The sequence below is a fragment of the Streptomyces sp. NPDC002889 genome, from assembly GCF_042888425.1.
GTDB lineage: Bacteria > Actinomycetota > Actinomycetes > Streptomycetales > Streptomycetaceae > Streptomyces.
The window spans coordinates 281,035-393,709 of sequence record NZ_JBIAPT010000002.1 but is presented as its reverse complement, the minus strand read 5'-3'; the positions used below and the strand labels follow the sequence as shown (position 1 = coordinate 393,709).

The 112,675-nt window shown below is 70.9% G+C and carries 101 protein-coding genes and 1 riboswitch (1 of these 102 cut by a window edge); of the genes, 40 read left to right on the top strand and 61 right to left on the bottom strand.

Going from position 1 to position 112,675, the window contains the following annotated elements; all coding sequences use genetic code 11:
* Positions 1-166 precede the first annotated feature (166 nt).
* The 6 genes from ACFYWI_RS04660 to ACFYWI_RS04635 all read right to left on the bottom strand — a co-directional run bounded on the left by ACFYWI_RS04660 (position 167) and on the right by ACFYWI_RS04635 (position 5,002).
* Complete coding sequence (locus ACFYWI_RS04660; protein ID WP_389225089.1) at positions 167-1,207, bottom strand: hypothetical protein; 1,041 nt, start codon at positions 1,205-1,207, stop codon at positions 167-169.
* Positions 1,207-1,944, bottom strand: a complete 738-nt coding sequence (locus ACFYWI_RS04655; protein ID WP_389225087.1) for an RNA polymerase sigma factor — start codon at positions 1,942-1,944, stop codon at positions 1,207-1,209. The genes ACFYWI_RS04660 and ACFYWI_RS04655 overlap by 1 nt, the downstream gene beginning before the upstream one ends.
* A 319-nt stretch (positions 1,945-2,263) precedes the next feature.
* Positions 2,264-3,181, bottom strand: a complete 918-nt coding sequence (locus ACFYWI_RS04650; protein ID WP_389225085.1) for a L,D-transpeptidase — start codon at positions 3,179-3,181, stop codon at positions 2,264-2,266.
* Positions 3,182-3,464: 283 nt separating this feature from the next.
* The gene (locus ACFYWI_RS04645; RefSeq protein ID WP_389225083.1) at positions 3,465-4,337 is read right to left on the bottom strand and encodes a hypothetical protein; all 873 of its coding nucleotides are present in this window, start codon (positions 4,335-4,337) and stop codon (positions 3,465-3,467) included.
* A gap of 51 nt (positions 4,338-4,388) precedes the next feature.
* Positions 4,389-4,799: an ATP-binding protein gene (locus tag ACFYWI_RS04640; RefSeq protein ID WP_389225081.1), complete on the bottom strand. Its 411-nt coding sequence runs from the start codon at positions 4,797-4,799 to the stop codon at positions 4,389-4,391.
* Positions 4,799-5,002 (bottom strand): hypothetical protein, encoded by a 204-nt coding sequence (locus ACFYWI_RS04635; RefSeq protein WP_389225079.1) that lies wholly within the window; start codon positions 5,000-5,002, stop codon positions 4,799-4,801. The genes ACFYWI_RS04640 and ACFYWI_RS04635 overlap by 1 nt, the downstream gene beginning before the upstream one ends.
* Positions 5,003-5,199: 197 nt before the next feature.
* Between ACFYWI_RS04635 and ACFYWI_RS04630 the strand changes: the two genes are divergently transcribed.
* Together ACFYWI_RS04630 and ACFYWI_RS04625 are read left to right on the top strand one after the other, a co-directional pair.
* On the top strand, positions 5,200-6,054 hold the full coding sequence (locus ACFYWI_RS04630) for a helix-turn-helix domain-containing protein (protein WP_389225077.1): 855 nt from the start codon (positions 5,200-5,202) through the stop codon (positions 6,052-6,054).
* Position 6,055: 1 nt separating this feature from the next.
* Positions 6,056-6,310 carry a DUF397 domain-containing protein gene (locus ACFYWI_RS04625; RefSeq protein WP_389225075.1) on the top strand — a complete coding sequence of 85 codons (255 nt, stop codon included), beginning with the start codon at positions 6,056-6,058 and terminating at the stop codon, positions 6,308-6,310.
* 129 nt (positions 6,311-6,439) lie between these two features.
* Here the strand turns inward: ACFYWI_RS04625 and ACFYWI_RS04620 are convergent, their stop codons facing one another.
* The 4 genes from ACFYWI_RS04620 to ACFYWI_RS04605 form a co-directional block, all read right to left on the bottom strand.
* Positions 6,440-6,976, bottom strand: coding sequence for a hypothetical protein (locus ACFYWI_RS04620; protein WP_389225073.1), 537 nt, complete (start codon positions 6,974-6,976; stop codon positions 6,440-6,442).
* A 39-nt stretch (positions 6,977-7,015) separates the two neighbouring features.
* Positions 7,016-8,197: a hypothetical protein gene (locus ACFYWI_RS04615; RefSeq protein WP_389225071.1), complete on the bottom strand. Its 1,182-nt coding sequence runs from the start codon at positions 8,195-8,197 to the stop codon at positions 7,016-7,018.
* Between the two features lie 299 nt (positions 8,198-8,496).
* Complete coding sequence (locus ACFYWI_RS04610; RefSeq protein ID WP_389225069.1) at positions 8,497-8,832, bottom strand: hypothetical protein; 336 nt, start codon at positions 8,830-8,832, stop codon at positions 8,497-8,499.
* Between the two features lie 31 nt (positions 8,833-8,863).
* Positions 8,864-9,253 (bottom strand): hypothetical protein, encoded by a 390-nt coding sequence (locus ACFYWI_RS04605; protein WP_389225067.1) that lies wholly within the window; start codon positions 9,251-9,253, stop codon positions 8,864-8,866.
* A gap of 95 nt (positions 9,254-9,348) precedes the next feature.
* On the opposite strand from ACFYWI_RS04605, the gene ACFYWI_RS04600 reads away from it, so the two are divergent.
* Positions 9,349-9,717, top strand: coding sequence for a hypothetical protein (locus ACFYWI_RS04600; protein WP_389225065.1), 369 nt, complete (start codon positions 9,349-9,351; stop codon positions 9,715-9,717).
* 66 nt (positions 9,718-9,783) lie between these two features.
* Here ACFYWI_RS04600 and ACFYWI_RS04595 read toward each other — a convergent pair whose 3' ends face one another.
* Together ACFYWI_RS04595 and ACFYWI_RS04590 are read right to left on the bottom strand one after the other, a co-directional pair.
* A complete protein-coding gene (locus ACFYWI_RS04595; RefSeq protein WP_389225063.1) occupies positions 9,784-10,344 on the bottom strand; it encodes a hypothetical protein in 561 nt (186 codons plus the stop codon).
* A gap of 209 nt (positions 10,345-10,553) precedes the next feature.
* Complete coding sequence (locus ACFYWI_RS04590; protein ID WP_389225061.1) at positions 10,554-12,158, bottom strand: glycoside hydrolase family 20 protein; 1,605 nt, start codon at positions 12,156-12,158, stop codon at positions 10,554-10,556.
* Positions 12,159-12,462: 304 nt separating this feature from the next.
* On the opposite strand from ACFYWI_RS04590, the gene ACFYWI_RS04585 reads away from it, so the two are divergent.
* The 6 genes from ACFYWI_RS04585 (at position 12,463) to ACFYWI_RS04560 (ending at position 17,256) form a co-directional block, all read left to right on the top strand.
* The gene (locus tag ACFYWI_RS04585) at positions 12,463-12,975 is read left to right on the top strand and encodes a 2-oxo-4-hydroxy-4-carboxy-5-ureidoimidazoline decarboxylase (protein ID WP_389225233.1); all 513 of its coding nucleotides are present in this window, start codon (positions 12,463-12,465) and stop codon (positions 12,973-12,975) included.
* A 168-nt stretch (positions 12,976-13,143) separates the two neighbouring features.
* Entirely contained in the window at positions 13,144-13,524 is a 381-nt protein-coding gene (gene sdhC / locus ACFYWI_RS04580) for a succinate dehydrogenase, cytochrome b556 subunit (protein WP_389225059.1), read from the top strand.
* A gap of 8 nt (positions 13,525-13,532) precedes the next feature.
* Positions 13,533-14,009 (top strand): succinate dehydrogenase hydrophobic membrane anchor subunit, encoded by a 477-nt coding sequence (locus tag ACFYWI_RS04575; protein ID WP_389225057.1) that lies wholly within the window; start codon positions 13,533-13,535, stop codon positions 14,007-14,009.
* A gap of 24 nt (positions 14,010-14,033) precedes the next feature.
* Complete coding sequence (gene sdhA / locus ACFYWI_RS04570; RefSeq protein ID WP_389225055.1) at positions 14,034-15,788, top strand: succinate dehydrogenase flavoprotein subunit; 1,755 nt, start codon at positions 14,034-14,036, stop codon at positions 15,786-15,788.
* Complete coding sequence (locus ACFYWI_RS04565; protein WP_389225053.1) at positions 15,788-16,555, top strand: succinate dehydrogenase iron-sulfur subunit; 768 nt, start codon at positions 15,788-15,790, stop codon at positions 16,553-16,555. The genes sdhA and ACFYWI_RS04565 overlap by 1 nt, the downstream gene beginning before the upstream one ends.
* A gap of 146 nt (positions 16,556-16,701) precedes the next feature.
* Positions 16,702-17,256, top strand: a complete 555-nt coding sequence (locus ACFYWI_RS04560) for a hypothetical protein (RefSeq protein WP_389225051.1) — start codon at positions 16,702-16,704, stop codon at positions 17,254-17,256.
* A gap of 144 nt (positions 17,257-17,400) precedes the next feature.
* Here ACFYWI_RS04560 and ACFYWI_RS04555 read toward each other — a convergent pair whose 3' ends face one another.
* A complete protein-coding gene (locus ACFYWI_RS04555) occupies positions 17,401-17,757 on the bottom strand; it encodes a hypothetical protein (RefSeq protein WP_389225049.1) in 357 nt (118 codons plus the stop codon).
* Positions 17,758-18,029: 272 nt separating this feature from the next.
* Positions 18,030-18,473 (bottom strand): Lrp/AsnC family transcriptional regulator, encoded by a 444-nt coding sequence (locus ACFYWI_RS04550; protein WP_389225047.1) that lies wholly within the window; start codon positions 18,471-18,473, stop codon positions 18,030-18,032.
* A gap of 77 nt (positions 18,474-18,550) precedes the next feature.
* On the opposite strand from ACFYWI_RS04550, the gene ACFYWI_RS04545 reads away from it, so the two are divergent.
* Both ACFYWI_RS04545 and ACFYWI_RS04540 read left to right on the top strand, forming a co-directional pair.
* Complete coding sequence (locus ACFYWI_RS04545; protein WP_389225045.1) at positions 18,551-19,480, top strand: SMP-30/gluconolactonase/LRE family protein; 930 nt, start codon at positions 18,551-18,553, stop codon at positions 19,478-19,480.
* Between the two features lie 79 nt (positions 19,481-19,559).
* Positions 19,560-21,587 (top strand): DUF4132 domain-containing protein, encoded by a 2,028-nt coding sequence (locus ACFYWI_RS04540; protein WP_389225043.1) that lies wholly within the window; start codon positions 19,560-19,562, stop codon positions 21,585-21,587.
* A gap of 63 nt (positions 21,588-21,650) precedes the next feature.
* Here ACFYWI_RS04540 and ACFYWI_RS04535 read toward each other — a convergent pair whose 3' ends face one another.
* A complete protein-coding gene (locus ACFYWI_RS04535) occupies positions 21,651-22,502 on the bottom strand; it encodes an alpha/beta fold hydrolase (RefSeq protein WP_389225041.1) in 852 nt (283 codons plus the stop codon).
* Positions 22,503-22,652: 150 nt separating this feature from the next.
* On the opposite strand from ACFYWI_RS04535, the gene ACFYWI_RS04530 reads away from it, so the two are divergent.
* Genes ACFYWI_RS04530 through ACFYWI_RS04520 form a run of 3 tightly spaced genes read left to right on the top strand, consistent with a single transcriptional unit; the run spans position 22,653 to position 24,342 of the window.
* Entirely contained in the window at positions 22,653-23,096 is a 444-nt protein-coding gene (locus tag ACFYWI_RS04530; RefSeq protein ID WP_389225039.1) for a hypothetical protein, read from the top strand.
* Complete coding sequence (locus ACFYWI_RS04525; RefSeq protein WP_389225037.1) at positions 23,093-23,593, top strand: thiol-disulfide oxidoreductase DCC family protein; 501 nt, start codon at positions 23,093-23,095, stop codon at positions 23,591-23,593. Before ACFYWI_RS04530 ends, ACFYWI_RS04525 begins: the two co-directional genes overlap by 4 nt.
* An 11-nt stretch (positions 23,594-23,604) precedes the next feature.
* Positions 23,605-24,342 (top strand): TetR/AcrR family transcriptional regulator, encoded by a 738-nt coding sequence (locus tag ACFYWI_RS04520; protein ID WP_389225035.1) that lies wholly within the window; start codon positions 23,605-23,607, stop codon positions 24,340-24,342.
* Between the two features lie 100 nt (positions 24,343-24,442).
* Here ACFYWI_RS04520 and ACFYWI_RS04515 read toward each other — a convergent pair whose 3' ends face one another.
* Positions 24,443-26,866 carry an MMPL family transporter gene (locus ACFYWI_RS04515; RefSeq protein ID WP_389225231.1) on the bottom strand — a complete coding sequence of 808 codons (2,424 nt, stop codon included), beginning with the start codon at positions 26,864-26,866 and terminating at the stop codon, positions 24,443-24,445.
* 159 nt (positions 26,867-27,025) lie between these two features.
* Here ACFYWI_RS04515 and ACFYWI_RS04510 point away from each other — a divergent pair, with 159 nt between their 5' ends.
* A complete protein-coding gene (locus ACFYWI_RS04510) occupies positions 27,026-27,724 on the top strand; it encodes a response regulator transcription factor (RefSeq protein ID WP_389225033.1) in 699 nt (232 codons plus the stop codon).
* Entirely contained in the window at positions 27,721-29,301 is a 1,581-nt protein-coding gene (locus tag ACFYWI_RS04505) for a sensor histidine kinase (protein WP_389225031.1), read from the top strand. The genes ACFYWI_RS04510 and ACFYWI_RS04505 overlap by 4 nt, the downstream gene beginning before the upstream one ends.
* Here the strand turns inward: ACFYWI_RS04505 and ACFYWI_RS04500 are convergent.
* Together ACFYWI_RS04500 and ACFYWI_RS04495 are read right to left on the bottom strand one after the other, a co-directional pair.
* Positions 29,267-30,658, bottom strand: a complete 1,392-nt coding sequence (locus tag ACFYWI_RS04500; RefSeq protein ID WP_389225029.1) for a metallophosphoesterase — start codon at positions 30,656-30,658, stop codon at positions 29,267-29,269. The two genes, ACFYWI_RS04505 and ACFYWI_RS04500, sit on opposite strands and share 35 nt — an antisense overlap.
* A 16-nt stretch (positions 30,659-30,674) precedes the next feature.
* On the bottom strand, positions 30,675-30,920 hold the full coding sequence (locus ACFYWI_RS04495) for an SCO4848 family membrane protein (RefSeq protein WP_389225027.1): 246 nt from the start codon (positions 30,918-30,920) through the stop codon (positions 30,675-30,677).
* A gap of 121 nt (positions 30,921-31,041) precedes the next feature.
* Here ACFYWI_RS04495 and ACFYWI_RS04490 point away from each other — a divergent pair, with 121 nt between their 5' ends.
* Positions 31,042-32,280 carry a D-alanyl-D-alanine carboxypeptidase family protein gene (locus tag ACFYWI_RS04490; protein ID WP_389225025.1) on the top strand — a complete coding sequence of 413 codons (1,239 nt, stop codon included), beginning with the start codon at positions 31,042-31,044 and terminating at the stop codon, positions 32,278-32,280.
* Here the strand turns inward: ACFYWI_RS04490 and ACFYWI_RS04485 are convergent.
* On the bottom strand, positions 32,228-33,160 hold the full coding sequence (locus tag ACFYWI_RS04485; RefSeq protein ID WP_389225023.1) for a YihY/virulence factor BrkB family protein: 933 nt from the start codon (positions 33,158-33,160) through the stop codon (positions 32,228-32,230). The two genes, ACFYWI_RS04490 and ACFYWI_RS04485, sit on opposite strands and share 53 nt — an antisense overlap.
* Before the next feature lie 166 nt (positions 33,161-33,326).
* Here ACFYWI_RS04485 and ACFYWI_RS04480 point away from each other — a divergent pair, with 166 nt between their 5' ends.
* Positions 33,327-34,211 carry a decaprenylphospho-beta-D-erythro-pentofuranosid-2-ulose 2-reductase gene (locus ACFYWI_RS04480; protein ID WP_389225021.1) on the top strand — a complete coding sequence of 295 codons (885 nt, stop codon included), beginning with the start codon at positions 33,327-33,329 and terminating at the stop codon, positions 34,209-34,211.
* Between the two features lie 98 nt (positions 34,212-34,309).
* Here the strand turns inward: ACFYWI_RS04480 and ACFYWI_RS04475 are convergent, their stop codons facing one another.
* Both ACFYWI_RS04475 and trpS read right to left on the bottom strand, forming a co-directional pair.
* Positions 34,310-34,891 carry a 2'-5' RNA ligase family protein gene (locus tag ACFYWI_RS04475; RefSeq protein ID WP_389225019.1) on the bottom strand — a complete coding sequence of 194 codons (582 nt, stop codon included), beginning with the start codon at positions 34,889-34,891 and terminating at the stop codon, positions 34,310-34,312.
* Between the two features lie 142 nt (positions 34,892-35,033).
* Entirely contained in the window at positions 35,034-36,047 is a 1,014-nt protein-coding gene (gene trpS / locus ACFYWI_RS04470) for a tryptophan--tRNA ligase (protein WP_389225017.1), read from the bottom strand.
* Positions 36,048-36,160: 113 nt separating this feature from the next.
* Between trpS and ACFYWI_RS04465 the strand changes: the two genes are divergently transcribed.
* The 3 genes from ACFYWI_RS04465 (at position 36,161) to ACFYWI_RS04455 (ending at position 38,524) form a co-directional block, all read left to right on the top strand.
* Positions 36,161-36,718: an RNA polymerase sigma factor gene (locus ACFYWI_RS04465; RefSeq protein WP_389225015.1), complete on the top strand. Its 558-nt coding sequence runs from the start codon at positions 36,161-36,163 to the stop codon at positions 36,716-36,718.
* On the top strand, positions 36,711-37,571 hold the full coding sequence (locus ACFYWI_RS04460; protein WP_389225013.1) for a hypothetical protein: 861 nt from the start codon (positions 36,711-36,713) through the stop codon (positions 37,569-37,571). The genes ACFYWI_RS04465 and ACFYWI_RS04460 overlap by 8 nt, the downstream gene beginning before the upstream one ends.
* A gap of 155 nt (positions 37,572-37,726) precedes the next feature.
* Positions 37,727-38,524 (top strand): hypothetical protein, encoded by a 798-nt coding sequence (locus tag ACFYWI_RS04455; RefSeq protein WP_389225011.1) that lies wholly within the window; start codon positions 37,727-37,729, stop codon positions 38,522-38,524.
* A 53-nt stretch (positions 38,525-38,577) separates the two neighbouring features.
* On the opposite strand, the gene glyA is transcribed toward ACFYWI_RS04455, so the two are convergent.
* Positions 38,578-39,846 carry a serine hydroxymethyltransferase gene (glyA, locus tag ACFYWI_RS04450; protein ID WP_389225009.1) on the bottom strand — a complete coding sequence of 423 codons (1,269 nt, stop codon included), beginning with the start codon at positions 39,844-39,846 and terminating at the stop codon, positions 38,578-38,580.
* A gap of 274 nt (positions 39,847-40,120) precedes the next feature.
* Between glyA and rocD the strand changes: the two genes are divergently transcribed.
* Positions 40,121-41,326, top strand: coding sequence for an ornithine--oxo-acid transaminase (gene rocD / locus ACFYWI_RS04445; RefSeq protein WP_389225007.1), 1,206 nt, complete (start codon positions 40,121-40,123; stop codon positions 41,324-41,326).
* A 62-nt stretch (positions 41,327-41,388) separates the two neighbouring features.
* On the opposite strand, the gene ACFYWI_RS04440 is transcribed toward rocD, so the two are convergent.
* Together ACFYWI_RS04440 and ACFYWI_RS04435 are read right to left on the bottom strand one after the other, a co-directional pair.
* On the bottom strand, positions 41,389-42,570 hold the full coding sequence (locus tag ACFYWI_RS04440) for a glutathionylspermidine synthase family protein (protein ID WP_389225005.1): 1,182 nt from the start codon (positions 42,568-42,570) through the stop codon (positions 41,389-41,391).
* Positions 42,571-42,588: 18 nt separating this feature from the next.
* Entirely contained in the window at positions 42,589-42,867 is a 279-nt protein-coding gene (locus tag ACFYWI_RS04435; protein WP_389225003.1) for a hypothetical protein, read from the bottom strand.
* A gap of 147 nt (positions 42,868-43,014) precedes the next feature.
* Here ACFYWI_RS04435 and ACFYWI_RS04430 point away from each other — a divergent pair, with 147 nt between their 5' ends.
* Positions 43,015-43,902 carry a hypothetical protein gene (locus ACFYWI_RS04430; RefSeq protein ID WP_389225229.1) on the top strand — a complete coding sequence of 296 codons (888 nt, stop codon included), beginning with the start codon at positions 43,015-43,017 and terminating at the stop codon, positions 43,900-43,902.
* Positions 43,903-43,905: 3 nt separating this feature from the next.
* Here the strand turns inward: ACFYWI_RS04430 and ACFYWI_RS04425 are convergent, their stop codons facing one another.
* Positions 43,906-45,339 (bottom strand): PLP-dependent aminotransferase family protein, encoded by a 1,434-nt coding sequence (locus ACFYWI_RS04425; RefSeq protein ID WP_389225001.1) that lies wholly within the window; start codon positions 45,337-45,339, stop codon positions 43,906-43,908.
* A gap of 47 nt (positions 45,340-45,386) precedes the next feature.
* On the opposite strand from ACFYWI_RS04425, the gene ACFYWI_RS04420 reads away from it, so the two are divergent.
* Both ACFYWI_RS04420 and ACFYWI_RS04415 read left to right on the top strand, forming a co-directional pair.
* The gene (locus ACFYWI_RS04420) at positions 45,387-45,905 is read left to right on the top strand and encodes a carboxymuconolactone decarboxylase family protein (RefSeq protein ID WP_389224999.1); all 519 of its coding nucleotides are present in this window, start codon (positions 45,387-45,389) and stop codon (positions 45,903-45,905) included.
* Between the two features lie 12 nt (positions 45,906-45,917).
* Positions 45,918-46,667 (top strand): isocitrate lyase/phosphoenolpyruvate mutase family protein, encoded by a 750-nt coding sequence (locus tag ACFYWI_RS04415; protein ID WP_389224997.1) that lies wholly within the window; start codon positions 45,918-45,920, stop codon positions 46,665-46,667.
* 228 nt (positions 46,668-46,895) lie between these two features.
* On the opposite strand, the gene ACFYWI_RS04410 is transcribed toward ACFYWI_RS04415, so the two are convergent.
* The 14 genes from ACFYWI_RS04410 to ACFYWI_RS04345 form a co-directional block, all read right to left on the bottom strand.
* Positions 46,896-47,252 carry a hypothetical protein gene (locus ACFYWI_RS04410; protein WP_389224995.1) on the bottom strand — a complete coding sequence of 119 codons (357 nt, stop codon included), beginning with the start codon at positions 47,250-47,252 and terminating at the stop codon, positions 46,896-46,898.
* A gap of 73 nt (positions 47,253-47,325) precedes the next feature.
* Positions 47,326-48,291 carry a glycine betaine ABC transporter substrate-binding protein gene (locus ACFYWI_RS04405; RefSeq protein ID WP_389224993.1) on the bottom strand — a complete coding sequence of 322 codons (966 nt, stop codon included), beginning with the start codon at positions 48,289-48,291 and terminating at the stop codon, positions 47,326-47,328.
* Between the two features lie 39 nt (positions 48,292-48,330).
* Entirely contained in the window at positions 48,331-50,313 is a 1,983-nt protein-coding gene (locus ACFYWI_RS04400; protein ID WP_389224991.1) for an ABC transporter permease subunit, read from the bottom strand.
* The gene (locus ACFYWI_RS04395) at positions 50,310-51,605 is read right to left on the bottom strand and encodes a betaine/proline/choline family ABC transporter ATP-binding protein (protein ID WP_389224989.1); all 1,296 of its coding nucleotides are present in this window, start codon (positions 51,603-51,605) and stop codon (positions 50,310-50,312) included. Before ACFYWI_RS04395 ends, ACFYWI_RS04400 begins: the two co-directional genes overlap by 4 nt.
* Positions 51,602-53,122 carry a GMC family oxidoreductase gene (locus ACFYWI_RS04390; RefSeq protein ID WP_389224987.1) on the bottom strand — a complete coding sequence of 507 codons (1,521 nt, stop codon included), beginning with the start codon at positions 53,120-53,122 and terminating at the stop codon, positions 51,602-51,604. Before ACFYWI_RS04390 ends, ACFYWI_RS04395 begins: the two co-directional genes overlap by 4 nt.
* A 19-nt stretch (positions 53,123-53,141) precedes the next feature.
* Positions 53,142-54,626, bottom strand: coding sequence for an aldehyde dehydrogenase family protein (locus tag ACFYWI_RS04385; RefSeq protein ID WP_389224985.1), 1,485 nt, complete (start codon positions 54,624-54,626; stop codon positions 53,142-53,144).
* 227 nt (positions 54,627-54,853) lie between these two features.
* Positions 54,854-55,936 carry a hypothetical protein gene (locus ACFYWI_RS04380; protein WP_389224983.1) on the bottom strand — a complete coding sequence of 361 codons (1,083 nt, stop codon included), beginning with the start codon at positions 55,934-55,936 and terminating at the stop codon, positions 54,854-54,856.
* A 61-nt stretch (positions 55,937-55,997) separates the two neighbouring features.
* Positions 55,998-58,202: a hypothetical protein gene (locus ACFYWI_RS04375; RefSeq protein ID WP_389224980.1), complete on the bottom strand. Its 2,205-nt coding sequence runs from the start codon at positions 58,200-58,202 to the stop codon at positions 55,998-56,000.
* A gap of 49 nt (positions 58,203-58,251) precedes the next feature.
* The gene (locus tag ACFYWI_RS04370) at positions 58,252-58,698 is read right to left on the bottom strand and encodes a hypothetical protein (protein WP_389224978.1); all 447 of its coding nucleotides are present in this window, start codon (positions 58,696-58,698) and stop codon (positions 58,252-58,254) included.
* 309 nt (positions 58,699-59,007) lie between these two features.
* Positions 59,008-59,997, bottom strand: a complete 990-nt coding sequence (locus ACFYWI_RS04365; RefSeq protein ID WP_389224976.1) for a malate dehydrogenase — start codon at positions 59,995-59,997, stop codon at positions 59,008-59,010.
* Positions 59,998-60,196: 199 nt separating this feature from the next.
* Positions 60,197-61,210, bottom strand: coding sequence for a DUF2690 domain-containing protein (locus ACFYWI_RS04360; protein ID WP_389224974.1), 1,014 nt, complete (start codon positions 61,208-61,210; stop codon positions 60,197-60,199).
* Between the two features lie 268 nt (positions 61,211-61,478).
* Complete coding sequence (locus tag ACFYWI_RS04355; protein ID WP_389224972.1) at positions 61,479-62,699, bottom strand: NADP-dependent isocitrate dehydrogenase; 1,221 nt, start codon at positions 62,697-62,699, stop codon at positions 61,479-61,481.
* Positions 62,700-62,834: 135 nt separating this feature from the next.
* Positions 62,835-63,740, bottom strand: coding sequence for a DUF3017 domain-containing protein (locus ACFYWI_RS04350; protein ID WP_389224970.1), 906 nt, complete (start codon positions 63,738-63,740; stop codon positions 62,835-62,837).
* 18 nt (positions 63,741-63,758) lie between these two features.
* Complete coding sequence (locus ACFYWI_RS04345) at positions 63,759-64,628, bottom strand: bifunctional methylenetetrahydrofolate dehydrogenase/methenyltetrahydrofolate cyclohydrolase (protein ID WP_389224968.1); 870 nt, start codon at positions 64,626-64,628, stop codon at positions 63,759-63,761.
* 237 nt (positions 64,629-64,865) lie between these two features.
* Here ACFYWI_RS04345 and ACFYWI_RS04340 point away from each other — a divergent pair, with 237 nt between their 5' ends.
* Positions 64,866-65,405 (top strand): hypothetical protein, encoded by a 540-nt coding sequence (locus tag ACFYWI_RS04340; protein ID WP_389224966.1) that lies wholly within the window; start codon positions 64,866-64,868, stop codon positions 65,403-65,405.
* Between the two features lie 179 nt (positions 65,406-65,584).
* Here the strand turns inward: ACFYWI_RS04340 and purH are convergent, their stop codons facing one another.
* Together purH and purN are read right to left on the bottom strand one after the other, a co-directional pair.
* Positions 65,585-67,159 (bottom strand): bifunctional phosphoribosylaminoimidazolecarboxamide formyltransferase/IMP cyclohydrolase, encoded by a 1,575-nt coding sequence (gene purH, locus ACFYWI_RS04335; RefSeq protein WP_389224964.1) that lies wholly within the window; start codon positions 67,157-67,159, stop codon positions 65,585-65,587.
* Positions 67,134-67,778: a phosphoribosylglycinamide formyltransferase gene (purN, locus tag ACFYWI_RS04330; protein WP_389224962.1), complete on the bottom strand. Its 645-nt coding sequence runs from the start codon at positions 67,776-67,778 to the stop codon at positions 67,134-67,136. The genes purH and purN overlap by 26 nt, the downstream gene beginning before the upstream one ends.
* 225 nt (positions 67,779-68,003) lie before the next feature.
* On the opposite strand from purN, the gene ACFYWI_RS04325 reads away from it, so the two are divergent.
* Positions 68,004-68,789 (top strand): hypothetical protein, encoded by a 786-nt coding sequence (locus ACFYWI_RS04325; RefSeq protein ID WP_389224960.1) that lies wholly within the window; start codon positions 68,004-68,006, stop codon positions 68,787-68,789.
* Between the two features lie 444 nt (positions 68,790-69,233).
* Here ACFYWI_RS04325 and ACFYWI_RS04320 read toward each other — a convergent pair whose 3' ends face one another.
* The gene (locus ACFYWI_RS04320; protein WP_389224958.1) at positions 69,234-71,030 is read right to left on the bottom strand and encodes a DUF6350 family protein; all 1,797 of its coding nucleotides are present in this window, start codon (positions 71,028-71,030) and stop codon (positions 69,234-69,236) included.
* 116 nt (positions 71,031-71,146) lie between these two features.
* Here ACFYWI_RS04320 and ACFYWI_RS04315 point away from each other — a divergent pair, with 116 nt between their 5' ends.
* Entirely contained in the window at positions 71,147-72,385 is a 1,239-nt protein-coding gene (locus tag ACFYWI_RS04315) for a sigma factor-like helix-turn-helix DNA-binding protein (protein WP_389224956.1), read from the top strand.
* Positions 72,386-72,457: 72 nt separating this feature from the next.
* Here the strand turns inward: ACFYWI_RS04315 and sucD are convergent, their stop codons facing one another.
* The 7 genes from sucD to ACFYWI_RS04280 all read right to left on the bottom strand — a co-directional run bounded on the left by sucD (position 72,458) and on the right by ACFYWI_RS04280 (position 81,452).
* Positions 72,458-73,342, bottom strand: coding sequence for a succinate--CoA ligase subunit alpha (gene sucD, locus ACFYWI_RS04310; protein WP_389224954.1), 885 nt, complete (start codon positions 73,340-73,342; stop codon positions 72,458-72,460).
* Between the two features lie 19 nt (positions 73,343-73,361).
* Positions 73,362-74,543, bottom strand: coding sequence for an ADP-forming succinate--CoA ligase subunit beta (gene sucC / locus ACFYWI_RS04305; protein ID WP_389224952.1), 1,182 nt, complete (start codon positions 74,541-74,543; stop codon positions 73,362-73,364).
* Positions 74,544-74,821: 278 nt separating this feature from the next.
* A complete protein-coding gene (locus ACFYWI_RS04300) occupies positions 74,822-75,766 on the bottom strand; it encodes a hypothetical protein (protein WP_389224950.1) in 945 nt (314 codons plus the stop codon).
* A gap of 109 nt (positions 75,767-75,875) precedes the next feature.
* A complete protein-coding gene (locus ACFYWI_RS04295; RefSeq protein ID WP_389224948.1) occupies positions 75,876-76,745 on the bottom strand; it encodes a hypothetical protein in 870 nt (289 codons plus the stop codon).
* A 104-nt stretch (positions 76,746-76,849) separates the two neighbouring features.
* On the bottom strand, positions 76,850-78,019 hold the full coding sequence (locus ACFYWI_RS04290; RefSeq protein WP_389224946.1) for a VWA domain-containing protein: 1,170 nt from the start codon (positions 78,017-78,019) through the stop codon (positions 76,850-76,852).
* Positions 78,016-80,343: a DUF5682 family protein gene (locus ACFYWI_RS04285; protein ID WP_389224944.1), complete on the bottom strand. Its 2,328-nt coding sequence runs from the start codon at positions 80,341-80,343 to the stop codon at positions 78,016-78,018. Before ACFYWI_RS04285 ends, ACFYWI_RS04290 begins: the two co-directional genes overlap by 4 nt.
* A complete protein-coding gene (locus tag ACFYWI_RS04280; RefSeq protein ID WP_389224942.1) occupies positions 80,340-81,452 on the bottom strand; it encodes an AAA family ATPase in 1,113 nt (370 codons plus the stop codon). The genes ACFYWI_RS04285 and ACFYWI_RS04280 overlap by 4 nt, the downstream gene beginning before the upstream one ends.
* A 127-nt stretch (positions 81,453-81,579) precedes the next feature.
* On the opposite strand from ACFYWI_RS04280, the gene ACFYWI_RS04275 reads away from it, so the two are divergent.
* A complete protein-coding gene (locus tag ACFYWI_RS04275) occupies positions 81,580-82,938 on the top strand; it encodes an SWIM zinc finger family protein (RefSeq protein ID WP_389224940.1) in 1,359 nt (452 codons plus the stop codon).
* A 10-nt stretch (positions 82,939-82,948) separates the two neighbouring features.
* Positions 82,949-84,586: a DUF5691 domain-containing protein gene (locus tag ACFYWI_RS04270; RefSeq protein ID WP_389224938.1), complete on the top strand. Its 1,638-nt coding sequence runs from the start codon at positions 82,949-82,951 to the stop codon at positions 84,584-84,586.
* 593 nt (positions 84,587-85,179) lie between these two features.
* Here ACFYWI_RS04270 and ACFYWI_RS04265 read toward each other — a convergent pair.
* Positions 85,180-85,593 (bottom strand): cobalamin B12-binding domain-containing protein, encoded by a 414-nt coding sequence (locus tag ACFYWI_RS04265; RefSeq protein ID WP_389224936.1) that lies wholly within the window; start codon positions 85,591-85,593, stop codon positions 85,180-85,182.
* Positions 85,594-85,946: 353 nt separating this feature from the next.
* Here ACFYWI_RS04265 and ACFYWI_RS04260 point away from each other — a divergent pair, with 353 nt between their 5' ends.
* Both ACFYWI_RS04260 and ACFYWI_RS04255 read left to right on the top strand, forming a co-directional pair.
* A complete protein-coding gene (locus ACFYWI_RS04260) occupies positions 85,947-86,819 on the top strand; it encodes an esterase/lipase family protein (protein ID WP_389224934.1) in 873 nt (290 codons plus the stop codon).
* 232 nt (positions 86,820-87,051) lie between these two features.
* Positions 87,052-88,635 carry a peptidoglycan DD-metalloendopeptidase family protein gene (locus ACFYWI_RS04255; RefSeq protein ID WP_389224932.1) on the top strand — a complete coding sequence of 528 codons (1,584 nt, stop codon included), beginning with the start codon at positions 87,052-87,054 and terminating at the stop codon, positions 88,633-88,635.
* Between the two features lie 81 nt (positions 88,636-88,716).
* On the opposite strand, the gene pcrA is transcribed toward ACFYWI_RS04255, so the two are convergent.
* Entirely contained in the window at positions 88,717-91,152 is a 2,436-nt protein-coding gene (gene pcrA / locus ACFYWI_RS04250) for a DNA helicase PcrA (protein ID WP_389224930.1), read from the bottom strand.
* A gap of 356 nt (positions 91,153-91,508) precedes the next feature.
* Positions 91,509-91,670, top strand: a riboswitch (cyclic di-AMP (ydaO/yuaA leader).
* A 2-nt stretch (positions 91,671-91,672) separates the two neighbouring features.
* Between pcrA and ACFYWI_RS04245 the strand changes: the two genes are divergently transcribed.
* The 3 genes from ACFYWI_RS04245 (at position 91,673) to ACFYWI_RS04235 (ending at position 95,251) form a co-directional block, all read left to right on the top strand.
* Entirely contained in the window at positions 91,673-92,848 is a 1,176-nt protein-coding gene (locus tag ACFYWI_RS04245) for an NlpC/P60 family protein (RefSeq protein WP_389224928.1), read from the top strand.
* A gap of 561 nt (positions 92,849-93,409) precedes the next feature.
* Positions 93,410-94,387 carry a GlxA family transcriptional regulator gene (locus ACFYWI_RS04240; protein WP_389224926.1) on the top strand — a complete coding sequence of 326 codons (978 nt, stop codon included), beginning with the start codon at positions 93,410-93,412 and terminating at the stop codon, positions 94,385-94,387.
* A gap of 105 nt (positions 94,388-94,492) precedes the next feature.
* Positions 94,493-95,251 carry an MBL fold metallo-hydrolase gene (locus ACFYWI_RS04235; protein ID WP_389224924.1) on the top strand — a complete coding sequence of 253 codons (759 nt, stop codon included), beginning with the start codon at positions 94,493-94,495 and terminating at the stop codon, positions 95,249-95,251.
* 249 nt (positions 95,252-95,500) lie between these two features.
* Here the strand turns inward: ACFYWI_RS04235 and ACFYWI_RS04230 are convergent, their stop codons facing one another.
* Entirely contained in the window at positions 95,501-95,854 is a 354-nt protein-coding gene (locus ACFYWI_RS04230; protein WP_389224922.1) for a hypothetical protein, read from the bottom strand.
* A gap of 334 nt (positions 95,855-96,188) precedes the next feature.
* Between ACFYWI_RS04230 and ACFYWI_RS04225 the strand changes: the two genes are divergently transcribed.
* Entirely contained in the window at positions 96,189-97,238 is a 1,050-nt protein-coding gene (locus tag ACFYWI_RS04225) for an NlpC/P60 family protein (protein ID WP_389225227.1), read from the top strand.
* A gap of 38 nt (positions 97,239-97,276) precedes the next feature.
* Here the strand turns inward: ACFYWI_RS04225 and ACFYWI_RS04220 are convergent, their stop codons facing one another.
* On the bottom strand, positions 97,277-97,978 hold the full coding sequence (locus ACFYWI_RS04220) for a LuxR C-terminal-related transcriptional regulator (protein WP_389224920.1): 702 nt from the start codon (positions 97,976-97,978) through the stop codon (positions 97,277-97,279).
* The gene (locus tag ACFYWI_RS04215; protein ID WP_389224918.1) at positions 97,975-99,276 is read right to left on the bottom strand and encodes a PspC domain-containing protein; all 1,302 of its coding nucleotides are present in this window, start codon (positions 99,274-99,276) and stop codon (positions 97,975-97,977) included. The genes ACFYWI_RS04220 and ACFYWI_RS04215 overlap by 4 nt, the downstream gene beginning before the upstream one ends.
* Before the next feature lie 152 nt (positions 99,277-99,428).
* Between ACFYWI_RS04215 and ACFYWI_RS04210 the strand changes: the two genes are divergently transcribed.
* Positions 99,429-100,760, top strand: a complete 1,332-nt coding sequence (locus ACFYWI_RS04210) for a PspC domain-containing protein (RefSeq protein ID WP_389224916.1) — start codon at positions 99,429-99,431, stop codon at positions 100,758-100,760.
* 222 nt (positions 100,761-100,982) lie between these two features.
* On the opposite strand, the gene ACFYWI_RS04205 is transcribed toward ACFYWI_RS04210, so the two are convergent.
* From ACFYWI_RS04205 to ACFYWI_RS04195, 3 genes are all read right to left on the bottom strand, one after another.
* Complete coding sequence (locus ACFYWI_RS04205; protein WP_389224915.1) at positions 100,983-101,501, bottom strand: DoxX family protein; 519 nt, start codon at positions 101,499-101,501, stop codon at positions 100,983-100,985.
* Positions 101,502-101,637: 136 nt separating this feature from the next.
* Positions 101,638-102,882 carry a hypothetical protein gene (locus ACFYWI_RS04200; protein WP_389225225.1) on the bottom strand — a complete coding sequence of 415 codons (1,245 nt, stop codon included), beginning with the start codon at positions 102,880-102,882 and terminating at the stop codon, positions 101,638-101,640.
* Positions 102,883-103,078: 196 nt separating this feature from the next.
* Positions 103,079-103,873, bottom strand: coding sequence for a class II aldolase/adducin family protein (locus ACFYWI_RS04195; protein WP_389224914.1), 795 nt, complete (start codon positions 103,871-103,873; stop codon positions 103,079-103,081).
* A gap of 79 nt (positions 103,874-103,952) precedes the next feature.
* On the opposite strand from ACFYWI_RS04195, the gene ACFYWI_RS04190 reads away from it, so the two are divergent.
* Complete coding sequence (locus ACFYWI_RS04190) at positions 103,953-104,390, top strand: cupin domain-containing protein (RefSeq protein WP_389224912.1); 438 nt, start codon at positions 103,953-103,955, stop codon at positions 104,388-104,390.
* 63 nt (positions 104,391-104,453) lie between these two features.
* On the opposite strand, the gene guaA is transcribed toward ACFYWI_RS04190, so the two are convergent.
* On the bottom strand, positions 104,454-106,049 hold the full coding sequence (gene guaA / locus ACFYWI_RS04185; protein ID WP_389224910.1) for a glutamine-hydrolyzing GMP synthase: 1,596 nt from the start codon (positions 106,047-106,049) through the stop codon (positions 104,454-104,456).
* Positions 106,050-106,360: 311 nt separating this feature from the next.
* On the opposite strand from guaA, the gene ACFYWI_RS04180 reads away from it, so the two are divergent.
* Together ACFYWI_RS04180 and ACFYWI_RS04175 are read left to right on the top strand one after the other, a co-directional pair.
* Positions 106,361-106,708, top strand: a complete 348-nt coding sequence (locus ACFYWI_RS04180) for a chorismate mutase (RefSeq protein ID WP_389224908.1) — start codon at positions 106,361-106,363, stop codon at positions 106,706-106,708.
* 714 nt (positions 106,709-107,422) lie between these two features.
* Entirely contained in the window at positions 107,423-108,457 is a 1,035-nt protein-coding gene (locus ACFYWI_RS04175) for an LAETG motif-containing sortase-dependent surface protein (protein ID WP_389224906.1), read from the top strand.
* Positions 108,458-108,552: 95 nt separating this feature from the next.
* Here ACFYWI_RS04175 and ACFYWI_RS04170 read toward each other — a convergent pair whose 3' ends face one another.
* From ACFYWI_RS04170 to ACFYWI_RS04160, 3 genes are all read right to left on the bottom strand, one after another.
* On the bottom strand, positions 108,553-110,394 hold the full coding sequence (locus ACFYWI_RS04170) for a GMC oxidoreductase (RefSeq protein WP_389224903.1): 1,842 nt from the start codon (positions 110,392-110,394) through the stop codon (positions 108,553-108,555).
* A gap of 37 nt (positions 110,395-110,431) precedes the next feature.
* Positions 110,432-112,060 carry a succinic semialdehyde dehydrogenase gene (locus ACFYWI_RS04165; protein WP_389224901.1) on the bottom strand — a complete coding sequence of 543 codons (1,629 nt, stop codon included), beginning with the start codon at positions 112,058-112,060 and terminating at the stop codon, positions 110,432-110,434.
* Positions 112,061-112,174: 114 nt separating this feature from the next.
* On the bottom strand, positions 112,175-112,675 hold the final stretch of the coding sequence (locus ACFYWI_RS04160) for a serine/threonine-protein kinase (RefSeq protein ID WP_389224899.1). Its footprint extends 1,245 nt past the window's final position; only the last 501 of its 1,746 coding nucleotides appear in the window; its start codon lies off the right edge, out of view — the gene reads right to left on this strand; its stop codon occupies positions 112,175-112,177.

The window sequence follows — 112,675 nt, the reverse complement described above, 5'->3', positions numbered from 1 at the left end:
GCGGGCGGGACCGGGGGAACGTGTCCCGCCCGCGCCAGATGCGCCAAGCCGTAGGTACGGGGGGAACCCCGGCTCAAGCGCGGCCGATGACCAGTCGGCTCACTCTTTACTGCGCCGTAGCCCCGAAAAACGTCACACCAGTCCGCGCGGCGGAAAAAACCGCAGGTCAGACCGGGTGCGACAGATCGCCGATCGCGACCGGCCGCAGGCTCGGCACCGGCACCTCCGCTGCGTCGGGTCCGGCCGGCCAGGAGACGGGCGGTACGAGAGGGTTCACCCTCAGCCGGCCGTCGGAGTCCCGTCCATCACCCGAGCGGTCGGGGTCCGAGTCACTCGAGTCGCCCGAGCCGTCGCTGCCGGAGTCCCCGTCCCCGGAGCCGCCGTCGTCCTCGTAGTCGCCGCTGCCGTTGCCGCTGAGCAGCCGGTCGCAGAATCGCTCCACCCGCTCGGCGCCCTTGGCAGCCGACTCCAGGCGCTCCCTGCGGTCCCCGTCGATGCGCCCGCGGCGGTAGTCCTTGCATGCCTCGACGGACTTGCGGTACCAGTCGGTGCTCGTGTTGTCCGAGCCCTGCTCGGGCTCGTCCTGCCCACCGCCGGTCGGCTGACCACCGGGGGTACCGGTGCCGGGCAGGCCGGGCGTCGGGCTTGCGCCGCCGGTCGCCGAGGGCACCGGGGGCGTAGTGATGGCGCCCGGGGAGGGCGGAGGGGTGGACTGCCCCCAGCCGCCGGGGGGTTCCGAGGCGAGCGTGCCCGGAGTCTCGGCAGCGGACACGGATGACGCGGGCAGCGGATTGTCGTGGCCGCCGAAGGGAGCGGGCAGCACGCCGGCACCCGCGGCGACCGCCACGCCTCCGAGGGCGCACCCGGCCACCGCCGCGGCGATCCCGAACCGTACGGGGCGGCCGAAGCGCACAGCACCGGCCCGGCGGTCCGCACGGACCACTCGCACCGCGCCGAGGCTCTCGACGACGGGACCCGCGGCATCGGCCGCTTCGGCCCGGGCCTTGCGGAAGGCGGCCATCGCGGCCGCTTCACCGGGCAGCTCCCCGTCCTCGTACTGGTACGCGCCACTCCTGGCGCTGCTCAGGGTCTCGGAAAGACGTGCGGCCTGCGCACGGGCGCGTTCGTCAGTGGCCTCGACCGGTTCACCGCGCAGCAACCGCTCCGCCGCGTCCCTGTCAAGCCACTCGTACCGCTCGTCGGCCATCACATGTCCTTCTGCGTCCTCAGGCGCGAATGCGTCACACCGGCGGGAGCCGCGGCACCGGGCCGAGGGGCGCGCTGTGGCGGTAGGCCATTGAGATCGGCAGCGGCTTCCGGAGCCGCTGCGCCCGGCTCTTCGGGGACGTTGCCGAACTCGCCCGCGCCGTCGGCTCCGTACGCGATGTCCACACCCTCCGCGCCGAGCAGTTCGGCCAGCCGCTTCAGCCCGCGGTGGGCCGCGGTCCTTACGGCGCCGGGCCGTTTGCCCAGCGTCTTGGCCGCGCTCTTCGCGTCGAGGCCGACCACGACACGGAGAACGACCGCCTCGGCCTGGTCCTGCGGCAGCTGGGCGATGAGCGCCATGGTGCTGCCGGTGGACAGGGACTCCATGGCCTCGTCGGCGGTGTCGGACTCGGCCGGCCTGCCCGTCAGCTCGGTCTCGTCGCCGCCGACGGCGGGCCGCCGGCCACGCATGCGTATGTGATCGAGAGCTCGATTGCGGGCGATCCGCGCGGCCCAGCCCCGGAAGCGGTCCGCGTCACCGCTGAAGCGGTCGAGATCACGGGCTATCTGCAGCCATGCCTCGGAGGCCACATCCTCGGCGTCGGCCTCGCCGACCAAGGTGCGTACATAGCCGATCAGCCGCGGATGCACCGCGCGGTACACAGTACGGAAGGCGCTCTCGTCCCCGCCCTGCGCCGCGAGCACAGCAGCGGTCAGCTCCGCGTCGTCCCCCAGCACTACCTCAACCTGTCCCGAACCTGCAGCTGGTCACCACTGCTCGCGCCACCGTGCGCGAGTAGGCACGCTACGTCCTCGCACGGTGTCACGTCCATGCCTGGTACAACTTGCAACGACTTCGCGACCAAGCGAGGTGTGACAGAAACAGCACGCTCGGCGCTGAGAGAAGTACGGGGTGCCACAACGCCCCCGCCACGAGCGACGACCGGGGCCTCTCCTGTGGGGGGTGGCGGCCCCGGTCGTCCTTCATGAGGGCCTCGAGGACCGGCTGCCGGCCCGGCCGACCGACCCGCCGGCCGGCTCCGGGTGCGTAAGGGACTCAACCGATCGCGATGCGCGGGTGCGCCGACGGCTTGATCCAGCCCATGATGCGGTCCATCGTCGCGCGCGGCACCGACACGCAGCCCGCGGTGGCACCCCTGCCGTTGACGTGCAGGAAGATCCCGGCTCCCCGGCCCGGTACAGCGGGCCAGCGGTTGAAGTTGATGACCAGCGCCTTGGCGTACTGCGTCGGGTAGTTGACGAGATGCTCGCTGCCGCGCTCGCCGGACTCGGTGAGCGGGAAGTCCGCCCCGGCCGCGGTGTGCATCGAGTTGTAGAACTTCGACTCCGGGTCCTGGACCCACCAGTGCGTGGAATTGACCTTCGTGTACGGCATGCTCGTGCCGCCGGCCTCCACGCCGAAGCCCTCCGTGATGCTGTACGTGCCCGACGGCGTGGTGTACGTGCCCTGCTTGCGCGTCGCTCCGTTGACGACCCCGTTGGACCCGACCCGTCCACTGGCGGAGATGACCGCCTTCCACCCGGACGCCCCCTTGGTCCAGGCCGTGACCGTGGCGTAGGAGCCGCTGGCCTTGACCGTGATCACCTGGGTGGCGTTGCCGACCGTGACCGGCACGGGGAAGGACGGCGCCGCAGGCGCGGCACTCTGCTTGTCCGCGGTGCCACCGGCACCGGAACCGGCCTGGGCGCGCGAGGCGGTGGACGTCGGCGACGCACTGGCGGACGCCTTGGCGGACGCCGAGGCGGAGGCAGAAGTCGACGGGGAGGCGGAGGCGGAGGTCGAGGCAGAAGGTCTCGCCGACGAGGACGGGCCGGACCCGTCCCTCGCCCCGCTCGAGACACTGGGCACCGACGCGGCGGAGCCGGCCGGCTCCTGGCCTCCACAGGCCGACACCAGCGATATCGCACCGGCAACGGCCAGTACGGCGGGGAGACTACGGGACGAGGGCAGCACGATGTGGTCCTTGGGTCGTGGGATACCGCACGGCAACGGACGGCCGTGCGACAAAGACGGCCGGTTATACATCGCCGCGCCCCCGGATGGCCAAGCCACGGACATTCGGGACACAAGGCGCCGTGTGCCGGGCCAACGGGTCGGTCGCGCACCGGACTCGGCCCGCGGCGCACCCCTCGGCGCCGTCCGCCGGCAGCCGGCGGGCAGGTCCCGGCCCCGCCTCCGGCGACGCGTCAGCGTTCCGAGGACGGCGGCGCGACAGGCGTCCCGGTGGTTCCGGTGGTCACCGGATACCAGCCGGGATCTCTATCTTCCCGTCGAACGTGCCCTGGTTCTCCAGCCGTACGTCCTGCTCGTACATGATCTCCTGGCCACCGGTGTACGGGAGGAGGAAGCCGAACTCGAACCGGTGGCTCCTGATCCGGTGCGTCCCGGCATCCAGGACCAGCGCCTCCTTCAGCCCGGACAGCGTCAACTGAGCTTCGTCCACCGGGATTCCGGCGTCCCGTAGCTGCTCGGCGGTGGGGGCGAACTCCCGTTGCGCCTTCTTCACCCAGGCCCGGTTCCGGACAGCGGTCAGCTTCTGCTTGTCGCTGCCGACACGGAGCTGGATCGTGCCGTCCGCCTTGGTCAGCGTCATGTCGTCACCGGCGGCCTGCGCGTACTCCCGGAACTCCTCGATGACCGCGACGGGGTCCTCGACCTTGTTCTGCGTCTCGGGGTCGGAGGTGGGCGCGTTCTTCCACGGCGCACTGCCCTCCTTGAGGTACGCAGTGCCGTCGACGACGTAGATCTCCTCGTTCTTCCTGGTTCCCTTGCTGCTGGTACTGACGCCCTGCGAGTGCAGCGCCTCCGGCTCCATGCCGCGCCGGACCGTGGCCCGGTAGGTCGCGGCGCTCTTCCGGCCCTGGAGCGTCAGCCCCTCCTGTCCCTTCACGGAGAACGTCCAGGCACCTTCCTCCGCCATCGCCTTCTCGGCGAGGTCGAGGAAGTCCTCCGGGGACTCGGGTGCCGCTGGTGCCTCGGAGGGCTGCGTCGCCGCAGGGCTCCCGGCCCCGGCCGGCTCCACGGGCCCGTCCTCCTCCGCCACGCCGCAGGCGGCCGGCGAGAGTGCGAGCGGGAGAACCAGTGCAGCGCACCTGAAACGACTTCGCATGGAGCTCTTCCTCACGTCACGGCGGGGGGCGCGCGGACTGTACAGCAGCGATCAGCCTCCGATCACGCCGACGACCATTCCTCGCGAACCGTCATGAATGCTCTGCATCTCGCACCACACCGTCTTGCTGCCGGGGCCCTGTTCCACGCCCCACCGCAGGGTCAGGGCGTCGAGCAGGGCGAGGCCGCGGCCGGTCTCGTCCTCGTCGGCGGCCGTGCACAGAAGGGGCAGGACCCGGGGGTCGGGGTCGGTGACCTCCAGTCGCGTACGGCCCTCCCCACAGACCACACGGACGGTCACGGGAACGCCCTCCCCGAGATGGCGGACGACGTTCGTGATCAGCTCGCTGGCGCACAACTGGAGGTCGGCGCAGGGCCCGCCCATGTACGCACGCAGGACCCGGCGGACCTCGGGCACGTCCTTCGGGGTGGCGAGCAGCTCCAGGGTGAGGGGTGGTCGCATCACGCAACTCCCTTGCGCAGGGCGGCGACCAGGGCTCGTGCGGTGGGCAGGTTGCAGTTGCCCAGCGCGATGAGGGGCGGGGTGCCGTAGCGGGCGGCGAAGGTCGGCAGATCGATGCCGAGGGACGGCAGCGTGATGCCGTGGGCGGCGAGGGCGGCCCGCAGCTCCTCGGCGCAGTCCTGTACGTCAGGGTGGTCGTGCATGGGGGGTCACACCTTCCAGTGCGCTCTGTGACGAACTGCTCACACCCTGACGCGGCGCCGCGTACCGTGAAAGAGGTTCGGGCTCCCGGCTCTGAACTGCACGTATGCGACGTGGAGTTGGTACGGGCACGGGAATCGCCGGGACTCGGGCGGATACACCGGGAAACGGGCGGTAACGGCACCAAGGGCGGTGAACGATGGGCCAGCGCAAGGACATCGACGGGTCGGCGAGCGTCCCCACCTTCTACGGCAAGGAGCTGCGCTGGAAACGGGAGGAGGCCGGGCTCACCCTCCAGCAGCTGGTCGACGGCAGCTTCTACGGCCCCAGCCACCTCAGCGAGATCGAACGCGGCGCGCGCCGCATGCCGGCGGAACTGGCCGAGCACGTGGACAAGGCGCTGGGGACGGACGGCTTCTTCAAGCGCCGCTGCGAGGACGTACGGAAGGCGAAGAGGCGAGGTCACGCCAGCTACTTCGAGCGCGTGCTGGAGGCGGAGAAGCACGCGAAGTCCATCGAGGAGTGGTGTCCGACCCTGATTCCCGGACTGCTGCAGACAGACGCGTACGCGCGGGCGCTGGTTCGGGCAGCGATGCCGCTGGCGCCCGACGACGAGGTGGAGGAGAAGGTCAGCGCCCGGTTGGCGCGTGCCCGCCTCTTCGAGGACAACCACAAGTCACCGCTGTACTGGGCAATCCTGTCCGAGTCGCTACTGCGCCAACCGGTCCTCCCTCCGGAGCAGACGGCCGAACAGCTGGAGCACATCGCGGCGCTGGCGAGGCGCCGCCGGATCGTTCCACAGATCCTTCCGTGGAACTGCGGGCCGCACCCTCTCATGATGGGCATGGCCAAGATCATGGCCTTCCCCGACGCCCCGCCCCTGGTCTACTTGGAGTCGCAGCACAGCGGGGACACCATCGACGATCCGGCTCTCGTGGAGGCGTACCGCAGGTCGTACGATCTGCTCAGGGCCGCCGCACTGCCGCCGGAGGCGTCCCTCGCCCTGATCGAGAAAGCGGCTGAGGATGACCGAAATGGCAAGCAACGGGATTGACTTGAGCACCGCTGTCTGGCGCAAGAGCAGCTACAGCAACGGCACTGGCGGAGACTGCGTCGAGGTCGCCGAGGCCTTCCCCGCCGCCGCCCGCTGGCGCAAGAGCAGCCACAGCAACGGCAGCGGCGGAAACTGCGTCGAGGTCGCCGACGCCCACACCGGCGTCGTCCCCGTCCGCGACTCCAAGCTCCCCCACGGCCCGGTCCTCACGCTCACGGCCCCCGCCTGGACGTCCTTCGTCACGTCCCTCAAGTAGTCGGCGGCTCGGCTGCTCGGGCTCCCTGGGGAACGGTGCAGCTGATGCCCGATCCGGAAAAGCAAACGGCCCGCCAGTTGGACCGGGCGGGCCGTCGCGTCGAAGTCCGGTTCAGTCAATGCCGGCGGCTCAGAAGGTCCGGTAATAGGGTGTCTCGATCGTCGCCGCGACACTGAATGCGGAGAACTCGGCTTCCGTGAGCACACGGTAGACAAATTCCGAGGCGGTCATGTCGAAACGCTGGAAAGGCTCCAGCGGATCCACTCGCGCCACCACGGGCCACGCCGTCGGCTCCTGCTGGGTGTCGGCCAGCCAGTAGTACTCCTCCTCGATGAAGGAATACCCCCACTGGACAAGGCCCTTGCCCTTGTCTCCGTCATTCGCTCCGAGGAGCCCAAACGGTTCGAACATCCGCCGATTGTCGGGGTTTCCCCGCACGGACCTGAGCAAGGACTCATGATTGGCGAGCAGCGACTCCGTATCCCCTGGCGCCTCCAGCACCACAACATGGTCACTGAAGGAACCCCAAGCTGCGAAGTGTCGGCGCAGTTCCTTGAAATCGGCCGGCAGATGGGTGCCCAAAGCCCTTTCGGTGCCGGACCAGTCGAGTTCGCCGGGTTCAGCGCTCCAACCAGTCGCCGTCACCAGGCAATCGACCCATTCCATGTACACCCCTCCGCTCGACGCACGAACCGATTACGCAACTCAATCCCGGATGTCGAGGAGCCCGCACACCACTACGCCCGTCACCAGGAAGCCGGCCATGGCCGACATCAGGGCGACCTCTCCGTACGACCGAGGGGTCAGCCGAAGGGCGAGCGCCGCGCCGGCCGTTCCAGCGAGGACCGCGCAGCCGAGCCCGCGGGCCAGCCGGAGGGCGGCGCGCCCGTCCCGCGCGTGAGGCGTTTCGGCCAGTACGTCGCGGCCCGCAAGCCCGCACGCCACCGCGGCAGACAAGGCTCCTGCTGCCAAGCCCAGTTGCGGCGTACCGAACAACAGGCCGTAGCGCACAGCCAAGGCCGGCACGAAGAACAGGGCCAGCCAGCGGCGCAGGGCGTGCACCACGAACGACAGGTTCGGCGCCGCGGGCCTGGACCGGGTCGGCAGGTGTGACGCGGCCGTACGCAGGCAGAGCAGGACGGCCGCTGCCGCCAGGGCGAGCGGCAGGCGGTCGTCGAGCCGGCCCAGGTTGTACAGCAGCGCGGTGTCGTAGACGACCAGTACAAGGCCGCCCAGCGCCCCCAGCGAGCCGATGAACACCAGCAGCCCGGGCACCGAGGTCGCCACCCGGGTCGTACCCGTGTCACGCGCCGCCACATGAGCGATCAACAACGGTGTGACCAGTGCCGAGACAGCGCGGATCACCAGGTCGTCGACCGTGTACGGATTGCGCAAATCCCACTCGACCAGGCAGAACACGACGGTGTACGACGCGGCCGCCAGCGGCAGCAGGGCGGAGTGCGCGATCCGCCGGTACAGGCCCGCGTCCAGCCATCGCACCACGGTCGCGAACGCCAGAAGCACGAAGGGGAGTTCCAGGAAGGCCTGGACCCGCAGCACGCTCGGCGCGAGGAGGCCGGGCGCGGGGAAGACCTCCGCCAGGCCGCGCAGAGCCGGATTCGCCGTCGCCAGGTCGAACCACCCGGCCGGGAGATACCGAGCGAGGAACGACGCGTCCCCGTCGTGGACCCGCAGCACGTACACGGTGAACAGCACCTGGTTCACGTAGATCAGGCCGGTCACCAGCACCAGCAGCACGGCCGGCGGCACCGAACGGCCCACCGCCCGGGCCGGGTCGGGACGCCGCGCGACAGCACGCGGCGCGATCACGAAGGCCACAGCCACCGACGCGACCACCACCGCGTCCACGAAAGCCCGCACCGTCATTTTTGGGAGGACCTGCGGGGCATTTACGCTCCGTTCTCGTTCTTGTCCTGGAGGAGTCGCAGTGCGATCTCCGGGCGGATCGAGAGTCTCAGCAGCATCGCGCTGTCTCTCGTCCGCTGACGTTGTCGTCAGCGTGGTCGTCAAAACCCAGAAGCCCCGCCGGAACGAAATCCGGCGGGGCTTCCTCTCATTTCTGGCGACACTACTTCCGCAGCCTTGGATTCGCCGCAAGCAGCCGCTCGCGACTGGCAGAGCGATCGCTGTCTCGGAGAGGAAGGAGCGAGCCATCGTGTTCATTCTCAGGGCAGAAACTCGTAGAACGGTCCGTCAGGCACGCGGTTGCGAGAGCACAACGTCACGTCCCGCCCCTTGAGATAAGCCAGCAACCATTCGCTGAACGTCATCTCGTAGAGAGTCCAGGCCGGACTGTCGAACTCCTGGACAACAACGCGCCAGGGCGACGATGGCTCATCGGGAACGCGAAGGAATACTGCTTCCCCCGTCGTGGCCGTCGCCACCGGCACCAGTTCCCCGGGCTTCGCCCCTACCGGACTGGGCAGGAACTCCGCCATGTCCTCCTCGCGCCAGAGCTCGAGATCATTCCCCGCCAGGCAAAGCCACCAGATTTCGGACATCTTGACCGGTTCCCTTCCCCCAGTAAACCTATCAGCTGTCGTCGCCGGAGCCGGGCTTGAACGTCGTGCCGAGGTCGTACTGCGCGATCCCGAAAGGTTGAAAATCGGCATCCGCGAGAACTCTGTAGAGGAATTCCGACGTGGACATGTCGCACCGGCACCAATCGCCGTCTTCGGCTCGCGCAAGGATGGAATACTCACCTGGCCGCTGGGCGTCGATCAGCCAACAGTACTCATCGCCCCATTCCGTGGAGGCCCAGGTGACGAGGCCCTTACCTCCCGGCGCGTAAACCGAGTAGGGATCCACAGCAGAAACACCACCAGTCATTCCGTCCTGATCGACGGAAAGGGCCACTCGCCACTGCGCGAGGAAGTCGAAGGCGAGACCCTCGTCACGCGCGAGAAAAGAGACGCGGCGCACGCGAAGGCGGCGGGCGCGGAGAGGCGGGCGGCGAGCCGCTGAACGAGGGCGGGGGCAAGGGCACGGCCCGTCAGGGCACGGCGATCGCCGCCGCGTTGCTGCTCGCCTGCGGTGGCCTCGTCGGGTACGGCGTTCTCAACGCCGAGGAGAAGCCCGAGCCATGCGCAGTGCCGACCGCCGAGGTGACGTACGAGGTCACGGGCGAGGGCAGGGTGGACATTTCATACCTCGCCCGAAGCGAGTCGGGCACGGCCACGGTCGAGAAGGGCGTCGCGCTGCCCTGGAAAAAATCCGTCCAGGTGCCCCTCGGCAAGGCTCCGATCGTCGCCATCGTCCTCGACGGGAAGGGCGGCCAGGCGGCCTGCACCCTCGCCATCCGCGGCAATCACGTCCAGCGCGCGACCGCCATGGGCGAGTTCGGGCGCGCCACCTGCACGGGTGAGCTGCCCACCGCCGACCGTTGATCAGTGGCCGGGAGGATGGGGGAACGCGTCCGAGAGGAGCCCGTGCGCGGCGGGCCATGCATGACGTCAGCCGCTGACGCGTGCCCGGCGGGACAGCGCCGCTCGCAGCACCCGGCGCCCCTCCGTCGACAGGTCCAGGGCCTGGCGAAGGCCGGTGCCGGGCTGCGGCTCCCCGAGGATCTCCAGAATCCGTATCTGACGGCGCAGTTCACCCGCGACCAAGGGCCCCGTCCCCTCGGCGTCGCCCTCACGGCAGCGCTTGAGCGCCTCGGGCTCGCAGGAGCCCACGTCGAAGCGGCGGTGGAGTTCGAGGGCCGCGGTCGAGCACTCGTCCGCCCATTCCCGCAGCGGCGCCGTGTCCCACTCCGAGGGCGCGGCACCCAGCATCCGGCGTACCAGCGCCGCCGATTCGTCCTCGACGACGGCGCCCTCCATGGCCTCTCTCGCCTCCGCGAGGCGCCCGGACCAGTCCTCCTCGCCATCGACCAGCCCCGCCCACAGCGGACGCAGTACGTCCTCCTCGGACGCGAGCAGCGGCAGGCAGCGGTCCAGACAGGCGAGCCCGCTGGCGGCGAGGCCTCGCTCATCCGCCTGCGCGATCAGTTCCGTCAGGTTCTTGGACGCCATCGGACGCCTCCCATCGCGGACGAAGTACCTGACCTTACTGCGCCTCATGGCTCGAATTCGTCACTTCGTGGCCAAAAGATTGCCCCTGAGCTCAACCCATTCGTGCATATTTGCGCCCTACCTCGGTTACGTTCCGACCCTTGAACTCGACCTGCGGGCAACCCGGTCGGGGCCTTCGGCCGGGCCGGCCGCGGTGTGGGCCCGCGCTCTCAGCCCAACTTCCCCGCCAGCTCCTGGAACGCCGCCCAGCTCCGCTCCGGCCGGCGCGGGTCCCACAGCTTCTGGGCCGTCGCCCGCAGCGGCATCCTGATGCCCTGGGCGATCTGCTCCTCGGTCTGCGCGTTGGCCAGGTCGCACCACACGGCGAACCGGCCGCCCAGGATCTGGTCCGAGTACCGCGCGGGCACCGCCTGCGTGCCGCGCATCACCAGGGGTGTCCACTGCTCGTAGATCCGGCGGCCGGTGGGGTACGTGAACTCGTTCGGCTCACCGAGTACGTAGTAGAGGTACTCGTCGTTGACGTTCACCATCCGGCGCCCTTCCGCCAGATACTCCTGCGGCCGGCGCGCCCCGATCTCCTTGCCGGTCCAGTACTCGACCTCGATGTCCTTGTTGCCGGACACCACGCCGCCGCGGAAGAACCCGTCGTTCCAGGCCTTGGGCTTCTTCTTCTCCGCACGCACCACCGCGGCACGGTCGTTCAGCCAGCCCGTCGCCAGATCCTGGACCCGGGCCTGGGGACCGTACTTCTGGCGGGCCGCCCGGGCCAGTTGCGGATAGGAGGCCTCCGGGTCGCTCACCGTGAGGGCCTGGTACTCGTCGGCGCCGACGTGGAACCACGCCCCGGGGAAGAGGGCCGCGTACTCACGCAGCAGTTCGTCGATGATCCGCGCCGACTCGGGGTTGGAGATGTCGATGGCGCCCGGCCGGGGCGTGCCCTGGACGTTGCGCAGCTGGAGCTGGGGGTGGGCCCGCATGACGGCGCCCAGATGCCCGGGTGAGTCGATCTCCGGAATGACGGTGATGTGCAGCCGGTTCGCCAGGGCGATGATCCGGCGCACTTCGGCCTTGGTCAGATGCGGCTGGGAGACGATCTCGGGGTGGGAGTCCGATTGGATGCGGAAGGCCTGGTCGTCGGAGAAGTGGAGTCCCAGCTGGTTCAGCTTGAGGTCGGCCATCTCGCGCAGCCGGTCCTCGATCCAGCCGACGGTGAAGTTCTTGCGGGCGATGTCGACCATGAAGCCGCGCTGGGGCCGGTCGGGCCGGTCCCGTACGACGCCTTCGGGCATCGCGCCGCCCGAGCGCACCGACTGCTTCAGGGTGCGGGTCCCGTAGAAGACCCCCGCCTCGTCCGGCCCGGTGATCTCCACCCGGCCGTCGCGGGTGGTGACGGTGTACGACTCGGGCTCGCCCTGTCCCGCACCGGCGAGCGCCAGCTCCACGTCGCCGGGCCCGGCGGCGACCGCGCCGCGGTAGGTGAGCTTCAGCTCCTGGGCGAGCAGCCGGCCCTCGTCGGCGAGGCCCCCGCTGCCCTTGGCGATCACGACGCCGCTGTCCGCGGTGCGGCTCCAGCCCGGGCCGCGGGCGGCCTCATGGCTGCGTACGGCGGGAATGGTCTCGGGCGCCTTCGACAGGGGGTAGGTCCGGGTGGGACTGGGGGCCGCGGCGTCGGCCGTGGTCCGCGTCGCGCCCGGTTTCGTGGCCCCTGCCCGGACGGGATCATCGCCCCCGCAGCCCGCCAGGGTCATGGACAGGACGGCGGCCGCGGCCACTGTCACGCCGGTGTGCCGGGCGTTTCGCGAGTGCCCCATCATTCGGATACCTCCACATAAGACCAAACCCCATCAAACCACCCCCGTCGCACCCTCTCCACGGCCCGCGCATCGTCCATTGCATGACCTCAAACTCTCCCGTCCGGGTGAAATCCACTCATCCTTCGGACAGCTCTCGGTACACATCGATAGCGTGGCGGCTCATCCATCCCTCCCTTCCCAGTCGTACACCGCCGTCCCGCTGCGCCTTTCGAGGAGTCCCCCGCTGTCCAGCGAATCCCACGCCGGCCTCCCGAAGCGAACGCCGTCGCACCGCCACGCCCGGGGCGCCCTCGCCCCTTCGGCCATACCGCCCCGCCGCCACAGGACACCTGGTCTCGAACACTTCAACACCGTCCCGGCCGAGACCGCCGTAGCGGTCCTGCTCGCCTGCTGCGGCAGTCGGCGCTGGGCACGGAGGGTGGTCGCGCACCGCCCCTACCCCGATCTCGAGTCGCTGCTCGCCGCCTGCGACGAGGCTGCGTACGACCTCGCGCCCGCCGATGTGCACGAGGCACTCGCCCTCGAGTCCTCGGCCGGCCTGCACCCGGGCGCGCCGTCGGCCGCGCACACGGCACTGGCCGCCGCGCACGCCGCATACGAGAGCAGATTCGGACACGCGTTCGTGATTTGCCTCGACCGGTACCGCCCCGATGAGCACCTCGACCAGCTACTGGCCGGTATCCGCGACCGACTCTCGCATGAACCGGACGAGGAGCGAGCCCTCTCCGCCGAGGAACTGCGGGCCCTCGCCCGCTCCCGACTGGCACATGTAGTGGCCAACCATCCGGAAACAGACGTCCTGGGGGCTTCCCGATAGCCCGTACGAGGCTGTTTGATTGCCTGTTTGATCACACCAGTGGACCCCACGCGAACGAACCGACATCTCGTCGCTACGATGGCCGGGGCCGGTGGACCGTACCCGGCCGGGCCAGACCGACAACCCCAAGCCGGCAGGCCCCAATCCCCGCTCCCGGAGGGTTCTTCCGTGCCGGCTGGAACGCTGTACCGCGGCCGGGAAGGAATGTGGTCCTGGGTGGCTCATCGAGTCACCGGCGTCCTCATCTTCTTCTTCCTGTTCGTACACGTGCTGGACACCGCTCTCGTCCGCGTCTCTCCCGAGACGTACGACGACGTGGTCGCCACGTACAAGACGCCGATCGTCGCACTGCTCGAATACGGCCTCGTGGCCGCGATTCTCTTCCACGCGCTCAACGGCCTGCGTGTCATCGCTGTGGACTTCTGGTCCAAGGGCCCGCGCTACCAGAAGCAGATGCTCTGGACCGTGATGGCCATCTGGTTCGTGCTGATGGCGGGTGCCCTGTACCCGGTGCTCGGCCACGCCGCTGCTGAACTGTTCGGGAGCTGACGCGACACATGTCCACCGACACCACTTCCGCGATCGGTCCCGTCGAGGGCGAACACCGCTACGACGTGGACAACCCGGCCCCGTACATCGAGGCCCCGCGCAAGCGCACAGGGAAGACCCCGAAGTCGACCCGCGGCAACTTCGAGATGGCCGCATGGCTCTTCATGCGCCTGTCCGGCGTGGTCCTCGTCGTCCTGGTCATCGGTCACCTGCTGATCCAGCTGGTGCTCGACGGCGGCGTCTCCAAGATCGGCTTCGCCTTCGTGGCCGGCCGCTGGGCGTCCCCGTTCTGGCAGACCTGGGATCTGCTGATGCTGTGGCTTGCCATGCTGCACGGCGCCAACGGCCTCCGCACCGTCATCAACGACTACGCGGAGCGGGCCAACACGCGCCTGTGGCTCAAGGGCCTGCTGTACACCGCCACGGTGTTCACCATCCTTCTGGGCACGCTGGTGATCTTCACCTTCGACCCGAACATCCGCTAGGCACGGGGCTGAGGTAATCCACTCATGAAGATCCACAAGTACGACACCGTCATCGTCGGCGCCGGTGGCGCCGGCATGCGCGCCGCCATCGAGTCGACGAAGCGCAGCCGCACCGCCGTGCTGACGAAGCTCTACCCCACCCGCTCCCACACGGGTGCCGCGCAGGGCGGCATGGCCGCCGCGCTGGCCAATGTGGAGGAGGACAACTGGGAGTGGCACACCTTCGACACGGTCAAGGGCGGTGACTACCTGGTCGACCAGGACGCCGCCGAGATCCTGGCGAAGGAGGCCATCGACGCCGTCCTCGACCTGGAGAAGATGGGCCTGCCGTTCAACCGGACCCCGCAGGGCACCATCGACCAGCGCCGCTTCGGCGGTCACTCCCGCAACCACGGCGAGGCCCCGGTCCGCCGGTCCTGCTACGCCGCGGACCGCACCGGCCACATGATCCTCCAGACGCTGTACCAGAACTGCGTCAAGGAGGGCGTGGAGTTCTTCAACGAGTTCTACGTCCTCGACCAGCTGATCACCGAGGTCGACGGCGTCCAGAAGTCGGCCGGTGTGGTCGCCTACGAGCTGGCCACCGGCGAGATCCACGTCTTCCAGGCGAAGGCGGTCATCTACGCCTCCGGCGGCACCGGCAAGTTCTTCAAGGTGACCTCCAACGCGCACACCCTCACCGGTGACGGCCAGGCGGCCTGCTACCGGCGCGGTCTGCCGCTGGAGGACATGGAGTTCTTCCAGTTCCACCCGACGGGCATCTGGCGCATGGGCATCCTGCTGACGGAGGGCGCCCGCGGTGAGGGCGGCATCCTCCGCAACAAGGACGGCGAGCGCTTCATGGAGAAGTACGCGCCTGTCATGAAGGACCTGGCCTCGCGTGACGTCGTCTCGCGCTCCATCTACACGGAGATCCGTGAGGGCCGCGGCTGCGGTCCCGAGGGCGACCATGTCTACCTGGACCTCACCCACCTGCCGCCGGAGCAGCTGGACGCCAAGCTCCCGGACATCACCGAGTTCGCCCGTACGTACCTCGGTATCGAGCCCTACACGGACCCGATCCCGATCCAGCCGACCGCGCACTACGCCATGGGCGGCATCCCGACCAACGTCGCGGGTGAGGTCCTCCGTGACAACACCACCGTCGTCCCGGGGCTCTACGCCGCCGGTGAGGTCGCCTGCGTGTCGGTGCACGGCGCCAACCGCCTGGGCACCAACTCGCTGCTGGACATCAACGTCTTCGGCAAGCGGGCCGGTATCGCCGCCGCCGAGTACTCGGCGAAGGCCGACTACGTCGAGCTTCCGGAGGACCCGGCGTCGCTCGTCGTCGCCCAGGTCGAGCGGCTGCGCTCCTCCACCGGCACCGAGCGGGTCTCCGAGATCCGCAAGGAGCTGCAGGAGACCATGGACGCGAACGTGATGGTGTTCCGCACCGAGCAGACGATCAAGACCGCGGTCGAGAAGATCGGCGAGCTGCGCGAGCGCTACCTGAACGTGTCCATCCAGGACAAGGGCAAGCGGTTCAACACGGACCTGCTGGAGGCCATCGAGCTGGGCAACCTGCTCGACCTGGCCGAGGTCATGGCCGTCTCCGCACTGGCCCGCAAGGAGTCCCGCGGCGGTCACTACCGCGAGGACTACCCGAACCGCGACGACGTCAACTTCATGCGCCACACCATGGCGTACCGCGAGGTCGGCGACGACGGCTCCGAGACCATCCGTCTCGACTACAAGCCGGTCGTCCAGACCCGCTACCAGCCGATGGAGCGTAAGTACTGATGGCTACCCCCGTACTGGACAAGGTCGAGGCCGACTCTTCGGGGTCCCCTGCCTCGCCGTACATCACGGTCACCTTCCGGATCCGCCGCTACAACCCCGAGGTCTCGGCCGAGGCGCAGTGGCAGGACTTCCAGATCGAGATCGACCCGAAGGAGCGCGTGCTCGACGGTCTCCACAAGATCAAGTGGGAAGTCGACGGCACCCTCACCTTCCGGCGCTCGTGCGCGCACGGCATCTGCGGCTCCGACGCGATGCGGATCAACGGCAAGAACAGGCTCGCCTGCAAGACGCTGATCAAGGACATCAACCCGGAGAAGCCCATCACGGTCGAGGCCATAAAGGGCCTGACGGTCCTCAAGGACCTGGTCGTGGACATGGAGCCGTTCTTCCAGGCGTACCGCGACGTCATGCCGTTCCTGATCACCAAGGGCAACGAGCCGACGCGTGAGCGTCTGCAGTCCGCCGAGGACCGCGAGCGCTTCGACGACACCACCAAGTGCATTCTGTGTGCCGCGTGTACGTCGTCGTGCCCGGTGTTCTGGAACGACGGCCAGTACTTCGGCCCGGCGGCGATCGTCAACGCCCACCGCTTCATCTTCGACTCGCGCGACGAGGCCGGGGAGCAGCGGCTGGAGATCCTCAACGACAAGGACGGCGTGTGGCGTTGCCGCACCACGTTCAACTGCACGGACGCCTGCCCGCGCGGTATCGAGGTCACCAAGGCGATCCAGGAAGTGAAGCGTGCCCTGATCACCCGCCGCTTCTGACCCGGCGCCACCGGCACGAAGTGAAGGGCCCCGTCTTCCGGTTGTGGGAGACGGGGCCCTTTTCCGTGCGGACTTCGCTCCGGCGGCGAGACCTGGCAGGATCGGGGTACAACTGACGTGGCGCAGTGGGAAGCGGGGACGAGAGCATGACCCAGCCGAATCCGTACGCGGACGGGGAACCCGAGTACCAGTGGGGACCGGCGCAGCCACCGGGCAGTACACCTGCCTACGGCTACCCGGGCCCGACCCAGGGCTACGGGTACCCCAACCAGCCCCCGGAGTACTCCCAGACGCAGCCGGCCGGCGTCCCCATGCCCTATGCCGGCCCGCCCGGAGCACCCGCCGCGATGGGCGGCGCTCCGCTGGTGTCGATCGGAGACATCACGGTCATGGGCGACTCGATCGTGACACCCGCGGGCACGCTTCCGCTGCGCGGAGCGGTGTGGAACGCGACGGACATGTCACGCACCGAGGAGGCGATCCCGACGCACGCGATCGTGCTCGCAGTCGTCTTCTTCGTCTTCTGTCTGCTGGGCCTGCTCTTCCTTCTGATGAAGGAGAAGAAGACCACGGGCTTCATCCAGGTCACGGTGACGAGCGCCGGCAAGCACCACTCGACGATGATTCCGGCACATCGCCCGGAGACCTTCCAGATGGTCATGGGCCAGATCAACTACGCGCGGTCGCTCAGCAGCATGTAACCCACGGGACGCAGGGCGGCGGCCGCCGCCCGTCGTGCGGGCCGTCGGCCACTGACGGGGCGCCGCGGCCGGGCCGGAGTCCCCCTTCACGGCGGGCACTTCGGGCCGGCCCGCGGGCGGACGGAGCCTCCTCGTACAGATTGATCAGCCACCCACCAGCGGGACGAGTCTGAGGAACGTGACCTCGATGCCGAGGCGGAGATCCACCTCCTCGTCCAGCTCCTCGACCTGCCGGTCCCCGGCGAGCACCAGAAAGCCGCCCCGCGCGAACGCGGCAAGCGCCAGTTCGCACTCGGCCTGCGGATCCACCCGACCGCTGTCCCTCGGCCGCACCAGCCCCTGGAACGTCCCGGTCCCCCGCGCATGGAACTCCGCGACCTCCTCGAAGACCCGGCGCCGGATCAACTCGCGCAGTGCGAGCCGTTCCTCGGCGATCTCGAGACCCCAGCCGTCGCTGCGGCTCCCCGATGTCGTCTCGTCGACGAAAGTCACCCGTGCCATGCCCAGGAGACTAGGACCCGCCGCTGACAACGGGCCCGCGGTCTCCCGAGAACCCGGGGCATCGGGTCGGCCCGTCCCGCCCCCGACCTCGCGCCTCACGACGGGGCGCTCCGGCGTGCGCCTGGCGCCCTCGCGAAGCCTTCCCCGGCCCGCCGCGGGACCAGACCGTGTACGCCTCGTCCGCTCCCGCCGGGCCCCGCGTGTCGTCCCTGCCTGCCCGCCCGGCGGCCGGCGCAGAGGCAGGCGACACCGTCCGGCGGAGCCGGCCCCGGTCAGCCACCCAGCGGCGCGACGGGCCGCTCGAAGAAGGTTTCCAGCGAGACGGTGGCCTGGGTGCCGCTGACGCCCTCGATCGCGTACAGCCGCCGCAGCACGTCCTGCAGTTGTTCAGTGGTGGCCGTGCGCACCTTCACCAGGACAGATGCGCTGCCCGCAATGATGTGCGCCTCCTGGATCTCGGGAATCGCGGCGAACTCGGCGGCCGAATCCCCCATCCAGGCCGACGACTCGACCATCACGAAGGCGAGTACGCCGCGGCCGAGCGCCGCCGGGTCCACGTCCACGGTCGTGCGTCTGATGACGCCGCGTTCGCGCAGCTTCCGTACCCGCTCGTGCGCGGCGCCGGCCGAGAGGCCGACGGCCTTGCCGAGCGCGGCGTATGCCTGGGTGGCGTCCTGCTGGAGCAGTGCGACGAGCTCCCGATCGATGTCATCCACGCTTGCGACCATACATCATCCTGCTGTAGTTGTATGTTACCGAAGCTAGTTCGGAATCACGGCCGGAGGACCTGACAATGTCCATTGCTGCCCACCCCTCGATATACGAGATCCTGGACGACCGCTTCCGTACCGGACGCTGCGCCAACGGCGATGTCCGGCTGGAACAGCTGCACGGGGACTGCCGCTGGGCGGAGGGGCCGGTCTATCTGCCGGCCTGGCGTCAGCTGATCTGGAGCGACATCCCCAACGACCGCATGCTGCGCTGGGACGAACAGACCGGCGCGATCCAACTGTTCCGCTCGCCGGCCGGCCACAGCAACGGCAACACACTCGACCGTGAGGGCCGGCTGATCACCTGTGAGCAGGGCAACCGCCGGGTCACCCGCACCGAGCCGGACGGCACGCTCACCGTGCTCGCCGACCGGTTCGAGGGCAAGCGCTTCAACAGCCCGAACGACGCGGTCGTGCGCTCCGACGGGTCGGTCTGGTTCTCCGACCCGGACTTCGGCATCACCAGCGACTACGAGGGACACCGGGGGGAGCCGGAGATCGGCGGGTGCGACGTCTACCGTGCGGACCCGGTCACCGGCGAGGTGAAGCGGGCCGCCGACGGCTTCCGAGGACCCAACGGTCTGGTCTTCTCGCCCGACGAGCGGCAGTTGTACGTCTCCGACACCGTGGCGGGTCACATCCGCGTCTTCGACGTAGAGGGCGACAACACGCTCTCGGACGGGACGGTGTTCGCCGAGGCGAAGGACGCGCACAGCCGGTTCGACAACATCCGCTTCGACGACGAGGGCCGCCTGTGGGCGGCGGCCATGGACGGCGGGGTGCACTGCTACGACCCGGACGGCACCCTCATCGGCCGGATCCTGGTGCCCGAGGCCGTGTCCAACATCGCCTTCGGCGGCCCGAAGACCAACCGCCTCTTCATCACGGCGACGACATCGCTGTACTCGCTGGTCCTCGCGGTGACCGGCGCCCCGCGTATCCGCCGCGCCTGAGTCGGCCGCCCCCTCACCCCGCTGTCAGTGGCACGCCGTACCGTCAGGAGCAGTTCGGCCCGGGGAAGGGACCAGCACCATGACGGTGACCACACCGCTCGACGACGAGGACGAGTACGGCCCGACGATGCGGGCAGCGCATCCCGAGCTGCTCGCCTCCCCGGGCGTCCAGGAGTTCCTCCTGCACTGCGCCCTTCAGGACAAGGTGCGAGCCACCAAGCGGTGGCGCAAGGGGGCCGCGGAGCTGCTCATGCGCTGCGAGCGCGGTCCCGAGATGGTGCGGGCGCTGTTGGAGGGCCTCGCCCGGCAGCGCGAACACGTGGTGCACTCGCCCCAGTGGGGCGGGGGCGACTGGCCGGGGATCGCCTCGGAGCACAACACCGTGCTGGTGCGCGGACTTCTGTGGGCGGCCGCGGAGATCGAGTCCGACTGGGCCGTGGCGGCCGTCGCCGATGTCGCGCTCAACGCCGGCACCGGCTGGGGCGGTTCGGGCGGCGTCTGCCGCAACGGCAAGCTGGCGACGACCGCGGTCGCGGTTCTCGGCGAGTTCGGCGGTCAGCGGAGCGAGCAGGCCGCCGAGCGCCTCGGTCGGCTGCCGCGCACGATCCGCAACCGCACGGTGCTGAAGGCCATCTCCGCCTCGCTCCATGCCGTGGCCGAGCGCAGCGGTATGACGCCGTCGATGCTGCGGGAGCGCGCGGTGCCGACCGTGGGCCTCGATGCGCGCGGCATACGGGAGGAGCCTCTCGGTGACTACACGGCGCTGTTGTCGGTCGGCGCGTCGGGTGCTCCCGCGCTCGCGTTCCGGGGGCCGCAGGGGCGGGTGCTGAAGTCCGCGCCGAAGGCGGTGCGCGAGGTGTACGGGGACCGGCTGGCCGAGGTGCGCGACGCGTTCAAGCAGCTGCGGGCGCTGCTGCCGGTCGAGCGCGGGCGGCTCGAGGAGCACCTCATGGCGGGCACCCGCTGGGCCCTGCCGGACTGGGAGTCGTACTACATCGACCACCCGTTCACCGGGTCGCTCGCCCGCACCCTGATCTGGGAGGCGAGCACGGACGGCGGCGCCCGGTGGACGGCCGGACTTCCCGAGCGCGCGGCGGGCGGCTGGGCGCTGGCCGGGGCGGACGGCACCGCGCTGCCGGTGACGGCGGGCTCGCTGCTGCGGCTGTGGCATCCGGTGCGCGCGGACGCCGAGGAGATCCGGGCCTGGCGTACGGAGCTCATCGACCGCGAGCTGCGGCAGCCGTTCAAGCAGGCCTTCCGGGAGGTGTATCCGCTCACCCCGGCCGAGGAGAGCACCCGGAACTACTCCAACCGCTTCGCCGGGCACATCCTGCGCTACCCCCGGGCGAGGGCCCTGATGGTGGAGCGCCGCTGGGCGGGCAACCACCTCGGGTATCACAGCGACGGCTATGCGGCGGAGATGGTGCGCGAGCTGCCGAGGCCGGGTGAGCTGAGCCCGTCCGAAGGCGAGTTCTGGCGGGCCCGCTTCTATGTCGAGCTCGTCGAGAACCGGGACGACGGCGGTCTGGCGACCATGTGTTCCACGGACCAGGTGCGCTTCGAGCGCCGGCGGGGGGCGCGCGGGCCGTGGGAGCGGGCCGACCTCGTCGACGTACCGCAGCCGGCGCTCAGCGAGGCGATGCGGGATGTGGATCTGTTCGTGGGCGTGGCGTCGGTCGGGGCCGATCCTCAGTGGCGGGACCGCGGGGAGGACCGGGCGTTCGACGACTACTGGCAGGGCTGGGCATTCGGCGAGCTGACCGAGTCGGCGCGGATACGGCGCGAGTCGCTGGCCAGGCTGCTGCCGCGTACGCGGATAGCGGACCGGGTGGAACTCACGGACCGCTTTCTGCGGGTGCGTGGCGAATTGCGCACGTACAAGATCCACCTCGGGTCGGGGAACATCCTGATGGAACCGAACGACGCGTATCTGTGCATCGTGGTGGACCGTCCGGCGGTGGCGTCCGGGGACAAGGAGCGGCTGTTCCTGCCGTTCGAGGAGGAGGGCGGGCTGCTGTCGCTGATCGTGTCCAAGGCGTTTTTGCTCGCCGCCGACGCCCGGATCACCGACCGCACGATCACGGCTCAGCTCAGGCGCGACGCGTAGTCGGCGGCGCACGCGGCCTGTTCGGTTCGCGGTGGTGTCGAGGCCGTCTGTCCGGCCGGACTCTCAGACCGGCCGTGCCGAAGGGCCGAGGAGATCGAGGACCTCCTGGGCGGTGGCCGTGGTGGGGCGCCGGTGCTCGGTGAGGAAGTCGAGGAGCAGCGCCGTGATCTCGGCGGGCCGTTCCAGGCCGGGGAGATGACCGGCCCAGGGCAGCTCCCTGTGGCGGGCGCCCGGCACGAGAGCGGGAACGCGGGCGGCAATCCGCCGGAAGTCCGGCAGATCGTGCGCGCCGGAGACGGCGAGACAGGGCGCCTTGATCCTTGAGAAGTCGGGCAGCTCGGTGATCCGCGTCCCGGAGAGCACGAGCGAGGCGCCCTCGTCCCGAACGGCCTCCTCAGCGGCACTCTGCACCTCGAAGGCGTGCAGCTGCATCGCATGCACCGCTTCGCGGGTCGCCCCGTCGGCATCCGGACCGAGCCAGGTGGTGACGTTCCAGGCCGCCGCGCCGGCGAGGTCGCCGGCCTCGAACAGCTCGGTCTCCCGTTGGTCGAAGGCGGCGAGTTCATCGCTCTGTTCCTGGCCGGGCAGCCCAGCGCACAGCAGCGCCAGCGCGGTCACCCGCTCCGGTCTGCGCGCGGCGGCCAAAAGGGCGACACGGCCGCCGAACGACGAGCCGACCAGAGCCGCCCGCTCGATGCCGAGGCTGTCCATCAGGTCGAGGACGTCCTCGGCGTCGGTGTAGGGGCGATCGGCGACCGGTGTTTCGCCGAAGCCTCTGAAGTCACAGCGCACCACGCGGTGTCCGGCGTCCGCCAGCGCCTGCCACTGGGCGTCCCACATCCGCCGGTCGCACACCGAGGAGTGCAGCAGTACAACGGCGGGGCCTTCACCGGTCACATCGTAAGAGAGCGTCATCCGGCCGAGGTTAGATGCCTGCCCACCACCTGCGCCTCTGGTTTGACACGTCCGCCCCCTGCTTTCCAGCCCCTGACTTGAACATGTTCAAAGAGAGGTCTACAGTCCATGACACCAAGACTTTTGAACGCGTTCAAGGGAGGGTGGGGCATGGACCTCACTGTTGTCGCGTACGTCATCTACCTGCTGATCAGCGTGGCGCTCACCGTCTGGGTGGCCCGCACGCTCGGCCGGAACGGCAGGATCTTCCTCGCCGACGTACTGCAGGGGAACGAGAAGCTCGCCGACGCCGTCAACCACCTGCTGGTGGTCGGCTTCTACCTGGTGAATCTGGGCTTCGTCGCCCTCTACCTCAAGGCCGCCGATGCGGTCACCGACGCCCGCGGACTCTTCGAGGCCCTTTCGGTGAAGACCGGTGTCGTCCTGCTGGTCCTCGGCGTGATGCACCTCGGCAACGTCTACGTGCTCAACAAGATCCGCCGGCGCGGAGCGATGGAGCGCGATCAGGTGCCGCCGGTGCCGCCGCAGGGCTGGACGGGCCAGGCGGGCTCGGGCCCCTGGGCCGCACCCACTGCCGGTCCCACCGGGGCATGAGCACGATGAGCACCCGGGCACACACCGCGCCGCACGCTCCGGCCGGACATCCGGCCCGCCCTGCCGCCGGCAATCCGAACCGCACCACGGTTCGTACGCCCGTCCACAGCCTGACCGTCCTGTACGACGCCAACTGCTCCCTCTGCGTCCATCTGCGCAACTGGCTGCGGCGCCAGAAGCAGCTCGTACCGCTGGAGATGGTGCCCGCCGGGTCGGCCGAGGCGCGGCGCAGGTATCCGCGCCTCGACCACGAACGGACCCTGCGGGAGATCACCGTCATCGGCGACCGGGGCCAGCTCTACACCGGCCCCGCCGCATGGATCGTCTGCTTGTGGGCCCTGTCCGACCACCGGCCCAAGGCCCACTGGCTGGCCACCCCTGCCGGAGCCCCTTTCGTACGGGTCACGATGCTCGCGGCGGCCAAGTACCGGGAGGTGACCACGGGGGGAGCCGCCAGGGGTACGCCCTGCGACGACCGGTGCTGCGTGCCCGGTTAGGCTCGGACACCGTGACAGAAGCGAAGCCCCCCAAGAGCGAGCAGACCCGCACCCTCATCCTCGAAACCGCACTCCGTCTCTTCCAGGAACGCGGCTACGACAAGACGACGATGCGGGCCATCGCGAAGGAAGCCGGGGTCTCGGTAGGGAACGCGTACTACTACTTCGCCTCCAAGGAACATCTCGTCCAGGGGTTCTACGACCGGATCGCCGCCGAGCACCAGGCGGCGGTCCGGCCCGTGCTGGACAAGGAGACCGACCTCGAGGCCCGGCTCGCCGGGGTGCTGACGGCGTGGCTGGACATCGCCGCGCCATACCACGAGTTCGCGGCCCAGTTCTTCAAGAACGCGGCCGATCCGGAGAGCCCGCTCAGCCCCTTCTCCTCCGAGTCGCAGCACGCCCGCGAGGCGGCGATCAGCGTGCACAGGGAGGTCCTGGCAGGTTCCAGGTCAAAGGTTGCGGAGGAACTGCGGGACGTTCTCCCGGAGTTGATGTGGCTGTCCCAGATGGGACTCGTCCTGTACTGGGTCTTCGACCGCTCGGAGGACAGTGAGCGCAGCAGGCGCCTCGCCGAGCGCGGCGCCCGTCTCACCTCACGCGGGGTCGCGCTCGCGCGCTTTCGCGTGCTGCGGCCGCTCGTACACGACGTGCACGAACTGTTCACGGACTTCCTGCCCGGCATGGCCGAGAGCGTCACCGCCCGCAAGACCCGCAAGTCCCGCGGGAGTGGCGCGGACGGCGACGCCTGAAGTCCGCCAGGAGCCCGGCCAGGACGTGATCCGGAGCTCGGTCACAGGCTCCGTCAGAGCATGATCCCGAGCTCCGTCAGGGTGCGATCCTGAGGCTCCGTCAGGGTGCGACTCCCATATCCGTCAGCGTCACATCGTGCACCAGCGGTTCGCCGCCGATCAGGATGTGCCGGACCCATGGGTCGTGCACCCCCGCCGTCGCCGCCAGCAGATACGCGCCACCCGCCGGCGCGGACAGGATGTAGGAGCCGTCGGCCAGCGACTCCACCCGGTCGACCTGGCTGCCGCCCGGCGATACGAGGGTGAGCACCGCATTCCCGACCGGCTCGCCCTCGTCCGTACGGACGAAGCCGTGCACGACGGATCCTTGCCCGGGCGCCGCGGCCGAAGCCCCGACGGCCGGCGCCGGCTCCTCCTTCGGCTCCACCGCAAGATGCGGCAGCCGCTTCTCAAGACCCGCCGGCAGCCACCAGTTGGACCGTCCCAGCAGATGCATCGCCGCCGGAACCAGCGCCGTACGCAGGACGAACGCATCGAGCGCCACGGCCGCCGCCAGCCCGATGCCCGCCATCGCGCCCTCCATGTCACCGCTGAGCACGAACGCGCTGAAGACACAGATCATGATGAGCGCCGCACAGTTGATGACCCTGCTGGTCTCCGCGAGACCGACGCGTACCGCCCGTGCGTTGTCCTTGGTGTGCACCCACTCCTCGTGCATCCGGCTGACCAGGAAGACCTGGTAGTCCATGGAGAGCCCGAAGAGCAGCGACAGCATGATCACCGGGAGGAAGGCGGTGATCGGGCCCTCCTTGCCGAGGCCGACCAGCTCCCCGCCCCAGCCCCACTGGAAGATCGCGACCAGCACGCCGAAGGACGCCGCAGCCGCGATCAGATTCATCAGCGCGGCCGTCAGCGGCACGACCAGCGAACGGAACGCGACGAGCAGCAGGACGAAGCCCAGCGCGATGATCGTGCCGATGAAGTACGGCAGCCGGTCGCCGGTGACCGCGGCGAAGTCCTTGAAGATCGCGGTGACGCCGCCGACGTGGACCTGCTGGCCCGACTGCGGAATGACCTCGTGGCGCAGGCGGTCGATCAGCAGGTCCGTCTCCTCGGACTGCGGCGAGGTCGTCGGCACGACCTGGATCACGGTGATCCCGGCTTCGGGCGGCGCGGGCAGCGCGACCGCCTGCGCGACACCCTCCGTGCCGCGTACCCGCGCCACCAGCCGCTCCACGGCGGCCGGTTCGGCGTCCTGCGCGACCAGTTGCAGGGGGCCGTTGACGCCGGGTCCGAAGCCCTCGGCGAGCAGGTCGTACGCCTGCCGGGTGGTGGTGTCCGCCCGGTGGTTGCCCTGGTCGGTCGCGCCGAGCCGCAGCGACAGCACGGGGATCGCGAGCGCCGCCATCACCACGATCGCGGCCAGCGCGATGGAGCGGGGCCGCTTCTGGACGTACGCGGACCAGCGCGCGGCGGCGCCGTTCGACTCCTGCGGCTCCGGGCCTTCGGCGGCGAGCCTGCTGCGCTGGCGGCGGCTGAGCACCCGCGGGCCCAGCAGCCCCAGCAGTGCGGGCAGCAGGGTGACCGCGGCCAACACGCTCAGCACCACGGTGAGCGAGGTCGCGATGACGACACCGTCGAGGAAGCGGAGGTTCATCACCAGCATGCCGGCGAGCGCAATGCACACCGTGCCGCCCGCGAACAGCACCGCACGGCCCGAGGTGTTGAGCGCCGTGACCGCCGCCTCCTCGGGCGCGGTGCCGCGCAGCAGGCCCTTGCGGTGGCGGGTGACGATGAACAGCGCATAGTCGATGCCGACGCCGAGGCCGATCAACGAGCCGAGCAGCGGTGCCACTTCGGGCACGTCCGTGGCATGGCTGAGCAGCATCGTCGACAGCATTCCGGTGCCCACACCGAAGATCGCGACGATGAGCGGCAACAGCATGGCGAACAGCGAGCCGAAGGCCAGGAAGAGCACGACGGCCGCGGCGACCATACCGACGAGCTCGGCGGTACCGGTGGGCGGCTCCTGGACGCGGGCGACCGCCTGACCGCCGAGCTCGACCCGCAGCCCGGCGCGCTCCGCGTCCTGCGCGGTCTCGACGACATCCTCCACCAGGGGCTTCGGTACGGCGTTGGCCTGCTCGGCGAAGGTGATCTGCGCATAGGCGGTCCGGCCGTCCTTGCTCAGCTGCGCCGCGCCTGCCGGGGTGTACGGGCTCGCGAGCTGGCCGACGCCGTCCATCGCCGCGATCTTCTCGAGCGCCGGCTCGATCCGTTCGCGTACACCGGCGTCCGCGGCCGACCCCTCGGACACCCGCCACACGACGGTGTCCGTGTCGCCCGCTCGCTCCGGGAACGCCTTCGACATCAGGTCGTGGGCGCGGGTGGAATCGGTGTTCGGAAGACTGAAGACATTCGAGTAGTTGGTGCCCGCGGCGCCTCCTCCGGCCATCAGGCCGAGGAGCGCGCCCACCCACACCACCAGGACCACCAGCCGGTGCCGATAGCACCACCGTGCCAATGCCGCCACGATTCCCGCTCCTTCATCGGTCCGTCTCCCCCGGGTCCGGTCCCAGAATCGGCCGCGGAGCCTCCCCACGGCGCGCTGCGGCGGTGACTCTCAAGGAACTCCAAGACAGTGACCGCCGCCGTTCACCACCGGCGTGCCGATACTGGGGTCATGAGCCATGAGGGAGCGACCGTGCTGATCGTCGAGGACGAGCCGAGCATCGCCGACGTCCTCGCCATCGCCCTGCGCTACCACCGGTTCGAGGTGATGACCGCGGGGAACGTACGGCAGGCCAAGGTGCTCGCCGGCCGGAGCCGCCCCGATGTGGCGCTTCTCGATGTGATGCTGCCGGACGGCGACGGCCGTGCGCTGGGGCGCGAACTGCGCGTCGCACACCCCGAGACGGCCGTCGTGTTCGTCACCGCGCGGGACGCCCCGGCCGAGATCGTGGGCGCGCTGGAGCTGGGCGACGACTACATCACCAAGCCCTTCAACATCGACGAGGTGGTGGCCCGGATCAGGGCCGTCCTGCGCCGGACCCGGCCCGGCGATGTACTGCCGGTGCGGCCGCCGCTGCGCTACGCAGACCTGGAGCTGGACGATGCGACGTACGCGGTGCGCCGGGCGGGCCGCAGCGTACAGCTCACTCCGACCGAGTACGCGCTGCTGCGGTTCCTGGTGCGCAACGGCGGGCGGATCGTGCCCAAGGAACAGTTGCTGCGGCATGTCTGGCAGTACGAGCACCAGGCCGAGTCGACCGTCGTCGAGACCTACATCAGCTATCTGCGCCGCAAGCTGGACCCGCTGGGGCCACCGCTGATCACCACCAGGCGGGGCATCGGATACGGGCTCGCGGACGGACGGACATGAAACGTGCGCGCTCGAACCGACGTGGAAGTGGAGGGCGCGGAAGCCGCCGTCATCGGGGCCTGCACTCGCTGCGCGCCAAGCTCACGTTCGTGAACGTGGCGCTGCTGACTCTCGGCATCGTCGCGGCCACCGCCGTCAGCCTGTTCGGCATGCGGCACTACCTGCTGGAACGCGTTGACACGGAGCTGCTCTCCTCCCGCAGCGCCCTGGAGCGCGCCGGCTTCACCAGGAAGGAAGTCGACTCACTGAGCGCCATCGGGGCGCTGCGCGAGCAGATCTCGCCGGACAGGTCGGAGGCGAGCACGCTGCCCCGGTCGTCCACGGTCCTCGCCGCCGTCGATGCCCAGGGACGGCCGATCTCCTTCGCGACGATCGCTCCCACCGAGCGGCAGATCGCCCTCGTCGAGGCCGTCGACGACGTGGGCGCCCTCGCCGCATCCGCCGAGGCACGTGATGTGGTCCTGGACGGCGATCCGTACCGGGTCGTCGCCGCCCGGCTCGCCGACGGGACGATGGTGCTGATGGGGGCCGACACCGGGTCCGTGCACTCCGGCGTACGCAAGGCGCTCAGGCTGGATCTGGCCGTCGGGACACTGCTGCTGGCCCTGCTCGCGCTGCTCACCATGCTGGGGGCGCAGTACCGGCTGCGGCCGCTGGAGGACATGGTGGAGACGGCGTCGGCGATCGCGGAGGGCGATCTGACCAGGCGGGTACCGGCCGGCCGCGATCCGGTCACCGAGATCGAGCAGCTGCGCGTCGCGCTCAACTCCATGCTGCACCAGGTGGAGTCGGCGTTCGAGACCCGGGAGAAGAGCGAGACGCAGCTGCGCCGCTTCGTCGCGGACGCCTCGCACGAGCTGCGTACACCGCTGTCCGCCATCCGCGGCTATCTGCAGCTGTACGACCAGGGAATGCTGCACGAGCCGGCCGACCGCACCAGGGCGCTGGCACGGATGAACGCCGAGGCCGACCGGATGGGGCGGCTGGTCGACGAACTCCTCACGCTGGCCCGCCTCGACCAGCAGCCGCAGCTGCGGATGGGCCCGGTCGACCTGAGTCGGCTGGTACGGGACGGGGCGGACGATCTGCGCGCCCAGCAGCCAGGGCGCCCGTTGACCGTGCGGGCCGACGGCGCGATGATCGTCCAGGGCGACGAGTCCGGGCTGCGGCAGGTGGTCGGCAATCTGCTCGGCAACGTCCGCGCCCATACCCCCGCGGGGGCCGCGGTGCGGGTGGAGTTGACGCGTACGGAGGGGGCCGATCGCCGGCCGTGCGTACGCCTGCGGATCGCGGACGAAGGACCGGGCATGTCCGGCCCGGACGCGGAGCGGGTCTTCGACCGCTTCTTCCGGGCGGCCGGAGAGTCGGCCGACGGCGCGGAGTGCGGGCCCGTGGGGAGCGGACTCGGTATGGCGATCGTGCAGGCGGTGGTCGCCGCGCACGGCGGCACGGTCGCGGTGCGGACCGAGCCCGGCGAGGGCCTGGCGGTGACCGTGGCGCTCCCGGCCGGCGCGGGCGCCGGCGGGGCGGTAGCCGGCGGCGCTACGCCTGCCGCGAAGCCAGCTGTACGACGGTGATGTCGGAGGAGGCCCCCACCCGTACGGGCGGGCCCCACGCGCCCGCGCCCCGGGTCACGTACAGCTGGGTGTCGCCGTACCGCTCCAGGCCGGCGACGGTGGGGTTGGCCAGCTCCGCGAGGTAGTTCCCGGGCCAGAGCTGACCACCGTGGGTGTGCCCGGAGAGCTGCAGGTCCACGCCGTGGTCGACGGCGTCGTGGATGACGACGGGCTGGTGTGCCAGGAGCACGGCGGCGCGGGAGCGGTCCCGGTCGCCGAGGGCCTTGGCGAAGTCCGGGCCCTGGCCCTCGTTCTCGCCCGCGACGTCGTCGACCCCGGCGAGATCGAAGCCGGCGATCTGGACGCGCTCGTTGCGCAGTGGCCGCAGTCCGAGCCCGCGTACATGGTCGACCCACGCGTCGGCGCCGGAGAAGTACTCGTGGTTGCCGGTCACGAAGTACGACCCGTGGCGGGATCGGAGCTGCGCGAGCGGCTCGGCGGCGGGACCGAGGTCCTCCACCGACCCGTCGACGAGGTCACCGACGACGGCGACGAGATCGGGCTGGGCGGCGTTGATGGAGTCGACGATGCGCTGGGTGTGGGCGCGGCCCAGGATCGGCCCGAGGTGGATGTCACTGACGACGGCGATGCGATAGCCGTGGGCGGCACGGGGCAGCTTGGCGAGGGGCACGGTCACGCGCTTGATGCGAGGCCCGCGCAGCACACCGTACGTCCCGTGGCCGACGGTCCCGACCGCGGCGGCGGCCGCGGCACCGCCGACGAGGCGCGACACGAACAACCGCCGGGACACGGCCGGTTCCGGGACCGGGGGGACGGAGGGGGACTCGGCCGGAGGGATGACGGGGGTGCTGTCGTCCGCCGGGCGGGTGTCACCCGTTTCGGTGGTGGTCGCTTCGGCTGCGAGCACGCCGCCCACCGCCGAAGCGCCCGGAGTACCCGCCGGAGCGGACACCAGGTCGGCGGCGGGCACGGAAGCGGGTCCGGCGGCCTGCGGCGGGGCCGCGGCCACTGCCACGCGGTCCGTCCTCGCGTTCGCCCGGCGCTCCAGCGCTCTTCGCAGCAGCGGGCGTGCCGCCTCGGCCGCCAGGAGGGCCAGTACGAGGTAGAGCAGCGTCGCCAGCCACAGGAACCCCGGCCAGGCCAGGGCCCGTTCCAGCCAGAACGGCGCGCCCGCGCGGCCCGAGACCAGGGCGCCGACGGACAGCAGGGGCAGCACCCAGACGGCCGCCGTACCGATCCGGCGCACGGTCGAACCGCGCCCCGTCGTGTCGCGGACCAGTCGCAGCCACACGTACCGGTGCACCCCGGCCAGCAGCGAGACGATCAGGACCACCACGAGGACCACCACGACCACCATGAACGCTCCCTATCCTTCAGTCGCGCTCACGGCGCAAGGCACGCACGCCACGCAACCCGATGACGCCGATGACCGTCCCCAGGACAAAGGACGTAATGGCGAGCAGCAGATGGACCCAGAAGTAACCGGTCGGGTCACCCGCGTCGTCAAAGGCGAGCCCGCTGGCGTCCTGCCACAGGTTTTTGACGAAAGAGATCCAGATGAACCAGCTCCATGCCCCGAACGCGAGCAGGAACCAGGACACGGGGCGGCTGAGCTTCATGGAACAAGTATCGCGGCCGTCCTCCTACCGGGTTGCCCGGGGTGGGCTGTCCCGGCGTTACTCCCGGCGGGTCAGCGATCCGATCACCATATCTATTCCTGGGCCCTGTACGTTCTCGTCCGTGTCTGCTTTGAAAAAGACCGCGCTGACGGTCCTCGCCACCGCGTTGCTGCCCGCATTGACCGCCTCGCCCGCGTTCGCGGACACCCTGGACAACGAGGCGGACGGGAAACAGCCCAAGCCGCCGGCGATCATGTCCACGGTCGGCGGTACCCAGCTCGGCAAGCCCGGCACCCAGGTCGCCCTCGGCCCCGGCGCGCCCGTCCTGCCCAAGGACGTCAGCGGCCGGTCCTGGATCGTCGCGGACGCGGAGAGCGGCGAGGTGCTCGCCGCGCACAACGCGCACTGGCGGCTGCCCCCGGCCTCCACCCTCAAGATGCTCTTCGCGGACACCGTGCTGCCCCGGCTGCCCAAGACCACCGAGCACACGGTGACCGCGGACGAACTCGCCGACGTGGGTGCGGGCAGCAGTCTGGTCGGGGTCAAGGAGGAGAACACCTACTCGGTCCACGACCTGTGGCTCGGCGTCTTCCTGCGGTCCGGCAACGACGCCGTGCACGTCCTGTCGGCGATGAACGGCGGCATCTCCAAGACGGTCGAGGACATGCAGGAGCATGCCGAAGAGCTGCAGGCGCTCGACACCGAGGTCGTCTCGCCCGACGGCTACGACGAGCCCGGCCAGGTCTCCTCGGCGTACGACCTCACGCTCATCGCCCGCAGCGGCATGCAGAAGAAGGACTTCCGCGAGTACTGCGCGACCGCACGCGCCGACTTCCCCGGCGAACGTGGGAAGGGCGGCAAGCGCGAGACGTTCGAGATCCAGAACACCAACCGCCTCCTGACCGGCGACACCGGCATCGCGCCGTACAAGGGCATCGCCGGCGTCAAGAACGGCAACACCACGCATGCCGGCGCGACCTTCACCGGCGTGGCCGAACGGGACGGAAGGGTACTGCTCGTCACCGTCATGAACCCGGACTCGGGCGAGAGCCTGGCCGTCTACAAGGAGGCCGGCCGACTGCTCGACTGGGGCTTCGCCGCGGCCGGAAAGGTGAAGCCGGTCGGCGAACTGGTGCCGCCGAAGTCCGCGGAGGCGACGTCGTCGGGCGGCACGGAGCAGGCTCCGAACGGCAAGGGTGCGCCCGCGAAGCCCGTCGCCTCGCAGGGGCACGGAGCCGGCGGCATCGGGATCGCGCTGGGCATCACGGGCGGGGCGCTGGTGCTGCTCGCGGCCGGGGTGTTCCTGGTCAACCGCCGCTGGCCGCTGCCCGATCTGGTGCGTCGCCTCCCGCGTCGCTAGCTCCCTCGCCCTCGTTCTGCGTCTCCTTGCTCGGCGTCGCCGTCCAGGCGGCGCAGAACAGCAGCAGCTTCGCGGTGAAGTTGATCCACAACAGCAGCGCGACGGGGACGCCGAACGCGCCGTACATACTGCGGGCCGCGACGTCCCTCATATAGCCGCCGAGCAGCAGCTTGAGCAGTTCAAAGCCGACCGCGCCGATCAGTGCCGCCACGATCAGTCGGTGGCGCGGCGGCTGCACCCCGGGCAGCAGGGTCAGTACGTAGAGCAGGATCAGGAAGTCGGCGAGGACGGCGATCGCGAGGGCTGCGGCCTGGAGAAGCGCACCGCCCCAGCCGCTCTGGTCGATGCCGAGCCGTTCGGCGGTCCAGCCGACCGTGGTGGAGCCGAGCGCGGATGCCGCGATCGAGGCGAGCCCCGTCACGCCGAGCCCCACCAGCACGCCCGCGTCCTTGAGTTTGCGCACCACCGGGTTGACCTCGTCCGCGTCCGCGTCGTCGAGCTCCCAGACGGCTCGCAGACATTCCCTCATGGAGCCCACCCAGCCGATACCGGTGAGCAGCAGCAGCGCACCGGCCACGAGTCCCACCGTGCCCGCGTTGGCGACCAGGGAGTTGATGTCGAGCTGGTCGGAGATGCCCGGCACCTGCTGGGACAGTTTGTTCTCCAGCGTGGCGAGCTGCTGCTGGTCGAGCAGGGCGGCGCCCACCGCGGCGGCGACCGTGATCAGCGGGAAGAGTGCGAGGAAACTGATGAAGGTGATCGCGGCGGCGAGGCGCGTCCAGTGCACCCGCTCGAGCGTCTCGTAGGAACGCCAGACGTGTGTGCGCATCAGCCGGGCCGCGAGCGGGCCGATGACGGGGAGCTTCGTCAGCCAGTCCATTGAGTACGCCTACCCGCCCGCCGGGACCGGATGACTGACCGGCACTCGTTCCGTCACCCGTTCCGGCGAGTCCCGCGCTCCGGAACCGGCAAGCGGGTCGAAAGGTACATCAGGGGCGATACGGTCAGGCGATCCACCGGCCGCCTTCCCCAGGAGCACCTCTGCCATGAAGGACACCCACGGCATCGACCCCGCCGGTATCCCGAAGTTCCTCCCGCAGTTCCTCCCACAGCCCGTGCCTCAGCCCGTGACACAGTCCCAGCCCGTGCCTCGGGCCACCCCCCGGTCGACGCCTCGGGCGCTGCCTCGGTCCCTCCCGCAGTCGCTGCTGGTCCTCGGCGGCACTTCGGAGATCGGCCTGGCCGTCGCCCGCCGTCTGATCACCCGCCGCACCCGCACCGTCTGGCTGGCCGGACGGCCGTCACCGGGCCTGGAAGCGGCCGCGGCCCATCTGCGCACGCTCGGTGCCGAGGTGCGGATCGCCGAGTTCGACGCACTGGACTGCGACACGCACGAGGAGACGCTGGGCAAGATCTTCGCGGAGGGCGGCATCGACATGGTGCTGCTCGCCTTCGGAGTCCCCGGCGACCAGGCTCGCGACGAGGCAGACCCGCCCGCGGCAGTGCGGGTCGCGCAGACCAACTACACCGGCGCGGTCTCGGCCGGACTGGTGTGCGCGGGCGCGCTGGAGCACCAGGGGTACGGCTCGCTGGTGGTGCTGTCCTCGGTCGCCGGCGAGCGAGCCCGGCGCGCGGACTTCATCTACGGCTCCAGCAAGGCGGGCCTGGACGCCTTCGCGCAGGGGCTGGGTGACGCACTGGAGGGGACAGGGGTGCGAGTGATGGTCGTACGGCCCGGATCCGTACGGACCGCGAAGACGGCAGGGACCGCCCAGGCGCCCCTGTCCACCACACCCGAGCAGGTCGCCCTCGCTGTGGAGCTGGGACTGCGGCGCGGCTCGGAGACGGTGTGGGTGCCCGGGGTCCTGCGGGTGGTGATGTCGGCGCTGCGGCATCTGCCGCGCGCGCTGTTCCGTCGGCTGCCCGTCTGACGAGATGCGTCGGGCGCCCGTTCGACGGGGCGCCCGTGCGACATGGTGCGTCAGGCGCCCGTGACCGGGTGCGCCGGACGGTCGCGGGCCGGGGTGCGTCAGATGGTCGCGGCGGGCTCGTCGACCGGCGCGCCCTGGGCGGGGACGCCCCCGATACCGCCCCCGAACGCGTACTCGTGGATCTGGCGCCACACGGCGTCCGGCCCCTGCTCGTACAGCGCGAAGGAGGCGCAGGTCCACTCCGCCCGATAGTCGGCCAGCTCCTCGTACGCCCGGTCCATCAGCTCGTCGGCGATGCCGTGCGCCACGGTCACATGCGGGTGATACGGGAACTGCAGCTCTCGCACCAGTGGCCCGGAGGCGTCCCGTACACGCTTCTGCAGCCAGGTGCACGCCGCCCCGCCCTCGACGACCTGGACGAAGACGACGGGCGAGAGCGGGCGGAAGGTGCCCGTACCGCAGAGCCGCATCGGGAAGGGCCGGCCGGCCGCGGCGACAGCGGCTAGGTGCGCCTCGATCGCGGGCAGCCGCGCGGAGTCGACCTCGGTGGGCGGCAGGAGGGTGATGTGGGTCGGAATACCGTGCGCGGCGGGATCCCCGAAGCCCGCGCGCCGCTCCTGGAGCAGGCTGCCGTAGGGCTCCGGGACCGCGATCGAAACGCCGAGCGTTACGGTCCCCACATCGTTCTCCTCAGCCTCGGTACAAAAAGGTGGACAGGTGTGCAGCCGCCAGTGTGGCGGCTGCACCGCCGGTTCGGCCAGAGGCCTTGGACACAGGTCCTCGGACCCCGGCCCGGGCCTCTTGCGAAGGCCCTTCCCCGGCTCAGTGCTTGGCCGGCAGGAAACCCACCCGGTCGTAGGCGGCGGCCAGCGTTTCCGCTGCTACGGCGCGCGCCTTCTCCGCGCCCTTGGCCAGGATCGAGTCAAGCGTCTCGGTGTCGTCCAGATATTCCTGCGTACGGGTGCGGAACGGAGTGACGAACTCCACCATCACCTCGGCGAGGTCCGTCTTGAGCGCACCGTAGCCCTTGCCCTCGTACTGCTGCTCCAGATCGGCGATGGCCGTACCCGTGAGGGTGGAGTAGATGGTGAGGAGATTGCTCACGCCGGGCTTCTCCGCCGCGTCGAAGCGGATCACGGTGTCGGTGTCGGTGACCGCGCTCTTCACCTTCTTCGCGGTGGTCTTCGGCTCGTCGAGCAGGTTGATCAGGCCCTTGGGCGCCGAGGCCGACTTGCTCATCTTGATCGACGGGTCCTGGAGGTCGTAGATCTTGGCGACCTCCTTGACGATGTGCGGCACGGGGACGGTGAAGGTCTCGCCGAAGCGGCCGTTGAAACGCTCGGCAAGGTCCCGGGTGAGCTCGACGTGCTGGCGCTGGTCCTCACCGACCGGCACGGCGTCGGCCTGGTACAGCAGGATGTCGGCGACCTGGAGGATCGGGTACGTGAACAGGCCGACGGTGGCCCGGTCGGCACCCTGCTTGGCCGACTTGTCCTTGAACTGCGTCATCCGGGAGGCCTCGCCGAAGCCGGTGAGGCAGTTCATCACCCAGCCGAGCTGCGCGTGCTCGGGGACATGGCTCTGGACGAAGAGCGTGCAGCGCTCCGGGTCGAGGCCCGCGGCGAGCAGCTGGGCGGCGGCGAGCCGGGTGTTGGCGCGCAGCGCTGCCGGGTCCTGCGGCACGGTGATCGCGTGCAGGTCCACGACCATGTAGAACGCGTCGTGCGTCTCTTGCAGCGCCACGTACTGGCGGATCGCACCGAGGTAGTTCCCGAGGTGGAACGAACCGGCTGTGGGCTGGATACCGGAGAGCGCGCGGGGTCGGTCTGAGGCCATGTGTTTCATTGTCTCAGGTGCGGAACCGAACTCCGGCCGCCGGTGTATGAAAGGTGTGAGGACGCGGGAGGGGACCCCTGGAGGGGGGCCGCATCGCCGTAGACGAGGACGCGGTGATCGCCCGGGTGCGCGCCGGAGAGCCGGAGGCGTACGCGGAGCTGGTCCGCGCCCACACGGCGGTTGCGCTGCGGGCCGCCGTCGCGTTCGGGGCGGGCGCGGATGCGGAGGACGTGGTGCAGAGCGCCTTCCTCAAGGCCTACCAAGCACTGGGGCGGTTCCGGGACGGCGCGGCCTTTCGTCCCTGGTTGCTACGGATCGTCGCCAATGAGACGAGGAACACAGTGCGCTCCGCGGGGCGGCTACGGGCGCTCGCCGGGCGGGAGGCGCTGATGCTCGGGCCCGAGCCGCTGATACCCGAATCGGCGGATCCGGCGGTGGCGGCGGTGGCCGGGGAGCGGCGCGGGCTGCTGCTGGCCGCGCTGGGCGAGCTGAGCGAGGAGCAGCGGCAGGTCGTCACCTACCGCTATCTGCTGGAGATGGACGAGGCGGAGACGGCCGAGGCGCTGGGCTGCCCGCGTGGCACGGTGAAATCCCGGCTGAAGCGCGCCCTGACGAAGCTGGAGCAGCTCATAGGCGGTCGGAGTACGGAAGGAGGTGAGGAGCGTGAGTGAGGAAGAGCGACGGGGGGACGGGGCGGCGCCCGGCGGCCCGGACCACGAGGCGCTGGCCGAAGAGCTGCGCGGGCTGGGGCACGGGATCAGGATCCCGGATGTCGACGGCGGGACCATGGCCGAGCGGGTGCTGGCACAGCTCCTCGCCGATCGGGTCCCGACGCCTGCGGTGCCCGCGCCCGGGCGGGCCCGCCGGGCCGTGCGGTGGCTGATCAGACGGTGGCGGGTGCTGTCGATCAGCCTGTCCGGTGTGCTGGTGGTGCTGGTGCTCACGCCGCCCGTGCGGGCGGCGGTGGCCGACTGGTTCGGCTTCGGCGGCGTCGAGGTGCGTTACGACCCCTCGGCCCCGCCGCGGGCGGGGGCAGCGGTGCCGTGGTGCCATGCCCCGGTCTCCCTGGCGGAGGCGGAGCGGCGGGTGGGCTTCCGGCCGCGGGTGCCGGGCGCTCTGCGTGCGCCGGACGCGGTCTCGGTGACCGTGGGCCCCGAGGGGCGGTCGGTGGTGAGCCTGTGCTGGAGCGAGGGCGGGCGTACGGTCCGGCTGGACGAGTTCGCGGCACGGCTCGACCCCGGCTTCGTCAAGCAGGCGCGGCTCATGCCGCGGTGGGTGACGCTGGACAGCGGTTCCGGGACAGCGGCCGGGGGCGGGGCGGAGGTCCGGACCGGGCTGTGGTTCGCCGAGCCCCATCTGCTGCGGTTCGGGATGACCGACGCCCGCGGCAATGACTGGGTGCGGGACGAGCGCACGGCGGGTCCCACGCTGCTGTGGACGAGCGAGGACGCGCGGACGACGCTGCGGCTCGAGGGCGTGGCGTCGCTGCAAAGGGCCACGGACATCGCCGGGTCCACGCACTGACATCGCCGGGTCCACGCACTGAGGATTCTTCTCGCCGACGGGGAACCCGAAGCCGTCGGGCGGTGTACCAGAGGTGACCCGGTACGGAGGGGCCGTACCGGATGTCGGCAGGGGGAAGTATGCGACTGCTACGACGACTTGCTGCACTCGCGACGGTGCTTGCACTGACCTGGGTGTTCGCGCCGGCCGCGGTGGCCGGCGGGCCGACGAGCGTGCTGATCACCTCTCCGGAGAGCGAGGAGGCCGCCGGGCTCTACTACTCGGACGGGGATTACGAGTCGCTCAAGGCGCTGCTGGGGGTCAATGACGACCGGCGGGACACCTCGGGCGGCCCGGACAGTCAGCCGTCGCTGGACCGCGCGGCGGGGATGCGGCAGCTCAATGTGACGTGGATGGTCCACGACGTGCAGCCCTGGCGGCTGGACCAGGTGTATGTGGGCGAGCGGCCCGACCAGGCGATATGGATCCACACCTCGATGGACACGGGGACCCGGCAGGGCACCTGGCACAGGGCGCCTGCCCCGCGGGTGCTGCACGAGCTGCTCGCGAAGCTGGGCGTGCTGGGCAAGGCGGTCCATGACATCGACGAGTCGGGCCTTCTGCCGGGATCGGACCAGGACCAGGACGCCACGTCCGCGGACACGGACCCGAAGGAGCGGACGACGGCCGAGGAACAGCAGCCTGTGACGGCTTCCGGGGGCGACACGGATGCCCGGGCGAAGGCGGGCGCTGCGACCGGCTGGTGGTGGGCGATACCGGGACTGGCGGCCGGTGCGGTTGTGGGACTGGCCCTGCGACCGCTGGCGGCCCGGCTGCCGCGCCCGCCGTTCGGCGGGCGCGGCAAGGAGCGCGAGAGCGGACCGCGCCGGCAACTGCTGGACGGCTGGCCGCTGACGGCCGACGGCGACCAGGGCGGGCCCCGAACCGGACGGTGTTCCGGGCCCTGCGCCTGATCAGGCGCCGACGGCCAGGCGCGGCGCGGCAGCGCGGCAGGTCCGGCGGCCGGTCAGCCGGCCAGGCCGGGAGCGGGGTAGGCGGCCATCAGCTCGCCGACCTCGGCGCGGATGGCGGTCAGTGCGTCCTCGTCACCGGTGCCGGCGGCCGTCACACCGCGGTCGATCCAGTCGGCGACGGAGGCCATGTGCTCGGTGCCGAGGCCGCGCGAGGTGAGGGAGGGGGTGCCGATCCGGATGCCCGAAGGGTCGAACGGCTTCCTCGGGTCGTAGGGGACGGTGTTGTAGTTGACGACGATCCCTGCCCGGTCGAGTGCCTTGGCCGCCACCTTGCCGGGCACCTCCTTGGGAGTGAGGTCCATCAGGATCAGGTGGTTGTCGGTGCCGCCCGACACCAGGTCGAAGCCGCGGGCGAGCAGCTCGTCGGCGAGTGCCTTGGCATTGGCGACCACCGACTGCGCATAGCTGCGGAAGGAGGGCTGGGCCGCCTCGTGGAGGGCGACGGCGATGGCCGCCGTGGTCTGGTTGTGCGGGCCGCCCTGAAGGCCGGGGAAGACTGCCTTGTCGAGGGCCTTGGCGTGCTCCTCACGGGACATCAGCATGGCGCCGCGCGGCCCGCGCAGGGTCTTGTGGGTGGTGGTGGAGATGACGTCGGCGTGCGGCACCGGCGAGGGATGGGCGCCGCCGGCGATCAGGCCCGCGATATGGGCGACGTCGGCCACCAGGACCGCACCGGACTCGCGGGCGATCTCCGCGAAGGCGGCGAAGTCGATGGTGCGGGGCAGCGCGGTGCCACCGCAGAAGATGACCTTGGGCCGCTCCTTGAGGGCCAGTTCGCGCACCTCGTCGAAGTCGACGAGGCCGGTTTCCTTGCGCACGCCGTACTGGACGCCGCGGAACCAGGTGCCGGTGGCGGAGACGCCCCAGCCGTGGGTGAGGTGGCCGCCCATGGGCAGGGCCATGCCCATCACGGCGTCGCCGGGCTCGGCGAAGGCGAGATACACGGCGAGGTTGGCCGGGGAGCCGGAGTAGGGCTGGACATTGGCGTGCTCGACGCCGAAGAGGGCCTTGGCGCGGGCGACGGCGAGCCGTTCGACCTGGTCGATGTTCTGCTGGCCCTCGTAGTAGCGGCGGCCCGGGTAGCCCTCGCTGTACTTGTTCTGCAGCACGGTGCCGGAGGCTTCCAGCACCGCCCTGGAGACATAGTTCTCGCTGGGGATCAGCCGCAGGGTCTCGGCCTGGAGCTGTTCCTCGGCGCCGATGAGTGCGGCGAGCTCGGGGTCGGTCGCGGTGAGTGCGGGATGCGACAGGGGAAGGGTCATGGGTGTCCTCCGGGGCGATCCGTCGGTGCCGGTCGTGGTCCGGGGCGCCTGGCGGCACCTCCCGTGCGAAGGCCACGGGGAGGTCGGCACCTCGCGCTGCCCTCGCACGGCTTCCTCGAGGTCACTTCCCCGTACGCCGGTCGCCGTGCGCACTGCCCACACTAACGGCCACGCCGGACTCGAGGTTTCTCCGTCCACCCTGCGAGCGACGATAGAAACAGGGGCACCACCCCGCCCCCACGCCGGATGGTCTGTCCCGACGATCGGAGAACCCGTGTCGACCACGACATCTGCCATCGCCTCCGCCGAGGCGCACAGTGCGCACACGTACCACCCCCTGCCGGTCGTCGTCGCCTCGGCGGACGGCGCCTGGATGACCGATGTCGAAGGACGCCGCTACCTCGACATGCTGGCCGGGTACTCGGCGCTCAACTTCGGCCATGGGAACCGCCGGCTGATCGACGCCGCCAAGGCGCAGCTGGAGCGGGTCACGCTCACCTCCCGTGCCTTCCACCACGACCGGTTCGGGGACTTCTGCACACAGCTCGCGGCCCTGTGCGGCATGGACATGGTGCTGCCGATGAACACCGGGACGGAGGCGGTGGAGACCGCCGTGAAGACGGCCCGGAAGTGGGGCTACCTGGTCAAGCGTGTACCGCAGGGCCAGGCGAAGATCATCGTCGCGGGGAACAACTTCCACGGCCGTACGACCACGATCATCAGCTTCTCGACCGACCATGAGGCGCGGGCGGACTTCGGCCCGTACACACCCGGTTTCGAGATCGTGCCGTACGGCGATCTCACGGCGCTCGACGCGGCCATGTCGGCGAACACGGTGGCCGTGCTGCTGGAGCCGATCCAGGGCGAGGCGGGGGTGCTGGTGCCGCCGACGGGCTATCTGGCAGGGGTTCGGGAGATCACCCGGGAGCGCAATGTGCTGTTCATCGCCGACGAGATCCAGTCGGGACTCGGCCGGACCGGGAAGACGTTCGCCTGTGAGCACGAGGGCGTGGTCCCGGACATGTATGTGCTGGGCAAGGCGCTCGGCGGTGGCGTCGTGCCGGTGTCGGCGGTCGTCTCGTCGGAGGAGGTCCTCGGCGTCTACAGGCCCGGTGAGCACGGCTCGACGTTCGGCGGCAATCCTCTGGCGTGCGCGGTCGCGCTGGAGGTGATCGCGATGCTGCGCACCGGCGAGTTCCAGCAGCGCGCCACCGAGCTGGGCGAGCATCTCCACCATGAGCTGGGACTGCTGGCGGGCGGTGGTGCGGTGGAGGCGGTGCGCGGCCGTGGGCTGTGGGCGGGCGTCGACATCGTGCCGAGTCACGGCACCGGCCGGGAGATCTCGGAGAAGCTGTTGGACCGCGGCGTCCTGGTCAAGGACACCCACGGCTCCACCATCCGGATCGCCCCACCACTGGTCATCAGCAAGGAGGACCTGGACTGGGGGCTGGACCAGCTCAGGGCCGTGCTGGCCGACTGAGCCCGGTCGGCAGGTCGGCAGGTCGGCAGGTCGGCAGGTCGGCAGGTCGGCAGGTCGGCAGGTCAGAGGATGACATGGGGCAGGAAACGGGCGTATTCGTCCGTGATCAGCCCCGAAGACTCCCGGATGCCGAGCCCCGCCGACTCGTCCTCGACCACCCATGCGCCGAGCACCACCCGGTTGCCGTCGAACTCGGGCAGCGGGGCGAACTCCTGGTAGCAGCAGGCCTCTTCGCGTACGGCCGACGGGCCGCCGGGCTCGTGGACCGTGACACCGGCGCCCTCGCGGCCGAGCAGCGGTTTGGCCACATAGCCGCCCTCGGAAGCGAGTTCGCGTGGACCGTCGAGATAGGCGGGCAGCAGATTCGGGTGCCCCGGATACAGCTCCCACAGGATCGCCAGCAGCGCCTTGTTCGACAGCAGCATCTTCCAGGCGGGCTCGATCCAGCAGGTGGTGCCGGTGCCGCCGCCGTTGTCCAGCGTGTCGAGCACATGCGGCCCGAAGCGGTCGGTGGTCAGCCACTCCCACGGGTAGAGCTTGAAGCAGCTGCGCAGGAAGCGCAGCCGGTCGTCGACGAAGCGTCCGGAGAGCCGGTCCCACCCGATCCGTTCGACGGACAGCGCCTCGGTGGCGATACCGGCCTGCTGGGCGGTCTCGCGCAGATACGCGACGGTCATCAGGTCCTCGCCCAGCTCGTCACCGTCGGAGTGGACGAAGTGGAGCGGGCCGGGCGGCAGCAGCGGGGCCTGCCGTTTCCAGGCGTCGACGAGCCGCTCGTGCAGGGAGTTCCACTGGTCGGCGCCGGGGAAGCGCTCCTCCATCCAGAACCACTGCGGGCTCGCGGCCTCCACCAGGGAGGTGGGGGTGTCGGCGTTGTACTCGAGCATCCTGGCGGGGCCGGTGCCGTCGTAGCGCAGGTCGAACCGGCCGTACACGGAAGGGAGTTCATCCCTGCGCCGCCAGGACTCGGCGACCCGTCCCGCCAGCCGCCGGTCGGTGATGCCGAGGTCGCCGAAACGGTTCTGCTCGACGATGTGCGCCGCCGCGGCCAACGACATGGCGTGCAGCTCTTCGACAACCTCTTCCAGCGCCTCGACCTCGGGCAGCGAGAACTCGTAGTACGCGCTCTCGTCCCAGTAAGGACGCAGGGAACCGTCGGGGTAGCGGGTCAGCGGGTAGACGAGGCCCTGCTCCTCGACGATCTGCTGCCAGCCGGGACGGGGTTCGATGGTGTGACGCTTCATGGTGCGTATGCCCCGCGCTCAGCCGCCGCCGGAGCTGGAGCCACCGAAGCCGCCGCTGTCGACGGCGGTCCTGTCGAAGCTGCCGCCCTCGACCCGGCCACTGCTGACCCGGCCGCCGTAGTAGTACCTGCCGCCGCTGGATCCGTCGTCGTCGCACTCGTAGTCCGGCAGCACTTCATAGGTCACCGGATCCACGCACCGCTCGTCCGGCTCGGAGCCGCAGGCCGTGAGCGTCGCTGCGAGCACCCCCACGCCACCAAGCACCACGGTGCCCGACCTCAGCCTGCGTCGCGCCATCAGCCGGCGCCTCCCGTCCCTCGTGACTCACGAACCTCTGTACGAACTCCGACCGTTCGGCCGGGCCACAGACTAGATGGCCGCCGCACGCGCCAGTAACCGGGTCCACCAACCCCACTCATCTACAGTCCCTTTGTGCTCATTGGGATGATCTGCGCTCTCGGTTCCGCGGTCTGCTTCGGCACGGCCTCCGTCCTGCAGGCGATCGCGGCCCGCACCGCGGAGCCCGGCACGGGCTCCGGAGTCGACGCGGCATTGCTGCTGCGGGCGCTGCGGCAGTGGCGCTATCTCGCAGGTCTCGCCCTGGACGGCCTGGGCTTCGTCCTGCAGATCGTCGCCCTTCGCTCCCTGCCCATCTACGCGGTCAGCGCGGCGCTCGCGGCCAGCCTCGCCGTCACCGCCGTGGTCGCCTCCCGGCTGCTGCATGTCCGCCTCAGCGGCGCCGAGTGGGCGGCGGTGGCCGTGGTCTGCGTGGGACTGGCGATGCTGGGTCTTGCCTCGGGCCCGGAGGGCGACCGACCCGGTTCCGCGGCGCTGCGCTGGTCGATGCTGGGCACGGCGTTCGCCGTGCTGGCGGTCGGCGCGCTGGCGGGCCGGCTCCCCGGCCGTCCCCGCGCCCTGGTCCTGGGCCTCGGTGCGGGCTTCGGCTTCGGCGTGGTCGAGGTCTCGGTCCGCCTGATCGACACGGTGGCGCTTCCGGAGGTACTGACCAACGTGGCGCTGTATGCGCTGCTGATCGGTGGCGGCGCGGCGTTCCTGCTGCTCACCTCGGCCCTGCAACGCGGCTCGGTGACGACGGCGACCGCGGGCCTGGTCATCGGCGAGACGATCGGCCCGGCCCTGGTGGGCGTGCTCTGGCTGGGCGACCGCACCCGCGAGGGCCTGACCTGGCTGGCGGTCACGGGCTTCGCGGTGGCGGTGGCGGGCGCGCTGGCCCTCGCCCGGTTCGGCGAGCCGCCGGCGCCGCCGGGTCCCGCGCCGGAACCGGAACCGGCGCCACAGGGGACGCAGGAGCCCGACGGGCCGGGCCCCTGAGGTCTACGGCAGCGCCTCGCAGAGCGCGTCCAGGGCGCCCGCCCATGCGCTGTCCGGCGGGGTCGCGTAGCCGACGACCAACGCATCACCGACGACCGACGCGTCACCGCCGGCCGGGGCGTCCGGGTGGCGGAAACGGGTGACCCCCTCGACGGCCAGGCCCCGCCAGGCCGCCGCGCGGACCACGGACTGCTCGGTGCCCGGCGGGAGTTCGAGGATCGCGTGCAGCCCCGCGGCGATCCCGCTGACGCGGATGTCCGGGGCGCGTTCGGCCAGTTGCCGCACGAGGTGGTCTCGGCGGCGCCGGTAGCGCAGCCGCATGCTCCGGACATGCCGGTCGTACGCCCCCGACGCGATGAACTCCGCCAGCGTCAGCTGGTCCAGCGCGCTGGAGACCCAGTCGACGCGCCCCTTCGCCTCCAGCACCTCCCCCACCAGATGCTCGGGCAGCACCATCCAGGCCAGCCTCAGCCCCGGCGCCAGCGACTTGCTCGACGTACCGAGGTAGACGACCCGCTCCGGGTCGAGGCCCTGCAGCGCGCCCACCGGCCGGCGGTCGTAGCGGAACTCCCCGTCGTAGTCGTCCTCCAGGATCACACCGCCCGTGCCGCGTGCCCAGTCGACGGCCGCCGCGCGCCGGTCGGGGTGCAGCGCGACCCCTGTCGGGAACTGGTGTGCGGGCGTCATCAGCACCGCACCCACCCCCTTCAGCCCGTCCAGTGTCCCGGTGCGGGTGCCGTGGTCGTCGAGGGGCACGGCGGGCGTCCGCAGGCCGGCCTCGGCCAGCAGGGTCCGGTGCACATCGAGCCCGTACGACTCGACGGCCACCTCCCGAACCCGCCGCGCCCGCAGCGCCTTCCCCATGAGCATCAGCCCGTGCACGAATCCGGAGCAGATCACAATGCGCTCGGGGTCCGCGTACACACCGCGCGTCCGCGCCAGATAGTCGGCGAGGACGGTCCGCAGTTCGACGCGGCCGCGCGGCTCGCCGTATCCGAAGGCCTCGTGGGGCGCGGCCGCCAGCGCCCGGCGGGCCGCCCCCAGCCACTGGGCCCGCGGGAAGGCCGCAAGGTCGGGGGTGCCGGCCATCAGGCTGTAGGTGGGGCGGCCGCGGACCGGCCGGGCCCCCGCCGTGCTCGCGCCCGCCGCCGGTCTGCGGGGCGCGGCCCGCCGGGCGACCCGTGTCCCCGAGCCCTGCTGTGCTGTCAGCCAGCCCTCGGCGACCAGTTCGGCGTAGGCGTCGGCGACGGTGTTGCGGGCGATGCCCAGGTCCGCGGCGAGCGAGCGCGAGGACGGCAGCCGGGTGCCGGGAACCAGCCGCCCGCCGCGTACGGCTTCCCGCAGCGCGTCCATCAGGCCCGTACGCAGTCCCTTTCCGCGCAGTTCCAGATGAAGGTCGGCGCCCAGCGTGCCGGAAGTGGCCCGGGAATTCGTCATGGAAATGGACCATACTCCTGCGCCACCATCCCCCTACGGTCGTAGCCATGACAACGACACAGCACCAGAACCACGCGGGCAGGACGGGCAACGCACCTGCGCACAGCCCCCGGATCGCCTGGGCCACGCTCGCCCCCGACGTCTACAAGGCCATGCTGAATCTGGACACGGCGGCCCGGCAGAACCTCGATCCTGTTCTGCTCGAACTGGTCAGGATCCGCGCCTCGCAGATCAACCACTGCGCCTTCTGCCTGGACATGCACACCAAGGACGCGCTCGCGGCGGGCGAGTCGGTGGAGCGGATCGTCCAGCTCGGCGCGTGGGAGGAGTCCCGGCACTTCTACACGGAGAAGGAGCTCGCGGCGATCGAGCTGACGGAGGCGGTGACGGTGCTGACCGAAGGCTTCGTCTCCGACGCGGTGTACGAGAGGGCGGCCGAGCACTTCGACGAGAAGGAACTCGCCCATCTCATCTCGGCGATCACCGTGATCAACGCATGGAACCGGTTCGGGGTGACCGCCCGTCTGGTGCCAGGCCACTACACGCCCGGCTCTGCCAAGCGCTGAGGGGACGGCGAGGTGACGACCCAGGTGGAGACGTTCCGCGCCCTGCACCACGGCCGGGACGCCGATGATCCGCTCGTACTGCCGGGCCCGTGGGACGCGGCCAGTGCCCGCGCCTTCGCGGACGCGGGCTTCCCGGCTCTCGCGACGCCGAGCGCGGGGGTCTCGGCGTCGCTGGGGTACGAGGACGGCCGGACGCCCGCAGGCGAGATGTTCGCGGCCGTGGCCCGTATCGTCCGGGCGGTCGGTGTCCCCGTCTCCGCCGATGTCGAGGCGGGCTACGGCCTGCCGGCGAAGGAGCTGGTGGCGCGGCTCCTCGAGTCGGGCGCGGTCGGCTGCAATCTGGAGGACTCCGACTCCTCGACCTCGGCCCTGGAGGATCCGCGGCGGCAGGCCGACCGGCTGGCCGACGTACGTGCGGAGGCGGGCGACGCGCTGTTCGTCAACGCCAGGGTGGACACATATCTGCGCGGCGTGACGGACCCCGCCGAGACGATCGCCCGCATCCGGCTGTACGTCGCCGCCGGGGCGGACTGCGTGTACCCGATCCGCGTGCCGGTGGACCATCTCCCGTTGCTGCGCGCCGGGACCGGCGTCCCGATCAATGTCGTGGCGGAAGCGTTGGACCCGCCGGTCGCGGAACTGGGCCGGCTCGGGGCGACCCGCATCACCTTCGGTCCGGGTCTCCAGCGGCGCGCACAGGCGGCGGTGGAGGACATCGCCCGCGAGCTGCGCGGCGGACGGCCGGGGCCGGGCGGGGGCTGAGTGCGGGCCGGGCCCGGCCGGCCGCCCGATCCGGAGCGGTTCGACTCCCGCTCCGGGGACCGGTGCGGTGTGCGGTCCCGGGGCCGGTGCGGTGTGCGGTCCCGGGGCCGGTGCGGTGTGCGGTCCCGGGGCCGGTCCCCTGTACGTAACGTCCGGGCCCTGCCGGTTGCGTCCCGGGCCGACTGCGTGCGGGCCTGCCGGGCCGCGCAGACGTCGCGCCGGACGTCTTTATGCCGAGTGCTCTCCCGCTGTCCCGGCCGACTCCGCGGCCTGCGCCGCCCTTGCCAGCGTCACGGCCGACTTCAGGCTCAGGCTCCGCTCCGCCTCGCGAAGCGCCTTGACCGCGGCAACCGAGTCGGCCGGCCCGTCCACGCCCGCCGCGTCCAGGCGCCGGCGCACCCAACGGGCCCGCAGTTCGTCGTCCGACGCCGCGGCGGCTGCGGCGATGATCGCCGCGGCGCGCTCCAGCCCGGGGCGCTCGTCCGCGGAGGCGTTGTCCAGCGCCGCGCGGACGGCATCGGCGATGCCGTCCGCGTCGCGCAGTACGATCACCGACAGTTCCTGCTTGTTCCCAGGTCGCAACATGTGGGGATCATCAGCCGTATCCACCTTGGTTCTCAAGGGAGTTGAGCAACTCCTGAGGTGGGCCGTGCGGGCACTACTTCTTCGGGAGCCACGCCTTCCACGTCGCCTCGTTCTCCTGGACCCACTTCTCCGCGGCCGCCTCCGGCGACATCTTCTGTCCGGCGATCATCAGCGCGACCTCGTTCTGCTGCTCGGTCGTCCACTTGAAGTTCTTGAGGAACTCAGCGGCCTGACCGCCGTTCTTGGCGAAGTCCGCGTTCAGGAACTTCTGCAGCGGCGTCTTCGGGTACGCGCACGCGATCTTCTTCGGGTCGGCGTCGCAGCCTTCCTTGTACTCCGGCAGCTTGACCTCGACCATGTCGACCTGCTCGTTCAGCCACTGCGGCGTCCACCAGTACGTCAGGAAGGGCTTCTTCGCCTTCGCGTACTTCTTGATCGCGGTGATCTGCGCCGCCTCGGAACCCGAGTAGTTCGTCTTCAGGTCCAGCTTGAGGTTCTTGATGATCGCGTCGTCGTTGGTGACGTAGTCCGGCGAGCCCTCCAGGATCTCGCCCTTGTCACCGCTCTCCGCCGTCCGGAAGTCCTTGGCGTACTTGTTGAGGTTCTTCCAGTCGGTGACGTCCGGGTGCGCGTCCGCGTAGTACTTCGGCACGTACCAGCCGATGTGACCCTCGACCCCGAGATCGCCCCCCTTGACGACGGTCTTCTTCGACTCGACGTACTGCTTCTCCTCCTTGGGGTGCCCCCAGTCCTCCATGATCGCGTCGATGTCGCCCTTGGAGAGCGCGTCCCACGCGAGCACCTCGCCCATCTGCTGGGTCTTGACCGTGTAGCCGAGCTCCTTCTTCAGGATGTGCGCGGCGACGGCGGTGTTGGCCTGGGCCCCGACCCAGGACGGGACGGTCAGTCTGACGGTCTTCTCGCCGCCGACATCCTTGCTCTTGCCGGTGTCGGCGGCGCCGCAGGCGCTCAGCGACAGGACGCCGAGGGCGCCCACGACGGCGGTGGCGGTACGCACAAAGCGGGTTCGGTTTCGCATGATGCTCCATGGTGGTGAGAGGGGAGGGAGAGGGATGGGTCAGTGACGGCGGCTGCGGCGGGCCGCGGCGGGCTGGGTGAGCCGGTCCAGTACGAGTCCGAGGCAGACGATCGCGACACCGGCCGTCATACCGACGCCCATCTCGCCCCGCGACAGGCCCTTGACCACGTCGTAGCCGAGCGCCCCGCCACCGACGAGGCCGCCGACGACGACCACGGCGAGCACCAGCACGACACCCTGGTTGACCGCGAGTTGCAGTGCGGGACGGGCGAGCGGCAGCTGAACCTGGAGGAGCTGCTGCCGGGTGGACGCGCCGAGCGAGCGCGCCGCCTCCATCGCCGCCGGGTCGACCTCGCGCAGGCCCTGGGTGGTGATGCGTACGACCGCGGGCAAGGCGTATACGACGGCCGCGATGATCGCCGAGGCGCGGGTGACGCCGAACAGGGCGACCACCGGGATCAGATACACGAACTGCGGCATGGTCTGCATGGCGTCGAGCACGGGCCTCAGCCAGCGCTCCAGCCGACCGGCACGGGCGCACAGAACGCCCGCGAGCACGCCGAGCACCAGTGTGACGACCAGTGCCGCCATCACCTGGGAGAGCGTGTCGAGGGACTTCGTCCACACCCCGAGCGCCCCGATCGCCGACATCGAGACCGTGGCGGTCAGCGCGGTCGCCCAGGTGCCCACCAGCCAGGCCACGGCGGCCACGAGCAGCAGCACCGCCCACCACGGCAGCCAGGTCAGGCCGTCCCGCAGCGGGTTGAGAACCCAGAGCGTGAAGTGCTCGGACCAGACCTCGGTGCCGCCGAGGACGGGGATGCCGGAGGCGAGGTTCTCGGTGACCCATTCCTGCGCCTTGTTGACGGGCGTGGAGATCTCGTACGTCCAGCCTTCCGGCCAGCCCTTGCCGACGGCGAACCGGGCCAGGACCGCCGCCGCGACCGAGGCGAGGACCAGCGCCCACGCCGAACGGCCGTGCAGCAGGCCGCCGCCCGGAGTGCTGTCGCCGATACGGTCACCGGCGGCCGCCGTCGTACGGTCCAGCCAGATCGCGATCAGCACGATCGGAACACCGGCGGCGAGCGCCTTGCCGACGTCCACGGTGGACAGCGCCGAGTAGACCTCCTCGCCGAGGCCACCGGCGCCGACGAGGGCGGCGATGACGACCATGGAGAGCGCCATCATGATCGTCTGGTTGAGGCCGAGGAGCATCTGCTTGCGCGCGAGCGGCAGCCGGGCGGTCCGCAGCCGCTGCCACGGGCTCGCGCCGAGCGACGCGGACGCCTCCAGCACGGCCGGGTCGGCGCCGCGCAGTCCGAGCGCGGTGAGGCGGGCCATGGGCGGGGCGGCGTAGATGACGGTGCAGAACAGGGCCGCGGGCGTGCCGGTGCCGAAGACCAGCACGAAGGGGAGCAGATACGCGAAGGCCGGCAGCACCTGCATGGTGTCGAGCAGGGGCCGCAGCGCCCGGTCGACCCGGTCGGACAGCCCGGCCACCAACCCGATGAGCACGCCGAGAAGCGCGGCGATGCCCACGGACACGACCATCAGCGCGATGGTGAGCAGGGTGGCGTCCCACATCCCGAGCAGCCCGCACACGGCGAACGCCCCGAGCGCGGTCGCCGCGACCTTGATCCCCTTGCGGCCGAGGCCGGCGGCACGCCAGGCGAACAGCACACCGGCGGCGAGCACACCCGTGAAGCCCATGGCGTCCAGCAGGTCGTAGACGCCGCTCACGGCGTCGGTCGCGGTGTTGGACAGATGCAGCAGGAAGTACAGGAAGAGGGGGTGGGTGTCGCGGTTCTCGATGACCCACGCGTTGGCGTCGTCGAGCGGCCCCGACACGTCGACGGTCAGCGCGGCGGGCCAGCTCCCGCTCCCCCACAGCCCGATCCCGAGGGGGACGAGCACAAGCGCGAGCGCGGCGAGCACGAGCAGTTTGCCCTTGACCGGATGCCGCGCGAGATCCCGGAGGGAGGGGGTCCTACCCGCTACGGGAGCGGTCACGGCGGCGGTCACGCCGGCACCCCCTCGGTTGCGGCGAGGCCCGCGACGACCCTCAGCAGACCCGCGTGGTCGACGACGCCCAGACAGCGGCCGTCCTGTACGACGCGGGCGCTCTCCCCGGTGCGGGCGACCGCTTCGATCGCCTCGATGACCGTGGCGTCGGGGGCGAGCGCCGGGCCCGTCCCGCTCTCCGTGCCGTCCGCGGGCCGCATGGCCCTGCGCACGGTCATGACCTGCTCGCGCGGCACGTCGCGGACGAAGTCCCGTACGTAGTCGTCGGCCGGCGAGCCCACGATCTCCTCGGGCGTACCGAGCTGGACGATCCGGCCGTCGCGCATCAAGGCGATACGGTCGCCCAGCTTGAGCGCCTCGCTCAGGTCGTGCGTGATGAAGACCATCGTGCGGCCCTCCTCGCGGTGCAGCCGGACGACCTCTTCCTGCATGTCGCGGCGGATCAGCGGGTCGAGCGCACTGAACGGCTCGTCGAACAGCATCACCTCGGGGTCGACGGCGAGCGCCCGCGCCAGACCCACCCGCTGCTGCTGGCCGCCGGACAGCTGCCCGGGACGCCGGTGCTCGAGACCTTCCAGACCCACCTTGGCGACGACCTCCGCCGCCCGGGCCCGGCGTGCGGTCTTGCCCAGGCCCTGGATCTCCAGGCCGTAGGCGACGTTGTCGAGCACCGAGCGGTGCGGCAGCAGCCCGAAGTGCTGGAAGACCATGGACGCGCGGTGGCGGCGCAGTTCGCGCAGCCGGGCGGTGTCCATGGACAGGACGTCCTCACCGTCGATGGCGATCGAGCCGGAGGTCGGCTCGATCAGCCGGGTCAGACAGCGCACGAGCGTGGACTTGCCGGAGCCGGACAGGCCCATGACGACGAACACCTCGCCCTTGCGGACGTCGAAGGAGACATCACGTACGGCGGCGGTGCAGCCGGTGCGTTCACGCAGTTCGGCGGGGGTGAGCGCGCCGAGTTCGGCGTCGCCCGGGATACGGGCGGCCTTCGGCCCGAAGACCTTCCACAGGTCGCGCACCTGGAAAACGGGCGCCTCCGCCGGGGCCGAGGACTCGGGGTTCTCGGTCGCGGACCTGGTCGCGGCCGCGGACTCGGACTTGGTCACGGCCGCAGGCTCGGCCACGGAATCTGATGCGGGCTTGGACACGGATTCTGGCTTGGACACGGTCACGGCCTCGGATTCGGGCGTCGTCATGGACTCGGATGTGGATACGGACGTCGCCGCGTCCTTGGACTCCGTCACGGACTCGGGCTCGGGCTCGGGCGTGGGCGTGGTCACGGGCTTCATCGGGTCTCTCCCTCGGTCAGCAGATCCGCGCACTTCTCCCCGACCATCAGGACCCCGATCATCGGGTTCACGGCCGGCATGGTCGGGAAGACGGACGCGTCGGCGATCCGGATCCCCTGCAGCCCCCGGATCCTCAGGTCCGGTGCGACTACGGCCAGTTCGTCACCGGATGCCCCCATGCGGCAGGTCCCGGCCGGGTGGTACACCGTGTGCGCCACCTTGCGCGCGTACTCGCTGATCTCCTCGTCGGAGGTCACCTCGGGACCCGGGCACACCTCCCGCTTCAGCCAGCCCGCCAGCGGTTCGCGCGCCGCGATCTGCCGCGCCAGCCGGATCCCGTCGACGAGCGTGCGCCCGTCGTAGTCGTCCTCATCCGTGAAGTACCTGAAGTCCAGCGCGGGCTTGACCTGCGGGTCCGGGCTGGTCAGGAAGAGCCGGCCGCGGCTGCGCGGCTTGGGGATGTTCGGCGTCATCGACACACCGTGCGCGGGCCGCTCGTAGCCGAGCCGTTCCGGATTGTCCGTGAAGGGCACCTGGTAGAAGTGGAACATCAGATCGGGCCCCTCGGACGCGGCGTCGCGCCGTACGAAGAGACCGGCGTCGCTGTCCATTGCCGAGTTCTCGGGTATCGGCCCGTGCGTCTCCCACACGATCACCGACTCGGGGTGGTCGAGCAGGTTCTCGCCGACGCCCGGCAGATCGTGGACGACGGGGATGCCGAGCTTCTCCAGGTCGGCCCGCGGCCCGATACCGGAGTGGAGCAGCAGCCGCGGTGTGTCCACCGCGCCGGCGCAGACGAGGACTTCGCGCCGCGCCCGTACGAGCCGCTCCTCGCCGTCCTTGCTCCGCACGTGTACGCCGGTCACCCGCACGCCGTCCAGCTCCAGCTCGAAGGCCCAGGTCTCCAGGGCGATATGCAGGTTCGGCCGGTCCAGGAAAGGATGCAGATAGGCGACCGACGCGGAGGAACGCTTGTTGTTCTCCGGGTGGTACGCGAGGTCGAAGAAGCCGGCGCCCTCGTGGAAGGGCTGCTTGTTGAAGCCCTCGACGCGCGGCACGCCGAGCGCCGTCTGCGCCGCGTCCACGAAGTCGCGGGCAATGGCGTTCCGGTCGGCCTCGTCGACCGCGACGATGTTGTTGCGCAGCCGGGCGTAGTACGGGTCCATCGTCGCGGCGTCCCAGCCTTCCGCACCGGCCGCCGCCCACTCGTCCCAGTCGGACGGCAGCGGCTTGAAGGCGATGAGGGTGTTGTGGGACGAACAGCCGCCGAGCACGCGCGCCCGGCTGTGACGGATGTGGGAGTTTCCACGGGGTTGTTCGGTGGTGGGGTAGTCGTAGTCGAGCTCGCCGCCGAGCAGCCCCATCCAGCGCCGCAGCGTCAGTACGTCGTCCCGGCCGACGTCGCTGGGTCCGCCCTCGATGACAGCGACGGTGATGTCCGGGTTCTCGGTGAGGCGGGAGGCGATCACCGAACCGGCGGTGCCGCCCCCGACGACGACATAGTCGTACTCGGTCATGGTCCTGTGCTCTCCGTACTCAGCCCGCGAACCAGCGCACGGGGCGCGGGGCGAGGTTCTGATAGATGTGCTTGGCCTCGCGGTACTCGGCGAGCCCGGCCGGCCCCAGCTCCCGGCCGATGCCCGACCTGCCGAAGCCGCCCCATTCCGCCTGCGGCAGGTAGGGGTGGAAGTCGTTGATCCACACGGTCCCGTGCCGCATCCGCCCGGCGACCCGTCGCGCCCGCCCCGCGTCGGCGCTCCAGACTCCACCGGCCAGCCCGTACTCCGTGTCGTTGGCGAGGGCGATCGCCTCGTCCTCCGTGCGGAAGGTCTCCACGGTCAGGACCGGTCCGAAGACCTCCTCGCGTACGACGCGCATGTCGCGGTGGCACCGGTCGAGGACGGTGGGCCGGTAGAAGTACCCCGGGCCTTCGGGCCGCTCCCCACCGGCTCGCAGCACCGCGCCCTCGTGCAGCGCGGAGGCGACGTACGCCTCGGTCTTGGCGAGCTGCTGCTGCGATACGAGGGGCCCGCACTCCACGTGCTCGTCGGTGCCGCGGCCGAGGCGGATCTTCTCGGCCCTGCGCGCCAGTTCGGCCACGAAGCGCTCGCGCAGCGACTCCTCGACGATGAGCCGGGATCCGGCGGAACAGACCTGTCCGCTGTGGATGAAAGCGGCATTGAGCGCCTGATCCACGGCGGTGTCGAACCCTTCCGCCGTCGCGCACGCGTCGGCGAAGACGACATTGGGGTTCTTGCCGCCGAGTTCGAGAGCGACCTTCTTGACGCTGTCGGCGGCGGCACGCATCACCTTGGTGCCGCTGGTGAGCCCGCCGGTGAAGGACACCAGGTCCACGTCGGGGTGCTCGGCGAGCCTGGCGCCGACCGGGTCCCCGGCGCCGGTCACGAGGTTCGCGACGCCCGCGGGCAGGCCGGCCTCCAGCAGCAGCCCGATGAGCGCGACGGTGGTCAGCGGGGTGATCTCGCTCGGCTTCACCACAAACGTGTTGCCCGCGGCCAGCGCCGGAGCGATCTTCCAGCTGGCCTGCAGGAGCGGGTAGTTCCACGGTGTGATCAGTGCGCAGACCCCGACGGGTTCGTGCACCACGACACTGTGGATCTCGTCCGACCCGGCATCGACGACGCGCCCGCCGCTCTCGTTCATGACGAGGTCGGCGAAGTAACGGAACGCGTCGCGCACGCAGTCGACGTCGACGCGCCCCTCCTCCAGGGTCTTCCCGGCGTCGCGGCTCTCCAGCGCGCCGATCTTCTCCCGGTCACGCTCCAGGAGTCCGGCCACGCGCCGCAGCAGCTCGGCTCGCTCCGCCACGGGAGTCCGGGGCCACTCCCCGGCATCGAAGGCGTTCCGCGCGGTAGCTACGGCCACGTCGGTGTCCTCGGCCCCGCCCTCGGCGACGACGGCGAAGACGGTCGCGTCGGCGGGGTCGATGATCTCGCGCGTTGCCCCGGATGCGGCTGCACGCCACTCTCCGCCCACATGGATGGTCTTTTGTGCCGACACGTCGCGTTTTGCCTTCCGTTCCCGTTACGTTCCTTGCCGGTCACCCGCCCCGGCGACCTGGCCCCCTGCCCCGCTCAGCAAGAACCATGCGCAACGCTTCACAGAAAGTGACTTTGGTCACTCGGGAGGCACCCATCCCCCGACCCCGCACGCCGCACACCCGGCCCCTCCCGGCCCTTCGTGACGCCGCACACGCGACGGGGGTCGCGATCGGGCGCGGCGCGGCCTCAGGGCAGACGGAGGTCCGAGCAGCCCTGCGCCGCGGCCGACTGCCCGGCGAACGCCTTCAGCGCGGCCGACTCGAAGGATGCCGAACCCTTCTTCACCGCGAAGCTGTTCTTCTGCGGGTCGTGGACGCGCCAGAGCGTGAAGACGGCGCGCTCGGCGGAACCGGGGCACCGGGCGGTCGCCCAGGCGTAGCTCGTGCCCTCACCGGCTCCGGCCTCGCCACGCAGCCGCGGAGGGGCGAGCTCCCTGAACGCCTTGGCCAGCGGGCCGTAGGCGGCCGACAGCCGATACCCGGGCTCACCGCCGGGCGTGGCCAGGAAGCAGTCGGTCAACGACGCGTTCTTCTGCGCCACGGACTCCATGGCTCCGGGGACCCCGGCCTTCCGGGCTTCGGCGGCCGACGGACGCAGCGCAGCGCAGGTGCCGTTCGCCCGGCCCAGCGGAACCGGCTTGCCGAGAGGGTCGTCCGGAGCGTCCGCTGTCTCCTTCCCCGCGGACGCCTCGCAGTCGAACTCCTCGGCCGCCTTCACCGCCGTGGCGGTCGTGAGCCGGGCCTGGGCGGCGCGCCGCGCGCCGTCGTCGCCGCGCCCGCCGCTCAGCAGACTGCTGACGAGCAGGCTCTCGTCCTTGCGGTTGCGGCATGCCAGGGCGACGGAGACCTGCGGGCCGTCGCCGCCCAGGCTGAAGGCCCCCGGCCAGTCGCCGCCCAATGGAGCGGCCCTGCCCATCACGCCCGCCATGTCCGCCCGCCTGAGCGGCAGCGCCTGACCGTCGGCGTCGCTGCCCCAGCGAACGTCGACCCGCAGCGAGTCGTGACTGTCCCGCGAGGTGACGGCACAGCGCGTGAGCGCTCCGGAGCCGGAGCCGGATTCCTCGTCGGAGGACCCGACCTCCGCCACGCGTTCACCGTCGAGGGCCTCGACGAGGCCGGAGCGCGCCAGGGTCCCCCGGCACGCGCGGTCGAGGGACATCCTGTCCCGCCAGTCGCCGAACACCCCGGTGAAGTGGAGGACTCCGGCGATCAGCGCGAGACAGGAGACGAGGACGACCGCCACAGGGCCGCGGTTTTCTTTGAGTCGCATACAGATGTTTCAGTCCGCTCCGAAAAGTGCGTGGGCTGTGCGGTCCGGTCTCTCCGACCTGTCAGAAGTCGGAGCGCAGATGACGCAGTGCCCCGTCCCGCCCCCGCTCGTGGTGCACCTGGCCGTGTCCCATGAGGTTCCTCGTGAAGTCGCTGTCCTCCTTGTGACCGTTGCTCTTCGCCCACTCGACGACCATGGCGTCGACTTCCCGCTGACCGGCGTTGAACTGCTTGGAGTTGTCGTTGGTCGCCTCCGTACTGGCCTCGGCGATACGGTCCTTGGTCGCCTCGTACGAGTAGAAGTCGAGGACCCTGTTGGCCAGGTCTCCGGGGACTGCCATCTTGTCGGGCGTGAAGTTCAGCACCGCACCGGAACTTCCGGTGAGTGCGTGGTTGAAGTCGTTCGCCCACTGGATGTTGTCGAACCGCTTGTCGAAGACGACATCCGCCCGGACTCCGTCGTACGCGCCCAGCGAGGCCGAGGCCTCCATGATCCGGTTCTGCGTGGACAGACTCCGGGCGTCGTCCGGCATGGCGGCGAAGATGTCCTGGGAGTACTGCTTCTCGGCGCGATAAACCTGCCCGAAGGCTTCCGGGTCGTCGGCGACGCCCCGCATGATCTTCACCAGCTCTTCCTTGGGAACGGCCATGCGGGCCTGCCCGTCGTCGTTCCAGACGCGGTCCACGCCGTTGTACTTGTTGTTGTCCATGCCGAGGATCTGGTGGGTGTCCGGCGTGTAGTCCATCAGCATGTGTGCCATCGGCCTCTGGAGGTTCGCCGGGAGCTTGTCCGCCTCGCCCGCGGCGTTCAGCACGCCGATGGTCTCGTTCATCACGCGGGCCTGGGCCATGTCATGGCCGCCGAGGTCGTGCTTCGACCCGGGGACATGACCGGTCGCGGCCGCCTCGAGCACGGCGCCGAAACCGGTGCGGTTGTCCTTGTCGGCGGCGTCCGCACCGACGACCTCGACCTTCCCGGAGGTCCGCTCGGTGTCGACGCCGTTCCAGTCGCGCCCGTCCAGCAGGTACTTGAGGTTGTCGTTCTTGTTGTCCGGGCCCGGGTCGAGGTAGTCGGTCGCGGTCCTGGGGTCGTCCGCCATGATGCCCAGCACGCCGTCGAGGGGGTCGTTGGCGAACCAGCCGTCCTTCTTGCCGCTGAAGTCGCCGGACAGGTCCCAGATGTCCGGGTCGCCGCCCCGCTTCCTGTCCTCGGCCGTACGGATGTCGTCGGCCATGTCCTTGAGGAACTGGCCGGAGTAACCGTCACCCTGCTGCATGAGGGTGACCAGGCTCTGGTAGCCGCGGGCCTGCTGGCCGTGCCCCCTGCCGAGGTCGATCTTTTCGCCCGTCACCTCGAGGTCGTACTGCTTGACCCCGGCCCTTTTCAGGTCCTCGCGGAACTGCTTGTAGAACGCGGAGTTCGGGTCCTTGGTCGCCGTCGCCAGCGTGGTGGCCAGGCCCTTCTGCAGGTCCAGGTACTCCTGCCTGCGGCCCTTGTCGTCGAAGTGGGCCAGGTCGTTGAGCTTGTTGGTGAACGTGAGGGTGCCCGAAGCACCCATGCTGTTGAGCAGGGTCTGGCTGAACGCCTTGTCCCCGGAGTTGTCACGGAACGACCGCCGGGCCTCCCGGAGGTCCGCCTCCGAAGCGTCGCCGGAATTGATCCGGGTGGCGATGTCCTTCAGATGTCGCGCTTCGTACGTCTCCACATCGCCCTGGGCGCTCGCGTTGAAGCCCCCGGCCGTGCCGTCCATAAAGTTGGAGTCGACCACCACGGCATCGAGAGCGATCTTGACGCCGTCGTCGGAGTCACCGGCGGCCTTCACCGCCTGCTCGATGCGCTCAGCCCACTCCGCGGCCTTCTGCCGGGCGCTCTCCTGGTAGTCGCGGTCGTGGACGTAGGCGGTGTACTCCCCTTTTTCGAGCCGCGAGGTGTCGAACTGGACGACGCCCTGCTCGGAGACCCGCATACCGTCCTTGACGGCGGCGTCCCGCTGGGCCCTGACCTTGCGCCGGGCCTCGACGAACTGCGTGTGCGCATCCCGCAGGAGCGAGGCGACGGCCTTCGCCTCCTTCTGGGCGGCCTGGTACTCCTTGAGCGTCACATCGAAGCGCACGCTCGCGGCCTGGGCGCTCAGCCCGGTCCAGGACTCGCCCATGGATATGCCGTGGACGTCCTTCTTGTACTGGTCCTCGAGCTTCTTGAACTCGCCCGCCATCGCCTCCCACTTCTCGGCAGCCGTGGTCAGCGTGGACAGGTCGGTCGTCATCACTTCGTGGTAGGTCGGCACGTATCCCCCATGTGCGGTCGATCAGCGGTCAGCTCTGGTTGCCCCTGAGCTTCAGGCCCGGTTGCGAGGCGACGCCGAAGTCGTTGTCCCCGAGCAACGATTTGGTCCGGCGCAGGGAGTGCTTCTCCGACTCCAGACGATCGGTCAGAACCTTGACCTGCTTCTCCCACGCCTCATGCGCCCTCTTCAGCGCGCCGGCGCTGTCCCAGCCGTGACCGTCCTTGGGGCCGAACTCCTTGACCGCCACGCCGGTGCTTTCCTCGGCTGTCCTGCCGGCCCTGCCGGTGCCGGGCGCCAGGCGCGTCTGGATGGAATCGGCCGCGGCCTTCTTCTGCGCCGGGGTGGAGGCCAGATTCGGGGCGAAGAGCGCTGGACCGCCTCCTCCCCCGCCACCCCCGTCGAGCTGATCGAGTCTCATCCCGGTCTGCCGCGAGGCCACGTCCGCTTTGATCTGCTCCCACTCGTCCCAGGCCATGCGTTCTCCTCAATGCGGTGATCGCTTTGCAGCAACCCTACGAAACAGGGTTCACAAAAAGGAAGTCCATTGAGATGACGGGGAGTTGGGGACTGCCAATTATCGTCCGGTTGGAGCGCAAACGTTGGCGAATGCGATCCCCGTTGCGATGGCGGACGTCTGCTGATGGCCCGGGGGCGAAAGGCATCACGCGCATGACGGCCCGGGCTGCGAGAGGTGTCGCGCAGTTCGCCGACACACGTACGCCCCCGGCGGCCGAAGCCACCGGGGGCGTGCGTCAGAACGTGCCGGCCATGCCGGCCGTCGGTGTCAGATGAGGCCGAGCTCGCGGACCGCCGCGCGCTCCTCCTCGAGCTCCGCGACCGACGCGTCGATGCGCGTACGCGAGAACTCGTTGATGTCCAGGCCCTGGACGATCTCGTACTTGCCGTCCTTCGTGGTGACCGGGAAGGAGGAGATCAGGCCCTCCGGGACACCGTAGGAGCCGTCCGACGGGATACCCATGGAGGTCCAGTTGCCCTCCTCCGTGCCGTTGACCCAGGTGTACACGTGGTCGAGGGCGGCATTGGCGGCCGAGGCGGCCGAGGACGCGCCGCGGGCCTCGATGATCGCGGCACCGCGCTTGGCGACGGTCGGGATGAACTCGTCAGCCAGCCACGCCTGGTCGTTCACGATCTCGGCGGCGTTCTTGCCGGCGATCTCGGCGTGGAAGATGTCCGGGTACTGGGTCGCGGAGTGGTTGCCCCAGATGGTCAGCCGCTTGATGTCGGTGACCTGCGCGCCGGTCTTCTTCGCCAGCTGCGAGATCGCGCGGTTGTGGTCGAGGCGGGTCATCGCGGTGAAGCGCTCGGCCGGTACGTCCGGGGCGGCGGCCTGCGCGATGAGCGCGTTGGTGTTGGCCGGGTTGCCCACGACGAGGACCTTGATGTCGTCCGCGGCGTTGTCGTTGATGGCCTTGCCCTGCGGCTTGAAGATGCCACCGTTGGCGGAGAGCAGGTCACCGCGCTCCATGCCCTTGGTGCGCGGGCGGGCGCCGACCAGGAGGGCCACGTTGGCGCCGTCGAAGGCGACGTTCGGGTCGTCGGTGATGTCGATGCCCCGCAGCAGCGGGAAGGCGCAGTCGTCGAGCTCCATGGCGGTGCCCTCGGCGGCCTTGAGACCCTGCGGGATCTCGAGCAGGCGCAGCTTGACCGGCACATCCGCGCCGAGCAGGTGGCCGGAGGCGATGCGGAAGAGCAGCGCGTAGCCGATCTGGCCGGCCGCGCCGGTCACGGTGACGTTGACGGGAGTGCGGGTCATGGCGATCTCCGTAAGACAGCTGGCGGTGGGCAACTCTGCCCCTCGTGCGGGATGTCTCGTCCACGCCCCGACGTGAATCTTGACGTGAAGAGAAGTCCAGCGGTCAGGCTATCCGACCCGGACGCCGACCCGCCCACGCCCCCTTGTGGCGCGGCTCACCCGGTCGCGCCACACCTCACACCTCCGCGCCCCGGGGTGCCTACTGGCCCGATGTACAGGCGGTCGTACCGGTCTTGAGCGTGGCGCACGCCTTCGCGTCGGCCGGGTCGGGCGCTGCCGCCATCGGCGTATACGCGTCCAGGTCGGCGTTGACCAGCCCGTTCTGCTCGCCCTTGCCTGCCACGGTGATCTGCACGGTGTCGCCGGTGGCCGCCTTGGTGATGCGGGCCCAGGCCGCGCCGCACGTCTTGCTGTACCGGACCTCGACGGCGGCCGTGCCGACCGTCGTGGTGGCGACGGTCTCGGCCAGCGGGCCGCCGCAGCCCATCGCTTCCGGGTCCTGGCCCGCGCAGTCCGCGCCGTTGCACTTCGCCCCGGTGGGCGGCTGCGAGCTGCCGGTGGCGGTGGGCGTGGGGGACGTGGACTCGACGGCCTGCGGGCCGGCCTCATCGCCGCCCCCGCCGAGGTCGGTGAGGAACACGGCACCGCCCGCGACGAGCAGCACGCCGACGAGGGCGGCAACGACCATGAAGCCCTTGCCCTTGCCGGTTCCCGCGGCCTTGCCCGTGCGCCTGCCGGGAGCGCCTTGACCACCGGAGGCGGACGGCGGTGCCTGGCGGCCGCGGCCGCCCGCCTGCGCCGGTACGAAGGCGGCCCGGGTGCGCTCGCCGACCGCGCCGGGGCCGTGAGGCCCCGGACCGTCCGCGCCCGGCCCGAACTCGCCGAGGGCCGCGCGCGCCTGGGATATCCGTATCGCTTCCATCGTCATGTCATGGCGCATCTCGGAGCGGCTCCAGGCGCGTTCCGCGAGCTCCCACATGGTGATGACGTGGCCGGTGTCGATCCCGGTGACCTCGGCGAGCGCGACGATCGCGCCCTTGGGCGCGAGCAGCCGTCCATTGAGATAACGCTCCCAGGACGTCTTGCTGTACCCGGTGCGGTCGGACACCGCGGCGATGCTCAGTCCGCTGCGGTCGACAACCCCACGCAACTGGCCTGTGAACTCCCGGACCTCCGGGTCCAGTCCCTCAGGCAATTCCTTCCAACGAGGCATTTCGCGCTTCCCCCTTGTCCCCCGATGGTGCTTTATATACCCCCCGGTGCTCGACGCGTCCCGGTTGCGGCACCAGTCTCGCATCCGTTGCTCAACGATCACACCGTGGCGGAACGGTCACTTCCGTGCCACAGGCCACAGCCGGACCTTGAACGGGCTTGGCGCGTCCATGACCCTTGAAACACGGGGGCGCCCGTCCTCCCTCGGGGGAGAGGACGGGCGCCGTCGCCGTCTCGAGCGATCAGGATAAGCGGGCCGCCGGTCGGTCTCAGGAGGGGGCCATCTTCTTGCTCAGGTCGGTGTCGAGCGCGTCGAGGAACTGCTCCGTGGTCAGCCACGGCTGGTCCTTGGAGATCAGCAGCGCCAGATCCCTGGTCATCCGGCCGGACTCGACCGTCTCGATGCAGACCTGCTCGAGTGTCCCGGCGAACCTGATGACCTCGGGAGTGTTGTCCAGCTTGCCGCGGTGGGCGAGAGCACGGGTCCAGGCGAAGATCGAGGCGATCGGGTTGGTCGAGGTCGCCTTGCCCTGCTGGTGCTGGCGGTAGTGGCGGGTGACCGTACCGTGCGCGGCCTCGGCCTCGACGGTCCGGCCGTCGGCGGACATCAGCACCGAGGTCATCAGGCCGAGCGAGCCGAAGCCCTGCGCCACGATGTCGGACTGGACGTCGCCGTCGTAGTTCTTGCAGGCCCAGACGTAGCCGCCCTCCCACTTGAGCGCCGAGGCGACCATGTCGTCGATGAGGCGGTGCTCGTAGGTCAGGCCGGCCCGGTCGAAGTCCGCCTTGAACTCCGCGTCGAAGACCTCCTGGAAGATGTCCTTGAAGCGACCGTCGTACTTCTTGAGGATCGTGTTCTTGGTGGACATGTAGACCGGGTAACCACGGGCCAGGCCGTAGCGGAACGAGGCACGCGCGAAGTCGCGGATCGACTCGTCCAGGTTGTACATCGACAGCGCCACACCGGCGCCGGGGAACTCGTAGACCTCGAGCTCGACGGGCTCGGAGCCGTCTTTCGGGGTGTAGGTCATGGTGAGGGTGCCCGGACCGGGAACCTTGAGGTCGGTGGCGCGGTACTGGTCGCCGAAGGCGTGACGGCCGACGACGATCGGCTTGGTCCAGCCCGGGACCAGACGCGGCACGTTGTCCATGATGATCGGCTCGCGGAAGATCACGCCGCCGAGGATGTTGCGGATGGTGCCGTTGGGCGAGCGGTACATGGCCTTGAGGTTGAACTCCTCGACCCGTGCCTCGTCCGGCGTGATCGTCGCGCACTTCACACCGACGCCGTACTTCTTGATGGCTTTGGCGGCGTCGACCGTGACCTGGTCGTTGGTGGCATCACGGTGCTCGATGCCCAGGTCGAAGTACTTCAGCTCGATATCGAGGTACGGCAGGATCAGTTTGTCCTTGACGAACCGCCAGATGATGCGGGTCATCTCGTCACCGTCGAGCTCGACGACGGGGTTGGCTACCTTGATCTTGGCCATGAGCTGGAACATCCCTCTCGCGCTACGGCTTCGTCGGCGATGTCGGTGGTCTCAGACGCGGACTCGTCGATGTACCTCGTCGTCAAGATAGTCGGCGCCGAGAGGGACGCCCGGTTTTTCCCCGCGTACGCGCGGCTAACGCGAGGAACGCACGGTGAAGTGCACGGCGTCCTCGAGGAACGGCACGTCCAGCCAGGGCTCCGGCTGGGCGACGAGGGCGAGCAGCACGATCGCGATGCCCAGGGTGCCGTACGTGATCATGTCGGTGAAGCGGGAGCGCACCGCGAGCATGCCCACCGAGGGCAGCACGCGCCGCAGGACGCCTCCGGTGATCAGGGCCACGCCCACCAGGATCGTGCCCACGCGGAAGGCGTCCGCGAAGGCGTCGATCCCGACGATGAGCAGGCCGAGCCCGGTCAGCGAGAGAACGGTGAGCAGCGGCCACTGCCGGGCGGGCGCGGGAGCGTCCCCGGGCGCGGCACGCCCGCCGCCCTCGGGCCGCGCGGTATCCCGCGTGACGGCTGGCGGCCGCCGGGACCCCTTCTTGACACCGTCCGGACCGGAGGCGTCCGTCTCAGGCGCCTCAAGGCCCGCGGAGCCCTCGGGGGCCGCGGTTCCACCGGCCGGCGCCTCGGGACGGGTCTCCGCACCGGAAGCGTCCGGGACCGGGGCACCCCCGCGAGGCGTGTCGAGGCCCGCGGGGCCCTCCGGTCCGGGCGTCGCTTCGGCACGGGACTCCGTACCGGCATCGTCCGCGCTGCCGGCATCGGCGCCGGGCCGGGGCTCGGGGCCGGCCGCGGCGTCGGCCGCACCACGCCCGGCCACCCGCGCGGTGTCGTCGAGGCCCGCGGCCTCGTCCGCGTCGGCGGATGCGCCTTCCGCGCCGGGCCGCGGCACCGCACCGGGGCCGTCCGCCGCGGCCCCCGTGGCCGACTCGGCCTCGGCACCGCGCGCGGACCCGGTGGCGTCCTGCGGGGCCGTCGCACCCGCAGCGGCCCCTGCCGCCTCGGGTCCTGCGTCGTCGTTCGTGCGTACGCCCATGGACTCAGTCTCTCCCGGTCAGCCCGCGGCGACGGCGGACGCGGCGCGCTCGGCCGCCTCGACGACGTTCACCAGCAGCTGGGCACGGGTCATCGGGCCGACACCGCCCGGGTTGGGGGCGACCCAGCCGGCCACCTCCGCGACACCCGGGTGGACATCGCCGACGATCTTGCCCTCCTCGTCCCGGCTGACGCCGACGTCGAGCACGGCCGCGCCCGGCTTGATGTCCTCGGGCTTGATCAGGTGCGGCACCCCGGCCGCGGCGACGATGATGTCGGCCTGCCTGAGGTGGGCGGACAGATCACGCGTACCCGTGTGGCACTGGGTCACCGTCGCGTTCTCGGACCGGCGGGTCAGCACGAGCGGCATCGGCCTCCCGATCGTGACGCCACGGCCGACGACCACGACGTTCGCGCCATTGATCTCCACGCCGTGGTGGCGCAGCAGCTGGACGATGCCGTACGGGGTGCAGGGCAGCGGCCCCTCGATGCCGAGCACCAGCCGGCCGAGGCTCATCGGGTGAAGCCCGTCGGCGTCCTTGGCCGGATCCATGAGCTCGAGCACGCGGTTTGCGTCGATGCCCTTGGGAAGCGGGAGTTGGACGATGTAGCCGGTGCATTCGGGGTTCTCGTTGAGCTCCCGTACGACGGCCTCGATCTCCTCCTGCGTGGCGGTGTCGGGCAGTTCGCGCTGAATCGAGGCGATGCCCACCTGCGCACAGTCCCGGTGCTTGCCGTTGACGTACCAGCGGCTTCCCGGGTCGTCCCCGACGAGCAGGGTCCCGAGGCCCGGGGTGACACCCCGCTCCTTGAGAGCCGCCACGCGGGCGGTCAGCTCGGACTTGATCGCGGCTGCGGTGGCCTTGCCATCGAGAATCTGGGCAGTCATGCCCCCATCCTCGCGGATGAACCCGCCCCGGTTCCAATTCTGTCCACCGGGGCGGCCGCCGAGGTTGCACTTGCACAACACATAGAGATACCGACTGGACAAAAAGTCGATGTCAATACGACGATGATCCGCGCAGTGCCGCGGGCAGTGCCGGGGGGCAAAACAAAGAGTGAGTGTTGTGCAGTTCCTCCGCTCGGACCGCGTCGTCCCCGCACTTTCCAACGGAGGAATCCCGCCATGAGCTTCGGCGACCCGAACAACCCGTACGGCCAGCAGCAGGGCCAGCAGCCCGGCTACGGCTACCCCCAGGCCCCGCCGGTCCAGCCCTATGGCGCCGGCTACCCGGTCGGCCCGACCGAGATGCCGGGCGGCGTGAAGGCGGCCCGCGTGATGCTCTGGGTCATCGCCGGCCTGCAGGTCATCGGCGCGGCCCTGCTCGTTCTCGGTCTCGCCGCCGTGGAGAAGATCAAGGACGACCCGACGCTCAAGGGCGAAGAGGGCTTCGACGCCATCACGAAGTTCTCGAGCGGCGTCCTGTACGCCCTGATCGCCCTGGCCGTGGTCTTCCTCGGCGGCGCGATCTGGGCTGCGATCCAGTGCGGCAAGGGCGGCAGCGGTGCCCGTATCGGCATCATCGTCTTCTCGTCGCTGTGCATCGTGTTCAGCCTCTACCCGTACTTCCCGCTGAGCCTGGTCCACCTCGTGCTCGCGATCCTGGTCCTGGTGTTCGTCGCCAAGTCCGATGGCTCCGCCTGGTTCAACCGCCAGCGCGCCTGATCGCGCCCGGCTTCGTACGAAGGCCGTAACACCCGCCGCCCGGCGCCGTGTTACGGCCTTCGGCGTGAAGGGCGCCTGTTCCGCGCACGTTTGAGCCGACCGCCGCCGCACGCACATGCGTACGGCCCCGCCGGCAGGAAACCGGCGGGGCCGTACGCGTGCTTGCGGTACAGCAGGAATCAGTGGAAGAAGTGCCGCGTGCCGGTGAAGTACATCGTCACGCCCGCCTTCTTCGCGGCCTCGACGACCAGCTCGTCACGGACCGAACCGCCCGGCTGCACCACGGCCTTGACGCCCGCGGCGGTCAGGATCTCCAGGCCGTCGGGGAACGGGAAGAACGCGTCCGAGGCGGCGTACGCGCCCCGTGCCCGCTCCTCGCCGGCGCGCTCGACCGCGAGCTTCGCGGAGTCGACTCGGTTGACCTGGCCCATGCCGACGCCGACCGATGCGCCGTCCTTGGCGAGCAGGATCGCGTTCGACTTGACCGCGCGGCATGCCCTCCAGGCGAAGGCCAGCTCGGCGAGCTCGTCGGCGGACAGGGCCTCGCCGGTGGCGAGCGTCCAGTTCGCCGGGTCGTCGCCGTCGGCCTGCAGACGGTCGGTGACCTGGAGCAGCGCGCCGCCGTCGATCGGCCTGAGCTCGACCGTGGCCGCCGGGGCGCCCTCGGCGCGCAGCACGCGGATGTTCTTCTTGCGGGCCAGGATCTCGACCGCGCCGTCCTCGTACCCGGGGGCGACGATGACCTCGGTGAAGATCTCCGCGACCTGCTCCGCCATCTCCGTGGAGACCGGACGGTTGACGGCGATCACGCCGCCGAACGCGGACAGCGGGTCGCAGGCGTGCGCCCTGCGGTGCGCCTCGGCGACATCGGCGCCGACCGCGATGCCGCAGGGGTTGGCGTGCTTGATGATCGCGACGCACGGCTCGGTGTGGTCGTACGCGGCCCGGCGCGCGGCGTCGGTGTCCGTGAAGTTGTTGTACGACATCTCCTTGCCGTGCAGCTGCTCGGCCTGCGCGAGGCCGCCGCCCGCGGCGGAGCCGGAGGTGTAGAGCGCGGCCGGCTGGTGCGGGTTCTCGCCGTAACGCAGCACGTTCTCGCGCTCCCATGTGGCCCCGAGGAAGTCGGGGAAGCCCGACTCGTCGGCCGGGGCGTAGGAGCTCGCGAACCAGGAGGCGACCGCGACGTCGTACGCGGCGGTGTGCTGGAACGCCTCGGCGGCGAGGCGCTTGCGGGTCGCGAGGTCGAAGCCGCCGGCCTCGACCGCGGCGAGCACGTCCGCGTAGCGGGCGGGGCTGGTGACGACCGCGACCGAGGGGTGGTTCTTGGCGGCCGCGCGGACCATGGAGGGGCCGCCGATGTCGATCTGCTCGACGCACTCGTCGGGGCCGGCGCCGGAGGCGACGGTCTCCTTGAACGGGTACAGGTTCACGACGACCAGCTGGAAGGGCTCCACGCCCAGCTCGGCGAGCTGACGCCGGTGGTCCTCGAGCCGCAGGTCGGCGAGGATCCCGGCGTGCACGCGCGGGTGCAGCGTCTTGACCCGGCCGTCCAGGCACTCGGGGAAGCCGGTCAGCTCCTCGACCTTGGTGACCGGAACCCCGGCGGCGGCGATCCTCGTGGCGGTCGAGCCGGTCGACACGAGCTCGACGCCGGCAGCGTGCAGCCCGCGTGCGAGCTCCTCCAGCCCCGTCTTGTCGTAGACGCTGACCAGCGCGCGGCGGATGGGCTTAACGGTGTCCGTGTTCACCGACATGAACCTTTCGTCCCTCAATGCTGTAGCCGTTACGGGCCAGACGCCCCACGACATCGACGAGCAGCCTTCGCTCGACTTCCTTGATCCGCTCATGGAGAGCGGCTTCATCGTCCGCGTCCCGTACCTCGACCACGCCCTGAGCGATGATCGGACCGGTGTCGACGCCGTCGTCGACGAAGTGGACGGTGCATCCGGTGACCTTCGCCCCGTACGCAAGCGCGTCGCGTACTCCATGGGCACCGGGAAAACTGGGGAGCAGGGCGGGGTGCGTGTTGACGAACCGCCCGCCGAACCGGGCGAGGAACTCCTTGCCCACGATCTTCATGAAGCCGGCCGAGACGACAAGGTCCGGCTCGTACGCGGCAGTGGCCTCGGCGAGCGCGGCGTCCCACTCGTCGCGGGTCGCGTAGTCCTTCACGCTCCGCACGAAGGTGGGCAGGCCGGCCTTCTCGGCGCGCTCCAGGCCCGCGATGCCGGACCGGTCGGCACCGACGGCGACGATCTCGGCGCCGTAGCCGTCCTCGTCGGCGGCGATGGCGTCGAGGAGGGCTTGCAGATTCGTACCGGACCCGGAGACCAGGACGACGATGCGGGCGGGGCGGGCTGGGCGGGCGGCCACAGGGGGACTCTTTTCGCGTTGCGCTGCGACTTTGTGTGGTCGTACGAACGAATCGTGTTCCCGAATACGGGGAACCCTACGAAGGCGCCGACCGTCAGCAACGATACCGGCACGCAGAACGGCCCCCACGGGACGGGGGCGTGGCCGGGAGGTAGCGTCTGTGGGCAGGGCCCGGCCCCGGACGGGCCGGGACGACGGGCATGACGAGGGGAAGACGTTCACCAGATGCTGGACCGCCGCCGCCGCCGTACGGACCTCCTGTTGCCGCGGGAGCGCCAGTCCACGGACGACAACAACCCCTTCGCGCCGCCGCCGGAGGGCAGGCCCGACCAGCCGTGGCAGCCACGGCGCCCCGCGAACGACGACCCGTCGCCGGATTCCTCGGACTCCTCCGGTTCCGGTGGGCCCGGTGACGGCGACCGTTCGGACCGGGGTGCGCAGTGGAGCAGCCGCCAGCCGGGCCGTTCCTCGGGCGGCGGCTTCGGCGGCCGCCCCGGCGGCCAGGGCGGCCAGGGCGGCCAGGGCGGCCAGGGCGGCGGACAGCGGGACCCCGAGGGCGGCGGGCCCGGTCCCGGCCTGCGCTGGGACCCGACGGACCCGATCCAGCGCCGGGCGCGCTACGCCCTTCTCTCCGGCATGTGGGCGTTCTTCTTCGCCCTCTTCGACTTCCCGGAGATCGCGCTGCTGCTGGGCTCGCTGGCGGTGTACTGGAGCATCAGCTCCCTGCGCGGAAAGCCTCAGCGCCGAGCGGTCGACGCGGTGACCTCCCCCGTGCCTTCCCCCGCCCCCGGCGCTCCGGCCTCCCCGAGCAGGCAGCAGATCACGGCGGCGGTGAGCGGCCTGGTGATGGCGGGCATCGCGCTGATGATCGTGGCGGCGTCGTTCACGGCGCAGCTGGTCTACCGGGACTACTACACCTGCGTGGACGACGCCCTGACGAAGTCGGGCCAGCTGGCGTGCAACGACCTGCTCCCGAAGCCCCTGCGGGGCGTGATCGGCGTCAAGGAGTAGCGACGACCGCCGCGCCTCGGGAGGAGCGTGCCCCCTGGCACCCGCCCCGGCGCTCGGTCCGTCGAGATGGTCACGGGGATCCGCGCGGACCCAAGAAGCAGCCCCGCCCGGCCAGGGCCCGAGCCGGCGGCCTCTCGCTGCTCTGCGGTCACCGGGCGACGATCGACTGCGCGACAAGGACCTGCGGCGGACACACCCCGGTCGCCCCATGGACCCCGCCCGGCCCCAAGGCTCCGGACCCGGTCACCGGCCACGCATCGGCTGCGCCGTCCGGACCTCGGGCAGACCTCCCGGCGGCCCATGGAACGGCCCGCCCGGCCTGCCCCGACAAGGACCGGAGCCGAGGCTCCGGACCCGCCGAATCCGAGCTCCGGCCGGTCCGGAAATCGCCCGACCGGGTGGAAATCCGCGGGCGGCCGCCCGCGGCGTGCCCACCTCCCGTATTCACTGGCTGCCGTCCGACAGGTCGGTCGGTTCCGGCTGCTGCACGACGACCGGACCGGCGGTGGGCAAGGTGGGCGGCCCGGGCTGCAGGTCCCGGTCCTCCGACCGCCCAACGCTCCCGGAGCCGGGGTCGGAGACCGGGACCGTCGGCCCGGGACTCGACCGCGCCGGGGCGGCGATCCCGTCCTCCGGGGCGGCACCGGCGGGCCCGGGATCCGGCGTGCCCGCCTCGGCGCGGGATCCGGCTTCCGCCTCCCGCGCACCGGGCTGCCCGGGGGCGGAGGCCAGGGGAGGAGCCCCCTGGCCGGCCGGGGCTTCCCCCGTCTGCCCGAGGGCCGGGGTGAACTCCGTCTTCAGGCCGCGCGCGCCCTTCTTCAGCGCCGACCAGCGGGTTTCCCCGGGCGCTCGTTCCGGCCGGGGCATCGTCGACAGGAAGTCGTACGGCTCGATCTCCCCGTCGGCAGCCGCCTCCTCGGGCTCCGGCTCCGGCCCCGGCCCCGACTCGTCGGCCTTCTCCGCGCGCGGGGTACGCAGTCGCCATGCCCGCAGGCCCAGCGCCACCGGTACGCCGATGCCGGCCGTCCAGGCCAGCGCCGCCGCGCCCGCCTGCCACCACACAGGTCCGAACGCGGACAGGCGGCCTGTGCCGAGCGGGCCGCCCGCGGCAGCCGTGAGGGCGGCCGTCAGCACCGCGCAGCCGGCCGCCGCGAGCAGCGCCGTGAGCGCGGTCTCGCGCCGGCCCCGGGCGACCTCGCGCACCCCGTGCCGCGGCGCTGCCGTCCGCAGCGTGAACAGCGCGACGGTGACCCCCGCGGCCAGCGGTACCACCAGAGCCGCCCAGTGCAGCGGCGTCCCGCGTCCCTCCGCGGGGACCGCGGCGAGCAGCGGGAAGGCCGGCAGCGCGGGCGTCCCGGCGAGGGCGAGGGGTGTCGCGGTCGCGCCCGTTCCGAGGGCGAAGCCGGTGCCGAGGCCGTAGGCGGCGCCCCAGGCCGCCGCGTTCGGCACCAGCGCGAGGGTGAGCAGCAGCAGCGCGAGGCGGCCCGGCCATTCCACGGCGAGCTGGAGGAACGATTCCTGTACGGCCTGGCCGTGCCACACCACGGACACCGCGACCAGCAGAGCGCCACCGCCGAGCAGGATCAGCGCCCCGGCGGCACCGGCCCGCAGCGCGACGGCGACGCGGGTGCGGGCAAGCGTCCGGCGCAGCCGCTCGGGCAGCCGGGCCGGAAGTGGCCCAAGGGGTCTCCCGTACGCCGTCCATGCCCCGCAGGCCGCCGCGACAGCGGTCACCAGCGGCACGTGCGTCGCGGCACTGTACGGATTCGCCGGGAGGGCGCCGCGCGCCGCGAGGAGCAGGAACGGTACGGCGGCCAGCACGTACCCCGCGGTCACGGCGCACACCGCGCCTCCCGTTGTCGGCCTCGGCCGCCCCGGGTCGAGCTCCAGCACATCGCGCGCCGCCCGGTGCGCCGACCACACGGGGAGCGCGACCAGCAGCAGCGGGACGACTCCCATGGGGGCGGGGGCGCCGGAGAGCGTGTCCGTGCGGACGAGTTCGGTGCCGTGTGCCAGCAGCCACAGCCCTGCCGCGACGTGCAGCGCGCCGCCCGGCCCGCGGTCCGGGAACGGCGTAGTGATCCACAGCGCCATGACGAGCACGGTGATCGCGCCGAACCCGAGACCGGCCGCCGTCGCACCGCGGACGAAGGCCGCGGCCAGCGCGGTGGCCGGCCGGCCACCCTGTACGAGGACCGGCTCCGGTGAGATCGGCGGGCTGCTCTCGGTCAGTTGGGTCACGCGGCCATGCTGCCAACGACACGCACCATAGCCGTGTAACGGACGAACACCGGCTGTGTCGCTCAATATACGTTTATGTACTTTTTCGCCGAGTGTGGCGCTGAAGGGAGCCCTTCATGAGAGCGACTCCTCTGCCGCCCCCCAAGGAACGCCGCCGCCTTCGCGAGGCGAAGGGCCTGACCGAGGAGCAGGTGGCATCGGCGCTCGGCGTCGCCCGCGTGACGCTCAGGTCCTGGGAGATGGGCCGCACCAACCCGCAGGGCCGAAGGCGCGAGGTGTACGCGAGGTTTCTCGCGGCCATCGGGGAGGAAGCGCCCACCGCCCCACGCGCTCCCGGCATGCCGCCCTGCCCACCCGGCGCGCTCCGCGCTCCCGCCGCGCCCGGTGTGCGCAGCGGCACCACCGCCCGGCCCGTGGACGCCCGAGCAGCTGCCGTCGTCGGCAGGACCCCCGCCCGGTCGGGGCCCGCCGTACGGCACACCCCCGCGCCGGCCCGTGTGCCGTGGGACGTGCCCGACATGGTGCCGCCCGCTCCCCCGCGCTTTCCGGACGCGACCCCGGGCGAGGCCTTCGACGCGCTGTACTCGTACACCGCCCCCGCCCTCGTACGCCAGACGTATCTGCTCACCGGCCGCCGCCGGCTCGCTCTCGAGGCGGTCGAGCGCGCCTTCCATCTCGCCTGGCAGCGCTGGCCCGAAGTCGCCGTCGACTTCGACCCCGCGGGCTGGGTCCGGGCCACGGCGTACGAGTACGCCATGTCCCCCTGGCACCGGATGCGCCGCGCCCACCGGCATCCGGACAGACCGCCGGTCACCGAACCGGCCCGGCAGCCGCTGCTCGCGGCGCTGCAGGAGCTGCCGCCCTCCTACCGCCGCACGCTGCTGCTCTACGACGGCCTGGGCCTGGGCCTGCCGGAGACCGCGGCGGAGACCGAGGCGAGCACCCCGGCGGCCGTGAACCGGCTGCTGCACGCACGGGAGGCGGTCGCCGAGCGGGTACCCGAACTGGGCGAGCCCGAACTGCTCCGGGAGGAGCTCAAGGCGCTGGCCAACGACGTGCCCGTGCCACGCCTGGCCCCCGCCCGCACCGTGCGGGCGAACTGCGAGCGCCGGGCACAGGTGTGGACGCGGGTCGCCGTCGTCGCGACGACGCTGATCGTGGCCGCGACAGCGCTCACGCTGTTCACCGCGCCGCGGCACTACGAGCCGCCGGTACCGCGGGGTGAGCGGGTGGAGGGCGTACCGGAGCCGCACAACGGGCCGCAGCGGCTCAGCAAGAGGGACCAGCAGCTGCGCGACAAACTGCGGGCCGAGCCGGCCCACGGCCCGAACCGTATGGCCCCCCAGCTCCGCTGAGCCGCCCGAGCATGCGTGTGGGCCCGCTCCCGGTCACCCGGGGGCGGGCCCACACGCACTGCCTGGAAGAACTCAGCCGCCGAGGATCTCGCGGGCGAGCTTGGCCGTCTCGGTCGGCGTCTTGCCGACCTTGACGCCCGCGGCCTCGAGGGCCTCCTTCTTCGCCTGGGCGGTGCCGGAGGAGCCGGAGACGATGGCGCCGGCGTGGCCCATGGTCTTGCCCTCGGGCGCGGTGAAGCCCGCGACATAACCGACGACCGGCTTGGTGACGTTGGCCTTGATGAAGTCGGCCGCACGCTCCTCGGCGTCGCCGCCGATCTCACCGATCATCACGATCAGGTCGGTCTCCGGGTCGGCCTCGAAGGCCGCCAGGGCGTCGATGTGCGTGGTGCCGATGATCGGGTCGCCACCGATGCCGACGGCCGAGGAGAAGCCGATGTCACGGAGCTCGTACATCATCTGGTAGGTCAGCGTGCCGGACTTGGACACGAGACCGATGCGGCCGGGCTTGGTGATGTCGCCCGGGATGATGCCGGCGTTGGACTGGCCCGGAGTGATGAGGCCGGGGCAGTTCGGGCCGATGATCCGGGTCTTGTTGCCCTTGGACTTCGCGTACGCCCAGAAGGCGGCGGAGTCGTGGACGGCGATGCCCTCGGTGATCACGACGGCCAGCGGGATCTCGGCGTCGATCGCCTCGACCACGGCGGCCTTGGCGAAGGCCGGCGGGACGAAGAGGACGGACACGTTGGCGCCGGTCTTCTCGATCGCCTCGGCGACCGAGCCGAAGACGGGTACCTCGGTGCCGTCGAAGTCGACGGACGTACCGGCCTTGCGCGGGTTCACGCCACCGACGACGTTGGTGCCGTCACCCAGCATGAGCTTGGTGTGCTTCATGCCCGTGGCACCGGTCATGCCCTGGACGATGACCTTGCTGTCCTTGTCGAGGAAGATAGCCATGGTTCGGAGTCCTCTTCCCTTACTTCGCAGCCGCGGCGAGCTCGGCGGCCTTGTCGGCCGCACCATCCATGGTGTCCACACGCTGCACCAGCGGGTGGTTGGCGTCGGAGAGGATCTTGCGACCCAGCTCCGCGTTGTTGCCGTCGAGGCGCACGACCAGCGGCTTGGTGACCTCTTCGCCCTTCTCGGCGAGCAGGGCCAGGGCCTGGACGATGCCGTTGGCCACCTCGTCACAGGCGGTGATGCCGCCGAAGACGTTGACGAACACGGACTTGACGTCCGGGTCGCCGAGGATGATCTCCAGGCCGTTCGCCATCACCTGGGCGGAGGCGCCGCCACCGATGTCGAGGAAGTTGGCGGGCTTCACGCCGCCGTGGTTCTCACCGGCGTAGGCGACGACGTCGAGGGTCGACATGACCAGACCCGCGCCGTTGCCGATGATGCCGACCTCGCCGTCGAGCTTGACGTAGTTGAGGTTCTTGGCCTTGGCGGCAGCCTCGAGCGGGTTGGCTGCGGCCTTGTCCTCGAGGGCCGCGTGGTCGGGCTGACGGAAGTCGGCGTTCTCGTCGAGAGACACCTTTCCGTCGAGCGCGATGACACGACCGTCGGCGACCTTGGCCAGCGGGTTGACCTCGACGAGGAGCGCGTCCTCGGCGATGAAGGTCTTCCACAGGGTCACCAGGATCTCGGCGACCTGCTCCGCGACCTCGGCCGGGAACTTCGCGGTCGCGACGATCGCGGCGGCCTTCTCCGGGGTGACACCCTCGTTGGCGTCGACCGGGACCTTCGCGAGGGCCTCGGGCTTGGTGGCCGCGACCTCCTCGATGTCCATGCCGCCCTCGACGGAGGCCATGGCCAGGAAGGTGCGGTTGGTGCGGTCGAGGAGGTACGAGACGTAGTACTCCTCGGCGATCTCCGGAGCGGTCTCGGCGATCATCACCTTGTGGACCGTGTGGCCCTTGATGTCCATGCCAAGAATCTGACCGGCCTTCTCGACCGCGTCGGCCGGGTCGGAGGCCAGCTTCACGCCGCCGGCCTTGCCGCGGCCACCGACCTTGACCTGGGCCTTGACGACCGAACGGCCGCCCAGACGCTCGGTCGCCTCGCGCGCCGCCTCAGGCGTGTCGATGACTTCACCGGCCAGCACCGGTACACCGTGCTTGGCGAAGAGGTCCCTCGCCTGGTACTCGAACAGGTCCACGCGCGTCCGTCCCTTTTCTGATGATCGCGGTTCGTTATCTGCGTGGGCGTGCCGCTGAGGGCAACGTGACGGCACTGTCACAAGGGAGGCACACACGGTGTCCGTGGCGCGGCATGTCCGCCTGGCAGGTTATCCCCGCAGCACGCGGGTCCCTAAATCGCAGATCACACATGGGCGGTGATTACGGTCACAGCTCTCGACCGGTTCACCACGGCGGAGGGACGGCCTCCGAATGCGGAGACCGTCCCTCACATGGTCGAGCAGGTGCTCAAACGTGCTCAGATGCCGTACGGCAGGTAGCTCGGGGTCACATCGGAGACCACACCCTGGGCGCCCGAAACAGCGTTGCCGGCGAGCGGTGAGACATCGCCCGTGACGTTCGCCGCTACACCCTGCGCGAACGGCTGGGCCTGGGAGGCGACGCCACCGGCGAACGGCTGCACGTCACCGGCCACACCCTGGGCGAGGCCGGTGGCGCTGCCGCCGATGCCGTACGTGACGGGCTGGACGTGGTCGACGACGGTCTCGGCCAGCGGCCGGACCGCGCCGGTGACACCGCCCGCGAACGGCTGGACCTCGGAGGCGACGCCACCGGCGAACGGCTGCACCTCGGAGACCACACCGCCGGCGAACGGCGTCACCTCGGACAGGACGCTCTGCGCGAGGAAGCCGGCGTCGCCGACCGCCTGACCGGCGACCGGGAGGGCGCCGGAGACGGCGCGGGCGGCGATGGGCGGAAGGACGTCGTGGCCGGTCTCGTCGGCGATCGGGCCGGAGGCGGCGACGACACCCTGGGCACCGGCCGCGGCCTGGCCCGGGGCCTGCTCGAGGTCCGGTGCGAACGCGGCGAGCGGACCGAAGAGGTAGTCGATCTCGTGCTGGGCGTCGACCGACGGGACCTCGACCGACGGAGCCTGGACGGCGGGAGCCTGGACGTGGGGGACGGCCGGGGCCTGGACCCGGGGGGCCGAGGGGGTCCGGACCTTGGGGGCGGAGGGGGTGTCGACGGAAGGAGCGACGTCCGTGGCGTCGGCGCCCTGGACCCCGGCCTTGACGTCCTCGACACCGTCCTCGACGACGTCGGTCACGTCGATGGCCTTGTCGGGCGTGGTGAGCTTCGCGGACACGGGCAGCTCGTCGGCGCTGGCCGCGGCGGTCCCGAGGGCCCACATACCCGTGGCGGTGGCGGCGACGGCTATGGAACGACGGATGTTCTTGTGCATGCTTGCGTCAGATCCTTCGAATTGTTTCGGCTGTCCGGAGAAATCCGGTGTGGCGGGCAGACCTGTCCCACCCCCGCGTGGCAGGTCGGATGCGGGGGAACGGGCTGCCCTAGCCGGGGAATTCGAGAATGTCGCGCGGCCTGTCACGAGTCGGCGGCTCGGCCGCCACCCAGCGGTCGCCGGTGGACGACGCCAGCGGCGATCCGTACGAGAACGTGGCCGCCTGCTGGTCGCCCGTACGGGATGTGTGGGACTCGCCGGACTGATGGATCGCGCCCTGCTGGGAGCTGCAGGGCCCGAACGGTTGCGGGGCGGGCACGGGCGCCGGCTCCGGGCGGACATCGCCCCGCTGCCGGCCGAGCGCACCCTGGCTGCCGAGGGTCCCGCCGAGGCGGTTCGCCGTGGCGGTCCCGTCCGTACGGGGGGCCGCCGTCCGGCCGTCACTGCCGGTGTGCGCCAGGGAGGCCGCAGCGGGGACGGTGGCCGTCTGCGGATCCGCGGCCGGGCCCTGACCCGTGTCGGTCGCGTCGCCGCCCGGGGACGAGGGGCCGCCGGGGACAGCCGGCAACTCGCCGCGAGGCGGCTTGGGCACGGGCAGCACCTCACCCAGAGGCCGGGTAAGGTCCCGCACGGTGTCCGTGACCGGCGCTGCCGCCTGGCGCAGGGAGTCCACCGAGCCCGTGGCCACCTGGCCCGGTTCACGGACCGGGACCGAACCGGCGACTCCGGCAGTGGTGGCGGTGGCGGTGGCGGCAGTAGTGGTTCGGGCTGCCTGTGTCTTCGCCTGCACGGCCGTCGACCCGGCCTCGGCCTGGACCTGGGATGCAGGCGACTCGGCCGCCTGCGCCTGCCCTGCGAAGAGGAAACCGACCGTCAGCAGGCCCCCGAGGAAGAGCATCACGTGCAGCGCGCGCGACCCGGCCGCCACCCGGCGCAGTGCGCGCGGGACGGCAGCGGAACCAAGCGCTGCGGCAGTCACGATGGAGGAAGCCTTCCGGGTCGGCCCCGGCCGGCGGAGGCCGGCCTTCCGGGGGATCGGGCACGATGCTCGCACGAGCCTCCCGGGGGCACGCAAGTCCTACGTTACTGATGGGTCGCCATGTCCGGTATGGGCAGGGGTCGCTTCTCGATCGCCGCCGCCATGACGTCCGGAAAGAGGTCCGGCGTACAGGCGAACGCCGGGGCGCCGAGCGCCGCGAGGGCCGCCGCGTGCTCGCGGTCGTATGCCGGTGTGCCCTCGTCGGAGAGCGCGAGAAGTGCGACGAACTGCACACCCGAGGCCTTCATCGCCGAGACCCGCTTGAGCATTTCGTCCCGTATGCCACCTTCGTAGAGGTCACTGATGAGCACGACGACGGTGTCGGCGGGCCGCGTGATCTGCGACTGGCAGTACGCGAGCGCCCTGTTGATGTCGGTGCCACCGCCGAGCTGGGTGCCGAACAGCACATCGACCGGGTCGTCGAGCTGGTCGGTGAGGTCGACGACGGCGGTGTCGAAGACGACGAGGCGGGTGGCGATGGAGCGCATCGAGGCCAGGACCGCGCCGAACACGGAGGCGTAGACGACCGATGCGGCCATCGACCCCGACTGGTCGATGCAGAGCACCACCTCCTTCTTCACCGACTGCGACGCGCGGCCGTATCCGATGAGCCGCTCGGGGACGACGGTGTTGAACTCGGGCAGGTAGTTCTTCAGGTTCGCCCGGATCGTGCGGTCCCAGTCGATGTCCCGGTGGCGCGGACGGTTGATCTTCGCCGAGCGGTCGAGCGCGCCGGTCAGCGTGGAACGGGTGCGGGTCGCCAGCTTCTTCTCCAGGTCGTCGACGACCTTGCGGACCACGGCCCGGGCCGTCTCCTTGGTCGTCTCCGGCATCGCCTTGTTGAGCGAGAGCAGGGTGCCGACGAGATGGACGTCCGCCTCCACGGCCTCCAGCATCTCCGGCTCCAGCAGCAGCGCGGACAGGCCGAGCCGGTCGATGGCGTCGCGCTGCATGACCTGGACGACCGAGCTGGGGAAGTACGTGCGGATGTCGCCGAGCCAGCGGGCGACGGACGGCGCCGACGCTCCGAGGCCGGCGGAGCGGCTGCCGCCCCGGGACGCGGCGCCGGAGCCCGCTCCGTAGAGTGACGCCAGGGCGCCGTCCATGGCCGCGTCCGTGCCCGCGAGGGCGCAGCCCGTGCCGTCGGCTCCGGACTCGCCGCCCAGCACGAGCCGCCAGCGCCGCAGCCGCTCGTCGTGCTCCGTCCGTGTCATCGGGCCACCCCCGCCAGGTTGTTGTCGTCGATGCGGTCACCTGTGGTGCCGACGATACCGAGGAGCAGATGCAGGACGGGCAGCACCGCGTCCGCGCGCCCCTCGTCCAGGCCGGGCCCGAAGCCGGGGGCCGCGGTCTCACTCCGCGCGGGCCCGGCCGTCGCCGCGGGTCCGCGTCGTACCAGCTCCCCCAGGGTGCGGCGTACACCCGGTTCGTACGCCGAGAACGTGCGGCGCAGCAGCGGCAGTACATCGGTGAAGGCGCCCGCGGGCACGGCGGTCAGCCAGGCGTCCACGAGCCCGAGCAGCCGCTCGTCATGGACCAGGAGGAGACCGCCTCCCGAGGCGCCCCCCACGAACCCCTCGATCCAGGCCGCTGCTTCGGCGGGCTCGGTGCCCGAAGAGAGAGCGAGGGCCATCAGCCGCGCGGCCTCGTCCTCCTCGAGCCGTCCGTCGTCCAGCAGCAGCCGGGCCGCACGGCCGCGGATCACGCCGGGGACGGTGTCGCGGCCGGCGAGCCTGCGCAGCACCGAAGTCCAGCGCTCGCCCACCTCACGGGCCTCGGGCAGCAGCCCTATCGCGGTGTGCACGCCGTCCAGATGGCCGCGCATCTCGGCCGCGCCGTCCGCGTCGAGCGCGGTGCAGGCGGGCGGCAGCCCGACACAGATCCGCTCGGCGATCCCGGCCGCGACCTCACCGAGCGCGGCCGTGTCCGTGGAACGTACGTCGCCGTACCGCAAGGAGCGGGCGAGGGCGGGCAGGGCCTGGGCGAGATGACCCACGTCCGAGTCCAGTGCCGCCCGGTCGGCCAGTGCCTTCATCACCACGGGCAGCGCGTCGGGCAGTTCGGCCAGCAGGCACTGCTCGGCGAGCGCGGTGACCTCGCCGAGCGCGGTGGCCGACACTGCCTGCGACTCGGCCTTCGCCGTGGCGGCGGAGAGCACCGTGGTGCCCCACACTCCGGCCTCGGCGACCTTGACGGACAGCTCGGGCTCCCAGCGCAGCCGCCAGCTCTCCCGGAAGGTGCCGGTGCTGCCGCGGCCGGTCACGGGCTCGCCCCAGCCGACGCTCAGCAGCCGCAGCCGGTGCAGCAGCCGGCTCCTGGCCGCGTCGGTGTCCTTGCGCAGATCCAGGTCCAGTTCGCGCTCGAGCGCCTCCGGCTTGAGCCGCAGGCTGCGCTGCCGGCGGGTCAGGTCGCGCTGCAGCGGCACGGCCGGTGCGCTGTCCGGCACCTCGCCGAGCACATCACCGACGATGAGCCGGTCACGGACGAGATCGAGCGGCACATCGGAGCCGTCGCACATCACGGCCCGTACGGCGTCGGTGGTCTCGCCCAGCCCGGCGAGTGGCCGACCGCGCATGACGGCAAGGGTCTGGGCAAGCCGGACGGCCTCGATGACATGGGCGGACGACACCATCCGGTCCTCGTCGCGCAGCAGTCCGGCGACCTTGGTCATCCATCGCTCGACAGGCCGGTCGGGCGCGCTGAACAGATGCCCGTACCAGCCGGGCGAGTCGATGCCCGCGCCGTAGCCTCCGTGCCGCGCCAGCCTGCGGTGCGTCCAGGGCACCCAGGTCATCTCGGTCCTGACCCTGGGCAGCCCTTTGAGGAGGGCGCGGTCGGCGGCGACGGTCGTCTTCTCCTCGAGAGCCGGAACATGCCACGCTCCGCACACAACGGCGACGTCGTCACCGAACTCCTTGCGCGCGGAACGCAGTTGGAGGCGCATATAGGCCTCGCGGACGAGATCCCGGTCGCGTCCACCGTGTCCGTACGCCTCCCGCAGGGCGGCCATGGCGTCTCCGAGCGCGAGAAACGGCCCGTACGGATCGGCATCGCGGTCCCCGGTGCCGCGATGCTCGATGACGTCTTCCCACCAGCGCTCGGGGTCGTCGTATCCGGCGGTCCCGGCCAGCACGGCGATCGGGTCGATGCGCAGCCCGGCCCGGTCCTCGGCGCCGCCCTCGTCGGTCTCCTCGCCGTCGGCCGGGTCCGAGGACTCCGCCGCGAGCGAGTGCGCGGCCGGCAGGTCGATGAAGCGCACCGCAACTCCACGGGCCAGCGCCCAGCGGATGGCCACCCACTCGGGGGAGAATTCCGCCAGCGGCCAGAACGCCGCCCTGCCCGGATCGTCCACCGCATGGGCGAGCAGCGCGACCGGCGGGCGCATCTGCTCGTCCGCGGCCAGCGCGAGCAGCGCGTCCCCCTCCGGTGGCCCTTCGATCAGCACGGCCGGGGGCGAGGCCGCGTCCAGCGCGGCCCGCACCGCCCGCGCCGAGCCCGGCCCATGGTGACGGACGCCGAGCAACAGCGGCCCGGTCATGCGCTCACCTCGCGGCAGGCGCGGTAGAAGTCCTTCCAGCCGTCCCGCTCGCGCACCACCGTCTCCAGGTACTCCTGCCAGATGACCCGGTCGGCCGCCGGGTCGCGGACGACCGCCCCGAGGATGCCGGCCGCCACGTCCCCCGGCCGCAGCACGCCGTCGCCGAAGTGCGCGGCCAGCGCCAGGCCTCCGGTGACGACGGAGATCGCCTCGGCCGTCGACAGCGTCCCGGAGGGCGACTTGATCTTGGTGCGGCCGTCGGTGGACACCCCGTCGCGCAGCTCCCGGAAGACGGTGACGACCCGGCGGATCTCCTCGAGCCCTTCCGGCGCGGCCGGCAGATCGAGCGAGCGTCCTATCTGGTCCACGCGCCGCGACACGATGTCGACCTCGGCGTCCGGTGTCGCGGGCAGCGGCAGCACCACGGTGTTGAAGCGACGGCGAAGCGCGCTGGACAGATCATTGACCCCGCGGTCACGGTCGTTGGCCGTGGCGATGAGATTGAACCCGCGCACCGCCTGCACCTCCTGCCCCAACTCCGGTACGGGCAGCGTCTTCTCGGACAGGATCGTGATCAGCGAGTCCTGTACGTCGGCGGGAATACGAGTGAGCTCCTCGACGCGCGCGGTCATGCCGTCGGACATGGCGCGCATGACGGGGCTCGGTACGAGCGCGTCGCGGCTGGGTCCGTGCGCCAGCAACTGGGCGTAGTTCCAGCCGTAGCGGATCGCCTCCTCGGGCGTGCCCGCCGTGCCCTGCACCAGCAGGGTCGAGTCGCCGCTGACGGCGGCGGCGAGGTGCTCGGACACCCATGTCTTGGCGGTGCCGGGCACGCCGAGAAGCAGCAGGGCACGGTCCGTGGCGAGCGTGGTGACGGCGACCTCGACGATCCGGCGGGGCCCCACGTACTTGGGCGTGATCACCGTCCCGTCGCCGAGTGTGCCGCCGAGAAGGTAGGTGGAGACGGCCCACGGCGACATCCGCCAGTTCACCGGCCGCGGGCGGTCGTCGGCCGCGGCGAGCGCCTTGAGCTCGTCGGCGAATGCGTCCTCTGCGTGCGGCCGCAGGGCCTCGGTAGCGGTGGTTGCGCCGGTTTCGGACACGGTCATGCTCCCCCTCCAGATCGTTCGACCCGATGTGTGATCCACGGTGCACCATGCCACTGACAATCACCCCGGCCGACCGTAAAGGCGCAGGTCAAGGGCGTTGTCAGTGGCGGGCCGTAGCGTCGTGGTCATGAATCAGCTGGGGGTGCGCTGGACGTCGGAACAGGTGCTGGCACTGGCTCCTGACGACGCGTCACGCAAAGCGGGGAACAAACTCGGCGCGGCCGGGCCGTGGTCGGGCGCGGGCAGCACCGGCTCGGGGGCGGTGTGGGGCCTGTGCAAGGGGAGCGGCAGCAAGCCCTACCAAACGGTGGTGGACACCGCGGGCCCCGCGTACAAGTGCAGTTGCCCGAGCCGGAAGTTCCCGTGCAAACACGCGCTGGGACTGCTGCTGCTGTGGGCGGCGGACGATCAGGCCGTACAGACCGTGCAGGACTCGGCGGTTCCCGAGTGGGCCGAGGAGTGGCTGGCAGGACGCAGAAAGCGCACGGAGGCCACGGAACAGAGCGGCGCGGGCGCGGGAGGGGCCGCGAGGAGCACCGATCCACAAGCGGTCCGGCGCCGCGCCGAGCAGCGGGCAGGGCGGATCACCGCCGGCGCGACCGAGCTGGAGCAGCGGCTGTCCGATCTGCTGCGCGGCGGCCTGGCCGCGGCCGAGCAGTCGGGTTACGGACTGTGGGAGGAGACCGCGGCTCGCATGGTCGACGCTCAGGCGCCGGGACTGGCGGGCCGGGTCCGCGAGTTGGGTGCGATCCCCGGCTCGGGGCCGGGCTGGCCGGTGCGCCTGCTGGAGGAGTGCGCGCTGATCCATCTGCTGGACTCGGCATGGCTGGGCCGTGAGCGGCTGCCGGAGCCGCTGGCCGCGACGGTGCGGACGAGAGTGGGACTCACGGCACCCGCCGACGGCCCGCCGGTGCGCGACCACTGGCTGATCCTGGCCCAGTACGACTCCGCGGACGGCAGAATCACCACCCGCCGCATCTGGCTGTACGGACGGGAGACGGGCCGCACCGCGCTGCTGCTGTCCTTCGGAGCCGCGGGCCGCTCACCGCAACAGGCCCTGCCGGTGGGGCTGATGATCGACGCGGAGGTCGTGCCGTACGGGGGCGCGGGGCAGCTGCGGGCGGACCTGGGCACGCCGTTCGGCGGGCCCGTCCCGATGGGCGGGGCGCCACCGGGCGGGTCGGCCGCGTCGGCCGTCGAGGCGTACGGCCGGGCTCTGCGCGACGACCCGTGGCTGGACTCCTGGCCGGTGACGCTGCAAGGCGTCATACCCGTCCCGCACGAGGACGGATGGCAACTGGCCGACGCGGACGGCAGGTCCGCGCTGCCCATGGCTCCCGCGACGCTCTCCCGTCCCGGGCTGTGGAAGCTCGTGGCGCTCTCCGGCGGCCACCCCGTCACAGTCTTCGGCGAGTTCGGCCACCAGGGCTTTGCGCCGCTCACGGCCTGGCCGGGGGACGGCTCCGAGACCGTCCCGCTCATCTGAAGGAGGCCCAATGACCAGTGAGGGAGTCCTCATGGCCGACAGCACCACGAGCACATCGGCGTGGGAGGAGCTCGTCACCGCGGCCCTTCTCGGCACCGACCGCCGTACGCCGTCCCCCGACCTGATGCCACCGGGCAAGGACGCCCCGGTCGCGCTTCTCGACGCCGCCGCGCTGCACACCGTACGGCGCAGGGCGGGTCTGGAGCCGGCGGTGGCCGCGGCCCGGCCGGAGGCCGCCCCGCACGACGGGCGCCCGGCGCTGCCCGCGCCCGCCCGGCGGCGGCTGGCCCAGTTGCTGGCCGACCGGTCCGTGCCCTCGGGCGGCGGCCGGCGGGGCACCGCCCCGGATCTGACCGAGCTGCTCCCCCAGTGGCTGGCCGCCGCCAACGAGCGCGGTTTCCAGGCACCGCCGCCGCTCCTGCCCGCACTGCTCGACGCCGCCCGGGCGCGTACGGATCTGCGGCCCCAGGCCCTCGCCTTCGCCGGGGTCCGCGGGCTGTGGCTCGCCCGGCTCAATCCGGAGTGGAAGTTCGCCCTGCGCGGCGGATCCGCCGGCTCCGCACTGCCCGACACGGGCGACACGGAGGGTGTGGAGAGGCTGTGGCAGGAGGGCCTGTTCGCCGAACGGGTCGCCCTGCTGACGGCCGTACGGGCACACGATGCGGGCGCCGCGCTGTCGCTGCTGAGCGCGACATGGGCCACGGAGCGCGCGGAGGACCGGCTGATGTTCCTCGACTCGCTGCGCGCGGGGCTGTCCGACGCGGACGAGACCTTCCTGGAGCAGGCCCTGTCCGACCGCAGCCGCAACGTGCGCGCCACGGCGGCGGAGCTGCTCTCCGCCCTGCCGGGTTCGGCGCTCGCCGGGCGGATGGCGGCGCGGGCGGCGTCCTGCGTCGCCCTGGACCACGGCGGCGACGGGGGCGCTGAGATCACCGTGGAGGCGCCGCACGAATGCGATGCGGACATGCAGCGCGACGGTGTGGTGCCGGCGCCGCCGTCAGGTCGGGGCGAACGATCCTGGTGGCTCGGCCAGTTGGTGGAGTCGGCTCCGCTGTCCGTCTGGCCCGACCGGCTCGGCGGCCGCCCGCCCGAGGAGATCGTCGCGCTGCCGGTGGCCGACGACTGGGACGACGAGCTGCACGCCGCGTGGTGCCGGGCTGCGGTGCGTCAGCGCGACGCCGCCTGGTCCCGCGCCCTGCTCGGCCCACCCTCCACGCCCCCGGCGACGGGCCCCGGCACGACGTCCCTGGCCGAGCGGTCCAAGCTGCTCGCGACGCTGCCGGCGGGCGAACGGGCATCCTGGGTCGCGGAGTTCATCGCGGCGCACGGGCTGTCGGAGGCGTTCCAGCTCCTCGGCGTCTGCGCGGTTCCCTGGGCTGAGCCACTGGGCCGCTCGGTGGTCGATGCCCTCGACATCGCGCGCGATGCGGGCAGCTACCCCTGGAGCTTCAGCGGCGTGATGGGCCTGGCGGAACGCTGCCTGGACCCGGCCGAGGCCCACCGCCTGGAGGCCCTGACGGCCACCCCCGACGAACCGGAGGACGCGTCACCGGGAGCGGGCGGTTACTGGTCGGAGGCGTTCCAGCGCCTGGTCTCCACGCTGACGCTCCGCGCGACGATGCACACGGAGCTGTCGCGACGGGACTGAGACCGGGACGTGGCGCGCCCGGGCGTGGCGCCCCCGGGATGCGGTGCGGTGCGCGTTCCGGGGGCGCGTGCGGTTGCAGGTGGGTGGGTGCGGGGGCCGTGGCCTCCGGAGCGGGGCACCCGGACTGCATTCCTCACCGCGCTACGCGCGAGCTGCGCCGCGTGGTGCGCCCCCCTGGAGCGCCTGTCCGGTTTCGGGTCGGGCGCCGTGGTCTCCGGAGCGGGGTACCGGACTGCATTCCTCACCGCGCTACGCGCGAGTTGCGCCGCTTCGCGTCAGGGCACCCCTCTCCTGCGACCCCGTCCCCCTCAAGTGGGTGGGCGGCCGCGGGACGGTGGCCGTTCCGAGGGACGGGCACAGCTTCCCTAGGTGGTGGGTGCGCGGCACGGGGGTCCGCCACACGAACCGGGTGGGGCGGGCCCGGGCCATATGGCCCGGGCCGGGGTCGTGTCCGGGACGGACCCGGCCACGCCGGAGAGGCGCGCCCCCGAGGGCGCCACGCACCCCGACCAGGACACGCCCGGGAAAACGCGCGCCCGAGGGCATCCGCGGACACGGGCGGGGCCGACCCGGATATGCCGCGCGCTCGAGGGCTACGCTCCGGCCGGCTCACGGACGTTTGCGTTGACCCAGTCAACGATCGACGCCGTCGTCGCCCCCGGGGTGAAGATCTCCGCGACACCCTTCTCCTTCAGCGGCGCGATGTCCGCCTCCGGGATGATGCCGCCGCCGAAGACCTTGATGTCCTCCGCGTCGCGTTCCTTCAGGAGCTCGATGACCTTGGCGAAGAGCGTGTTGTGCGCCCCGGAGAGGATCGAGAGGCCGATCGCGTCGGCGTCCTCCTGGATCGCCGTGTCCACGATCTGCTCGGGAGTCTGGTGGAGCCCCGTGTAGATGACCTCCATACCTGCGTCACGCAGCGCACGCGCGATCACCTTGGCGCCGCGATCGTGGCCGTCGAGACCCGGCTTGGCCACCACCACGCGGATCGGACCGGTCACACCCATCACTGCCTCCACATACCGACATACCGACTGCGCCGCCAGTGGGCAGACGCGGAGAGTGAACGAACGTTATCTCCAGAAGTCCAGCATCGCGCAACCCACCGTTTCGCGGAGGTCGGCGAGGGGGAAATCACACCTGGGACATTTTCGAAGCGCGTCGTACCGGCATCAGGCGTCGCACACGCCCGCAGGGACGGTCGCGCAGGGGAGCCGCCACGGGTCCACTCCAGGTGTCGTACCACCGCGCCGACAGCCGCACGGCACGGTGGTGCGGCACCGCCGTCGACCTCTCAAGCACCCCATGAGGGCACACGGGGGACGGAGCCGTCCTCCGTGTGCCGTTCGGGAGGTCGGCCATGAAGGTTCTGCCCTTCAACGTTCCAGCGCTCAACGTCTTGCCGTGCAACCTTCGACTCTCGACCGCCCTCCTGCGCGCCACCGCCCTTGAGCTGGCGATTCTCGCCGCGCACCTGATCCTTTACCCTTCCGGCCTCACCCCCGAGCGCCCTGCCCGCGCCGCAGCCCGCCGGAAGGGCCCGCTTCCCGCGGAAACGGGATCCGGGGCCGGACCCGCCCGGCTGCCGAGCACGCCCACGGCCGTCCCCGTCGTCCTCCTCCACGGCTTCATCGACAACCGCTCCGTCTTCGTCCTGCTCCGCCGCTCCCTGGCCGGTCCGGACCGACGCCACGTCGAGTGCCTCAACTACTCCCCGCTCATCCGCGACGTCCGCACCGCGGCCGAGCTGCTCGGCCGCCATGTGGAGGAGATCTGCACCCGTACCGGCCACAGCGAGGTCGACATCGTCGGGCACAGCCTCGGCGGTCTGATCGCCCGCTACTACGTGCAGCGCCTCGGCGGCGACCAGCACGTGCGCACCCTCGTCACCCTCGGCACCCCGCACTCCGGCACCACCGTCGCGCCCCTCGCCGGCGCGCATCCGATCGTCCGGCAGATGCGGCCCGACTCCCCGGTGATCGAGGAGCTGCGCAGGCCGGCCCCCGGGTGCCGCACCAGATTTGTGAGCTTCTGGAGCGATCTCGACCAGATCATGGCCCCGATCGAGACAGCCTGCATCGACCACCCGGACCTCATCGTGGAGAACGTGCGGGTGAGCGGAATCGGACACCTCGCCCTGCCGGTCCACCCCGCCGTCGCGACCCGCATCCGCCAGGCCCTCGACTCCGGAGAGTCGGCCACGGGCGCTCCTGGGGCTGCCTCCGTCGCCTGACCGCCCTTGCCCGGCAGACGTCCAAACATCGAACACTCATCGAACGTAGAGCCAAAGCTGTGCCGCAGACCGCCGAAAGACGGCCGAATGCCCGTTTCCTGCTTGCCCGGATGCCGCCGAAGATTGTCGCCGTCGCGTACCGCCGGGTACAGTCGCGCCACTGCTTCCCCCTGGGCCCCGTCATCAGGCGGCCCCGGGCACTGGTTCTGCTGCCGAGGCGAGAGAGAAGTTGGTGAACGACCAGCACACCCACGCCGGATACACCGGCTACGCCACCGGCAGCTTCGACTCCGACCCGCTCTTCGGCGCCCTTCCGGGCAGTTACGAAGAGGGCCACAGCGGCCAGTACGACTCGACCCAGTGGAGCACCGGGTCGCAGCCCACCACCGGCTACGAGGCCTACGCGACGGCGGAGCAGGCCCAACAGCCGCAGTACGACCAGCAGTACGACGCCACCGGCCAGTGGGACGCGAACGCCTGGAACCAGAGCGCGCACACCGGCCAGTACGAGACGGCCGCGGCCACCTTCGCCTACGACACCACCGGCCACTGGGCGACGCCGGGCTACGACACCGGCGCCTACGACGCCACCGTGTGGAACTCCGGCGCTGCCACGGGCACGACCGGCACGGCAGAGGCTTTCGTCCCGCAACAGTTCACGCCGGAGCAGGAGTTCGTCCCGGTCGTCGGCTACGACACCACCGGCTATGGGGCCAACGGCTACGAGGCGGCCGGTTACGAAACCGACAGCTACGGGGCGACCGGCCCCGAGGCGGGCTACGACGCCGGTTACGAGTCGGGCTACGACGCCACGGCCGAGTTCCAGAGCACGGAGTTCCAGGACCCCGACCTCCAGGACACCGACTTCCAGGCCGAAGCCGCGCCGGAGTCCGAACCGGAAGCGGCAGCCGAGTACGACTACGAGTACACGTACGAAGCCGAGGATGCCGCCGAGTCCGGCACCGAGCCGGATTCCGAGGCAGAGGACGAACACGACGCCCTCACCCGGACGATGGTCGCCGCCGTACCCTCCGCGTCGATCACGCCCCGCCCGGTCCGTCGCTCCGGCGGCAGCCGCGGCCGGCGCCGTACGCCCGCCAAACGCTCGGCCCTGCTGACCGTTGCCGTGCCCTCCGCCTGCGTGATGGGCGTCGCCGGTATCGCCGCCGCGTCCGTCGGCAACCTCAACGGCGCCGAGGCCAAGGACGAGACCGCCAATCTGTCGGCCGCCGAACCGGATTCCGTGAAGCCGATCGCCGCGAACAGCAAGATGGATACGCAGCTCGCCGCGCTCAGCGCCGACGCCCGCGACTTCGGCGACCGCGCCTCGCGCACCCAGGAACGCCTCGATCTCAAGGCGCGTCAGGAGGCGGAGAAGAAGAAACGCGAGGCAGAGGCGGCGCGACGCGAGGCACTGCGCCCCAAGTTCGTCCTGCCGGTGAAGCAGGACGGCCTCAGCGCCTACTACGGCCAGTCCGGTGTCAACTGGATGTCGTTGCACACGGGTATCGACTTCCCTGTCCAGTACGGCACCGAGGTTTTGGCCGCCACCGACGGCACCGTGCGCACCCAGTGGAACAGCGCCTACGGCAACATGGCGATCGTGACCGCCGCCGACGGCACCGAGACCTGGTACTGCCACCTCAGCACCACCAAGATCCGCTCAGGGTCGGTCAAGGCGGGCGATGTCATCGCCTACTCGGGCAACTCGGGCAACTCCACCGGTCCGCACCTGCACTTCGAGGTCCGGCCAGGTGGCGGCTCGGCGATAGACCCGCTGCCGTGGCTCCGCTCGCACGGCCTGAACCCGACGTAGCCGGACCGTCCGGTCCCTGAACCGGATGCAGACACGACCGTCCGACCACCGGGGGCCGCCCCGGCGGCCGGCCCCGCTCCCTCAGAGTTTCTGCACCGGCGCGTAGCGCAGCAGCAGTCGCTTCGGCTTGGTGTCCCCGAAGTCGATCGTCGCCTGCGCGTCGGCGCCCGACCCCGTCACCGCCACCACGGTCCCCAGACCGAACTGGTCGTGCGTGACCCGGTCGCCCACCACCAGCGAGATCACCGGCTTGTCGGTCGTACGTCGCGTGGCGAACCCCGAGGCGCCCCCGCGCGAGCGCGTGGACGACAGCGACGAGGCGATACCCGACGTCGGACCGGCGGGCGCGGCCATCGGACCCGTACGCTTCCAGTCCAGGTGCGCTCCGGGGATCTCCTCGAGGAAGCGCGAAGGCGGGTTGTACGAGGGCTGCCCCCAGGCGCTGCGCATCGACGAGCGCGTCAGGTACAGGCGCTCGCGGGCGCGCGTGATGCCGACGTACGCCAGTCTGCGCTCCTCCTCCAGCTCCTTGGCCTGGCCCAGCGCCCGCATGTGCGGGAAGACGCCGTCCTCCATACCGGTCAGGAACACGACGGGGAACTCGAGCCCCTTGGCGGTGTGCAGCGTCATCAGCGTGATGACGCCCGAGCCCTCCTCGTCCTCGTCCGGGATCTGGTCGGAGTCGGCGACGAGCGCCACCTTCTCGAGGAACTCGGCGAGCGTGCCCGAGCCTTCCTCCTGCCCCCGCTCCTGCTCGAACTCGAGCGCCACGGCGGCCAGTTCCTGGAGGTTCTCGATACGGGTCTCGTCCTGCGGGTCGGTGGATGCCTGCAGCTCGGCGAGATAGCCCGTGCGCTCCAGGACGGCCTCGAGGACGGTGGCGGGTCCGGCACCGGACTCGACGACCGTACGCAGCTCCTCCATCAGCACGTTGAACCGCTTGACGGCGTTGGCCGAACGGGCCGCCATGCCGTATGCCTCGTCCACGCGCCGCAGCGCCTGCGGGAAGGTGATCTTCTCGCGGAGCGCGAGGGCGTCGACCATCGCCTCGGCGCGCTCGCCGATGCCCCGCTTGGGCACGTTGAGGATGCGGCGCAGCGGCACGTTGTCCTCGGGGTTGGCCAGGACACGCAGATACGCGAGCACGTCCCGGACCTCCTTGCGCTCGTAGAAGCGCACTCCTCCGACGACCTTGTACGGCAGGCCGACGCGGATGAAGATCTCTTCGAAGACTCGGGACTGGGCGTTGGTCCGGTAGAAGACGGCGACGTCGCCCGCCTTGGCGTCGCCGGCGTCGGTGAGCCGGTCGATCTCGTCGGCGACGAACTGGGCCTCGTCGTGCTCGGTGTCCGCGACATAGCCGGTGATCTGGGCCCCTGCTCCGGCGTTCGTCCACAGGTTCTTGGGGCGGCGGCTCTCGTTGCGCTCGATGACGGCATTGGCCGCGGAGAGGATCGTCTGGGTGGAGCGGTAGTTCTGCTCCAGCAGGATCGTGGTCGCGTCCGGGTAGTCCTCCTCGAACTGGAGGATGTTGCGGATGGTCGCGCCCCGGAAGGCGTAGATCGACTGGTCGGCGTCGCCGACGACGCACAGCTCGGCCGGCGCCAGGTCCTCGTACCCGCTGCCCACCAGTTCGCGTACGAGCGTGTACTGAGCGTGGTTGGTGTCCTGGTACTCGTCCACCAGGACGTGGCGGAACCGTCGCCGGTAGTGCTCGGCGACATCCGGGAACGCCTGCAGCAGGTGGACGGTGGTCATGATGATGTCGTCGAAGTCCAGGGCATTGGCCTCGCGCAGCCGTGCCTGGTACATCCGGTACGCCTCGGCGAGCGTCTTCTCGAAACCGTCGGCAGCCCGGTCCGCGAAGGTCTCCTCGTCGATCAGCTCGTTCTTCAGGTTCGAGATCTTGGCGCTGAAGGACTTCGGCGGGAACTTCTTCGGGTCCAGGTCGAGGTCACGGCAGACCAGGGCCATGAGCCGCTTGGAGTCCGCCGCGTCGTAGATCGAGAACGACGAGGTGAAGCCCAGCTTCTTGGACTCGCGGCGCAGGATGCGGACGCACGCGCTGTGGAACGTCATGACCCACATGGCGTTGGCGCGCGGGCCGACGAGCTGCTCGACGCGCTCCTTCATCTCGCCGGCGGCCTTGTTGGTGAAGGTGATCGCCAGTATCTGGCCGGGGTGGACGCTGCGCGTCCCCAGCAGATGCGCGATCCGGTGGGTCAGCACCCGGGTCTTGCCGGAGCCGGCTCCGGCGACGATCAGCAGCGGGGAGCCCGTGTGCACGACGGCGGCACCCTGTTGTTCGTTCAGCCCCTCCAGCAGGGCGGACGGGTCCAGGACGGGGCGCGGGGCGCCGTCGCGGTAGTACCCGTCCCGGGCCGGGGGCACGTCGAAGGCACCCTCGAAGAGGTCGTCCGGAACCGGCTCCGGGGCCGCGTCCTCGGGGGGCGGCGGGTGCTCCTCCGCCTGGGGCTGGAGGTCTGCCAGGAAGCTGTCGTCAAAGAGGCTGCTCATCGCTCTACGAGTCTAGGCGGCCGCACCGACAGACGTGGCCGCCATCCGGATCCGGCCGGTATCCGCTGCCGGGCGCGGTACGCGACCGGGCGTACGGACGGGGCGGCCGGGGGGTGACGTACCCACGCTCACGCCCGGGGGAGGCCTGCACACGGGCCCGGGCACCACGCCCCGGCGGAATGTGGAGGATCCGGCGAGGGTCGTGCCGCTTACCCGGGCCGCGCGCCACCCACCCCCCGGGCAAGGTCACGAAAATGTATCGGACATTTCGAACATCAACCTTCCCAGCAACCGCACGAGTTGGCTAGCGTGCTCCCCCAGGCGGCCCGTACCCCCCTGGCGACCCACGTCACATCGGGCAACCTGCGCCGAATTCGGGCTTTTCGCAAGGAAGTTCGGAACCGGGGACCCAACACGCACAACTGGGGTGAATCGGGCCACGTTCCACCGGCCCGTAGGGCGTCTTCCGTTGCGCCCGAACCCGGCAGCTAACCCGGTAGGCGGTCCACGGAAGAAGGAGATGTCGGCCTTGGCGTCGCATCGCAAACCCCGCAGCCGTACTGCGAAAACCTCACCCGCCGTCGGGTTCACGACGGCCGCCCTCGCCGGTGTCACTCTCCTGTCCACGCAGAGCGCCAACGCCACGCCCGCCGAGCCGAAGCCCTCCATCGAGGAGGTGCAGAAGAAGGTCGACGACCTGTACCGGCAGGCCGGCACCGCGACCCAGACCTACAACAAGGCGAAAGAGGCCACGGACGACAAGCGCCGCGAGGTCGGCCGGCTGCTCGACGACGCGGCCGAGCGCACGGACAAGCTGAACGAGTCCCGTCGCGCCCTCGGCAACTACGCGGCCGCGCAGTACCGCACGGGCGCGGTCACCCCGACCGCCGCGCTGCTGTTCGCGGACAGCCCCCAGGCGTACTTCGACCAGACCCAGCTGATGGACCGTATGACGGACCAGCAGCGCGAGACGATCGACGCGTACGAGACCGAGCGGGCAGCGGCCGCCGAGCAGCGGGTGGAGGCGACGAAGAGCCTCGCGTCGCTCACCGAGTCCCAGCAGGCGCTGCGCGCGAGCAAGAAGACCGTCCAGTCGAAGCTCGCCGAGGCGCGCGAGCTGCTGTCGACGCTGACCGCGCAGGAGAAGGCTCGGCTCGCGGAGATCGAGCGCCAGAAGGAAGAGGAGGCGCGCCGCAAGGCCGAGGCGCAGGCCAAGGCGGAGGCCAAGGCCCGCGCCGAGGCGGAGGCCGAGCGGCAGGAGCAGGAGCAGCAGAACGACACGGGCACGGGTGCGGGGGCCGGGACGGGTACCGGCACGGGCACGGGCACGGCCGACGGCAGCTACGCGGCCAAGGCCGACAAGGTCCTGGCCTTCGCCCGCGCCCAGATCGGCAAGCCGTACGTCTGGGGCGCGACCGGCCCCAGCTCCTACGACTGCTCGGGCCTGACCCAGGCGGCCTGGAAGGCGGCCGGTGTCCAGCTGCCGCGCACCACCTGGGACCAGGTGAAGGTCGGCGAGCGCGTCGCGACGGGCGACCTGCTCCCCGGAGACCTGGTCTTCTTCTACGACGACATCAGCCACGTCGGCATCTACATCGGCGACGGCAAGATGATCCACGCGCCCAAGCCGGGTGCGAACGTCCGCGAGGAGTCCATCTTCTACATGCCGATCTACGGCAGCGTCCGCCCCGCCTGACGGGTCACGGAACGTGTAGGGCCGCTTCAGATCTGTCGGATTCTCATCGATCTGTCGTCAACCTGTCGTCTGCGACAGATCGATGAGAATCGCCCCGTCGAACCACACCGCCCGACAACGCACGGCAATGCCCTGCTCCGGTCCCTGGACGCCGATCACATCCAAGCGCTGATGCGCTCCGCACCCGGCCCCGACCAGATCACGCCCATGCCGGACTCAGCCAGCTCGGCCAAGGCCGCAGCTCGCCTCACCACCCGGCAGAACCCCGGACCGCTCAAGCCTTTCGGCGTCAGCATGACCCGCCGAGCGAATCCGAATCACTGGGCCCTGCTGCCGATCTCGAATTGTTTTCCTCACTGCTCCTCTTCGCCTCAGCTGGTTGACGTTGCAACGAAGTGGCGGGTTGCCTCGCCCCCGGCGGTCGAGCGGGCCTGGAGGGCACGGGCGTTCTTGGCGTCGGTGCTCGATGGGCTCGTCCCACCGCCTGGCTGCCGCCCAATGACCGGATCTGACAGAAAGTCGTCATTGCAGCCATCGAGCCCGTGGCGGAATGATCAGCGCATGCTCCAACCGCACAGAGTCGTCATCGCGGCCTTCCCCGGCGTCGAACTGCTCGACGTCACGGGTCCGGCCGAGGTGTTCTCGGTCGCCACACGGGTCGCCGACGCCGGTGAGCCCGGATACGTCGTGCGGATCGCGACGGCCGACGGCGGACCGGTGGTCACCTCCAGTGGCGTCCGGCTGATGGCCGACCTGACGCTGCAAGAGGTGGACGGCTACGTGGACACGCTGCTGGTGTCGGGCGCGGTCACCGTGGGCCAGGAGGGTGTGGAGCCGGTGCTCGACAGCGGGATCATCGACTGGCTGCGTGAAGCGGCGCCCCGAACCCACCGGATGGGCTCGATCTGCGCGGGCGCGCACCTGCTGGCCGCGGCGGGCCTGCTGGACGGCGTGTCCGCCACGACGCACTGGCTCACGGCCGCGCGGTTGGCCGCCGATCACCCGCGGGTCGCCGTCGATCCGGACCCGATCTTCATCCGGGCCGGCCGTGTGTGGACCTGCGCCGGTATCACATCGGGGATGGACATGGCGCTGGCGATGGTCGCCGAGGACCACGGCCAGGATCTCGCCCTGACCACCGCCCGGATGATGGTCATGTACGTCAAACGCTCCGGCGGCCAGAGCCAGTTCAGTGTCCCGCTCGCCGTCCCGACCGCCACCGGCGACCGCATCGACGACCTGCGCGTGTGGCTCGGCGAGCATCTCACCGACGACCTCTCCGCCGAAGCCCTTGCCGCACGACTGCATCTGAGCGTGCGCCACTTTTCACGACTGTTCCGCCAGCGCACCGCCACCACACCGGCCGCCTACGTCGAGTCCGCCCGGCTGGAGGCCGCCCGCCGATTGCTCCAGGAGAGCGACCGCAGCCTGCCGGAGATCGCCGCCATCAGCGGCCTCGGCTCCGTGGAGACCCTGCACCGTTCCTTCCAGCGTCGCCTGGGGACCACCCCCGCTGAATACCGGCGCCGCTTCCGCTAGGCCCTACGCATCCACCGACCGCCCACCGCCGCGCACACCACCGCCCGGCGGAACGCAGCCACGCCCGCACGAACGGCACACCACGACACCACCAGGGAGAAAACTGTGTCCCCAACCAAGGTCGTCCCCATCCCGGTCATGGGTCGGCACAGCATCAACGCCTACCTGCTGCTGGGCCGACGGCCCGTCATCGTCGACGCCGGGACGCCCGGAAGCGGGCAAAGGATCTACGAGCAGGTCGTCGCGCACGGCGTGGACCCCACCGACATCTCGCTGATCGTCATCACCCACGGCCACATCGACCACTTCGGCTCCGCCGCCGAACTGCACCGCCTGACCGGGGCACCGGTGGCAGGCCACATCGCGGACCTCGGACCTTTCCGCACCGGCCGGGTCCGCGAACCATACCTGCCCACCGGCCCGATGGGCCGCCTCATGGCCAGGAACAAGAATCTGCACGTCCAGGCCGAACCGCTCGAACCCGACGTACTTGTCCGCGGTGAGACGGCCCTGGAGGATTTCGGGATCGCAGCGCGCATCATGCCCACCCCCGGACACACCGCCGGGTCGATCTCCGTGCTTACCGACCAAGGAGACCTCGTCGCCGGCGACCTGGTCGCCAACTCCTTCATGGGCCTCATCCCGGGCCGCCCGGCCAACCCTCCCTTCCACGACGACCCATTGCACAACCTCGCCAGCCTGCGGAAGATGCTCGCCCTCAACCCCACCAGACTCCACGTCGGACACGGCACCGCGCTGGAACCCGAGCGGGTCCGACGGTGGGCCGCCCGGGAACACCACCGTCTGTCCCGGCTCAAAGCAGCCGGGCGAATCGCTACCCGTACGGACAACCACACAGCCTGACCGGCAGCCGCAGCACCGGCGCCCCCTGCCGTCGCCCGCACACGGCCTACCCCATGGCCCTCCCCAGGCCGGCTGACTTGGGCGGTCGGCATTGTGGTTGGCCGGATCGACTGAGCAGGTTTGTCCCCACCCCGAGCACGGGGTGGGGAACAACTTCAACGAGTCCCATCAGGCCCTCGCCGTCACACTGAGCCGCTACGAACGCCCAGCTCACAAGCGCCCGGGCGCTGCTGTCCGTTCATGATGTCCTCACGTCCAGAGCGTCGCGATGAAGATGTTCGCCACCGTCAGACCGCCCACCGCGCCGAACAGCGCCTTGTCGGCCTTCTCCTCGTCACGCTTGACGTAGACCAGGGCCAGGATCACCACCAGGACCGCGAGCTTGATGCCGATCTTGAGGTTGTTCACCGGCTGGTCGTCGGCCTGGTTGAGGCCTACCAGCACGATGCCCGTGACCAGCATCGTCAGCGCGCCGTGCAGCATCGCCGGGATAAAACGTGCGGTACCGGCACCTATCGCCTTCATCTGGGTGAGGAATCCGCCGAGGAGCGAGGCGATGCCGATGATGTGCAGGGCGACGAAGACATTGATGAGTACGTCCATGGGCGGAGCCTAACCGCGGCCATACCACCGCCTCCCGGTCGGGTGAGCCTCATCAGGGGCATCGGTCAGTGCAGTGCGGCAAATGGGGACCCGGGCGGGGGCCCGTACACACAAAGCGGTCCGGGCTGTCCACCTTCGGACACTTTCGGTCCTTGTACCTCCCGCCCGTGACCGCCAGGTTTAGCGTCCTGCCTCAGGTGGCCGAACTCCCCCGCCGCCGTCCGGCAGTCGGACGGCCTCGGCCGCCACCGCCGAGAGATCCGGCGGCGGGCCGCTTCCCCTGTGCGGCGCGCCGCCGGACCCGCAGGGATGACGGAAGGACGTGGACGCCCTCGTGGCAGCGCACCGCAGACCCAGGCAGCATCCGTTCGGCGGCCCGGCCGCCCGTACGGCCGCCACACTCGCGCTCGCCGGCGCCGCGACCGCCACGGGGTTCGAGGGGGCCGCGCAGGCGGAGCCGCAGCTCACACCCGCCCAGATCAAGGCCCGCATCGACAAGCTGTACCAGGAGGCGGAGGCCGCCACGGAGAAGTACAACGGGGCCAAGGAACGGTCCGCGGGCGCCCGCACGTCGCTGGACGCCCTGCGCGACGAGGCGGCCCGCAGGACCGAGCGGCTCAACACCTCCCGCAACGCCCTCGGTTCCATCGCGACCGCCCAGTACCGCGCGGGCAGCCTCGACCCCGGGCTGCAGCTGGCGCTCTCCTCCGACCCGGGCGAGTACCTGGAACGGGCCGCACTCGCCGAGCGGGTCGGCGAGCGGCAGGCGGTCGCGATCGCCGGGGTGCGGCAGCAGCAGGTGGAGATCGCCCGGCTCCGGGCGCAGGCGGGCGAGCGGATGTCCGCACTCGAGGCCGACCAGCGCGAGCTGGCCGAACGCAAGTCGACCGTCCGGGACAAGCTCGCGGCCGCCGAGCGCCTGCTGACCGAGCTCACCGCCGAGCAGCGCGTTGCCTACGAATCCGGTGCGCCGGCCGACACCGGCTCCCGTGCCGATCGCTCGGCGGCGCCGCGCGGCCCCCTCCAGGCTCCCAACAGCCGGGCGGCGCAGGCCATCGCGTATGCCTACACCGCCCTCGGCAAGCCGTACGTGTGGGGCGCAACCGGCCCCAACTCCTTCGACTGCTCCGGCCTCATGCAGGCCGCCTGGCGCTCGGCCGGAGTGTCACTCCCCCGGACCACGTACACCCAGATCAACGCCGGACAGCGTGTCTCGCGCCCCGAACTCGCCCCCGGTGACCTGGTGTTCTTCTACTCCGGGGTCTCGCATGTCGGTCTCTACATCGGCAACGGCCGCATGATCCACGCCCCGCGTCCCGGCGCTCCGGTCCGGGTCGCGCCGATCGACCAGATGCCGTTCGCGGGCGCGACCCGGGTCTCCTAGGGCGCCTTCGGAACGTGCCGGAAGACGGCGCGGGCGGCTCACACCAGCCGTCGGGCCGTCGCCCATCGCGTCAGCTCGTGCCGGTTCGACAGCTGAAGCTTGCGCAGTACCGCGGAGACATGCGACTCGACCGTCTTGACCGAGATGAACAGCTGCTTCGCGATCTCCTTGTACGCATAGCCCCGCGCGATCAGCCGCAGCACCTCCCGCTCCCTCTGGGTGAGCCGGTCCAGGTCCTCGTCCACCGGTGGCGCGTCCGTCGAGGCGAACGCGTCGAGCACGAAGCCCGCGAGCCGCGGCGAGAAGACGGCGTCGCCGTCCTGTACCCGGAAGATCGAGTCGACCAGGTCGGTGCCCGTGATGGTCTTGGTGACATAGCCGCGGGCCCCGCCCCTGATCACCCCGATGACATCCTCGGCGGCGTCCGAGACGGACAGCGCTAGGAAGCGCACCGGGTGCTCCGCAGGCGCCATCAGCGGGGCGCAGCGGCGGAGCACCTCCACCCCGCCGCCGCCCGGCAGATGGACGTCCAGCAGGACGACCTCGGGACGGGTCGCGGTGATCACGGTGACCGCCTGGTCCACGTCGGCGGCCTCGCCGACGACCTCGACGCCTGTGCGCTCGGTCCGGCCGATCTCGGCCTGCACCCCCGTGCGGAACATCCTGTGGTCGTCGACGAGCACGACCCGTACGCGGCGCTCCACGCTCTCGCCGCCTCCCGCTTCAGCAGCCTCGGTCATCCGTCCGCCCTCTCCATCTCGAGCTCCACTTCCGTGCCCCCGCCCGGCACGGAACGAAGCCGCGCCGTCCCGCCGTTGCGCTGCATCCGGCCGATGATCGATTCTCTGACGCCCATACGGTCCTCGGGCACCGCATCCGGGTCGAATCCCGGCCCCCTGTCCCGCACCGACACGAACACCGTACGGCCCTCGACCTCCGCATAGACCTGTACCGCCCCTCCCTCGCCACCGTACTTGGCGGCGTTGACCATCGCCTCGCGTGCGGCCTGCATCTGTGCGCCGAGTTTGTCGTCGAGCGGGCAGTCCCCGACGACCACGACCTCCAGCGGCACCCCGTGCTTGTCCTCGACCTCGGCGGCGGCCTTCTTGACCGCCTCGGCGAGGGTGGCGGGCTCCTCGTCCTCGTCCTTGCCGGTGCCCTCCGGCTTGTAGAGCCAGTTGCGCAGCTCGCGTTCCTGGGCACGGGCCAGGCGGCGCACCTCGCCCCCGTCGTCCGCGTTCCGCTGGATCAGGGTGAGCGTGTGCAGTACGGAGTCGTGGACATGGGCCGCGACCTCGGCGCGCTCCTGGGCCCGGATGCGCATCGTCCGCTCTTCCGAGAGGTCCTGCGTCATCCGCACCAGCCAGGGGCCGGCGAGCAGGGCGACACCGGCGACGACGGCGATGGCGGCGGTCAGTACGTTGCCCAGCTGGGCCGCCGAGCCGCGCACCACCATGAACACCGTCAGGCCCATACCGACCAGGGCGACACCCGCCAGCCCGCGGACCAGCTGCAGCAGCCGCCGGCGGCGGCCGCCCGTCGACAGGGTGGCCCAGCGGGCCCGGCGCGCGTTGTCCGCCTGGCGCCACACCAGGACCACACCGGCCCCGATCAGCAGAGTCGGCCACACATACCGGTTGGCGCTGCCTCCCGTGTCCACGTTGCCCGCGAAGACCGCGGCGCCGATCAGCAGCGCCACCAGGGCGAACAACTGCCCCTTGTCGGGCTTGCGCAGCCTGCGGCGGCCGTCGGGCATGGTCTCGAAGACCGAGCGCGGCTCGGCGGCGCGGCCGCCGACGCCGAGCGGCACGACGATCCAGAAGACCGCGTACAGCAGCGCGCCGAGGCCGTCGGCCATGAACAGACCGAGGAATATCAGGCGCACCCAGACGACGGGCAGGCCCAGATGGCCGGCGAGGCCGCGGGCGACGCCGCCGAGCATCCGGCCGTCGGCACTGCGGTACAGCTTGCGCAGCGGCTGCTCCTCCGGCGCGGGGGCGCGGGAGGGGCCGGCGGGGCGGGGCGTGGCGACGGGCATGCACCGATCGTCACACGCACGGACAGGCCGCGGTATCAGGGTCGTCCCTTAAACCGCCCCGGAGAGCGCCCCTGACTCCCGGGGGCGATATCAGGGATCGTCCAGGGTCGGCTCCGGTGCCGTCGCGCCGATCGGCCCGTCACCATGGACGTATGACTGAGCCGACCACTCCGCCCGGGGAGCCGTACGCCGGCGGGCAGCCACCGACGCCGGCCGCCGCGGCGCCGACCGACGTGCCGCAGCTGCGCCGGGCGCCCGGCCACAAGGTCGTCGCCGGCGTCTGCGGCGGGCTCGGCCGGTACTGCGACGTGGACCCGGTGATATTCCGGATCGTCGTCGGTGTGCTCTCGGTGACCGGCGGCATCGGCCTGATCTTCTACGGCTTCGCCTGGCTGCTGATCCCGTTCGAGGACGAGGAGGAGAACGAGTTCCGCCGGCTGCTGTCCGGCCGGGTCGACGGCGCCTCGCTGACGGCGGTGCTGCTCGCTCTGATCGGCTGCGGGCTCTTCCTGTCGATGATGGGCAGCGAGGGGACGCTGGCCTTCGCCGCACTGCTCTCGCTGGCAGTGCTCGGCGCCGCCGTCTGGTCGAGGCGCCGGACGCTCACCACGCCGGACGGCGCACCGCTGGACCCGGCGTCGGCGCACGCGGTCGCCGAGGCCCCGCCCGAGACCAAGGCGCCGCCCGCGCCCGACAGCCCGTCGTGGTGGCGGGACCCGATCGTCAAGGACGGCACGACCGGCCTGGTACCGACCGGGTATCTGTGGGGACCCGAGGGAGCGGCGGCCGAGGCCACGCTCATGCGCTCGCGCCGTGACGAGGCCGCCGCGTACGCCGTCGCGCGGCCACGCGGACCGCGGGGCATCGGGGGCACGGTCTTCCTGCTCGCGCTGCTCGCGGGAGGGCTCGGCACCGGGCTGAGCTGGGACAGCCGGCCGCTGGGCACCAGCCTGCAGATCGGGCTGGTGTGCGCGCTGGCCGTGTTCGGGCTCGGGCTGCTGGTCAGCTCCCTGCTCGGGCACACGGGCTTCGGCACGGTCCTGCTGACGCTGATCACGGCGGGGCTGCTGGCGGGGGCCGCGGCCATACCCAAGGACATCAGCACGCGGTGGGGGGCACGGGACTGGAGACCGGCGTCGGCCGCTGCCGTCCAGCCGCGCTACGAACTGGGCACGGGTCAGGGGACACTCGACCTGTCCACCCTCACCGTGCCCAAGGGGGAGACGCTGGCGACGCAGGCACAGGTCGGGGTCGGGCAGCTGCGGGTCGTCGTGCCGAAGGATGCCGCGGTGACGGTGCGCGCCGAGGTGGGTCTCGGTGACATCCGCCTGCCCGCGGACGCCGCGGACGACATCGACGTCACTCCCGGGCAGGACCGGCGGACCACGCTTCCCGCCCCCGCGGGCGCCAAGGCGTCCGGCACGCTGGAGCTGGAGCTGGAAGTGGGCATCGGACAGGTGGAGGTGACCCGTGCCGCGTCATGAGGTCCCGCAGTCGCCGCGCGCATCGCACGGGGCCCGGCACGAGCCGCGGCATCGGCTGCGGCACGAGTTCCGCCCGGGCAGACTGCTGGCAGGGCTGTGCGTACTGGTCACGGCCCTGCTGTACGGCGGGGATGCGGCAGGCGCCTGGCACACCCCTTGGTATGTGGCGTTCCCGGTCGTCTTCGGCGGGCTGTTCGTGGCCGGCCTGGTGGCCTGGGCGCACTACGGGATACGGCGCCGCCGGGCAGCGATCAGCGCGTCGAGGGACAGCAGCGGCGCTCCGGCCAGCACCAGCGGCAGCCAGGCCATCAGATAGGCGAGGTCGTTGCCGTAGTAGTACGGCTCGGTCTGCCAGCTCACGGTCAGCCACAGGCTCAGCGAGATCAGCGCGCCGCCGAGTGCGGCGAGCCGGGCCAGCAGGCCGACGAGGGTGCCGATGCCGACGGCGAGCTCGCCGAAGGCGATGGCGTAGCCGAAGCCCTCGGGGCTCTTGAGCGCCAGGTCGACCAGGGCCGGGACGGCGGAGGTGTCGCGCACGCTGCTCATCAGCTCACCGATGGAGCCGGAGCCGGTGGCGGACATGAACTGGCTGTCGGTGAGCTTGTCGATGCCGGCGTAGATGAAGGTCACGCCGAGGAAGATGCGCAGCGGCAGCAGGGCGAACCGGCCCGCCCGCGCTCTGAGGCCATCGCGCCTGTCCGGGGGATCGTAGGTCTCTGTCGTCCGATACGTGTGTGTCATCGCTGGTCCCGCCTTCGGTTCAGCCGTCAACTGACCATACGTACGACGAAGCGGGCCCGCTCACCAGGCACGCGGCACACACTGGTACACGGGAGTGGACAAAGGACCGGCCGGGATCGACCGCGGCCGCCGCGGTTCAGTCGGTCACGTCGATGGGGCAGCGGTTGCTCTCGACCCCCGCGGCCGTCACCACCTGGACATCCAGCCGTCCGGGCTCGACTTCCACCGGGATCGGCACGGTGAGGACGGTGTCCGTCGGGTTGGCGAACCCGCCGGGTACGGGGATCAGCGGGACATGCACATGCACGGATCCGATCCGTACCACCATCCGGGCCAGCCGGTCGGGCGTACTCGCGCCCGGCGGGACGAAGCCGATGCCGCGGATCTCGATGTCGTCGCCGGTGCGCAGCGGACCGTCCAGGTCGCCGGCCTCGCGTGCCCGGACCACCGAGAGCACGACGGGTCTGCCGCCCTCCGCGTACTTCCCGGCGAAGTAGGTCGCGGCCGAGACCGCCACCAGCAGCGTGAGCCCCCACGGCAGCTCGGGCAGCTGCTCGGGCCGGCGGGCCAGCCGTATCAGGGCGAACACCACGGCGACCGTGCTGACCAGCAGATACTGTGCGTCGGCGAAGTTGCCGCGCCCGGCGTCGTCGCACAGCAGATCCGCCGCACGAGGACGGTCGGCGGGCAGCTTCTGCAGCCGCTGCCGGTGGACGCGCCGGGCGACGACGCGGCGCACCACGACAGCGATCGCGCATACCAGCGCCAGGGCGCACAGCAGGCCCGCGCCGTGGGAGAGACCGAGGCCGTCCGCCAGTCGCTCGCGTGCGGCGGGCGAGGACGCTGCGGCCTGCTGGAGGGCGAGGAAGAGGACCGCGTAGCCGGCGAGCAGCACCCAGCCGGCGGCCACGGCGCGCGAGGTGGACAGGCGGTTGTCCTCGCCGATCAGGGGCGCGAGCAGTCCGCCGCGTGCCCGGTGCAACCAGGCCGCGCCGGTCAGCAGGGCGCCGACAACGAGCGCGGCGAGCAGACCCGCCGTACGGGTGCCGGTCCAGCCGGCGCCCATCGCGGTCACCAACTGGCCCAGCGCGAGGGCCGCGAAGGCCGCCCAGACCACGATCAGAGAACCCTGCCGGACCCCACGCAGCCAGGCCGCGCCCGCCGCACGGCGATGACCGGCGACCGTACGGGCCGACTCGGTCAGTTCGTCCGACACCCATTGGCGCGAGGCGCCGGGCGAGTGGGCGACTCCTGCGGGCAGTCCCTGCCCCGCGGCCAGTTCGTCACGCCGGGCGGTGAACTCGGCCACCGCACGCCGGTGCCCCTCGCGCGCCTTGTGCGTGCATGTGTCGCACTGTCCGGCTTCCTGCACCGCCACGATCCGAACGCCACCTTCCCGCTCCGCCGACGCGCCCCGTGAACTGCCGCGTGATGTCAGGGAATTGTGCCGTACGCAAGCCGCCGCCACCCCGATGGCCGAGGCCTGGACGGGTGAATTGCAACCCATTTGATTGACGCCGACGGATTCACGTCGGCGCATCGATGCCACCGCCCCCGCGTTGCGCGGCCGGCCAACCTTACTGCGGCAGATCGGGTTCCGCTCGGCTGATCTGCCGCCACAGGGGCTGATAGTTGATCCATGCGGCGAGATCCGTGCCCAGCTGCCCGCGGGTGGCCATCGCGTCCCGTGGTCCGATGAGCACCGGCTTGCCCGCCGCCCGTGCCGTGAGCTGGACCTGCGCGCAGCGTTCCATGGAGATGAACCACCAGGCGGCCGCGTCGACCGAGTCGCCCACGGTCAGCAGGCCGTGGCCCCGCAGGATGACGGCCTTGCACGCACCGAGGGCCCCCGCGATCCGGCGGCCCTCGTCCTCGTCGACGGCCACCCCGGTGTACGAGTCGACCAGCACATGGTCCTCGTAGAACGCGCACGCCTCCTGCGTGATCGGCTCGATCAGTTCACCGAGCGCGGCCAGCGCCCGCCCGTGCACCGAGTGGGTGTGCGCGACGGCGACGACATCGGGCCTGGCCCGGTGGACCTGGGCATGCACACCGAAAGCGGCCTGATTGACGTGATGGCGCCCGGCGACGACCCGTCCCCGCTCATTGACGAGGACCAGATCGCCCGCGCCGACCTGGGCGAACGGCACACCGAAGGGGTTCACCCAGTAGCAGTCGGCGTACTCGGGATCCCGCGCGCTGATGTGCCCGGAGACCCCCTCCTCGTACCCGAACCGCCCGAACAGCCGAAGCGCTCCGGCCAGCCGCTCCTTGCGGTACGCACGCTCGTCGGCCACGGACTCGTGCACGGGCGGCATCGCGAAACGCAACCGCTCCACGGGTATCGGCTCCGGCGCCTGGGGGTCCGTCATGGCGCGGAAGGTACCTCCGGGGACGGCAACTGGCCATACACGTCACGCGGCTGGGCCCGCCCGCCGCCAGAATGTGCACATGACCGCACCGATATCCCCCCTCGTCTCCCTCCTCGGCCTCGAACGGCACATCGAGGGCGGCTGGTTCCGGGAGACCTGGCGCACGGCGGGCTCGACCACCCCGCCCGGCTACCCCGGTCCGCGCGCGTACGCCACCGGCATCCACTTCCTGCTGCACCCCGGCGAGAGCTCGCGCTGGCACCGGGTCCGCTCGGACGAGCTGTGGCTCTGGCACCGCGGCAGCCCGCTCCACCTGCACCTGGGTGGTACGGGTGAGGAGCCGGCGGCCGCCACCACGCTGGCGCTGGGCCCGTCGGTGGAGTCCGGCGAGCAGCCCCAGCTCCTGGTCCCGGCGGGCACCTGGCAGTCCGCGGACCCGGCGGGCGACGAGCCGGTCCTGGTGACCTGCGTCGTCGCGCCGGGCTTCCACTACGACGACTTCACGCTGGAACCCTGAATACGGCGACGCCGCCGCCCACATCGGTGGGCAGCGGCGTCGACCGGGGACCCGCGGGGAGGGTCACTCCCACTCGATGGTGCCCGGCGGCTTCGACGTCACGTCGAGGACCACGCGGTTGACGTCCGCGACCTCGTTGGTGATCCGGGTCGAGATCTTCGCCAGCACGTCGTACGGCATCCGCGTCCAGTCCGCCGTCATCGCGTCCTCGGACGAGACCGGGCGCAGCACGATCGGGTGGCCGTAGGTGCGGCCGTCGCCCTGGACGCCGACGCTGCGGACATCCGCGAGCAGCACGACCGGGCACTGCCAGATGTCACGGTCCAGACCCGCCGCCGTGAGCTCCTCACGGGCGATCGCGTCCGCCTCGCGCAGCAGGTCCAGGCGCTCCTTGGTGACCTCGCCGACGATCCGGATACCGAGGCCGGGGCCCGGGAACGGCTGGCGCTGGACGATCTCGTCCGGCAGGCCGAGCTCCTGGCCGACCATGCGTACCTCGTCCTTGAACAGCTTGCGCAGCGGCTCGACGAGCTCGAACTCGAGGTCCTCGGGCAGGCCGCCCACGTTGTGGTGCGACTTGATGTTGGCGGTGCCGGTGCCGCCGCCGGACTCGACGACGTCCGGGTAGAGCGTGCCCTGCACCAGGAACGCGACGTCCTCGCCGTGCTCGGCCTCGGCGATGATCTCGGCCTGCGCCTGCTCGAAGACCCGGATGAACTCACGGCCGATGATCTTGCGCTTCTCCTCGGGGTCGGAGACCCCTGCCAGGGCGGAGAGGAAGCGCTCCTGCGCGTCGACGACCTTGAGCTGCACGCCCGTGGCCGCCACGAAGTCCTTCTCGACCTGCTCGGTCTCACCCTGGCGCATCAGTCCGTGGTCGACGTACACGCAGGTCAGCTGGGAACCGATCGCCTTCTGGACGAGCGCCGCGGCAACCGCCGAGTCCACGCCGCCGGACAGACCGCAGATGGCGCGCTTGGTGCCGACCTGCTGGCGGATGGCCGCGACCTGCTCCTCGATGACGTTGCCGGTGGTCCAGTTCGGCTCGATGCCGGCGCCCCGGTAGAGGAAGTGCTCCAGCACCTGCTGGCCGTACGTGGAGTGCATCACCTCGGGGTGGTGCTGCACGCCGTACAGCTTCTTCTCGTCGTTCTCGAAGGCGGCGACCGGCACCACGTTCGTGGAAGCGGTGACGGTGAAGCCCTCGGGGGCGGCGGAACAGGCGTCACCGTGCGACATCCACACCGACTGCTCGGCCGGGGTGCCCTCGAAGAGCGTCGAGCCGGGCTTGGAGACATGCAGCGGCGTACGGCCGTACTCGCGGGCACCCGTGTTGTCGACGGTGCCGCCGAGCGTGGTCGCCATCAGCTGGAAGCCGTAGCACATACCGAAGACGGGGACCCCGGCCTCGAAGATCGCGCGGTCCAGGCGCGGGGCGCCCTCCGCGTACACGGACGAGGGGCCGCCGGAGAGGATGATCGCCTTCGGGTTCTTGGCCAGCATCTCGGCCACCGGCATGGTGGACGGGACGATCTCGCTGTAGACCCGGGCCTCACGGACACGGCGGGCGATGAGCTGGGCATACTGCGCGCCGAAGTCGACAACGAGGACTACGTCCGGGTTGGATGCGGGCGCGGCAGCGGGGGACGCTGAGGACACTACGGCGGCCTTCCGGCATTGGGAGGGGGTCTGTATCCGTCGATTCTACCGGCGCGCGCGGGCCGGTTTTCGTCTCACCATCCGAACCGGACTTTGGCCCCGGCCGGGCAGCAGGTCCATACTGTCCGCATGCACGCGCAGCTGACCTTCGTCTTTACCTATGGCACCGGCCCGTCCGGCTGCCATGGTCGTGCTGCTTGAGCAACTGACAAGCGACTTCCCAGGCGCCCCGGGCCGACAAGGCCCGGGGCGCTTCGGCTTTTCCGGGCCATGCCGCTCCGGGGCCCCGGCCGAACGAGGAGCCCCACGAGATGACCGCCAGCACCGTCACCCAAACCGCCGCCGGCACCGCGACCGGCACCGCCGCCGAGCAGGAGAAGGCCGCCGCCGAGAGGACCGGCGCCCGCACCGACGAGGCCGCGAACGTGATCACCGGCGCCCGTGAGCGCATCGACGCGCTCGACGACCGGATCATCGGCCTGATCCAGGAGCGGATGGCCGTCTCCGCCGTGATTCAGGAGGCCCGGATCTCCTCCGGCGGCCGCCGGGTGAACCTGGCGCGCGAGATGGAGGTCCTCGGCCACTACAGGGACGCGCTCGGCAGGCCGGGCACGTCGCTGGCGATGACGATGCTGGAGCTGTGCCGGGGCCGTATCTGAGGGCGCACGCGCGTATCGGGTCGGCTCTCACCCGTACGGCGCGTGACCGCACCGGCCGCACTTCGTTGGGCCCGATGTCCGTGCCAGCCAGGGGCGGGCCCCGAAGGAAACCACGCGTGGCTCCGCTGGAGCGTGTGACGTACTGCAGGTACGTCGTGGGACCTCGCCCCAGCGCGCGTGACCGGTCGGCAGGGGACAGCAGCCGGTCACCCCAAGGGCGGTCGGCTCCCGGGGACGCCCGGGGCCGACCGCACCCGGTCGGAACGGGTGCAGGCCGCCACCCGCACAGAGCGCGCGAAGGCAAACAAGTCTCCCTCCGCCACCACATTGCGACCACCGCACCACAGGTCGAACGCCCGGATCCCCTCCCCCGTACCCCGGGCCGACGACCGCTCCCCCGCGGCGCATCCCCCCGGCGCCGCGCGCCTCGGCACCGGCGCTGCCCTGATGCCGGCGCCGACCACGAAGGGCCCCGCGGAGCGCACTCCGCGGGGCCCTGTTCGGCGGCCGCAACGAAGGCAGCCCAGGCACGTCCCTCCGCCATGTGACGGGAGCCACATAAACTTTCTGTCAGTCCGGGGACAACCATTCACACGGGTCACAGGTCATCCATGCGTAACAACGGCCTCACCCGTGTACGTGCACCTCGGACCCGGAAGGCCCATCCAGACTCCGTGCCGCGTTCCGCGGTACCCAGACTTCGTTGAGGTCTTCATGAAGCTTCGCCGCGCCATGGCCATCGCCGCCGCCACGGCTGTCATAGCCCCCGCCACCTTCCTGGCGGCACCGGCTGCGTACGCGGACGACCCCGCCCCGTCCGCGAGCGCGAGCGAGACCGCTCCGGCCCCGACGGCGAGCGCGAGCGAGACCGCTCCGGCCCCGACGGCGAGCGCGAGCGAGACCGCTCCGGCCCCGTCCGCGAGCGCGAGCGAGACCGCTCCGGCCCCGTCCGCGAGCGCGAGCGAGACCGCTCCGGCCCCGACGCCGTCCACCAGTACGCCCGGTGAGGACGAGGAGGACCCCAACGAGGAGTTCCTCTACTGCGAGGAGCTGGACGAGGACTTCGAGGAGAAGGCGCTCGGCGTCAAGATCTCCGGTCTGCCCGGCAAGATTGTCGCCGGCAGCGGCTGGGAGAGCTTCAATCTCACCATCAGCAACAACTCGAAGGCCGACCTCAAGGGCGTCGCTTTCTGGGCCGAGGTCGAGAACTACGAGTACGAGGACGAGGACAAGTTCCTCAGCAAGTACATCGACCTGGAGTTCCGCATCCCGGGCACCAACGAGTGGGAGCGGATCGGCGACGACGAGTACGCCGGTGACTACTTCTGGGGCGTCGAGACCATGAAGTCCCAGGACTTCGTGAAGATCGACCTTCGCGTCAACATCGACAAGAACGCCCCTGCCGGCGACAGCTACTCCTTCGGCACCGGTGGCTACCTGGGTGACGTGGACGGCCAGGAGTGCATCGCCGAGAGCGCCGGCAAGCAGGTGGACTTCACCATCCTGGCGCCGGGCAGCTCGAACGAGAACCCGGGCGAGGCGAAGCCGGGCGAGGGCAAGCCGGGCGACAAGGGCCCCGACACCAAGCCGCAGGGTGACGTCAAGGAGCTCCCGGTCACCGGCAACCTCGCCGAGACCGGTTCGGACTCCCAGCTCCCGGTCATCGGTGCCATCGGCGGCATCGCCATCGTCGCCGGTGCCGGTGCCGTCTTCGCCATGAAGCGCCGCAAGGGCAACGTCACCGCGTAACACCGCACCACACGTAGAACCCGGCTCTTGAGCCACACAGAGGCCGCTGCACTCGGAGGGGGGTGCAGCGGCCGACGTGTGTCCTGGGACCAGGGCTACTTCTTCGGCGGAACCGTGGGCATGCCCAGGAACGGCAGCTTCAGCGCGCCGAACGCGTCCGCCGGGACCGCCGGGGACTTCGGGGTCACCGGGGACAGACGCGTGTACGCGTCGCCCTGGGCCGGGCGCTCGTCATCCTCGCCCTTGTTCGGCCACAGGGACATCGCCCGCTCCGCCTGGGCCGTGATCGTCAGGGACGGGTTCACGCCCAGGTTCGCCGAGACCGCCGAGCCGTCCACGACCGAGATGCCCGGGTGGCCGTACAGCCGGTGGTACGGGTCGATGACGCCGTCCGCCTCCGTCGCGCCGATCGGGCAGCCGCCCAGGAAGTGGGCGGTGAGCGGGGTGCCCATCAGTTCGCCGATGTTGGACCCGGCGAATCCGTTGATCTCCTCGGCGAGCAGCGAGGCCGCGCGGGTGGCCGCCGGGATCTGCTTGGGGTTCGGGGCACCGTGGCCCTGGCGGGCGGTGAGCAGCCCCTTCCCGAGGCCCTTGGGCTTGCGGTACGTCGTCAGCGAGTTGTCGAGCGACTGCATGACAAGGCCGATGATGGTCCGCTCCGACCAGCGGCGGTTGGACAGGGCGCGGAGGGCGAGCAAGGGGTGGCGGACCATGTTCCCGGCCCAGCCGGCGACCCGGCCCTTGGCGCGGTAGGGCACCTGCAGGACGGTCATGCCACCCATCGCGTTGGAGCCCCTGCCGTAACGGACCGGCTCGATATGGGTGTTGGCGTCCGGGTGGATGGAGGACGTGATCGCGACGCCGCGCGTGAAGTCGACCCTCTCCTCGCCGTGGCGCTTGCGGTAACGGCGGTTGCCGGTCTGTGCGCCGACGATCGCCTCGGAATTGGTACGGGTCAGCTCACCGAGCCGTCCGGAGATCCGCGGCAGCAGTCCGCCGTCCTTCATCCGGTGCAGCAGGGTCTGGGTGCCGTACGTGCCGGCGGCGATGACGACGCGGCGCGCGGTGAACGTACGCCCCTTCCCCTTGCGCTTGTTGTCACTGGGGAGGGTCTTGACGGCGAAGCCGCCCTGCGCGTCCTCCGTGACGGCGACGACCGATGTCATCGGGTGGATGACCGCACCCGCCTTCTCGGCGAGGTAGAGGTAGTTCTCGTTGAGGGTGTTCTTCGCGCCGTGGCGACAGCCCGTCATGCATTCGCCGCACTCGGTGCAGGCCTTGCGCGAGGGACCCGCTCCGCCGAAGTAGGGGTCGGCGGTCTCCTCGCCCGGCCTGGCCTTCGCGCTGCCGACCCCATCCCCGCCGACCGCATCCCTTCCGTCTCCGAAGAAGACGCCGACCGGTGCCATGTGGAAGGTGTCGCCCACGCCCATCGCCTCGGCTGTCGCCTTCAGATGGACGTCCGAGGGCGTCATGGTCGGGTTGAGCCGCACCCCGAGCATGCGTGTGGCCTGGTCGTAGTACGGCTTCAGCTCGTCGTGCCAGTCCGTGATGTCCTTCCACTGCGGGTCGTTGAAGAACGGCGACGGCGGCACGTAGAGGGTGTTGGCGTAGTTGAGCGAGCCGCCTCCGACGCCGGCGCCGGCCAGGACCATGACATTGCCGAGCAGATGGATGCGCTGGATGCCGAAGAGGCCGAGGGCAGGGGCCCAAAGGTAGTTGCGCAGGTCCCAGGAGTTTTTGGGCAGCGTCTCGCGGGTGAAGCGGCGGCCGGCCTCCAGGACGCCGACCCGGTAGCCCTTCTCGGTCAGCCGGAGTGCCGAGACCGAGCCGCCGAAGCCCGAACCGACCACGATGACGTCGTAGTCGTACGCGGCGTCGGCGCCGGCATCGATGCCGTTCTCGTCCTGTTTCTGGGCAGGGGGGACCTCGGACATGGCTCTCCTCGTCAAAAAGCGTGCGGGTGCGGGGGTGTCAGCGCAGGCGCAGGGCCTTCATCGCCTTGAGGCTGAAGCTCATGAACGCCGCGTACTTCTCGTCGTCCATCCCGAACGACGGCGCCAGCGGCATCAGTCGCTGCTGGGCCACCGTCTGTGCCTCGGTGTACTTGAGGATGCCCTCGGAGCCGTGCCGCCGGCTGAGGCCGGAGTCCTTCATGCCGCCCATCGGCGACCGGACGCTGCCGTACGCGGGTGCGTAGCCCTCGTTGATGTTGACGGTGCCGGTGCGCAGCTTGGCGGCCACGGCGTGGCCGCGCTTGCCGTCCTTGGTCCAGACGCTCGCATTGAGGCCGTAGGCGGTGGCGTTGGCCTGCTCCACGACCTTGTCCTCGTCCGTGAACCGGTAGAGGGACACGACCGGGCCGAAGGTCTCCTCGTTGCAGACGGCCATGGGCGCCTCGACACCGTCGAGGATGGTGGGCTCGTAGAAGAACGGGCCGATGTCGGGGCGTGCCCTGCCGCCCGCGACGACCGTGGCGCCCTTGGCGACGGCTTCGTCGACATGACGGGTGACCGTCTCCAGCTGGCGCTCGCCGACCAGGCATCCCATGTCGGCGCCGTACGCGAGCGAGTTGCCGAGACGCATGGCCTTCGTCCGCGCCGCGAAACGCTCGACGAAGTCGTCGGCGATCGACTCGTGGACGTACAGCCGCTCGATGGAGATGCACAGCTGGCCGGCGGAGGAGAAGCAGGCGCGGACGGCACCCGCGGCGGCCTTCTCGACGTCGGCGTCGTGCAGCACCAGCATGGCGTTCTTGCCGCCGAGTTCGAGCGATACGCCGATGAGGCGTGCCGCCGCACCCTGGGCGACCTCGCGGCCGGTGCGGGTGGAGCCGGTGAAGGAGACGTAGTCGGCGTGCTTGACGACCTCGGGGCCGACGACCGGGCCCTCGCCGATGACGACCTGGAAGACGCCGGCCGGCAGGCCCGCCTCGATGAGCAGATCGCGGGCCCACAGGGCGGTGAGCGCGGTCTCGGTGTCGGGCTTCATCACGACGGCGTTGCCGGAGACGAAGGCGGGCAGCGCGTCGCCGACGGAGAGTTCGAGCGGGTAGTTCCAGGGGGCGATCTGGCCCACGACACCGCGCGGCTGGCGCAGTTCGGTGGTCCTGGTGAGGACGGGGACGACCCCGGTGTGCCGCTTGGGCTTGAGGTAGGAGGGTGCCGTACGGCCGTAGTGGCGGGAGGCGACGGCGACGGCCAGCACCTCTTCGTGCGCGTGCAGCCGCGCCTTGCCGGTCTCCAGCTGGATCAGGTCGAGCACCTCGGCCTGGCGCTCGAGGATCAGGTCGTGGAAGCGCAGCAGTACGGCGGCGCGGACGCGCGGCGATGTGGCGGCCCAGACGGACTGTGCGGCACGGGCGCGCTCGAAGGCGGTGGCCACGTCCTCGGGGGTGGACTCGGGCAGGTCCGCCAGCTTCTTCCCGGTGAACGGGGTGTGGTTCGCGGTACGGCCCGAGCCGACCACGTCACGGGTGAGCTGCGCGACCACCTCGGGGGTCACCACGTCGGCGGCGGTGCGTGCACCGGCCGGGGAGGCGGCTGTCGGGTTGGTGCCGGTGGGGGCGGCAGCGGTGGCGGCAGGGGCCTGCGAGTCCGTCATGGGGGCGAGAGTATGCGGCAATCCCCGCTTTGGGTACCCGTCGGTAACGGCTTTTCACCGGCCCCACACGATTGCGCCAGTGATCACTGGCGGATAACCCCTGATCAGCGGCTTTTACAGCCCTTGGATCTTCAAATGGTGGACGACGCGATCGAAAAGCAGATCACCCTCCTCGGCCGCCCAGCCCTCCGCGGGGCCTGAGACCCGTAGCCGCCAGTAGACCTGGTTCGCGCCCTTCCCGGTGACGACGACGCGCTCCTGCCAGCGCAGGCGGATCGGGTCCTCGTTCGAGTCGTCGTACGGCACGTAGTCCACACGCGTGTCGAACGCCTTCACGCCCTGCTGCGTGGTCGACGCGGACGTCACGTCCTGGTCCTTGATGTCGGTGCCGTTCTCGCCGCCCTTCTCGTAGTAGTCGGTCCAGACCGCCGCGTCGGGGGCGAGCTCGTCGTCCACCGCCGCGGTCTCGACCCGCTCCAGGTAGACCTGGAAGACACCGCTCGGGTCCCAGTAGGTGACGTTGTTGCCGTCGTCGCCCTCGACGCGTTCGTACTCCGAGGGCACGGCGACGTTCGCGGCGACCACCTCGCGGTCGGGGCGGACCTCCCAGCCCGC

Excerpts from the sequence above, each read along its gene's own strand:
- ACFYWI_RS04205 (WP_389224915.1), bottom strand. The coding sequence starts at position 101,501 with ATGACACACACGTATCGGACGACAGAGACCTACGATCCCCCGGACAGG.
- ACFYWI_RS04660 (WP_389225089.1), bottom strand. The coding sequence starts at position 1,207 with ATGGCCGACGAGCGGTACGAGTGGCTTGACAGGGACGCGGCGGAGCGG.
- ACFYWI_RS04420 (WP_389224999.1), top strand. The coding sequence starts at position 45,387 with ATGACAACGACACAGCACCAGAACCACGCGGGCAGGACGGGCAACGCA.
- ACFYWI_RS04560 (WP_389225051.1), top strand. The coding sequence starts at position 16,702 with ATGACCCAGCCGAATCCGTACGCGGACGGGGAACCCGAGTACCAGTGG.
- ACFYWI_RS04610 (WP_389225069.1), bottom strand. The coding sequence starts at position 8,832 with ATGTCCGAAATCTGGTGGCTTTGCCTGGCGGGGAATGATCTCGAGCTC.
- ACFYWI_RS04630 (WP_389225077.1), top strand. The coding sequence starts at position 5,200 with ATGGGCCAGCGCAAGGACATCGACGGGTCGGCGAGCGTCCCCACCTTC.
- ACFYWI_RS04275 (WP_389224940.1), top strand. The coding sequence starts at position 81,580 with ATGAATCAGCTGGGGGTGCGCTGGACGTCGGAACAGGTGCTGGCACTG.
- ACFYWI_RS04345 (WP_389224968.1), bottom strand. The coding sequence starts at position 64,628 with ATGACTGCCCAGATTCTCGATGGCAAGGCCACCGCAGCCGCGATCAAG.
- ACFYWI_RS04230 (WP_389224922.1), bottom strand. The coding sequence starts at position 95,854 with ATGGACGTACTCATCAATGTCTTCGTCGCCCTGCACATCATCGGCATC.
- ACFYWI_RS04620 (WP_389225073.1), bottom strand. The coding sequence starts at position 6,976 with ATGGAATGGGTCGATTGCCTGGTGACGGCGACTGGTTGGAGCGCTGAA.
- ACFYWI_RS04325 (WP_389224960.1), top strand. The coding sequence starts at position 68,004 with ATGCTGGACCGCCGCCGCCGCCGTACGGACCTCCTGTTGCCGCGGGAG.
- ACFYWI_RS04165 (WP_389224901.1), bottom strand. The coding sequence starts at position 112,060 with ATGACGGACTCGCAGGCCCCTGCCGCCACCGCTGCCGCCCCCACCGGC.
- ACFYWI_RS04640 (WP_389225081.1), bottom strand. The coding sequence starts at position 4,799 with ATGCGACCACCCCTCACCCTGGAGCTGCTCGCCACCCCGAAGGACGTG.
- ACFYWI_RS04365 (WP_389224976.1), bottom strand. The coding sequence starts at position 59,997 with ATGACCCGCACTCCCGTCAACGTCACCGTGACCGGCGCGGCCGGCCAG.
- ACFYWI_RS04435 (WP_389225003.1), bottom strand. The coding sequence starts at position 42,867 with ATGGCGCGACGCAGGCTGAGGTCGGGCACCGTGGTGCTTGGTGGCGTG.
- ACFYWI_RS04565 (WP_389225053.1), top strand. The coding sequence starts at position 15,788 with ATGGCTACCCCCGTACTGGACAAGGTCGAGGCCGACTCTTCGGGGTCC.
- ACFYWI_RS04380 (WP_389224983.1), bottom strand. The coding sequence starts at position 55,936 with ATGCGACTCAAAGAAAACCGCGGCCCTGTGGCGGTCGTCCTCGTCTCC.
- ACFYWI_RS04505 (WP_389225031.1), top strand. The coding sequence starts at position 27,721 with ATGAAACGTGCGCGCTCGAACCGACGTGGAAGTGGAGGGCGCGGAAGC.
- sdhA (WP_389225055.1), top strand. The coding sequence starts at position 14,034 with ATGAAGATCCACAAGTACGACACCGTCATCGTCGGCGCCGGTGGCGCC.
- ACFYWI_RS04315 (WP_389224956.1), top strand. The coding sequence starts at position 71,147 with ATGAGAGCGACTCCTCTGCCGCCCCCCAAGGAACGCCGCCGCCTTCGC.
- ACFYWI_RS04220 (WP_389224920.1), bottom strand. The coding sequence starts at position 97,978 with ATGACCGAGGCTGCTGAAGCGGGAGGCGGCGAGAGCGTGGAGCGCCGC.
- ACFYWI_RS04270 (WP_389224938.1), top strand. The coding sequence starts at position 82,949 with ATGACCAGTGAGGGAGTCCTCATGGCCGACAGCACCACGAGCACATCG.
- ACFYWI_RS04525 (WP_389225037.1), top strand. The coding sequence starts at position 23,093 with ATGAGCACGATGAGCACCCGGGCACACACCGCGCCGCACGCTCCGGCC.
- trpS (WP_389225017.1), bottom strand. The coding sequence starts at position 36,047 with ATGGCCTCAGACCGACCCCGCGCGCTCTCCGGTATCCAGCCCACAGCC.
- ACFYWI_RS04410 (WP_389224995.1), bottom strand. The coding sequence starts at position 47,252 with ATGTTGCGACCTGGGAACAAGCAGGAACTGTCGGTGATCGTACTGCGC.
- ACFYWI_RS04355 (WP_389224972.1), bottom strand. The coding sequence starts at position 62,699 with ATGGCCAAGATCAAGGTAGCCAACCCCGTCGTCGAGCTCGACGGTGAC.
- ACFYWI_RS04190 (WP_389224912.1), top strand. The coding sequence starts at position 103,953 with ATGACCGCACCGATATCCCCCCTCGTCTCCCTCCTCGGCCTCGAACGG.
- ACFYWI_RS04350 (WP_389224970.1), bottom strand. The coding sequence starts at position 63,740 with ATGGGCGTACGCACGAACGACGACGCAGGACCCGAGGCGGCAGGGGCC.
- ACFYWI_RS04635 (WP_389225079.1), bottom strand. The coding sequence starts at position 5,002 with ATGCACGACCACCCTGACGTACAGGACTGCGCCGAGGAGCTGCGGGCC.
- ACFYWI_RS04555 (WP_389225049.1), bottom strand. The coding sequence starts at position 17,757 with ATGGCACGGGTGACTTTCGTCGACGAGACGACATCGGGGAGCCGCAGC.
- ACFYWI_RS04390 (WP_389224987.1), bottom strand. The coding sequence starts at position 53,122 with ATGACCGAGTACGACTATGTCGTCGTCGGGGGCGGCACCGCCGGTTCG.
- ACFYWI_RS04370 (WP_389224978.1), bottom strand. The coding sequence starts at position 58,698 with ATGGCCTGGGACGAGTGGGAGCAGATCAAAGCGGACGTGGCCTCGCGG.
- ACFYWI_RS04340 (WP_389224966.1), top strand. The coding sequence starts at position 64,866 with ATGAGCTTCGGCGACCCGAACAACCCGTACGGCCAGCAGCAGGGCCAG.
- ACFYWI_RS04440 (WP_389225005.1), bottom strand. The coding sequence starts at position 42,570 with ATGAAGCGTCACACCATCGAACCCCGTCCCGGCTGGCAGCAGATCGTC.
- ACFYWI_RS04540 (WP_389225043.1), top strand. The coding sequence starts at position 19,560 with ATGACGGTGACCACACCGCTCGACGACGAGGACGAGTACGGCCCGACG.
- ACFYWI_RS04180 (WP_389224908.1), top strand. The coding sequence starts at position 106,361 with ATGACCGCCAGCACCGTCACCCAAACCGCCGCCGGCACCGCGACCGGC.
- ACFYWI_RS04485 (WP_389225023.1), bottom strand. The coding sequence starts at position 33,160 with ATGGACTGGCTGACGAAGCTCCCCGTCATCGGCCCGCTCGCGGCCCGG.
- ACFYWI_RS04265 (WP_389224936.1), bottom strand. The coding sequence starts at position 85,593 with ATGGGTGTGACCGGTCCGATCCGCGTGGTGGTGGCCAAGCCGGGTCTC.
- ACFYWI_RS04535 (WP_389225041.1), bottom strand. The coding sequence starts at position 22,502 with ATGACGCTCTCTTACGATGTGACCGGTGAAGGCCCCGCCGTTGTACTG.
- ACFYWI_RS04215 (WP_389224918.1), bottom strand. The coding sequence starts at position 99,276 with ATGCCCGTCGCCACGCCCCGCCCCGCCGGCCCCTCCCGCGCCCCCGCG.
- ACFYWI_RS04480 (WP_389225021.1), top strand. The coding sequence starts at position 33,327 with ATGAAGGACACCCACGGCATCGACCCCGCCGGTATCCCGAAGTTCCTC.
- ACFYWI_RS04375 (WP_389224980.1), bottom strand. The coding sequence starts at position 58,202 with ATGACGACCGACCTGTCCACGCTGACCACGGCTGCCGAGAAGTGGGAG.
- ACFYWI_RS04175 (WP_389224906.1), top strand. The coding sequence starts at position 107,423 with ATGAAGCTTCGCCGCGCCATGGCCATCGCCGCCGCCACGGCTGTCATA.
- ACFYWI_RS04240 (WP_389224926.1), top strand. The coding sequence starts at position 93,410 with ATGCTCCAACCGCACAGAGTCGTCATCGCGGCCTTCCCCGGCGTCGAA.
- ACFYWI_RS04360 (WP_389224974.1), bottom strand. The coding sequence starts at position 61,210 with ATGCCTCGTTGGAAGGAATTGCCTGAGGGACTGGACCCGGAGGTCCGG.
- ACFYWI_RS04170 (WP_389224903.1), bottom strand. The coding sequence starts at position 110,394 with ATGTCCGAGGTCCCCCCTGCCCAGAAACAGGACGAGAACGGCATCGAT.
- ACFYWI_RS04425 (WP_389225001.1), bottom strand. The coding sequence starts at position 45,339 with ATGACGAATTCCCGGGCCACTTCCGGCACGCTGGGCGCCGACCTTCAT.
- ACFYWI_RS04285 (WP_389224944.1), bottom strand. The coding sequence starts at position 80,343 with ATGACCGGGCCGCTGTTGCTCGGCGTCCGTCACCATGGGCCGGGCTCG.
- ACFYWI_RS04590 (WP_389225061.1), bottom strand. The coding sequence starts at position 12,158 with ATGATGGGGCACTCGCGAAACGCCCGGCACACCGGCGTGACAGTGGCC.
- ACFYWI_RS04510 (WP_389225033.1), top strand. The coding sequence starts at position 27,026 with ATGAGCCATGAGGGAGCGACCGTGCTGATCGTCGAGGACGAGCCGAGC.
- sucD (WP_389224954.1), bottom strand. The coding sequence starts at position 73,342 with ATGGCTATCTTCCTCGACAAGGACAGCAAGGTCATCGTCCAGGGCATG.
- ACFYWI_RS04615 (WP_389225071.1), bottom strand. The coding sequence starts at position 8,197 with ATGACGGTGCGGGCTTTCGTGGACGCGGTGGTGGTCGCGTCGGTGGCT.
- ACFYWI_RS04300 (WP_389224950.1), bottom strand. The coding sequence starts at position 75,766 with ATGCACAAGAACATCCGTCGTTCCATAGCCGTCGCCGCCACCGCCACG.
- ACFYWI_RS04405 (WP_389224993.1), bottom strand. The coding sequence starts at position 48,291 with ATGCGAAACCGAACCCGCTTTGTGCGTACCGCCACCGCCGTCGTGGGC.
- ACFYWI_RS04280 (WP_389224942.1), bottom strand. The coding sequence starts at position 81,452 with ATGACCGTGTCCGAAACCGGCGCAACCACCGCTACCGAGGCCCTGCGG.
- ACFYWI_RS04290 (WP_389224946.1), bottom strand. The coding sequence starts at position 78,019 with ATGACACGGACGGAGCACGACGAGCGGCTGCGGCGCTGGCGGCTCGTG.
- ACFYWI_RS04595 (WP_389225063.1), bottom strand. The coding sequence starts at position 10,344 with ATGGCGTCCAAGAACCTGACGGAACTGATCGCGCAGGCGGATGAGCGA.
- ACFYWI_RS04430 (WP_389225229.1), top strand. The coding sequence starts at position 43,015 with ATGATCTGCGCTCTCGGTTCCGCGGTCTGCTTCGGCACGGCCTCCGTC.
- ACFYWI_RS04500 (WP_389225029.1), bottom strand. The coding sequence starts at position 30,658 with ATGGTGGTCGTGGTGGTCCTCGTGGTGGTCCTGATCGTCTCGCTGCTG.
- ACFYWI_RS04395 (WP_389224989.1), bottom strand. The coding sequence starts at position 51,605 with ATGAAGCCCGTGACCACGCCCACGCCCGAGCCCGAGCCCGAGTCCGTG.
- ACFYWI_RS04545 (WP_389225045.1), top strand. The coding sequence starts at position 18,551 with ATGTCCATTGCTGCCCACCCCTCGATATACGAGATCCTGGACGACCGC.
- ACFYWI_RS04245 (WP_389224928.1), top strand. The coding sequence starts at position 91,673 with ATGTCGGCCTTGGCGTCGCATCGCAAACCCCGCAGCCGTACTGCGAAA.
- glyA (WP_389225009.1), bottom strand. The coding sequence starts at position 39,846 with ATGACCCTTCCCCTGTCGCATCCCGCACTCACCGCGACCGACCCCGAG.
- purH (WP_389224964.1), bottom strand. The coding sequence starts at position 67,159 with ATGTCGGTGAACACGGACACCGTTAAGCCCATCCGCCGCGCGCTGGTC.
- ACFYWI_RS04260 (WP_389224934.1), top strand. The coding sequence starts at position 85,947 with ATGAAGGTTCTGCCCTTCAACGTTCCAGCGCTCAACGTCTTGCCGTGC.
- ACFYWI_RS04575 (WP_389225057.1), top strand. The coding sequence starts at position 13,533 with ATGTCCACCGACACCACTTCCGCGATCGGTCCCGTCGAGGGCGAACAC.
- ACFYWI_RS04645 (WP_389225083.1), bottom strand. The coding sequence starts at position 4,337 with ATGCGAAGTCGTTTCAGGTGCGCTGCACTGGTTCTCCCGCTCGCACTC.
- ACFYWI_RS04195 (WP_389224914.1), bottom strand. The coding sequence starts at position 103,873 with ATGACGGACCCCCAGGCGCCGGAGCCGATACCCGTGGAGCGGTTGCGT.
- ACFYWI_RS04495 (WP_389225027.1), bottom strand. The coding sequence starts at position 30,920 with ATGAAGCTCAGCCGCCCCGTGTCCTGGTTCCTGCTCGCGTTCGGGGCA.
- pcrA (WP_389224930.1), bottom strand. The coding sequence starts at position 91,152 with ATGAGCAGCCTCTTTGACGACAGCTTCCTGGCAGACCTCCAGCCCCAG.
- ACFYWI_RS04530 (WP_389225039.1), top strand. The coding sequence starts at position 22,653 with ATGGACCTCACTGTTGTCGCGTACGTCATCTACCTGCTGATCAGCGTG.
- ACFYWI_RS04210 (WP_389224916.1), top strand. The coding sequence starts at position 99,429 with ATGACTGAGCCGACCACTCCGCCCGGGGAGCCGTACGCCGGCGGGCAG.